The 115343-nt window shown below is 34.2% G+C and carries 101 protein-coding genes and 1 pseudogene (2 of these 102 only partly in view); 62 read left to right on the top strand and 40 right to left on the bottom strand.

Features of this window, described 5'->3' with window-relative positions; genetic code table 11:
* From ACFSQS_RS02585 to ACFSQS_RS02535, 11 genes are all read left to right on the top strand, one after another.
* Positions 1–866, top strand: partial view of a GNAT family N-acetyltransferase gene (locus ACFSQS_RS02585; RefSeq protein ID WP_388013626.1) — the 3' portion only. 328 nt of this gene lie to the left of the window's left edge; only the last 866 of its 1194 coding nucleotides appear in the window; its start codon lies off the left edge, out of view; it ends in the stop codon at positions 864–866.
* A 9-nt stretch (positions 867–875) separates the two neighbouring features.
* Complete coding sequence (locus ACFSQS_RS02580; RefSeq protein WP_388013623.1) at positions 876–2048, top strand: GNAT family N-acetyltransferase; 1173 nt, start codon at positions 876–878, stop codon at positions 2046–2048.
* A gap of 2 nt (positions 2049–2050) precedes the next feature.
* Positions 2051–3235, top strand: a complete 1185-nt coding sequence (locus ACFSQS_RS02575) for a GNAT family N-acetyltransferase (protein ID WP_388013620.1) — start codon at positions 2051–2053, stop codon at positions 3233–3235.
* Positions 3222–4430 carry a GNAT family N-acetyltransferase gene (locus ACFSQS_RS02570; RefSeq protein ID WP_388013617.1) on the top strand — a complete coding sequence of 403 codons (1209 nt, stop codon included), beginning with the start codon at positions 3222–3224 and terminating at the stop codon, positions 4428–4430. The genes ACFSQS_RS02575 and ACFSQS_RS02570 overlap by 14 nt, the downstream gene beginning before the upstream one ends.
* A gap of 18 nt (positions 4431–4448) precedes the next feature.
* Complete coding sequence (locus tag ACFSQS_RS02565; protein ID WP_388013614.1) at positions 4449–5591, top strand: GNAT family N-acetyltransferase; 1143 nt, start codon at positions 4449–4451, stop codon at positions 5589–5591.
* 156 nt (positions 5592–5747) lie between these two features.
* The gene (locus ACFSQS_RS02560) at positions 5748–6842 is read left to right on the top strand and encodes a hypothetical protein (protein WP_388013611.1); all 1095 of its coding nucleotides are present in this window, start codon (positions 5748–5750) and stop codon (positions 6840–6842) included.
* A gap of 11 nt (positions 6843–6853) precedes the next feature.
* Positions 6854–8347, top strand: a complete 1494-nt coding sequence (locus tag ACFSQS_RS02555; RefSeq protein WP_388013608.1) for an AMP-binding protein — start codon at positions 6854–6856, stop codon at positions 8345–8347.
* Entirely contained in the window at positions 8344–8595 is a 252-nt protein-coding gene (locus tag ACFSQS_RS02550; RefSeq protein WP_388013605.1) for an acyl carrier protein, read from the top strand. Before ACFSQS_RS02555 ends, ACFSQS_RS02550 begins: the two co-directional genes overlap by 4 nt.
* A 5-nt stretch (positions 8596–8600) precedes the next feature.
* Positions 8601–9212, top strand: coding sequence for a sugar transferase (locus ACFSQS_RS02545; RefSeq protein ID WP_388013602.1), 612 nt, complete (start codon positions 8601–8603; stop codon positions 9210–9212).
* Positions 9213–9215: 3 nt separating this feature from the next.
* A complete protein-coding gene (locus ACFSQS_RS02540) occupies positions 9216–10277 on the top strand; it encodes a hypothetical protein (protein ID WP_388013599.1) in 1062 nt (353 codons plus the stop codon).
* Positions 10278–10284: 7 nt separating this feature from the next.
* Positions 10285–11526, top strand: coding sequence for a GNAT family N-acetyltransferase (locus ACFSQS_RS02535; protein ID WP_388013596.1), 1242 nt, complete (start codon positions 10285–10287; stop codon positions 11524–11526).
* 10 nt (positions 11527–11536) lie between these two features.
* Here ACFSQS_RS02535 and ACFSQS_RS02530 read toward each other — a convergent pair whose 3' ends face one another.
* From ACFSQS_RS02530 to ACFSQS_RS02510, 5 genes are all read right to left on the bottom strand, one after another.
* Positions 11537–12640 (bottom strand): GNAT family N-acetyltransferase, encoded by a 1104-nt coding sequence (locus tag ACFSQS_RS02530; protein ID WP_388013593.1) that lies wholly within the window; start codon positions 12638–12640, stop codon positions 11537–11539.
* 15 nt (positions 12641–12655) lie between these two features.
* Positions 12656–13330: an HAD family hydrolase gene (locus ACFSQS_RS02525; protein ID WP_388013590.1), complete on the bottom strand. Its 675-nt coding sequence runs from the start codon at positions 13328–13330 to the stop codon at positions 12656–12658.
* Complete coding sequence (locus ACFSQS_RS02520; RefSeq protein WP_388013587.1) at positions 13314–14279, bottom strand: ATP-grasp domain-containing protein; 966 nt, start codon at positions 14277–14279, stop codon at positions 13314–13316. The genes ACFSQS_RS02525 and ACFSQS_RS02520 overlap by 17 nt, the downstream gene beginning before the upstream one ends.
* Positions 14280–14415: 136 nt before the next feature.
* Positions 14416–15369 (bottom strand): hypothetical protein, encoded by a 954-nt coding sequence (locus ACFSQS_RS02515; RefSeq protein ID WP_388013583.1) that lies wholly within the window; start codon positions 15367–15369, stop codon positions 14416–14418.
* A gap of 6 nt (positions 15370–15375) precedes the next feature.
* Positions 15376–16830, bottom strand: a complete 1455-nt coding sequence (locus tag ACFSQS_RS02510; protein ID WP_388013580.1) for an MBOAT family O-acyltransferase — start codon at positions 16828–16830, stop codon at positions 15376–15378.
* A gap of 278 nt (positions 16831–17108) precedes the next feature.
* Here ACFSQS_RS02510 and ACFSQS_RS02505 point away from each other — a divergent pair, with 278 nt between their 5' ends.
* Positions 17109–17951, top strand: a complete 843-nt coding sequence (locus tag ACFSQS_RS02505) for a cupin-like domain-containing protein (protein WP_388013577.1) — start codon at positions 17109–17111, stop codon at positions 17949–17951.
* Between the two features lie 57 nt (positions 17952–18008).
* On the opposite strand, the gene ACFSQS_RS02500 is transcribed toward ACFSQS_RS02505, so the two are convergent.
* Together ACFSQS_RS02500 and ACFSQS_RS02495 are read right to left on the bottom strand one after the other, a co-directional pair.
* On the bottom strand, positions 18009–18488 hold the full coding sequence (locus ACFSQS_RS02500; protein ID WP_388013574.1) for an Lrp/AsnC family transcriptional regulator: 480 nt from the start codon (positions 18486–18488) through the stop codon (positions 18009–18011).
* A 76-nt stretch (positions 18489–18564) separates the two neighbouring features.
* Positions 18565–19713, bottom strand: a complete 1149-nt coding sequence (locus tag ACFSQS_RS02495) for a M14 family zinc carboxypeptidase (protein ID WP_388013571.1) — start codon at positions 19711–19713, stop codon at positions 18565–18567.
* Positions 19714–20004: 291 nt separating this feature from the next.
* On the opposite strand from ACFSQS_RS02495, the gene ACFSQS_RS02490 reads away from it, so the two are divergent.
* Both ACFSQS_RS02490 and ACFSQS_RS02485 read left to right on the top strand, forming a co-directional pair.
* Entirely contained in the window at positions 20005–20376 is a 372-nt protein-coding gene (locus ACFSQS_RS02490) for a helix-turn-helix domain-containing protein (RefSeq protein WP_388013568.1), read from the top strand.
* Between the two features lie 64 nt (positions 20377–20440).
* Positions 20441–20812, top strand: a complete 372-nt coding sequence (locus ACFSQS_RS02485) for a DNA topoisomerase IV (protein WP_388013565.1) — start codon at positions 20441–20443, stop codon at positions 20810–20812.
* Here ACFSQS_RS02485 and ACFSQS_RS02480 read toward each other — a convergent pair whose 3' ends face one another.
* Both ACFSQS_RS02480 and ACFSQS_RS02475 read right to left on the bottom strand, forming a co-directional pair.
* Positions 20813–21313 carry a hydrolase gene (locus ACFSQS_RS02480; protein ID WP_388013562.1) on the bottom strand — a complete coding sequence of 167 codons (501 nt, stop codon included), beginning with the start codon at positions 21311–21313 and terminating at the stop codon, positions 20813–20815. It abuts the gene before it with no gap.
* Positions 21314–21324: 11 nt separating this feature from the next.
* Positions 21325–22086, bottom strand: a complete 762-nt coding sequence (locus ACFSQS_RS02475; RefSeq protein WP_388013559.1) for an MBL fold metallo-hydrolase — start codon at positions 22084–22086, stop codon at positions 21325–21327.
* 94 nt (positions 22087–22180) lie between these two features.
* Between ACFSQS_RS02475 and ACFSQS_RS02470 the strand changes: the two genes are divergently transcribed.
* Positions 22181–23659: a TonB-dependent receptor gene (locus ACFSQS_RS02470; protein WP_388013556.1), complete on the top strand. Its 1479-nt coding sequence runs from the start codon at positions 22181–22183 to the stop codon at positions 23657–23659.
* Between the two features lie 13 nt (positions 23660–23672).
* On the opposite strand, the gene bcp is transcribed toward ACFSQS_RS02470, so the two are convergent.
* Positions 23673–24125: a thioredoxin-dependent thiol peroxidase gene (gene bcp, locus ACFSQS_RS02465; protein ID WP_388013553.1), complete on the bottom strand. Its 453-nt coding sequence runs from the start codon at positions 24123–24125 to the stop codon at positions 23673–23675.
* 74 nt (positions 24126–24199) lie between these two features.
* On the opposite strand from bcp, the gene ACFSQS_RS02460 reads away from it, so the two are divergent.
* The 5 genes from ACFSQS_RS02460 to ACFSQS_RS02440 all read left to right on the top strand — a co-directional run bounded on the left by ACFSQS_RS02460 (position 24200) and on the right by ACFSQS_RS02440 (position 29680).
* Positions 24200–24862, top strand: a complete 663-nt coding sequence (locus ACFSQS_RS02460; RefSeq protein ID WP_388013550.1) for an endonuclease III domain-containing protein — start codon at positions 24200–24202, stop codon at positions 24860–24862.
* A gap of 142 nt (positions 24863–25004) precedes the next feature.
* Entirely contained in the window at positions 25005–25865 is an 861-nt protein-coding gene (locus ACFSQS_RS02455) for a helix-turn-helix domain-containing protein (RefSeq protein ID WP_388013547.1), read from the top strand.
* Between the two features lie 76 nt (positions 25866–25941).
* Complete coding sequence (locus tag ACFSQS_RS02450; RefSeq protein ID WP_388013544.1) at positions 25942–26337, top strand: ester cyclase; 396 nt, start codon at positions 25942–25944, stop codon at positions 26335–26337.
* Between the two features lie 341 nt (positions 26338–26678).
* Complete coding sequence (locus ACFSQS_RS02445; RefSeq protein ID WP_388013541.1) at positions 26679–27968, top strand: Kelch repeat-containing protein; 1290 nt, start codon at positions 26679–26681, stop codon at positions 27966–27968.
* A gap of 59 nt (positions 27969–28027) precedes the next feature.
* Positions 28028–29680 (top strand): RICIN domain-containing protein, encoded by a 1653-nt coding sequence (locus ACFSQS_RS02440; RefSeq protein ID WP_388013538.1) that lies wholly within the window; start codon positions 28028–28030, stop codon positions 29678–29680.
* 230 nt (positions 29681–29910) lie between these two features.
* On the opposite strand, the gene ACFSQS_RS02435 is transcribed toward ACFSQS_RS02440, so the two are convergent.
* From ACFSQS_RS02435 to ACFSQS_RS02420, 4 genes are all read right to left on the bottom strand, one after another.
* Positions 29911–30147, bottom strand: a complete 237-nt coding sequence (locus ACFSQS_RS02435; protein ID WP_388013535.1) for a DUF2442 domain-containing protein — start codon at positions 30145–30147, stop codon at positions 29911–29913.
* The gene (locus ACFSQS_RS02430) at positions 30128–30397 is read right to left on the bottom strand and encodes a DUF4160 domain-containing protein (RefSeq protein ID WP_388013532.1); all 270 of its coding nucleotides are present in this window, start codon (positions 30395–30397) and stop codon (positions 30128–30130) included. Before ACFSQS_RS02430 ends, ACFSQS_RS02435 begins: the two co-directional genes overlap by 20 nt.
* Before the next feature lie 150 nt (positions 30398–30547).
* Positions 30548–30694: a hypothetical protein gene (locus ACFSQS_RS02425; protein WP_388013529.1), complete on the bottom strand. Its 147-nt coding sequence runs from the start codon at positions 30692–30694 to the stop codon at positions 30548–30550.
* Positions 30695–30751: 57 nt separating this feature from the next.
* Positions 30752–31336: an RNA polymerase sigma factor gene (locus ACFSQS_RS02420; protein ID WP_388015100.1), complete on the bottom strand. Its 585-nt coding sequence runs from the start codon at positions 31334–31336 to the stop codon at positions 30752–30754.
* Between the two features lie 231 nt (positions 31337–31567).
* Here ACFSQS_RS02420 and uvrA point away from each other — a divergent pair, with 231 nt between their 5' ends.
* Positions 31568–34351 (top strand): excinuclease ABC subunit UvrA, encoded by a 2784-nt coding sequence (gene uvrA / locus ACFSQS_RS02415; protein ID WP_388013526.1) that lies wholly within the window; start codon positions 31568–31570, stop codon positions 34349–34351.
* A gap of 278 nt (positions 34352–34629) precedes the next feature.
* On the opposite strand, the gene ACFSQS_RS02410 is transcribed toward uvrA, so the two are convergent.
* On the bottom strand, positions 34630–35730 hold the full coding sequence (locus ACFSQS_RS02410) for a DUF3667 domain-containing protein (RefSeq protein WP_388013523.1): 1101 nt from the start codon (positions 35728–35730) through the stop codon (positions 34630–34632).
* 203 nt (positions 35731–35933) lie between these two features.
* Between ACFSQS_RS02410 and ACFSQS_RS02405 the strand changes: the two genes are divergently transcribed.
* Positions 35934–36641 (top strand): hypothetical protein, encoded by a 708-nt coding sequence (locus ACFSQS_RS02405; protein WP_388013520.1) that lies wholly within the window; start codon positions 35934–35936, stop codon positions 36639–36641.
* Positions 36642–36720: 79 nt separating this feature from the next.
* On the opposite strand, the gene ACFSQS_RS02400 is transcribed toward ACFSQS_RS02405, so the two are convergent.
* Positions 36721–38121: a Gfo/Idh/MocA family protein gene (locus ACFSQS_RS02400; RefSeq protein WP_388013517.1), complete on the bottom strand. Its 1401-nt coding sequence runs from the start codon at positions 38119–38121 to the stop codon at positions 36721–36723.
* Between the two features lie 376 nt (positions 38122–38497).
* Between ACFSQS_RS02400 and ACFSQS_RS02395 the strand changes: the two genes are divergently transcribed.
* A complete protein-coding gene (locus tag ACFSQS_RS02395; protein ID WP_388013514.1) occupies positions 38498–39262 on the top strand; it encodes a TIGR02757 family protein in 765 nt (254 codons plus the stop codon).
* A gap of 127 nt (positions 39263–39389) precedes the next feature.
* On the opposite strand, the gene ACFSQS_RS02390 is transcribed toward ACFSQS_RS02395, so the two are convergent.
* Positions 39390–41282, bottom strand: coding sequence for a M61 family metallopeptidase (locus ACFSQS_RS02390; RefSeq protein WP_388013511.1), 1893 nt, complete (start codon positions 41280–41282; stop codon positions 39390–39392).
* 100 nt (positions 41283–41382) lie between these two features.
* Here ACFSQS_RS02390 and ACFSQS_RS02385 point away from each other — a divergent pair, with 100 nt between their 5' ends.
* The 6 genes from ACFSQS_RS02385 to ACFSQS_RS02360 all read left to right on the top strand — a co-directional run bounded on the left by ACFSQS_RS02385 (position 41383) and on the right by ACFSQS_RS02360 (position 47484).
* On the top strand, positions 41383–42390 hold the full coding sequence (locus ACFSQS_RS02385) for a glycosyltransferase family 2 protein (protein WP_388013508.1): 1008 nt from the start codon (positions 41383–41385) through the stop codon (positions 42388–42390).
* Positions 42391–42429: 39 nt separating this feature from the next.
* Positions 42430–43041 carry a 3-keto-disaccharide hydrolase gene (locus tag ACFSQS_RS02380; RefSeq protein ID WP_388013505.1) on the top strand — a complete coding sequence of 204 codons (612 nt, stop codon included), beginning with the start codon at positions 42430–42432 and terminating at the stop codon, positions 43039–43041.
* Positions 43042–43221: 180 nt separating this feature from the next.
* Positions 43222–45159, top strand: a complete 1938-nt coding sequence (locus ACFSQS_RS02375) for a BatA domain-containing protein (RefSeq protein WP_388013502.1) — start codon at positions 43222–43224, stop codon at positions 45157–45159.
* A complete protein-coding gene (locus ACFSQS_RS02370) occupies positions 45156–46409 on the top strand; it encodes a dihydroorotase (protein ID WP_388013499.1) in 1254 nt (417 codons plus the stop codon). The genes ACFSQS_RS02375 and ACFSQS_RS02370 overlap by 4 nt, the downstream gene beginning before the upstream one ends.
* Before the next feature lies 1 nt (position 46410).
* On the top strand, positions 46411–46743 hold the full coding sequence (locus ACFSQS_RS02365) for a hypothetical protein (protein WP_388013496.1): 333 nt from the start codon (positions 46411–46413) through the stop codon (positions 46741–46743).
* A gap of 84 nt (positions 46744–46827) precedes the next feature.
* Positions 46828–47484 (top strand): alpha/beta hydrolase, encoded by a 657-nt coding sequence (locus ACFSQS_RS02360; protein ID WP_388013493.1) that lies wholly within the window; start codon positions 46828–46830, stop codon positions 47482–47484.
* Between the two features lie 61 nt (positions 47485–47545).
* Here the strand turns inward: ACFSQS_RS02360 and ACFSQS_RS02355 are convergent, their stop codons facing one another.
* The 7 genes from ACFSQS_RS02355 to ACFSQS_RS02325 are packed head-to-tail and all read right to left on the bottom strand — an operon-like array spanning position 47546 to position 58326.
* On the bottom strand, positions 47546–47983 hold the full coding sequence (locus ACFSQS_RS02355; RefSeq protein ID WP_388013490.1) for a hypothetical protein: 438 nt from the start codon (positions 47981–47983) through the stop codon (positions 47546–47548).
* A gap of 23 nt (positions 47984–48006) precedes the next feature.
* Entirely contained in the window at positions 48007–49023 is a 1017-nt protein-coding gene (locus ACFSQS_RS02350) for a hypothetical protein (RefSeq protein WP_388013487.1), read from the bottom strand.
* 43 nt (positions 49024–49066) lie between these two features.
* Positions 49067–49723 carry a hypothetical protein gene (locus ACFSQS_RS02345; RefSeq protein WP_388013484.1) on the bottom strand — a complete coding sequence of 219 codons (657 nt, stop codon included), beginning with the start codon at positions 49721–49723 and terminating at the stop codon, positions 49067–49069.
* A 10-nt stretch (positions 49724–49733) separates the two neighbouring features.
* Complete coding sequence (locus ACFSQS_RS02340) at positions 49734–51338, bottom strand: FAD-binding protein (protein WP_388013481.1); 1605 nt, start codon at positions 51336–51338, stop codon at positions 49734–49736.
* 4 nt (positions 51339–51342) lie between these two features.
* On the bottom strand, positions 51343–51693 hold the full coding sequence (locus ACFSQS_RS02335; RefSeq protein WP_388013478.1) for a hypothetical protein: 351 nt from the start codon (positions 51691–51693) through the stop codon (positions 51343–51345).
* A 41-nt stretch (positions 51694–51734) separates the two neighbouring features.
* On the bottom strand, positions 51735–52949 hold the full coding sequence (locus tag ACFSQS_RS02330) for a peptidoglycan-binding domain-containing protein (RefSeq protein WP_388013475.1): 1215 nt from the start codon (positions 52947–52949) through the stop codon (positions 51735–51737).
* Positions 52950–52953: 4 nt separating this feature from the next.
* Entirely contained in the window at positions 52954–58326 is a 5373-nt protein-coding gene (locus ACFSQS_RS02325) for a DUF7379 domain-containing protein (RefSeq protein WP_388013472.1), read from the bottom strand.
* Between the two features lie 783 nt (positions 58327–59109).
* Between ACFSQS_RS02325 and ACFSQS_RS02320 the strand changes: the two genes are divergently transcribed.
* Positions 59110–59340 (top strand): T9SS type A sorting domain-containing protein, encoded by a 231-nt coding sequence (locus tag ACFSQS_RS02320; protein WP_388013469.1) that lies wholly within the window; start codon positions 59110–59112, stop codon positions 59338–59340.
* A 329-nt stretch (positions 59341–59669) separates the two neighbouring features.
* Here the strand turns inward: ACFSQS_RS02320 and ACFSQS_RS02315 are convergent, their stop codons facing one another.
* Positions 59670–62279: a sodium:solute symporter family transporter gene (locus ACFSQS_RS02315; protein WP_388013466.1), complete on the bottom strand. Its 2610-nt coding sequence runs from the start codon at positions 62277–62279 to the stop codon at positions 59670–59672.
* A gap of 399 nt (positions 62280–62678) precedes the next feature.
* On the opposite strand from ACFSQS_RS02315, the gene ACFSQS_RS02310 reads away from it, so the two are divergent.
* On the top strand, positions 62679–64304 hold the full coding sequence (locus tag ACFSQS_RS02310; RefSeq protein WP_388013463.1) for a beta-N-acetylhexosaminidase: 1626 nt from the start codon (positions 62679–62681) through the stop codon (positions 64302–64304).
* 2 nt (positions 64305–64306) lie between these two features.
* Complete coding sequence (locus ACFSQS_RS02305) at positions 64307–66550, top strand: beta-N-acetylglucosaminidase (RefSeq protein ID WP_388013460.1); 2244 nt, start codon at positions 64307–64309, stop codon at positions 66548–66550.
* A gap of 182 nt (positions 66551–66732) precedes the next feature.
* Here ACFSQS_RS02305 and ACFSQS_RS02300 read toward each other — a convergent pair whose 3' ends face one another.
* From ACFSQS_RS02300 to bshB1, 7 genes are all read right to left on the bottom strand, one after another.
* Positions 66733–68331: a sulfatase family protein gene (locus tag ACFSQS_RS02300; RefSeq protein WP_388013457.1), complete on the bottom strand. Its 1599-nt coding sequence runs from the start codon at positions 68329–68331 to the stop codon at positions 66733–66735.
* A gap of 14 nt (positions 68332–68345) precedes the next feature.
* A complete protein-coding gene (locus ACFSQS_RS02295) occupies positions 68346–69920 on the bottom strand; it encodes an arylsulfatase (RefSeq protein ID WP_388013454.1) in 1575 nt (524 codons plus the stop codon).
* Between the two features lie 3 nt (positions 69921–69923).
* Positions 69924–72392 (bottom strand): glycoside hydrolase family 2 TIM barrel-domain containing protein, encoded by a 2469-nt coding sequence (locus ACFSQS_RS02290; protein WP_388013451.1) that lies wholly within the window; start codon positions 72390–72392, stop codon positions 69924–69926.
* A gap of 21 nt (positions 72393–72413) precedes the next feature.
* Positions 72414–73667, bottom strand: coding sequence for a glycoside hydrolase family 27 protein (locus ACFSQS_RS02285; RefSeq protein ID WP_388013448.1), 1254 nt, complete (start codon positions 73665–73667; stop codon positions 72414–72416).
* A gap of 287 nt (positions 73668–73954) precedes the next feature.
* On the bottom strand, positions 73955–76330 hold the full coding sequence (locus tag ACFSQS_RS02280) for a hypothetical protein (protein ID WP_388013445.1): 2376 nt from the start codon (positions 76328–76330) through the stop codon (positions 73955–73957).
* A 76-nt stretch (positions 76331–76406) separates the two neighbouring features.
* Positions 76407–76757: a helix-turn-helix domain-containing protein gene (locus ACFSQS_RS16175; protein WP_449267407.1), complete on the bottom strand. Its 351-nt coding sequence runs from the start codon at positions 76755–76757 to the stop codon at positions 76407–76409.
* A gap of 76 nt (positions 76758–76833) precedes the next feature.
* Positions 76834–77550, bottom strand: a complete 717-nt coding sequence (gene bshB1 / locus ACFSQS_RS02270; RefSeq protein WP_388013439.1) for a bacillithiol biosynthesis deacetylase BshB1 — start codon at positions 77548–77550, stop codon at positions 76834–76836.
* Between the two features lie 317 nt (positions 77551–77867).
* Between bshB1 and ACFSQS_RS02265 the strand changes: the two genes are divergently transcribed.
* The 3 genes from ACFSQS_RS02265 (at position 77868) to ACFSQS_RS02255 (ending at position 82179) form a co-directional block, all read left to right on the top strand.
* Positions 77868–79709: an SLC13 family permease gene (locus ACFSQS_RS02265; protein WP_388013436.1), complete on the top strand. Its 1842-nt coding sequence runs from the start codon at positions 77868–77870 to the stop codon at positions 79707–79709.
* A gap of 41 nt (positions 79710–79750) precedes the next feature.
* Positions 79751–81382 (top strand): phosphoenolpyruvate carboxykinase (ATP), encoded by a 1632-nt coding sequence (gene pckA / locus ACFSQS_RS02260; RefSeq protein WP_388013433.1) that lies wholly within the window; start codon positions 79751–79753, stop codon positions 81380–81382.
* Positions 81383–81504: 122 nt separating this feature from the next.
* Positions 81505–82179 carry a DUF2490 domain-containing protein gene (locus ACFSQS_RS02255; protein WP_388013430.1) on the top strand — a complete coding sequence of 225 codons (675 nt, stop codon included), beginning with the start codon at positions 81505–81507 and terminating at the stop codon, positions 82177–82179.
* A gap of 47 nt (positions 82180–82226) precedes the next feature.
* Here ACFSQS_RS02255 and rlmF read toward each other — a convergent pair whose 3' ends face one another.
* A complete protein-coding gene (gene rlmF / locus ACFSQS_RS02250) occupies positions 82227–83126 on the bottom strand; it encodes a 23S rRNA (adenine(1618)-N(6))-methyltransferase RlmF (protein WP_388013427.1) in 900 nt (299 codons plus the stop codon).
* A 67-nt stretch (positions 83127–83193) separates the two neighbouring features.
* Between rlmF and ACFSQS_RS02245 the strand changes: the two genes are divergently transcribed.
* Entirely contained in the window at positions 83194–83850 is a 657-nt protein-coding gene (locus tag ACFSQS_RS02245) for an HAD family hydrolase (RefSeq protein WP_388013424.1), read from the top strand.
* Between the two features lie 132 nt (positions 83851–83982).
* Here the strand turns inward: ACFSQS_RS02245 and ACFSQS_RS02240 are convergent, their stop codons facing one another.
* The 3 genes from ACFSQS_RS02240 to mscL all read right to left on the bottom strand — a co-directional run bounded on the left by ACFSQS_RS02240 (position 83983) and on the right by mscL (position 86749).
* Complete coding sequence (locus ACFSQS_RS02240; RefSeq protein WP_388013421.1) at positions 83983–85890, bottom strand: S9 family peptidase; 1908 nt, start codon at positions 85888–85890, stop codon at positions 83983–83985.
* Between the two features lie 215 nt (positions 85891–86105).
* Positions 86106–86258 (bottom strand): hypothetical protein, encoded by a 153-nt coding sequence (locus tag ACFSQS_RS02235; protein WP_388013418.1) that lies wholly within the window; start codon positions 86256–86258, stop codon positions 86106–86108.
* Between the two features lie 41 nt (positions 86259–86299).
* Entirely contained in the window at positions 86300–86749 is a 450-nt protein-coding gene (gene mscL / locus ACFSQS_RS02230; RefSeq protein WP_388013415.1) for a large conductance mechanosensitive channel protein MscL, read from the bottom strand.
* 243 nt (positions 86750–86992) lie between these two features.
* Between mscL and ACFSQS_RS02225 the strand changes: the two genes are divergently transcribed.
* Together ACFSQS_RS02225 and ACFSQS_RS02220 are read left to right on the top strand one after the other, a co-directional pair.
* Complete coding sequence (locus tag ACFSQS_RS02225; protein WP_388013412.1) at positions 86993–87595, top strand: SatD family protein; 603 nt, start codon at positions 86993–86995, stop codon at positions 87593–87595.
* Positions 87589–88305: a DUF3307 domain-containing protein gene (locus tag ACFSQS_RS02220; protein WP_388013409.1), complete on the top strand. Its 717-nt coding sequence runs from the start codon at positions 87589–87591 to the stop codon at positions 88303–88305. The genes ACFSQS_RS02225 and ACFSQS_RS02220 overlap by 7 nt, the downstream gene beginning before the upstream one ends.
* A 311-nt stretch (positions 88306–88616) precedes the next feature.
* On the opposite strand, the gene ACFSQS_RS02215 is transcribed toward ACFSQS_RS02220, so the two are convergent.
* The 3 genes from ACFSQS_RS02215 to ACFSQS_RS02205 form a co-directional block, all read right to left on the bottom strand.
* Positions 88617–89009, bottom strand: coding sequence for a hypothetical protein (locus ACFSQS_RS02215; RefSeq protein ID WP_388013406.1), 393 nt, complete (start codon positions 89007–89009; stop codon positions 88617–88619).
* Between the two features lie 10 nt (positions 89010–89019).
* Positions 89020–92214, bottom strand: a complete 3195-nt coding sequence (ccsA, locus tag ACFSQS_RS02210) for a cytochrome c biogenesis protein CcsA (RefSeq protein ID WP_388013403.1) — start codon at positions 92212–92214, stop codon at positions 89020–89022.
* A gap of 209 nt (positions 92215–92423) precedes the next feature.
* On the bottom strand, positions 92424–92825 hold the full coding sequence (locus ACFSQS_RS02205; protein WP_388013400.1) for a group III truncated hemoglobin: 402 nt from the start codon (positions 92823–92825) through the stop codon (positions 92424–92426).
* 60 nt (positions 92826–92885) lie between these two features.
* On the opposite strand from ACFSQS_RS02205, the gene ACFSQS_RS02200 reads away from it, so the two are divergent.
* The 12 genes from ACFSQS_RS02200 (at position 92886) to ACFSQS_RS02145 (ending at position 105199) form a co-directional block, all read left to right on the top strand.
* Positions 92886–93656: a Rossmann-like and DUF2520 domain-containing protein gene (locus tag ACFSQS_RS02200; protein WP_388013397.1), complete on the top strand. Its 771-nt coding sequence runs from the start codon at positions 92886–92888 to the stop codon at positions 93654–93656.
* 21 nt (positions 93657–93677) lie between these two features.
* Complete coding sequence (locus ACFSQS_RS02195) at positions 93678–94208, top strand: KdsC family phosphatase (protein WP_388013394.1); 531 nt, start codon at positions 93678–93680, stop codon at positions 94206–94208.
* Positions 94209–94277: 69 nt separating this feature from the next.
* Positions 94278–95192: a geranylgeranylglycerol-phosphate geranylgeranyltransferase gene (locus ACFSQS_RS02190; protein ID WP_388013391.1), complete on the top strand. Its 915-nt coding sequence runs from the start codon at positions 94278–94280 to the stop codon at positions 95190–95192.
* 57 nt (positions 95193–95249) lie between these two features.
* A complete protein-coding gene (locus ACFSQS_RS02185) occupies positions 95250–95843 on the top strand; it encodes a Maf-like protein (protein ID WP_388013388.1) in 594 nt (197 codons plus the stop codon).
* Between the two features lie 31 nt (positions 95844–95874).
* Positions 95875–96816, top strand: coding sequence for a septum formation inhibitor Maf (locus ACFSQS_RS02180; protein ID WP_388013385.1), 942 nt, complete (start codon positions 95875–95877; stop codon positions 96814–96816).
* Between the two features lie 54 nt (positions 96817–96870).
* A complete protein-coding gene (locus ACFSQS_RS02175; RefSeq protein WP_388013382.1) occupies positions 96871–97401 on the top strand; it encodes a mechanosensitive ion channel domain-containing protein in 531 nt (176 codons plus the stop codon).
* 33 nt (positions 97402–97434) lie between these two features.
* On the top strand, positions 97435–98502 hold the full coding sequence (gene corA, locus ACFSQS_RS02170; RefSeq protein WP_388013379.1) for a magnesium/cobalt transporter CorA: 1068 nt from the start codon (positions 97435–97437) through the stop codon (positions 98500–98502).
* A 400-nt stretch (positions 98503–98902) separates the two neighbouring features.
* Complete coding sequence (locus tag ACFSQS_RS02165) at positions 98903–101428, top strand: PIG-L family deacetylase (RefSeq protein ID WP_388013376.1); 2526 nt, start codon at positions 98903–98905, stop codon at positions 101426–101428.
* 114 nt (positions 101429–101542) lie between these two features.
* Complete coding sequence (locus ACFSQS_RS02160) at positions 101543–103369, top strand: sodium:solute symporter (RefSeq protein WP_388013373.1); 1827 nt, start codon at positions 101543–101545, stop codon at positions 103367–103369.
* Positions 103338–104327, top strand: a complete 990-nt coding sequence (locus tag ACFSQS_RS02155; protein WP_388013370.1) for a Gfo/Idh/MocA family protein — start codon at positions 103338–103340, stop codon at positions 104325–104327. The genes ACFSQS_RS02160 and ACFSQS_RS02155 overlap by 32 nt, the downstream gene beginning before the upstream one ends.
* Positions 104328–104529: 202 nt before the next feature.
* Entirely contained in the window at positions 104530–105009 is a 480-nt protein-coding gene (locus ACFSQS_RS02150) for a hypothetical protein (protein WP_388013367.1), read from the top strand.
* Complete coding sequence (locus ACFSQS_RS02145; RefSeq protein WP_388013364.1) at positions 104999–105199, top strand: helix-turn-helix transcriptional regulator; 201 nt, start codon at positions 104999–105001, stop codon at positions 105197–105199. Before ACFSQS_RS02150 ends, ACFSQS_RS02145 begins: the two co-directional genes overlap by 11 nt.
* Before the next feature lie 246 nt (positions 105200–105445).
* Here the strand turns inward: ACFSQS_RS02145 and ACFSQS_RS02140 are convergent, their stop codons facing one another.
* Entirely contained in the window at positions 105446–106294 is an 849-nt protein-coding gene (locus tag ACFSQS_RS02140; RefSeq protein WP_388013361.1) for a DUF2911 domain-containing protein, read from the bottom strand.
* A 191-nt stretch (positions 106295–106485) separates the two neighbouring features.
* Between ACFSQS_RS02140 and ACFSQS_RS02135 the strand changes: the two genes are divergently transcribed.
* The 12 genes and pseudogenes from ACFSQS_RS02135 to ACFSQS_RS02080 form a co-directional block, all read left to right on the top strand.
* Positions 106486–107142: a TetR family transcriptional regulator C-terminal domain-containing protein gene (locus ACFSQS_RS02135; RefSeq protein WP_388013358.1), complete on the top strand. Its 657-nt coding sequence runs from the start codon at positions 106486–106488 to the stop codon at positions 107140–107142.
* A gap of 7 nt (positions 107143–107149) precedes the next feature.
* Positions 107150–108460, top strand: a complete 1311-nt coding sequence (locus ACFSQS_RS02130) for an ABC1 kinase family protein (RefSeq protein WP_388013355.1) — start codon at positions 107150–107152, stop codon at positions 108458–108460.
* Positions 108460–109086, top strand: a complete 627-nt coding sequence (locus tag ACFSQS_RS02125; protein WP_388013352.1) for a flavin reductase family protein — start codon at positions 108460–108462, stop codon at positions 109084–109086. Before ACFSQS_RS02130 ends, ACFSQS_RS02125 begins: the two co-directional genes overlap by 1 nt.
* A gap of 53 nt (positions 109087–109139) precedes the next feature.
* Positions 109140–110564: an SDR family oxidoreductase gene (locus ACFSQS_RS02120; protein WP_388013349.1), complete on the top strand. Its 1425-nt coding sequence runs from the start codon at positions 109140–109142 to the stop codon at positions 110562–110564.
* Complete coding sequence (locus ACFSQS_RS02115; RefSeq protein ID WP_388013346.1) at positions 110557–110700, top strand: DUF2256 domain-containing protein; 144 nt, start codon at positions 110557–110559, stop codon at positions 110698–110700. Before ACFSQS_RS02120 ends, ACFSQS_RS02115 begins: the two co-directional genes overlap by 8 nt.
* Positions 110676–111983, top strand: a complete 1308-nt coding sequence (locus ACFSQS_RS02110; RefSeq protein ID WP_388013343.1) for a DASH family cryptochrome — start codon at positions 110676–110678, stop codon at positions 111981–111983. Before ACFSQS_RS02115 ends, ACFSQS_RS02110 begins: the two co-directional genes overlap by 25 nt.
* Positions 111984–113515 (top strand): annotated as a pseudogene (locus tag ACFSQS_RS02105) (cryptochrome/photolyase family protein). It abuts the gene before it with no gap.
* A gap of 118 nt (positions 113516–113633) precedes the next feature.
* Positions 113634–114065 (top strand): hypothetical protein, encoded by a 432-nt coding sequence (locus ACFSQS_RS02100; RefSeq protein WP_388013340.1) that lies wholly within the window; start codon positions 113634–113636, stop codon positions 114063–114065.
* A complete protein-coding gene (locus ACFSQS_RS02095; RefSeq protein ID WP_388013338.1) occupies positions 114062–114334 on the top strand; it encodes a TIGR03643 family protein in 273 nt (90 codons plus the stop codon). Before ACFSQS_RS02100 ends, ACFSQS_RS02095 begins: the two co-directional genes overlap by 4 nt.
* Before the next feature lie 12 nt (positions 114335–114346).
* Positions 114347–114571, top strand: a complete 225-nt coding sequence (locus ACFSQS_RS02090) for a hypothetical protein (RefSeq protein ID WP_388013335.1) — start codon at positions 114347–114349, stop codon at positions 114569–114571.
* 172 nt (positions 114572–114743) lie between these two features.
* Positions 114744–114959, top strand: a complete 216-nt coding sequence (locus ACFSQS_RS02085; RefSeq protein WP_388013332.1) for a hypothetical protein — start codon at positions 114744–114746, stop codon at positions 114957–114959.
* Between the two features lie 26 nt (positions 114960–114985).
* Positions 114986–115343, top strand: the 5' portion of a protein-coding gene (locus ACFSQS_RS02080; protein WP_388013329.1) for an SDR family NAD(P)-dependent oxidoreductase. 326 nt of this gene lie beyond the right edge of the window; 358 of the gene's 684 nt are visible here — the first part of the coding sequence; its start codon is at positions 114986–114988; the stop codon falls past the right edge of the window.

Here is a 115343-nt window from a genome sequence, read left to right as displayed (position 1 = left end):
CCTATAAAAAAAGACTGGAATCTTGTTTTAATATAGAATACAAAACGTATTTTGGCGATATTGAAAGAGATGAATACGAATTGTTATTCGAGTCTTTCCATAATCTAACCAGAAAACGCTTTTTAGAAAAGAAAATACAGAATTACGATTTGTCGCGTTGGGATATTTACCACAAAATCGCATACCCACAAATTAACAACAAACAAGCGGTTCTGTTTGTTATTTACAGCAACAAAACCCCAATTAGCATTTGCTTAAACTTTGTAAGAGGCAATACCATGTATGGCTATCTTAGAGCCTACGATATAGATTACTCGAAATTTTACATTGGCTTTACAGATTATATAAAACAACTGTATTGGTGCTACACCAACAATATCGAATTTTTAGATTTATTAAAAGGAAGCTATCCTTACAAATTAAGACTAATTGATACGCAATACCATTTTCAGAAGCATATTTTATACAATTCCAATTCTACACTCTCTACCCTATCGGCAAACTTTATAATTGCCAAAACCCAAGCTTTTTATATTTTGGTTAAGGGGTTAAAAAAATTAAATTTTAATGTACTGTATTACAAATTTATAAATTACAAATACCGAAATAAAGAACTAGCAAAAGCTAAAAACAAGACACTCAATATAGTTACAAGCACAGTTAAAATGCCTGAAAAAGAAACGCTAGTTAAAATAAACATTAACGACGAATCATTGCATTTTTTAAAACGAACAGTGTATGATTTTTTATATTCAAATCAAGAACACATAAATGCTGTTAGCATCTTTAAATATAAAAACGAGTTAAACTCTTACTTAATAAAAGGAAATAAAAACATACAAAAAATAACCATTAACCACGCTTAGTTTAAACAAATGCTAAAAGGAATAAAACTTATAAAATACAATGTTTTAAACTCTTTTTTGGAGAAAAAAAAGCCTTTTCCCATTTACAGCAATGTTGTAAACAGCTTTACCAATACCAGTATTTATAAAGCTAAAGCTGCAAACATAGATAGCGACAAAAACATATACTGCATTAGCGATTTCCCCGATTATTTAAAAGCAGAACTAAACAACAAAAACTGGAAGGCTAAACGTATTAATACCTTTAAAGGCTCGTTAATTTTTTTTAAAAACCACGAAAATACCCAGCAGTATTTAAAAACCAAGTTTAATACCCCTAAAAGATTCAGGATTTACCAAAGTAAATTAGAAAACTGTTTTAATATAGAATACAAAAGTTTTTATGGCGAAATCTCAAAAAAAGAATACGATTTTCTTTTTGATGCGTTTTACAAGATGCTTAAAAAGCGATTTTCAGAAAAACAAATTAAAAACACCGATTTAGACCGTTGGGATACTTACAAAGAGATTGCTTACCCACTAATTAACAGTAAAGATGCCGTTTTGTTTGTAATTTACGACAACGAAAAACCTATAAGTTTATACCTAAATTTAATACAAAACAAAACCATTTACGGCTACATAAAAACCTACGATATCGATTATTCTAAATTTTCGGTTGGATTTACCAATTTTATACAACAACTGCGTTGGTGCTTTGAAAATGGTTTTGAAGTTTACGATTTACTAAAAGGAAATTACCCCTACAAAAACAAGCTAATCGATACCGAGTTTTATTACCAAAAACATGTTATTTATAACTCTAAATCTCTTTTTGCCGTTATTTGTGCAAACATAATAATTGCAAAAACCCAGGTTTTTTATGCGCTTGTAAATGGTCTTAAAAAATTTAATGTCGATGTTTTATATCACAGCATCACAAGTTTTATACATAAATTAAATACCCGCGAAACCAAAGAAAACCTTATAATTGTCAATAATATTGAGTTAACAACAACAGATAAATTATGCAAAATTGATATAACCGATGAGTCCTTTAGCTTTTTAAAAAGAGCAGTTTACACCTTTTTATACCATAACAAAGAATCGTTAAAAACCGTAGAGATTTTTAAGTTTAAAAACAAATTGAACACGTTTTTTATAAAGGGCAAAAAGAAAAATCAGAAAATAGAAATCAAATAATTGTGGGCAACGTAAAAAACATAACCTTCTTTAAATCCTTTCTTTTTGAAGATAGCTTACCTCCTATTTACAATACAGCCAGTGTTGATGATTTATTTTTTGAAAACAAAAAAAACAGCCCTTTTAGTATTACAAATTCTGTAATTAAAGTAAATGATGTTCCAGATTATTTTAATCTTGAAACCGTAAATTGCCCACAAAAAATAGTTGTAAAAAAAACAAAAACAATACAAGGGCATTTGGTTGAACTAAGCACGTTTAAAACTATAGACGCTTATTTAAAGTCTAAATTTGGCTCGAAAAGCAGATCGAACCTAAGGCGGTATAAAAACCGATTGGAAACCTGCTTTAATATTAAATATGTTTCTTATTATGGCAACATTTCAAAAGAAAAATACAATAGCCTTTTTAAAGTTTTAAAAAGCTTACTGGTACGGCGGTTTGCCGAAAAGCAAGAAACCAATTACGAACTGCAACATTTTGATGAGTATTATAAAACCATTTACAACTTAATTGCGAACAAAAAAGCCAGTTTATTTGTAATATACGATGGCGAAAAACCCATAAGTATAAGAATTAATATGTTTAAAAATAACAGAGGCTATTACATTTTAAGCGGTTACGATATCGATTACTCTAAATTTCATTTAGGCGCCATTGATATGCTAAAAAATATTGAATGGTGCATAAACAATGGCTTTAAAGTTTATAATTTGCTAAAAGGCTACGATTATTACAAAACAAAATGGGCTACTAAATCGCATTATTATTACAATCACATCGCTTACAACTCTAATAAAACAAGCACTTTGCTATTAGGCCAATACCTTTACATTAAGGAACAATTAAAATATAAATTCTACAATGTTTTAAAAAGGTATAATCTAATTTCGAAATTGAAAACCTTCAAGCAAACTATCTTTAGCATTTTAGGTGGCGATGGCACAAAAAAAATAACTGTAAGTATTTCTGATTTTTATGAAGCTGAAGCCTATAAAATTATTGAAATCAATATTGAAAAAAACAATGACTTTGCTTTTTTAAGAAAACCGGTTTACGATTTCCTTTTTTTAAACAACAACTCTTTAAACAACCTAACAATATTAAAATTAGCAGATTACACAAACAAATTTGTAATACATTCAAAAGGCAAAAAAAAATTAATAACTGTAAATGGCATTACCTAATAAAAATATAGAAGTCAGTTTTTTTTTAGACCTCTTTTTTAAAGAAAAGAGTTTTCCTTTTTTCATAAAAACAATAACAAATACACTTTTAAAATCTGTTGTTTATAAACGTAACGCAATATCGACTTTAGATTTAAAAACCTATGCCATAACAGATATTCCCAGTTATTTTTCTCTACAAATAGACGAAGAAAATGCGAATATCAAGTCGGTTAGCGTTCCGCTTTACGCGGGATTTTTAATAAATCTTTCAAACTTCGCAAACCTAGAAGATTATTTAAACAATAAGTTGGGCCGACCAAGAAAATCGCAACTCAAAAGGTACAGAAAACGATTGGATTTATGCATTGCTCCAAAATATAAAATTTTTTATGGCGCGATAACAAGAGAAGATTACAAACTCCTTTTTAAAGAACTTCTTTTAATCACTGAACGCCGCTTTATTCAGAAAAAAGAATTAAATTTTGAGTTGCCTTTTTTAAAACTATACGAAGATATGATGTTTGACATGGTATTAAAAAAACAAGCGGCAATTTTTGCAATATACCATGGTGATAAACCCATAAATATAACACTAAATTTTATTGATGGAGAAACCATTTTCCATTGGAACAGTTGCTATAATATCGATTACCAAATGTTTAATTTGGGGCATATAAACATGGTTAATCATTTAGAGTGGGCTTATAACAATAACTTTAAGTTATTTGATATGAGCCGAGGCGATTTTTTGCACAAAAGAAAATATATAACCGAAAGCTATATGTACAACAAAAGCATAATTTTTAACTCAAAATCTGTGTTTGCAACTATTATAGCGCGCTTTACAGCGTTTAAGTTAAAGTTGCGCTTTAAATTAATTGGCCTGCTAAAAAAAATTAATTTTCATAAGCTTTACGGTTACTACGCCAAGTTAAAATTTAAAATCAAAAAACCTAGTGCTGGTGATACTTCAGAAAATAAAATTATTGCAGATTATAATTTACCCGAAATCCACTTGGTTAAAAACCTAAAAGAAATCGATTTAGATAACAAAGAATTTAGCTTCTTAATACAAGCACGCAATTACTTTTTGCACAAAAGCCAAGAATTTGTAAATGATGTTAAGGTATATAAAGACTTAAAAAATGACCAAATATTTTATTTTAAAGGCATTAAAAAAAATCAAAAAACAACCATCCAAAAAACATCATAAAAGCTATTTATTATCAAAATGAACCCAAAAAACAAAATACCAATATTTCCTTTATTATTTAAAAGTGATGCCATAAATAAGCTCTATGAAAGCGTGGAGTATTTTGATTTAAAGGTTACTAACAAAACGCTAAAATCCAATTTCAATATTAATGAAAACAGCATATATTCGTTTAAACTAATACCCGAATATTTTAAATTACAGCTAAGAGATTCTAGTTTTAAAACTCATATAGTACCACAATATAACTGGGGTTATTCTATTTTACTGAACCCTTCAGATTCAATAGAAAGCTTTATGCAGCGCCAATTCAATTCAAAAAAAAGAAACATATTTACCAGATACGTAAAACGTTTGGAAACTTGTTTTGATGTAAACTATAAAATGTATCATGGCGAAATAACAAAACCAGATTACAACAAATTAATGCAATCGCTTTATAGCATGATTATTAGCCGGTTTAAAGAGCGTAAAGAATTGCATAAAAACCTATACGAGTGGGAGTTTTTATTAGAACATACCTACGAAGATATTATAAACAAAGAGGCATCGTTGTTTGTTATTTATAATAAAGAGCAGCCTATAGAAATATCGTTAAACTATCATTTCGATAAAGTACTGTTTAGTTATATATCGTCTTACAACATAGACTATTCTAAATTTGGTTTGGGCCACGTTGAAATTTACAAGCAAATAGAATGGTGCGCCAAAAACGGTTACAGACTTTTTGAAATGGGCGTGGGCGGTATGGATTACAAGCGCAGATGGAGCAACAATATATACAGGTACCAACATTATATTGTTAACAAAAACAGTACTGCTAAAGTTAAAATGATGCTATTTAAAATTAGGCTTAAAGAATACCTTAAATCCAAAGGTGTTAACGAACTTAATGCTAAGCTAAAAGGCATTTTTAAAACCAAAGTTACCAAAAGCCCAACAGCTTATAAAATAGAAGAAAGCGTAACTTTTAAAAAACAACAGTATAAAGAAATTGATTGTAACGATAAACCCTATCTGTTTTTAAACAAGCATATTTACAATTTTATTTACAATACCGCAGACCATTGCAACAAAGTAAAAGTTTACAAAAACAAAACAGAACATGCATTTATAATACAAGGAGAAAAACAAGGCCAAAAAATTACTTTTACCAATTAAACAGTAACGTTTGGTCCCTTAAAAAAAACAGTACGATTTTTTATCGCAAAATCTAGCAATACAAAGAGAAAGTAAACGGAATGCTAATTTGTTTAATATATTTGCAATCAACAATTAAATAACATAATAAGCTATTTAATTTAGTAACACTAATTTATGCAAGACATAAAAATTACGGCACTAACCAAAAGCATGCTGGCTGATGCTTTAGAACAAAATTTGTATTGGGATGCCAAAAAAAAAGTGGTTCCGTTTTCTAAACCAAAAGCCAAATGGTTGCTAAAAAACGAACGCATAGAAAATGACGATGTTTGTGCTATATTAGGTTACGAAAACGATGAGTTGATTTCTTTTATTTATTTGGTACCCGATTATTTAAAAACTAAAAATGGCTTAAAAAAAGTGTTTTGGAGCAACAGGTGGTGGGTACATGAAAAATACGAAAACTCGGTGTTACCAACCTACACAAAAACCTTATCTCTTAATGCTACAAATAAGCAAATTCTTGTTAGGTACGTGGGCTCTGAAACCATAGAATATTACAAAAAACAAACCTTTACCAAATTTGGCAAAAGAAATAAATATATTTTTGTTTTTAGTTTAGATTACCACCTCATAACAAACAAAATAAAAGCCTTAAAAACAGTATCGCCTTTATTAAAAATAACAGCTAGATGTTCTCACTTTTCAATTGCTGTATTCAACAAACTCAAAATATACAAAAGCAAAAAAAGCATAGCATATAAGTATCTTGAAACCATAGATGATAACGACTGGGAATTTATAAAAAAACATTGCGAAAACGATTTAATACCAAAATCAAAATCATACCTAAATTGGCAAATTGATAACCAGCAATATCTGGAAACCAGTACAACCAACAAAGCACCTTACAAATGCTTGTTAAGTAGTGTGTCGCATAAAATACACAACCGTAGTTTCTTGGTTATAAACAAAAACAAAACCATTGGGTTTATTTCTGTGCTAATTAGGGACAATGAGTTTATAGTACGTTATTTTTTATCAAACCAAACCAATTACAACCTCTGCTTAACAGCGCTTATGGATCATTTTATAACTTCTAAATGCACATATATATTAACAGACGATGAGGTTTTGGGCAAACATATAAAGCTAAAATTCATGAGCACCTATGTCAATATAAAAGAACAGTTTTCTTTAGCTCATGATACAATCGATTTTAATTTTGATGGTGCTATAATGAAACAACAAGATGGTTATTTCGAATAAAATACAAGGCTATGAATTTTATAGATAATCTTAAAAAATCATTTAAAACAAATCATAGTAAAAATGCATTATGCATTGATGAGGTATTTTATACATACCAAGACTTAACCGATGCTATTTTCAAAATACGCTTATATATTCAAAATAATATCGCACCAAATGAAAATTTGATAGGTTTGGTTGCTAACAATGATTTAGAGACATATGCATCCATTTTCGCAATATGGTTTGAAAACAAAGCCTACATACCCGTTAACCCATTTGCACCGCTAGAAAGAAATATAAAAATCTTTGATCTGGCAGAGGTTAAAACAGTATTTGATGCTTCAAATAGCTCAGCGTTCAAAAAGAACTTTAACGTTCTTAACACTTCAAAAATCGATACCAAATCGAACCCTAAAAACCTAAAAGAAATTCCTTTCACTAAAAACGATATTGCCTATATTTTATATACCAGCGGCAGTACCGGTACACCAAAAGGTATTCCTATAAGCTTTAAAAACTTAAACGCACTCTTAACTGCCTTAGACCAAGATAAGGAGTACAAACTAAACAATTCGGACAAATGTTTAATGATGTACGACCTTACTTTTGATGCATCTCTTACAGCATTCTTGCCCGCGTTTTTAGCAGGTGCTTGCTCTTACACCGTGCCAAGTAATTCCATAAAATACTTTCAGATATTCAAGCTCCTTTTAAAACATAAGCTAACGGTTATAAAAATGGTACCGGCAATTATTAATTACCTACGCCCCTACTTTCCAGAAATATACGCGCCAAGTGTAAAATATTGTATTTTTGGAGGCGGTAAATTAAACGAAGATATTGTTAAAGAATGGATTAAATGCATACCCAATAGCAAGCTATACAACCATTACGGCCCAACAGAATGTACGGTTTGCAGCACCTATTACAACTATAAATTTAACAGTAAAAATCCAACTTATAATGGTGTGCTATCCATAGGGAAGCCACTTAAAGGTATTGAGTTTATGATTGTTGATGATGCTAACAAAAAAGTTGATGCAGGAACGCATGGCGAACTCTGCCTATCTGGAGATCAGCTCACGGAAGGATACTGGAAAAATGAAGCACTCAACAAATCTACTTTTTTTAACCTAAAAAACGGTGAAAAAAGATTTTACAAAACCGGAGATATTTGTTTTTTAAATCAAGAAGGATTACTTATGTATGTAGGCCGAAAAGATTTTCAAGTAAAAATAAGAGGCTTCAGGGTAGAATTGGGCGAAATTGAATACCACGTACGCAGCGTTACCAATAACAACATCTGCGTAATAGATATAGACAATAATGATGGCAACAAGGAAATTGCACTGGTAATTGAAGGCAAAAAAACAAATACCGATAGCCTTTTTGAGCATCTACAAAATAAATTGCCAAATTACATGGTGCCCACAAAAACCTTTTTTATAACAGAATTACCGCACAATACCAATGGTAAACTAGACAGAGCGCAACTAAAAAAACTTATACAACAACCATGACAAAAGAAATTATACTAGAAAAAATCTCAGCTGCATTTACAAAAATTCTAGAACACAGCAACTTTAAGCTAGAAGACAACACCACAGCTAACGATGTTGATGGCTGGGAATCTATAACGCACATGCTTATAATAACCGAAATAGAGCAAATGTTCGGGATAAAATTTAAACTCATGGATTTAATGAACATGGACAATATTGGCGATTTAATAGCTTCCATAGAAAAAGAAACATCAAACCCCAACTAATTGCTATGTACAAACATTTTTTTAAACGCATAATAGATATAATAGGCGCCCTAATTGGTCTTGTTTTGCTATCACCCATCATTATAGCCACCATATTACTTTTATTCATTGCCAACAACGGTACACCTTTTTTTATACATCGCAGACCCGGTAAAAACGAAAAGATTTTTAATCTAATCAAGTTTAAAACCATGAACGATAAAAAAGATAGCTCTGGTGAGTTTTTGCCTTTTGATCAACGAGTTACCAAAGTTGGTGCATTTGTAAGAAAATATTCGTTAGATGAAACGCTTCAACTAATAAACGTTATTAAAGGCGATATGAGCTTAATTGGCCCAAGACCACTGCTTATAGAATATTTACCATTATACAACGAAAAGCAAAAAAGACGGCACGAGGTTAAACCAGGCATAACCGGTTGGGCCCAGGTAAATGGCAGAAACACCATACTTTGGGTTAAAAAATTTGAATACGATGTTTGGTACGTTGACAATCTTTCTTTAGCCCTTGATATTAAAATACTTTTACTAACAATAAAAAAAGTAATTATTAAAGAAGGCGTTAATAATTCTGAAAGCTTAAACATGACAACCTTTACAGGTGGCGATAACGAATAGTATATGAAAAGAAAAGAAGGCATAGGATCGTATTTTCATCTTGAAAGCAAACCAGAAAAAAATCTAAACCTATCAAAAAAATTAAATTTGGATTATACGGTTTTTTATACCGGAAGACATGCCCTGTTGCATATTTTGAATGAAATTTCAGCCTCTAAAAAAATATCCAAAATCTGGTTTCCAAACTATTACTGCCAACACACATTAGGTTGGATTAAGCATACTTATAAAAATATTGAAACCTATAACACGAATCCTTTTGAATTTTCAGAAAACATTGAAATAACCACATTTGCAACACCAAACGATGTGGTTTTAATAAACAACTATTGGGGGCTAAGCACAATGCCACAATACCAAACAAATAGACCCATTGTAATTGAAGACCACTCCCATGGTTGGTTAAGCAACCCTTGCCTAAACAGTAAAGCCAATTATTGCTTTGTTTCGTTACGTAAATCGCTGCCCATACCATTAGGTGGCATTTACTGGACACCAAACCCTATCGTTCCTAAAATAAATAACTTGTTTAAAGCTGATGAAAACTTTTATAAAACCTGGGATTTAATGCAAGAGGCCATGGCACTTAAAACAAAGTTTATTAATGATTGTAAAGCAACAGATAACCAAACATTTTTGCCTAAATTCTATGAGGTTGAAGAAGCACTAAACCACAACTATACCTTTACAAAACTATTAAAAAACCATGGCGACTTTATAGAATCTTTCTTAAATTTTGATGTTAAAAAAATAAAGCAAGAAAACCTAGGTTTACTATATTCTAAAATTAAAGCCAATCCCCATTTTAAAATAGTAAAACGCGAAGGATATACAGCTTTTGGGTTATTATTATTATTTAAAAACAAAACGAAATACAATGCTTTAAAAACGTATTTAGTTGATAACAACATTTATCCTTCTTCGCTTTGGCCAGATAACAACATACCCTACAAATGGCAGCATTTTTTAAACATACATGTAGATTTTAGATACACCACAGCAGATATGGAGCATATTGCATCGACACTAAACAAATGGTTGGCCATTAATTTCTTGGAAGATTAGCAAAACAATGAAAAACAACCCATTTACATCTAAGATATTCACGACAATTTGGTCTAAGCATTTTAACAATTCCAATCCGGAAAAGATTTTTAATTTTATTGAAAACCTCTCGTTTGTTAAAAACAAATATTTACCGTTTTATATAAATATTGGCAAAAACTTAACCAATGGCTTATCTTATACAATAAAAAAAAATGAAGCAGATTATAAAAACAAGGTGTTCTTTATATACGATGTTCCTTCGCTTGTAAACATTACAAAACCAGACACAGGCACATTAAAACTAATAACAATAAGGCAGTACAAAGGGTATTTGGCCAATCTAGAAAATTATACAAACTTACAAGATTATATTTCAGACAACTTTAGTTCGAGAAGCAGAAAGGTATTTAAAAAACACCTTGTTAAATTAGAAACCTGCTTTAACATAAAATATAAAATGTATTATGGCGACAATATCACTAAAGATGAGTACGATTTTATATTTAAAAATTTTAACAGACTATTGAAAAAAAGATTTAGTGAAAAGCGTATAAACAACCATTATTTGTCTGATAAAAAATGGAACTACCTTGAAGCATTGGTATTCCCAATGATATTGGATAAAAAAGCCTCGATATTCGTAATCTATGATAAAGACACTCCCATTAACATCTCGGTAAACTACTTATCAAGCAACATTGTTTTTGGGGCTTTAACGGTTTTTGATACCGATTATTCTAAATTCAATATTGGATTTATAGACATCATGAAGCACTTAGAGTGGTGTATTGAAAACAAGTTTCTAATATTCGATTTTTCTAAAGGGGATTTTGAATATAAGAAAAGATGGGGAAACACATTTTACCACTTTGATTATCATTTACTATACGATTCATCTTCTATACTTGCTAAGCTTATTGCTAATTCCCTTGGTCAATATTTTAAGATTAAACAACTGCTTAGAGACAAGAATATACACACAAGATTTCATGAGTTTATTTTTTTATTAAAGGGCAAAAAAACAAAAGCAAACACTTTTAATGTATTAAATTGCGATGGCGGCATTGCAGAAAACGAACTTGAACGTTTAGATTATAACCAAGAAAAATATGTGTTCTTGAAAAGAAGGATATATGAGTTTTTGTATAAACACTCAGAATCGATTAACGATATTGAAGTTTACGCTGTTACCCCTTCTCAAAAAACCTATTTTATTAAAGGCAAAAAAAACAGTATTAAGCTTAAATTTTGCGAAAAACCTAAATAATATGCTTTAATTAAGCACTTTTTGATTTTGTTGGTAAAGTCCCTGCTTTTCTGTAAGCCGGAAAAAAACCAATTTTGTTTTGCTCTGGTTTTTTTTCGCCTTCTTCCAAGGCATTGTGTGTGTGTACCAATTTAGCGTAAATATCTTTATTAACAATCTTTCTTCCTGTGTAGAAAATAATGTCTTCATCATTGGGAAAGAAAGATTTTTTATATCGGTAAAGGTTATCTAAATCTTCTCTTCCACCGCCAAGGTTGTAATATTCAAAATTATTTGCTCTGGCCCATTTCATAACTTCTACTTTTAAAAAGTCGTTTGGCCGTAAATTAAAATAGTCCATTAATGTACCGCCTAAATAAGAGTAAAGCGTATCGCCCGCTATTAGAATTAGTTCTGTAGAGATGGGTAAATCGTCTTTGTAAATAAAAACATATACAATTTTATCTTTGCTTAAGCGCGTAATGTTTTTAAAATAATCTAGAGAATAATAGTAGTCCGTATTGGCATTTACGCGTTTCATGGTACTAATGTATATGTTGTAAAACCTTTCAATATCGGCATTTTCTATGTTTTTGTAAACTATGTTTGATGTTAAATTGTTAGAAATGGCCTTTCGGCAATTCGTTCTAACTTTTTGCTTTAAGTTGCTCCATTGCGTTTCTTCATCCAGAATAACACCTCTAACGTTCGATAAAGTTGGGATTAACACGCCCGAGTAAAACTGAAAATTATTGTTAAGGCTAAATCTTATAAATTCTGAAACTACACTGTTGGCTTTGTACCAAGAGTCCACTTGCTCCCAAAATTCTATCAGATACCCTCTGGACATGTTGGTGTTAAACAAAGGGCCACTGTAGCCATACGGCGAAATTACATCGTAGTAGTTGGTACTGTCTATTCTTGTGGCAATTTTTCTTAGAACAAAGGGCATTAAAATTAAAATGTCTCCATTATCTTTTTTAAAGGTAAAATACCTTAGCTCGTTGCCGTCTCCTTCGTTTATTATAGACTTAAGGAATTTAGAAAATGGATTTATAACATCAAAAGAATCCACAATGCTTAAATAGGTTGCAAAATCTTTGTCGTCTAATATTTTATTTACTGTTAACTCCATGGTATATTTTTATATTTAAAACAATAAATCTTTAATCTGGGTTAAATTGTTTATTGTATAAGTAGGTGTTTTATCTGGGTTTAAATTAAGGTTTTGTGCATGAATGTTTTTACCGTTATCCAACAAACATAAACTGGTCCAGCCCAACGCGTTTGGTGCTACAAAATCTTTTTTTGTGTTGTCGCCAATGTAAACGTAATTAAACCCATTGCCATATTTATTGGTGTAATATTCATAATTAGCCACATTTGGTTTTTCTGACCCGAATTCTTCAGATATTATAACGTCATCAAAAAAATCGGCTAGTCCCAAGGCCTTTATTTTATTTCGTTGCTGGGTACTTCTGCCATCTGTAATTACTCCTAATTTATGTACTCTGCCTTTTAAATGTTCTAGCAGTTTTTTATTTTGATTGGTTAAACTGATGTTAGGCAGATGGTTTCTATATATTTTCAGCAAATATTCAACATCAACGTCTGTTAAATGGTTTTTGGCTAAAACTTCTTTAAAAGCGTTTTGTTTATTATTGTAATAGCTTAGCATTTCAGTTAAAATCTGGTTAGCCGACTTATTTAGTTTGGTTGACAAAAAACCGGCTATTTCAACAAATGCAGATTCTAAAAAATCTATTTCATTGTATAAGGTATCATCCAAATCGAAAACTATTATCAAATTACTTTTTGTAGTCATGCACAAGTATTTCGTTATCAAATCTCAACATTAACAAGTTAGATTCCCAAGCGTTAAAAAAATCGATATCCTGGTTAAAAAGGTATTCTTGTATAATCCATTTCGGAAAATTTGCACCGGCCAAATAGCTTAAAGGGTAGCCACCGCCAAATCTGGCATTAATCTCAATGCCATAAACTTTATTGGTTTTAGAGTTTTTAAAAAACTGGGCTGTTAAGCAGCCTTTAGCGCCTTCTATATGGCTTAGGTGCTCTATAATATAATCAACCAGCGAATTTTTTTGCGTTATGCCTTTATTTACCTCTCCGTCTCTTACTTCTATTCGCATTCTGGGGATAACAGATTTTAAATTACTGTTTTTATCATAGTAAAGGTCGCAGGTAAACTCATCGTATTCATCATGGTCTATATATTCCAGAAACATTAAATCTTTGTTTATAAAATGGTATTCTGTTAAATCTTCATGGTTTTTAATTACAAAAGTATCTATGCTTCGGCTTCCGTTAAATGGTTTTATAAACAAAGGCAACTTGTAATCGTACTTCGAGTATTCTTTGGCTACATTTATATTGTTTTCAATAAAAAAAGCGCTCATTTTTCTTTTGTCCCTACAGATGCCAATAAATGCTTTTGATGAGACTATGGGATTAATCCCGTTTTTTTCAAATAATTTAACGTTTTCTGCCAACAGGAGCAGTTCGGTATCTATTGTTGGGATTATTAGTTTTATGTTATTCGCCAAACAGGTGTCCAAAAGGCTGTTTAGGTAGCTTTTATGGCTTACCAAAGGCAGCTTGAATGCTTGGTCAGAGACATGGCAGGCTGCAGATAGCTCGATGTTAAAATCTGTGGTCATTACTTTCCCTTCGGGTATTAAATTTTTCAATTCTTTTTGAAAGGCCTTGACCAGAGATACTCTTCTTCCTGCGGAAGTTATCAAAATATTCATTGATTGTCTTTTTTTGTTAAAATAAAGTAGGCTGTAAATTTAACAAAAAAAACATGTATGCTTTAATTTTTAGATGATAAACCACAATAAAAGATGTAATGCAGACAAGCAAGAATAATGGTGTGCTTTTATGGCTTTAATCTTGATTTTTAATACGATTGAAAATTAATTCGCTTATTAAATTACGCCCATGGTTGTTCCAATGCCTATCGTATATCAAGGTGGTTGGTTTTTTTGATGCGTTTAAGGCACCGTAAAAATCTATGTAGCTGTAATTATTGCTTTCAAGATAATCTAAAAATACCTGGGGCGTTTCATTAGAGTTTAAAAGCAGTGTAAACCGTTTTTTATCGTACCCGTATTTTTTTGTGAGCGATTTAAAATTCTCTATATATTTTAGCTGTGTTTTCTGTATTTCTTCAGAAGTTTTCTTGTTACCTGTGTTCGCGGTGTTTTTTTTAAAAGCAGAAAGCATATTGCGCATTAGTTTTGATGCAGAGTCGAAAAAACCACTGTTTTGTGCATAAACTATCAATTTAATTTTACGAAGGTTTTGGTATAACGGCGACTCAAGCCGCATTCTGTCTGCCACAACGCTGTACTCGCCCCGTGTTAAATCGTTTTCAAATTTTAGGCCCAACACCACATGGTCTATTTTATCGAACATATTTTTATAGGCATGTATTAAATGCAATTGGTCTGCAAAATCGTAGCCCGCATAACCAAACTCGTAAACTTCAACATTGGGGAGCTTGTGCTCTATTTTTTTTCCGATGGAATTATAATAATGTTGGTGAAAGCCTTCGATAAACGAATCGCCAACCAAGGCTATTTCTGTCTTATCGTGCGTTGGTGCAAATTCTCGATACGAATTAAACCCAGACCCATTGATTTTGTACTCAGAGAAATTTTGCCTTCTAATACCCGTTACAGACATTCCGGTCTGGTTGGGCACCCATTTCTCTACATTAAACTCGTCAACATACCGCGACGGATAGTCTTTTGTTAAATGTAAAACACGTATTGCGGCTTCTAGTGCCAAAAGTATCAATGCGGCATAAAGGGCGGTTTTTAAAAACAGTTTTTTCATTTTTTATTAGAATTGAAAATAAATGAACGACCTATCGATAGTATCATCGTAAAAGAGCAGCATCAGCAATATTGCTAAGGTATATATTATAAATCTAACAATTTTCGATTTGAATTTAAATGGAGATCGTTCGTCTTTTCTTATGCTATATTCATATAAAACAAACAGTGCCAAAAGTATATAGTAATCAATCATTCTATAGCCCATAGGATGGTGGTACACCTCGTAGGTAAAGTTAGAGAGTATCCTTTTTATAAAACCAAAGGCATCGGTAATGGATTCCGATCTAAAGAAAATCCTGGAAAAGGTTACTATGCCAAAGGTTAAAATAACCTGCCCTATTTCTTTTAACGATGGGAAAAATGTATGCTGGCCCACTACACTGTTTTTATAAATGGTATTTCTGCCCAACAAAAACACAGGTATAAATGCCAAGGCATGAAAAGCGCCCCAAAATATAAAGGTCCAGTTGGCACCGTGCCAAAAGCCGCTAACCAGGAAAATGATAATGATGTTTCTAACCGATTTTAGCTTGCTCACACGGGAGCCGCCCAAGGGTATGTAAACATAATGCCTAAACCATGTAGAGAGCGATACGTGCCACCGCTGCCAGTATTCGGCAACATTTCTGGAAAAATTAGGGAATTTAAAGTTAGACATAAGCTCTATACCAAACAATTTGGCTGTACCTATGGCAATATCAGAATATCCGCTAAAATCTCCATAAACCTGAAAACTAAATAATGTAACCCCTAAAACAAGTGTTGAAGCTGGATATGTTGAGTAGTTTGCAAAAATATCATCTACAATTGGCCCCAGCGAATCTGCAATAACTATCTTTTTAAAAAGTCCCCACAGTATTAACTTTATACCACCAACAGATTGATTGTAATTAAACGCTCTTTTGGTGGTTATTTGAGATAATAAATTTGAAGCACGTTCAATAGGGCCTGCCACCAATTGCGGAAAAAAGCTAACAAAAGTGGCAAACGATAAAAAATCTTTTGTGGGTCGCTGTAGTTTTCCATAATACAAATCAAAAGAATACGACATGGTTTGAAACGTATAAAACGATATGCCAACTGGTAAAATAACCTGTAAGGTCCATGTGCTTTTCATGTGGTAACCAAGCATTGCGAACATATCTACCCAAGATTCAACAAAAAAATTGAAGTACTTAAAAAAACCCAATAGCCCAACATTAAAAAGCACGCTTACCCAAAGCCACGATTTTCGAATCGCTTTTTTTTCACTGGTATTTATTTTCAATCCAACAAAATAATCTACTGTGGTGCTAAGCAATATCAACGATAAAAACCTCCAATCCCACCAGCCATAAAACAGGTAACTTGCAAAAAGAAGCAGTAAGTTTTGGGCTTTAAGGCTTTTTTTAAAAACCAGCCAATATAGTAAGAAAACTATCAGTAAAAATATAAAAAACTCTATGGAATTAAATACCATGTTTTACAAATTAATTACCCTAAATTAAAATTTTAATAAATGTCTCTTAAACGTTCAATACTATCAAAATTATTCTTTGAATTGCAAAATTATCACTCAACTAGCACAAAATACCTATTAATAGCTATTCACAAATAGGAGCTTTATGCGTCTATGACGAAATTATTGGTAATTAATCTATTTTTAATTTATTAGGTGCTTAAAAATAATATTTTGGAACAATAATAGGTTAAGGTATTGATTATTAACCCTCCGAATCTTTTTAAAATTTATATAAAATGAATATTGTCTCAGAAATCGTAAAGCAAAGTTACCCTATTGATGAAATATCGTCTGTAAATGCTGCCACATTTAAAAAAAATTATCTAAGCAAAAAGAAACCTGTGCTAATAAAGGGTATGGCAAACCAATGGGGGGCTACAAAAAAATGGGATTTTGATTTTTTATCGAACCTTAACGATGTCAAAGATGTTTATTTACTCTCGGATAATTTTATACAAGACGATAATAGATATAAAAGTGCATCATTTAAAGAGTATATTTTACAGTTAAAAAATGCCGAAAAAAACAATACTACAGTAAAAGACTACCTAACTACTTTAGATATTTTTAAATTTTATCCGCATTTAAAAGAAGATATAGATTTTTCTTTATTTGAAAAGCACACCAAAGAAAATGTTGTAAATGCTTGGATTGGCCCACCTAACACAATTTCTGGTTTTCATGCCGATACCGCCAACAATGTGTATGCGCAAATAAAAGGCAGAAAAATGTTCATTATCTGCTCAACGGCGTTTAACAAAACCATGTACCCCAGTAAAAAGCACATTTACGGCGCTGTTGCAAGTAATGTAGATATAAATAATTTTGATGCTTCAAAATATCCTGAATTTAAAAACAATAAATTTATAAGCGTTGTTTTAGAGCCGGGCGATGTGCTATATGTGCCCCAAAACTGGTGGCACTACGTTCAAGCTTTAGATTATTCTATTAGCATTAGCAATTTTGGCTATACCAAAAAAGAACTTTACACTTTAATTCTTAAAGAAAGAATAATGCAATCGTTACATAAAAGAGGCTATTATAAGCCCAATAATTGCTTCTGCTGCGAAAAGCAATAAAAAAAAGCCCTTTTTTACGAGGGCTTTGATAAATTGGCAATTTTAATTTAATGTAACTTATAAATCATTAAAAATAGAATGCATTAAGCGTTTCTTGTCGTTTAAACTTTCCTCTAGCGATATCATGGTCTCTGTTCTGTAAACACCTTCAATATCATCGAGCATAAAAATAATTTCCTTGGCGTGCTCTGTACTTTTGGCTCTTATTTTGCAAAAAATATTGAATTTCCCAGTGGTTATGTGGGCTACGGTTACAAACGGAATATCGTTTATACGCTCCAGAACAAATTTAGTTTGAGAAGTGTTGTTAATAAAAAGGCCAACGTAAGCAATAAACGAATAGCCTAGTTTTTTATAATCTAAAGTTAAAGACGAACCTCTTATAATACCAGATTCTTCCATTTTTTTTACACGTACATGAACTGTCCCTGCAGAAATCAGTAATTTTTTAGCTATGTCTGTAAACGGTATTCTTGTGTTGTCAATTAACATATCAAGAATTTGATGATCGATTTCGTCTAATTTAATTTTCCCCATAATTAATTATTCTTAAATAATAAGCAAAATTAATACATTTTTAATAATAAAGAGATACTATTTCTACTTTTTGTTATTAAATTAAGACAATTTTACTATTATTTACTATTACGAAATCGTTTTCGTTATTAACTTTTACCGGATTGCCAAATTCATCCAATACTCTATGGTTATTGGCATCAATCTCTTTATGGCCATAAAATTGAGTTAGTTTTTTTATTTTTTCTATTTTGGGCACAAACTCAATTTTACCGTTTATTAGTTTTTCTTGGTACATTATGGCAATGTCTTCAACTTTAAGCTTGTTGCCCTTCACTACTTTAGCATTTCTTATAATGACATCAAAAAAACATTTTTCGTTTTCAGGAATATCAAAATAGGCTTCATATAAATTCCCATTAACAGTAGTATTAGCTATGTAATTTAAAGATTCGAGCATAGCTGTGTAAATATATTCACGTGTTTTTTCGCGGGCATAATCCTCATGAAAATGACCAGCTTCAAACAAAATAGTGGGCACATTTTGGCTCTGAAAGGTGTCGCCCACACAATTTAAATTAAAAGCATCATCGTAAACACCAACCTGATCCGGAATTTCTTTTTGTAGTGCCCTATTCATAACAGCAATAATTTCCATAGCTATTTTTCGTGTAGATGTAATTGAACATGCTTGGTCTTGGGCTGGTGCTAAAAATGATACTGTTGCAGATTTATTTGCTTTTCCAGCACCAAAAATGGTTCGCTGCCCATGAAGGTTATAACAAAAGTGCGGCTTAAAACTATTAAAAACAGCTCTTAAAACCTTGCTTTCAGGTTGGGTTAAAGCTTGTGCATCCCTATTAAGATCTTCCCCATTGGCATTAACCCTGGTGTAAGACTCTGCGCCATCTGGGTTTAATATGGGAATAATGTGCAAAGTACAAACCTCTAAAATATAATTAAGATTATTAGCATCAATTAAAGTGTTTAGTAGGTCGAACAGGGCTTTTGTTGTGGTCGATTCGTTACCGTGCATTTGCGACCACATTAATATTTTTTTAGGGCCTTTGCCCAATTTTACGGCGTAAATAGGTTTGCCCAATACAGACTTACCAATGGTTTTAATACCCAGCTTATCTTTAAGCTTATCCAATAACGGTTTAATATCTCGATTGGTTATATAACGGTGTGTCAAACTGTTTTCTTTGTGTTTTATAAACAGTAATTTAATATACTCTGTATCCATTGATTTTTTTTGTGATACAAATGTAAACATTTAGTAATTTACATTTGTAAACAAAGGATTCAAAGCATTTTGTTTACATCTATAACCATATTATAAATTTATGGGGTGTTAAAAACCGTGTTAAATCTTAAAAATATTATTTCACTAATAAGAGTATCATTATCAGTACTTTATGCTATTTAATATAAATAAATAGTTTATATTAAATAAGTTTATTTATTATCGTTAATACTATAATTTATATTAAATCGTTACATTTGTAACGTATTAAATCGCAATCACGAATTTACAATGATAAACAACGAGGCTTTCGTAAAAAGACTAAAAAAAGTTATGGATTATTATGGGGAATCGGCTTCTTCTTTCGCCGAAAAGATCAACGTACAACGGTCCAGTATTTCACATATTTTATCAGGTAGAAACAAACCTAGTTTAGACTTTGTTTTAAAAGTGCTTTATGCCTATCCGGAGGTTGAACTCTATTGGCTTTTAAATGGCAAAGGAGAATTTCCAGCAAATCGTGTTTTGGAAAACGTTAGGGCCAATACTAAAGATTTGAAAATCGAGGAAACCCCATTTGCTGTACCAAAAAATAAAGAAAAGGAAATTGAGCGCATTATCATATTGTATTCTGATGGGAGTTTTGATAATTTCAAGAACTAATATCTTTTTAATTTAAACATGGCCACAATTGCTTTCTTTAGTAATTTTGTGCAAAAATAATGTTATGCGTGTATTTAGTTTATTGTTATTGCTTAGTGTTTTTGGCTGTTATGAAACTTCTAGAAATTGTAAGAACTATAAAACAGGTAAGTTTTACAGCGAAGTTACTTTAAACGGCGTATTGTACAAATCTTCTTTTACTAGAAACGAAGATTTGCAAATTGAAACCTACAACAAAAAAACAGACTCTTCTAAATTGCGTTGGATAAACGATTGCGAGGTTATTTTTAAAACCATTAATCCAAAAAACATGGCCGAAAGAAAAGATATTCACTTAAAAATATTAACTACCACCGATTCGTCTTACACTTTTGAATACTCGTATGTAGGGGAAACAAAAAAGCAAAAAGGGGTAGCTTATAAAGTTTTAAAGTAGTTAATCGAGAGGGTATAGAAACGACTCTATTAAATTAAATTTTAGCTGTTTATCTTCAGTTATTTCGTAGGTTAAAAATATCTCGCCCCAATAATCGCCATCAGAGAAATCGGCAATTATCCATTTATGATTTAATAATTTAACAGTGTTAATTAACATTTTCCGGCCTTCGCTAGCCGCATAGGGCACAATGGGGTGTTGCCCTTTAATTTCGTTTAACTTATAAAGTTCGTCTTTTATAAAAGGGATCAGCTCTTCGGTATTGTAGCCGTCTTTTTCAAAATAACTAATCGCATCTTCATTGTTGTGCAAATTAAAATGCGATAGCGTTAAAATATCGTGTTGCAAAACCGCTATTGAATCTTTGTAGGTTTTGGATTTTTCTTTATAATTTTCCAATTTATTATTCAAATCTTCAAAAATACGTTTAGAATTAACATACTGAAACAGCACTAGCAATGCCGAAAACACAAAAAGGTATATAAAAATTTTTTGTTTCATTGTTTACTTTTTTAAATGGTTATCTGTAAGCCATCGTATGCGAGAAAAACATTTTTTGGCAGCTTTTGCTGTACCTCGTCGTGAAAACCCAACAAGTGGCTTATATGTGTAAAATAGGCTTTTTCGGGTTTTACTTTTTCAACAAATCGCAGTGCTTCGTCTAGATTGAAATGAGAAATATGTGGCTCAATACGCAAAGCATCAACCACCAAAACCTTGAGTTTTTTAAGTTTTTCAACCTCAGTATCTTCAACGGTTTTCACATCGGTTAAATAGGCAAAATCATTCATTCTAAAACCAAAAACCTGTACAAAATGGTGGTCTGCATTAATGGGCACAACATTTATTCCAGATAAATCAAACGGCTTGTTTTCAATGTTGTTTGTAATTATTGTTGGTGCTCCTGGGTATTTGTTTTTGGTTTCAAAAATATATTCGAACCGCTTTTTAATAGATTCAATTACACGTTGGTGCGCATAAATATTCATGTCGCCATTTAAATAGCATAGCGGCCTAATATCATCTAAACCAGCAACATGGTCAGAATGTTCGTGCGTAAACAAAATCCCATTAATTTTATGGCATTTGCTTTGCAGCATTTGCTGTCTAAAATCGGGGCCACAATCTATTACATACGCATACTCGTCCCACTCGATTAAAACAGAGACCCGTAACCGCTTATCTTTAGGGTTTTTGCTAAGGCAAACCGGATGCGTACTCCCTATTACCGGAATGCCCTGAGATGTGCCCGTACCAAGAAATGTGATTTTCAAAAGTCTTAATATTGAAGCACAAAAATAAGCTTATTTTTTTGTTTGCTACAGTTATTTAATACCTTTGTAGAGATTACTTCTAACTCTAAGAAATATGGAAATTACCATAAAAGGCGATAAGGAATTTGACGATGTACCATCGTTAAAATCTAAAGCATTGCGTATAAATTTAAACGAAAATATTTATGGTTCTTTTGCAGAAATTGGAGCAGGCCAAGAAACTTGCCGCCATTTTTTTAGAGCAGGTGGTGCTTCTGGCACAATAGCAAAAGCCATGTCTGCATACGACAAGGATTTTAGTGATGCTATTTACGGAATTGAAGACGATAGGCGCTACGTAACCGAAGCGCGTTTGCGCAAGATGCTTTCGCACGAAATGGATCTAATGGTAAAACGTATAACACGAGATAAACACCCAAACAAAATATTTTTTGCCTATGCCAATACGGTTGCAACTATAGATTTTGCTAAAAAATTTAAAGGCCATGGTTGGGTGGGTATTAAATACCAAGTTGAATCTGGAGCAGATTACAACGAAATTATACTGCACGTGCGCTTTAAAGAAACCGATGCCCGTTTGCAACAAGAAACCTTGGGCGTTTTAGGCACAAACTTAATATATGGTGCGTTTTACAAGTACAACGAACCCAAAAAGCTGCTTCGTTATTTGTACGACCACTTAGATAAAGACCAATTAGAAATTGACACCATAAATTTTTCCGGCCCTGTCTTTAAAAATGTCGACAACAGGCTTATGAGCTTGCAGTTGGTTAAAAACGGCATGACAGACGCCGTAATGTTTAGTCCAGAAGGAAACAATGTGCTACCAGCAAAAGTACTTTATAAAAAAAATATTTTAGCGCTCCGCGGAAGTTTTAGGCCCGTAACCAAAGTAAATATGGCAATGTATGAAAAATCATACGAAATGTTTATTAAAGAAAATAAGGTAAATGTAGATAAAACCGAAGTGGTTTTTGAAATAACCCTATCCAACCTAAGGGCAGAGGGCGAAATAGACGAGCAAGATTTTATGGATAGAGCAGATTTGCTGTGCTCGCTCGGGCAATCTGTAATGATCTCAAATTTCCAAGAATATTATAAAGTAGTAGAATATTTCTCAACTTATACCAAAGCGAGAATGGGGCTAGCCATGGGCGTTAATAATTTAATTGAAATTTTTGACGAGAAATACTACCGCCACTTAAGCGGCGGTATTCTTGAAGCTTTTGGCAAATTGTTTTTTAAGGATTTAAAAGTGTACCTATACCCCATGCAAGACCCTAAAACCGGCGAACTAATAAGCAGTAAAAACCTAAAGGTATATCCTAGAATGAAAGAACTTTACAAATTCTTTAAATACAACGGAAAAGTAATTGACATAGAAGATTACGATACTAGCATTATGGGCATTTTCTCTAGGGAAATCCTTAACAAAATAGAAAACGGAGAGCGCGGTTGGGAAAACATGGTGCCAGAGGGCATTGCCGATTTAATAAAAGATTACAGACTGTTTGGCTACACCCGTAAGCCTTTAAAACCAATGAGCATTAAAAAAAGAACGGTTAAAAAATAATCGTTTTTAAAGCCTAGCCCAATATTTGAGCGGCGTGGTCTTTGGTTTTCACCTTATCGATTACACGCTCTACAACACCGTTTTCATCAACAACAAAGGTTTTTCTGTGAATACCATCAAACTCCCTGCCCATAAACTTTTTTGGCCCCCAAACACCAAAGGCATTAATTACCGTTTTTTCTTCGTCTGCCAAGAGCGGAAACGGAAAATCGTATTTATTTTTAAAGTTAGACTGCTTTTTTGCAGAATCGGCACTAACACCTAACAACTCAAAACCTTTTTCTTTTAAAACATCGTAGTTGTCTCTTAAATTACAAGCCTCGGCCGTACAACCCGGTGTATTGGCTTTTGGATAAAAAAACACGATTAGTTTTTTGTTTTTGTAATCGGTTAAACTAATTATGTTTCCTTGTTCATCTTTAGCTTCAAAATTTGGCACCTTATCGCCTACTTTTAATGTTTTCATCTATTAAAGTTTTAATACAATTTTATTAGCAAAATGCCCATTATGGACTTAACTTTGTGTAAAAATACAATCTAATGACCAAACAAGAAAGCGTAAACTTCATTATTAATACCCTATACAAACTATACCCTGAAATCCCCGTTCCTTTAGACCATAAAGACCCATACACACTCCTTATAGCGGTATTAATGTCTGCACAAAGCACCGATGTTCGCGTAAATAAAATAACACCTTTATTATTTGAAAAAGCAGATAACCCGTACGATATGGTTAAGCTTACAGTTGAAGAAATTCGAGAGATTATAAAACCCGTGGGGCTTTCGCCGATGAAAAGCAAAGGCATCCATGGGTTATCTGAAATTTTAATAGAAAAATATAACGGAGAAGTTCCCAAAACATACGAAGCTTTAGAAGCATTACCCGCTGTGGGGCATAAAACCGCAGCAGTTGTACTTTCGCAAGCTTTTGGAATTCCCGCATTCCCTGTGGATACGCATATTCATAGATTAATGTACCGATGGAATTTAAGTAACGGCAAAAACGTAGTGCAAACCGAAAAGGATGCGAAACGCCTTTTCCCCAAAGAACTCTGGAACGATCTGCATTTACAGATTATATGGTACGGAAGAGAATATTCTCCGGCACGCGGTTGGGATCTGGAGAAAGATATTATTACTAAAACTATTGGGAGGAAAAGTATTTTAAAGGAATATTATAAAAAGAGAAAACAACAATAATAAATCAATGCTGAGTTTAACCCACATAATAAAAACGAAAATATATTAATTCTATTATAATATTTTCCTTAAATTTAAAGTGACTAATCAGCCATAACTCTCTAGTAACAAAGCAATTATTTGTAAGATAAACTACCTTTAGATGAGTTCGAAACACACTTCAGATTTAGTTCTATCATTTAAAAACTTAATAGTTAGTATAAAACCCTATGCAAAAGCGCAAAAGGTGGAATTAATTTTTCAAAGCCATGTTGAAAGCCTTCCTACAATATTTGACTTAGAAGACTTTACCTTCAAATTCACAAAATTTATTAAAAAAATCATATCATTTACTCCAGAATCATTTAAGGTGTTAATTAATTTTAATATGATGACTTCTTCAAAACATCATGTTCGTATAGAAATAGAAAATACTGGTGCAGACTTATCGAGAATCCGAGAAATAACTTCAATAATTAATTATAATTGTCATGTTTTAAAGACTTCAAAAGGAACGCGATATAATATTGATATCCCACTAAATGAAACAACAGCTAATCCTGTTATTTTTGAAAACAAAAATAATTTAGGCTATACACCATATTATATTGAAATTAACAGACGTTTAAATACTCACTTTAAAGAAATAGAAAGTTTTGAACTGGCTGCTGATAAAAAAAACAAAAAAGAGGCTTCTTTTTTACGAAATACCAATAAAGTAATTAACGCTAGAATGGGCGACAGCAACTTTAAGGTAGATGCGCTTGCAAAAGCCATGGCATTAAGTAGAAGCCAGCTTTTTAGAAAAATAAAGATGTTGACACAAATGTCTCCAAATCAATATCTATTATTTTACAGGCTACAAATAGCTAAACACATCATAGAAACTGAAGAAAACGACCTTAATATAAGTGAAGTTGGTTATCAAGTGGGCTTTATAAGTAAAAGTCATTTTTCAAGATCATTTCAAAAACAGTTTGGATTATCTCCATCCAAATATAAAAAAAGCAACATGCAACATTAAGGCAACAATCCGCAACCAAAAGTCAATAATCGAGTTTATAAATGCCCTAATTTTGGAATACTAAAAGCTATTAATAATGGAAACAACAAAACAAAACCGAGCATTTATAGTGCGCTACTTTAATGCTATATCTGGCGTTATAAAAACTGATGAACTATGTAGACAATATACGAACGACCAAAAACTCATAGACCATATCTTATTTTTCGATGGCGCATTTCCTAAGTACGAATTGTTTATAGAAGAAATGATTGCCGAAGACGATAAAGTACTTGTAAGAGGAAGAGCTTGTGGAATCCATGAAGCGGATTTTGATGGCATACCACCCACTTACAAAAAAATGGATCTACCATTTGTAATTCGCTACACAGTTACAGACAACTTAATTACAGATCATTGGCTTATAGCAGACCAAGTTATTTTAATGGAACAATTGGGTGTTATAAATAATACTAACAAGAAGGCTATATAGTACATTAAATAGCTTTTCATTCTCCCTTTCCCCTAGTACTCTTAAGTTTTAGCATGATTTACAATGTTGCTTTAATAGCGACACAGGATAACTATACCCAAAAACTAATTTCTTTTCAGGAGTGTTTAAAGCTTTTTTAATTGGAGTTATAAAATGAAATTATTGGTTAAAAACAAAACTTATGAAATACGCTAAACCCATACTAGTATATTTATATATCTACGCTACTTTAATACTTGCTGCATATACGGAAATCGAAACACTACTTGATTATTCCAATAATCAGCCACCATCAGCATTTGACTTGATAGCCTATCATTAATCTTTAAAACTTAGAAATTATGAAAACAAAAAACCTATCCGTAAAAATAGTAAGCACCATACTATTAATTAGTATATGCTTAATGTGCTGTAGTAAAAACGAAGAAAATGATATAATAACCAACTCCCCGCCCGAAGCTTTTTCACTAATTGGCGTAACCAACAATGCGCTTAATGTTGATGTATTGCCAAGTTTTACTTGGGAGACCTCAACAGATGTCGATGGAGACGCTGTAAGCTATGACCTTTATTTAGATACTGAACCCGACCCAACAACGCTTTATGCAGAAAACTTAACTAATACCAGTTATACTGTAACTGAGCGTTTGGGTTTGGATAGTAAGTATTATTGGAAGGTGATGGCTAAAGATAATAAAGGTGGTATTATAAGTAGTGATACTTTTACTTTTTATACCCGAAACTTAAATATTCCAGACAAAGCTTTTAGAGAAGTCAATATGTCACAATACAACCTATTAAGTGGTCACGAATCTATTGTATTTAAAAATAAACTATGGATTATTGGTAAAACAGAAAGATCTAAATCCTTTATTTGGTATAGTGAAGATAATGGGGAAACTTGGAAGTCATCGTCAGCAAACATTCCATTTAAAGCGAGAACAGCTTTTTCGCTGGTTGTCTTTAAAAACAAATTATGGCTGATTGGTGGAAGTGGTGCAACATCATCAATAGGTATGTTAAATGATGTTTGGTATACCGAAAATGGTAATGAGTGGCATGAGGCAACTTCTAATGCTCCTTTTTCAAAAAGATATGGTCATCAATCATTCGTTTTTAATGATAAAATATGGGTAGTTGGAGGATATGCATATGCAACAGGTGGCCATAGAAATGACATTTGGTCTAGCAATGATGGTATTGGTTGGATTGAAGAAACAAGTAATGCTGAATTTTCCAAACGCAATGGCTTTAGTATTAACATTTTTAATAATAAAATATGGTTAATAGGTGGAGGAAGTAATGAGGGAGCCCTAAATGATGTATGGCAAAGTGAAAACGGCATTAATTGGAAAAAGATAAACACAAAAACTATATTTTCTAAAAGATCTGGATTTAGTGCAATTGTTTATGACAATAAATTATGGGTTTTTGGTGGAGTTAGTCAGAATGATGGACTTCGTAATGATATTTGGTACAGTTCTGATGGGGTAAGCTGGAAAGCAAGAACAAGTAAAGCTCCATTTTCGCCGAGGGTTAATCACACATTAAATATTTTCGACAATAAAATATATATGATTGGTGGTTGGACTGATCCTTCAAACTCAAATGAAATATGGGTTTTTGACTAATCTCTCAAAGCCACCCCATTAAAATTTATTAGCAATATAAAATTTAAAACGAAAAAATTATGAAAACTACTTTTAAAATTATCGTGACGCTCATATTTATAATTGTTACACATAAAACAAAAGCCCAAAAAAATGGCGAAGTGTATTATATAAAATCTGCTTTAGGTACATATTTGGATATAAAAGAAGCCAATCCAAGCCCAAGAACTCCTGTATGGATGTGGAATAAAAATGGTAGTTCTGGACAGAAATGGAAGTTGACTTCGGCTGGTAATGGATATTTTTATATCCAATCAGATTTAGGTACATATTTAGATATCAAAGAAGGAAAACGTGGCCTTCGTGCTATGGTATGGACTTGGACATTAAATAAAGGCAATGGGCAAAAATGGAGATTTGAACCTGATGGAAATGGCTTTTATTATATATGCTCAGCTTTAGGTAACTATTTAGATATTCGAGGAGCAAATCCATATACTCGCGCACAAGTTTGGATGTGGAGCAAAAATGGAAGTTTAGGACAAAAATGGAAGTTAATATCAACTGGTAAACACAAGCCTCAAATTAAAAATGAATTTATTAAACAAGGTGATTATTTTATTAAATCTGCACTCGGACATCGCTATTTAGATGTTAAAGAAACAAATTCTAAAACTCGTGCAAAAGTATGGATGTGGTTTTTTAGTGGAGGTTCTGGGCAAAAATGGCTTATAACTCCTACAGGAGATAATGATAATAGTTATTACATAAAATCTCATTTAGGAACATATTTAGACATAAGAGGTGCTAATGCTAGTCCGAGATCAGAAGTATTGACGTGGTATAAAAATGAAAGTTCTGGGCAAAAATGGTATTTTGAAAAAGCGAATGTAAAAGGTAAGTATTACATAAAATCTAAACTAGGGACTTATTTAGATGCAAAAGAAGCAAATTCAAAAGAAGGCACTATAGTTTGGATGTGGAGTTTAAATAAAGGAAAAGGGCAACAATGGGAGTTAGTTACGCCACGTGAAACACTTGCAAGACCCAATCCTAAATTCACTTCTTTTGATGTTTATAAAGATGGTTTCAATTTTGAAAATGATTTTGAAACAATTGTGGATGCAGGGATCGCTAAGTTCAAATTAAAAGGGCTTTGTGGAGGTATGGCTTATGCTGCGAATGATTATTTTTCATATAAAATGACTGTGCCAGCTACAAGTTCATTACCCCCTAATGGTTCTCCACTACAAAAATATATTTATGAACGGCAACAAAACTCATTAGCTAATATTGATAAATTTGGAGAATTGAGTTTTAATCCCGACGGCATAAGAGATGAAGAATTCTTTTATTGGGGATTAGAAGATCGATTTTATACAACTTTAAAAAATTCCATTAATAAAAACAGACCTATTCCACTTGGCTTATTCAATATTTATAATGACCCAACAAAGCATCATCAAGTATTGGCTATTGGCTATGACTTTGGAGGTTATCGAGAAGGCAGGCATTGGGATCCTAATAAAGAAAATGTTAGAATTTTTATATATGATCCAAACTATAGTAACGAAATTTGTGCATTAGTTCCTAACACTAAAGAAAACTGTTACGATGAGTATTCTGTTACTAGAATTGGAAACTTTTATAAGTTAGGGTCTAAAAAAGCAAAAAAATGGAGAACCTATTTTATAGATGAAAAATACAATCCAAAAAGACCTCCTAGATTATAAATTTTCAAGAAATATTTTAAACAAAAAAGTCCTGATTTGCTAAAATCAGGACTTTCCCATTAAACTTAATTTAGAAGTGCTTCAAACTTCATTTTATTATAATTTATAACACTTAAAGCTTTGGAATAATTTAGAAGAAAATTAACCGTTTCTTCCCGCGGTTTTAGAATGTTGGGATTCGTAAATGAGCAAAAACCAGCACTTAAATGCGTATAAGAAGGTGATATAGGTTATTCAATCAAATTCTCAACAGAAATGTCTTCGTCCAATGCTTCCCAATGAATACCTTCTCCTTTTCCAATAAAACGCCACGAATTTAATTGCTCTTTTGTAGCGTTTCGTAATTTATGGAACCATTCTAAAGGAACCGATAATTCTCGTCCATCTTCTAAATGGATTATCATTTTAGTATCTGTAAATGATAAATCAGAAGCAATTTTTGATTTATTAATTGTTAAAATACTCATCCCATTTGTTTTTAAATATTGCTATATTTTCACTAACTAATTTACGCATTTCTTTTAATTCAGAGGCATTAAATCCTCTTGATTTTACAAGTTCAATTTCTTCTAAATTAAATTTAGCTGTTTTATTATCTTTTTCAACGTGAATATGAATAGGTAAATGCTCGTTACTGTAAAAGAAAAATCGAAATCCATTAATTCTTAATATTGTCGGCATAAAAACAAAAATAACTAATTTTTTTAACCATTCCAATTTCCATTCATACTTGCATTTGTATTATTTCTAGCACGTCTAATAACATCAAGACCTGTCAGGTTAAAACCTGACAGGTCTTAGCAAACAAGGATATAACAACAAAAAAAGTCCTGATTTTAAAAAAAGATCAGGACTTTCCCATTAAACTTAATTTAGAAGTGCTTCAAACTTCATTTTATTATAATTTATAACACTTAAAGCCTTGGAATAATTTAGAAGAAAATTAACCGTTTCTTCCCGCGGTTTTAGATCGTTTAAATTTTCAATAGAATTTTCAGGGTAAAGTTTTGCCATTTTATTAATTTATAGATTATTTAACCCTATTAACGCAACAAAACTTACTTTATTGTACTAGTTTGTTAAAACTATGTTATGCTTATCTATTATCTTCCTTAAATTAATCAATGCATAGCGCATGCGCCCTAAAGCGGTATTAATGCTAACACCGGTACGCTCAGAGATTTCCTTAAAACTCATATCGTTGTAAATGCGCATCATGAGCACTTCTTTTTGGTCTTCGGGCAACTCTTCAACCAAACGCCTTACATCGTGTTCTACCTGCTCTTTTATTATAGATTTTTCGGCATTTAGGCTCGTGTCGCTCAGTACAGAAAAAATACTAAAATCGCCACTATTATCAAATTTTGGCATACGGTTGTTCTTTCTAAAAAAATCAATAACTAAATTATGTGAAATACGCATTACCCATGGCAAAAACTTACCTTCTTCGTTGTAAGCCCCACGTTTAAGCGTACGGATAACTTTAATAAAAGTGTCCTGAAAAATGTCTTCAGCAACATCCCTATCATAAACTTTAGAATAAATAAAACTATAGATTTTTTGCTTGTGCCTAGTAATAAGAGTTTCTAAAGCACTTTCTTCACCTTTAATATAGTTGCTAACTAAATTAGCATCAGAAATAAGTTCGTATTGCATAATCATTACTTTAATGCGTAGAGGTAAAAACCTCATTGCTTGGGGTTAATTTTTTTAAAGTAATAGTATGCTATAGGCTAGAATTGTTTTAATTGATAAATCAAATATAACAACAATCGTTCCTAAAAAACAAAAAAAAATCTGTTTTTTTAACAATCCAATAAACAATAATCCATTTTTTAAGCTGATTTACTTATAGTATCTTTGCAAAATTATTCCTTTAAAAAGCCTATGATTACTAATATTTCGCAAATAAACCCAAAAAACAACATCATTATCAAAGGTGCAAAATTGCATAACTTAAAAAATATCGATGTTGTTATACCAAGAAACAAATTAGTGGTTGTTACTGGGTTATCGGGTTCCGGAAAATCCAGTTTGGCTTTCGATACGCTTTATGCCGAAGGGCAACGGCGCTACGTAGAAAGCTTATCGAGTTACGCCCGCCAGTTTTTGGGCAGGCTAAACAAGCCAAAAGTAGATTACATAAAAGGTATCGCCCCGGCCATTGCTATTGAGCAGAAAGTAAACTCAACCAATCCGCGATCAACCGTTGGAACAACAACCGAAATTTACGATTACTTAAAACTGTTGTTCGCCAGAATAGGCAAAACCTATTCGCCAGTTTCTGGAAACCAAGTAAAAAAGGATACAGTTACCGATGTTTTAAATTATTTAAAAACATTTCCCGAAGGCGAAAAACTATTGCTCCTCGCTCCTATCCACTTGGAAGAGGGTCGCACGCTGAGCGATAAACTCAAAGCATTAAACCAACAAGGTTATGCCAGAATTAAGGTTAATAATGCAGTTATTAGAATTGATGAAGCAACGGCTATTTTAGATGAAAAAGACATTTTTTTAGTTGTTGATAGGATTATAGTACGGGACGATGAAGATTTTTTTAATCGATTGGCCGATGCCACACAAACCGCTTTTTTTGAAGGCAAAGGCACCTGCATTGTTGAGACACTTTCTAAGAATAAACAACGCGAATTTAGCAACACTTTTGAATTGGATGGCATTACTTTTTTAGAACCCAATGTGCATTTATTCAGTTTTAACAACCCTTACGGCGCCTGCCCGCAATGTGAAGGTTATGGTGATATTATTGGGATTGACGACGATTTGGTAATCCCCAACACCGGATTATCTATTTTCGAAAATGCCATTTTTCCGTGGCGCGGAGAAAGCATGAGCTGGTACAGAGACCAATTGGTAAACAATTCGCATAAATTCGATTTCCCGATCCACAAACCGTATTTCGAGTTAAGTGAAGCTCAAAAAGAACTTATTTGGACGGGCAATAAACATTTTGAAGGATTAAATGCTTTTTTTGCCGAACTGGAATCCAAGGCCTATAAAATCCAAAACCGCGTGATGCTGTCGCGTTACCGCGGAAAAACAAAATGCAAAACCTGCAACGGTAAACGCTTGCGAATTGAAGCCAATTACGTAAAAATAGCAGGCGCAACCATTACAGATTTAGTTGAAATGCCTTTAGATAAATTGGCAATTTTCTTTAAACAATTAGATTTAAACAAACACGACAAAACCATAGCAAGCAGGCTCTTAGCAGAAATTAACAATAGGCTTTTATTTCTTGCGAATGTTGGTCTGGATTACTTGACTTTAAACAGAAAATCTAACACGCTTTCTGGTGGCGAAAGCCAGCGTATTAATCTCGCCACATCGTTAGGCAGCAGTTTGGTAGGCTCGATGTATATTTTAGACGAACCCAGTATTGGCCTTCATCCAAAAGACACCGAACGCCTAATACTGGTTTTAAAGCAACTGCGCAATTTAGGCAACACCGTAATTGTTGTAGAGCACGACGAAGATATTATGTTGGCCGCCGATAACATTATAGACATAGGTCCAGAAGCAGGAACTTTTGGTGGCCATGTGGTGGCTCATGGCACTTATGCCGATATTTTAAATTCGAACTCCTTAACGGCTCAATACCTGAATGATACCCTAAAAATTGAAATCCCTAAAACACGCAGAACCTCTAAATATTATGTAGATATTATTGGAGCTCGCGAAAACAACTTAAAAAATATCGACGTTCGTTTTCCATTAGGTATGCTAACCGTTATTACAGGTGTTTCCGGTAGCGGAAAAAGTACACTTGTTAAAAAGGTTTTATACCCCGCTTTACAAAAAAAACTAACCGATTTTAGCGATAAACCCGAGCAGTTTTCAGCTTTAGAAGGTAATTTTGGTAACATAAACCATATTGAGTTTGTCGATCAAAATCCAATAGGACGCTCCTCACGCTCCAACCCAGTAACCTATATTAAAGCTTACGACGATATTCGTGCCTTATTTTCAAAACAGAAACTAAGCAATATTAGAAACTATCAGCCCAAACACTTTTCGTTTAACGTAGATGGCGGACGCTGTGAGACTTGCAAGGGCGAAGGTGAAGTAACCATTGAAATGCAATTTATGGCCGATGTGCACCTGCAATGCGAAACCTGTAAAGGAAAACGCTTTAAAAAAGAAGTGCTTGAGGTTACATTTGCCAATAAAAACATAGATGATATTTTAAACCTAACCATTGATGATGCCGTTGCATTTTTTGATGCTAATGCGCAAACAAAAATAAAAAACAAGCTACAACCATTGCAAGATGTAGGCCTAGGCTACGTAACTTTAGGCCAAAGCTCTTCCACCCTTTCCGGTGGCGAAGCGCAGCGTATTAAACTCGCTTCGTTTTTAGGCAAGGGAAACACAAAGGAAAAAGCACTTTTTATTTTCGACGAGCCAACAACAGGTTTGCATTTTCACGATATCCAAAAACTTTTAAAATCGTTTAATGCCTTAATTGAAAAAGACCACTCCATCATTGTTGTTGAGCACAATTTAGAACTTATTAAATGTGCCGATTACATTATCGATTTGGGCCCAAAAGGTGGCGAAACTGGTGGAAACTTGGTTGCTACCGGAACACCCGAAGCCATTGTAAAAATTAAAGCTTCAGAAACGGGCAAGTATTTAAAAGAGAAGCTTTAATAACAACACAATTTTTTGGGCGTTACCCCAAAAAGGGGTCGGGCTTTACACTATATCTTTTTAAAAAAGTCATTGCGAGGACAAAGGACGTGGCAATCTGCAAAATTTAAGTTTCCCCAATCTTTATTACACGCAAGTTTTAAAAAGGATGCCGTTTCAATCCCTAACGCGCTTACTTGCTAGCTTATGTTTTTAAGCTGAAAGTTATTCTATTTTTAACAAGCTATTACTTAAACGTTAAAAAACTTTGTGCCTTAGCGTCTTTGCGCGAAAAAAAATCAATAAAACATAAAAGCAAAGATGCCTAAAATAACAACAGTTAATGGCGCCACGAATAATAAAAACAAAAACGACGACAAACTAGCTTTAAAAAATGTTTTAAACTTAGCTTGATTATAAAAGCGCTTTAGTGCCAAGTATAAATATATAAATGTAGAAAACGCAACCAACCAATCTATCCAGTCTGGAATATTTACAATAAAGTTAGCCCCAATAATTATACTAAAAACAGTAAATAAAAACGAAAAAAAATAAAAGCTAAATACCAAGTGGTGAGCATACAAGCCATGTTTTCTATATAAAATTTTAAGAATTAGCGCGAATATTGGCAATAAAAAAAACATGGCGATAGGAATCGTATCATAAAAGGTTTGCAAAATGCTACCTCCTTTTCTTGATTTATAAAACTTTAGCACTTGCTTATATAATTTCCTTTTAAAAAAACCGGCATCACTGGGCATTCCCATGGCTTCGTAAAGCTCATTATCCGGCGCACCCAAGGCTATTAAAGAATCAATAGATTTTGTATTAAAGTCAAAATTAACCATCCCATTGTTTCTAAAATCTTCAGCATTTACAAGAGAATCCATTTGTTCTTCAGAAAAACCATGAATAAATTTATTATCCTTCAAAGTCTTACGGAGTTCAGCACGCGCTAAAGAATCTTCTACTTTCTGTTTTGCTAATTGAACAGCTTTTATAGAATCTCTAACATGTTCATCTTCTATCTTATCAATTTTATTTTCTTTTTTAAGTGTTTTAGCAAGATTTTCATCAAGTGTTTGAATTTGACTTTTTTGGATAAATGAAAACAAAAAGAAAAACACCACAGCAATAAACAAATACATTTGTGCCGGATGCAAATACAACAAGCGTTTACCTTCAATAAACTTACTTGCTAAATACCCCGGTTTAAACAAAAGCGGAAAAAAGCTTTTAAAAAAGCGCGCATCAAACGAAAAATAGTTGCTTATTGTGTTATAAAACAAAACGCCAAGAGTAAGCTCGTCTTTTGCTTTTTGCCCGCAATGCGGACAAAACCTAAAGTCTTCTTCAAAATTTTCTTCGCAATTTTTACAGGTTTCGTATTGTTTTTTCATTTAAAATGATTGGCTTCTATAAAAGTAAAAAAAAGTAACCACAAAATTAACAAACGTAAAATCTTAGCAATTAAATACTTACATTTTTGGCACATTAATTGAAAACTACAAAACAATAGCGTAAGCCGAAAAGCTAAAAGCCCCTCGATAGTAACGGGGAGTTAAAAAATTTCGGAATTATTAATTAAAATCCTATACTGATTATGAAAAGATCTTTACTAGTATTTGCAGGCTTGTTAATAGGATTAACATCCGCATCGGCAACAGAGCTAAACCACCAAGACCAAAAAACCAAATTAGATAAAACAAAACGCTACCGTTACGCACAACCTATTATGTTTATTGAGCGCGGTGTCGAGTTTTTGGTTTTCCCAGACGGAAGCTTCGATTTTAATACCAATTTCGAAAACAGGTTTAATAACGATTCGTATTATAAAAAACGGGCTTCTAAAAGACGTAACACAAACAATACTTATGGTGCACCTGGGAAACGTGTTAAATATTCATCTAAAAGATATAGAAACAGAGGTGTTTTAATCTCGCATGACAGAAATGGCAAAGTAAGGCGAATTGGTAATCTGTTTTTAAATTACGACAGGCGCGGAAAACTTAAACGTGTTGGTTCCATTTATATAAACTACAAGCGTAACGGCACTTTAACCCAAGTTGGTGGTTTAAAAGTTAAATATAACCCTTGGGGAGAAATTGTTTATACCCACGGACAAGTAAACCGTTATAGCTACAGCTGTAATATTTGTGGTATTAGCGCTTGTAATACGAACCATAACCACAGAGATAATGATTATGGCGATGACTACGATTGGTACGATGATAATGTTTATGATGACGACAATCATTACTATTACAAACAGAATGGTAAAGTAAAAAAGAATAAAAAGAACAAATATTAACCCCTTTTTTTGCCCTCAAAAAAAAAATCCCCTTTAACTAAAATGTTTAAGGGGATTTTTAATTAAGCTTTAAGATAAACTATTTCAAAATTGCTAATGGCTCAGTAGTTTTCCATTTACCTCTTGTAAAATCTGGGAAAGCTTGTGGTGCACCACCTTGTTCTACCGATCTTTCGCTTAGCGGCGTAACAGCGCTCCAATGGCAACCCTCGTAAACATTTTGATCTAAAGGTTCGCCGTTGCGCAAGCATTCAACAATCCTGAAAAGCATCATAAAATCCATACCGCCGTGGCCACCCATTTTTCTGGCTAGCGCACCTACACGCTTGTATAAAGGATGCTCGTATTTTTCATATATCTTTTCCAATTGCTCACCTTGAGCCCATCTGTGGTGGTCTTTTGTAACGCCTTCTACACCGCCTTCTAAAGCAACTCGTGTTGGGAAGCCGGCTAAAGTACCTTTTGTGCCCTGCACCAAATTATGGCGGGAATAGGGTCGCGGGCTGGTTTCGTCCCATTGTACCATTATGGTTCTGCCCAAAGTGGTTTTAATAATAGACGTATTCATGTCGCCACCTTTATAATCGAGCTTATTCCATTTATGGTCTTCGGCATAATTTTTCTTAGCATAGGCTTTTCTGCCCAACGCTGGCGTGGAAAACGAAACCAAGCTGTTAAAATTATCTTCGCCTCTGGCCAAATTCATATATTGTGCTACTGGCCCTAGACCGTGCGTTGGATATAGGTTTCCGTTTCTTTTAGCATAATGCGGTGTTCTCCAAGATCCTGTGCCTCTTTCCTGCTCTTCCATTTGGAATCTTAGTTCGTGTATATAAGATGCTTCGCCATGTAAAATATCGCCAATAACACCTTGCCTGCACATGTTTAAATACAAAAGCTCATCTCTTCCGTAGTTCACATTTTCTAACATCATGCAGTGTTTTTGGGTTTGCTCTGATGTAAATACAATATCCCACATTTCTTCTAAAGTTAACGCCATAGGCACTTCAACAAAAGCATGAGCACCTTTTTTCATGGACTCAATGGCCATTGGTGCATGGTTTTTCCAATTAGTGGAAATAAATACCGCGTCTGGTTTTACTTGGTCCAGCATGGTTCTCCATTTATCTTCTCCACCATGGTAAACCGCTATGTTTTTATGCCGCGAACCTTTGCCTATAGCTTTACATTTATCGGCAGATCTATTGGCCCAATCTTCGTACAAATCGCTAATAGCAACAATTTCTGTGCCTTCGATAGTCGCCAGCTGAGTGGCATGTCCGCTGCCACGTGCACCAACACCAATTAGCGCAATACGTACTTTATTTAATTTAGGCGCGGCAAATCCGCCCATGTATTTGCTAACGTCTTCAAAAAAAGGGTTATTGGTGGCATAAGATGGCAACATGCTTCCTAAGCCTAGTGCTACACCAGAAAGTGATGTTTTTTTTATAAAACTTCTTCGATCAAATTTATTCATTTATATAATATTTAAATGTTTAATTTTTTTTTATAATGAATTTTGAAAAATAGTTAATTTTTTCAATTTCCTGCAAATACTTTTTTGACATTTACCAATAGGGATTTGTAATAGTTGCCCTAAAGGATTTGCAATAGCAACACCTCGTTAAACTAAAAAACCTTGGGACTTATTTTTCTATGAACCGTAAATTGGCAATGTTACTGATTGAAACATTGAAATACCATGATTAACCATTACACCAAATACTTAAAAAAACACTGTCGCAATATACCAAGTAAAGCTTTGGCAAAGCCCAAATATACAAAGTTTGTTTTAAAGTTATAATTTATAGACCACTTGAAAATACTTATTTTTACCATTTAAAAACTACAATTTGAAAAAAGCTGCACTTAAAGAATTTCTGGATGCTAAAGTCAACCAATACAACAACCCAAAGTTTATTGAAACCGACCCCATAAAAATACCGCATAAATTCGATAACAAAGAAGATATTGAAATAGCTGGTTTTTTAACGTCTACCATAGCTTGGGGAAACCGCAAAAGCATTATCAACAATGCAAATCGTTTGATGGAGTTATTGGATAATGCGCCGTACGATTTTGTTTTAAACCATAGCCAAACAGATTTAGACAAATTACTGCCCTTTGTACACCGCACCTTTAACGGAGACGATTGTGCACAGTTTATAAAGTGCCTTAGGCACATTTATTTAAACCACTCTGGTTTGGAATCTGTGTTTGCAAAACATGCCGAAACCAATTCACTTCAAAAATCTATTTCAAATTTTAAGTCTGTTTTTTTTGAAATTGAACATTTACAGCGTACCAAAAAACATGTAAGCGATCCGCTGAAAAATTCGGCAGCAAAACGTATTAACATGTTTTTGCGCTGGATGGTAAGAAACGATAGTGCTGGTGTAGATTTTGGTATTTGGAATAGTGTTTCCCCAACTCAACTCTCTTGCCCTTTGGATGTGCATAGTGGCAATGTAGCAAGAAAACTGGGGTTGCTGAATAGAAAACAAAATGATGCAAAAGCACTTTTAGAGTTAGATACCAATTTACGCAAACTTGACCCCAAAGACCCGGTAAAATACGATTTTGCCTTATTTGGCCTGGGTGTTTTTGAGGGGTTTTAAATTTTCGCCAGAGCTTGAAGCTCTTTTTGTGTTGATGCGCCATGCAAAAAACAATACGATTGACAAACCAACTGTTCATCAATCGTTATACTCAATAGGATTTAAATATACTTAACCTAAAAAAACTTTAACCTTTTAACCAAGCATCTCGCAAACTTTTTTGGGCAAGGGTAGCATCTTCTTTTTCAAAAATACCGGTTCCGGTGGTGTAGGTTTTTGTGGTTTTGGTTTTTATTATTACCTCTTCTCCTGCTCTGATTAATACCACTTCAACATCCATATCGGGTTTCCAAGAAAAAACACTTTGCAACACATTGTTTGCATTTTGCATAGTTAGAACGGTTCCATTTATAGATTTTATAACGTCGTTTGGCTGGGCGCCGTTGTCTGCCCAAAAGCTGTTTTCTGCTACCATTTCTGTAAAAAATATGGTGCCTTGTTGCGGGTTTCCACTAACAATTGGCGCACCATCCATTAATATGTAATTGGTCTCTACTTTTCCTTCTCCAATTTCGAGTCCTACTTTTTCAAAAAAGTTGTTGTAGTTAATGGGTATATCGCCTATAACGTGGTCGTCGAAAAACTCACGTAACGAGGGGTAAGTCATCGCTACGATTTCATCAATTAATTTGTCGTCTTCAAAAGGTTTGTTTTTTCCGTATTTGTTAGACAGTTCCTTCATTAAAGATAAAATACCCCTGTTGCCATTACTTTCTTCGCGCATTAAAATATCTATGCACATTCCAATTAAAGCGCCTTTATGGTACACGTTTAAATATTGGTCTTTGTATGGGGCTTTTAGGACGTTTTCGCTCATAATGGTAAAACTCATGGCATCGTCCATTTGCGAAGCCGCCTGTATTTTACCCATCATTTTATTGTAAAAAGAAGTCTCGTTAACCAGACCTTCGCTAATTTGAAATAATGATGCAAAATATTCGGTTACCCCTTCGTACATCCACAAATGCTTAGAAAAAGTTGGGTTGTTATAATCAAAATAATGCACATCTTCAGAGTGTACGCTTAACGGTGTTACAATATGGAAAAACTCGTGCGACACCACATCTACCATACCTTCTTCGAGGGCTTCTTTAGGCATGTTTTCTGGCATAACCACTACGGTTGACGTGTGGTGCTCTAAGGCCCCGAAACCCTTTGGCGAAGTTTCTTCCCCGTCAGACAGATACAAATAAATATCGTATCGTGCTGTGGTATCAATATCGCCTAAATAGGCTTTTTGGGCTTGCATCATTTTAAGAATGGTTTCTTTTAACGATTTAGCCGAATGTATTTTATTGGGAGAATACACACTTAGTACAATTTTAATATCGCCTACCATAAACTCTTCAACGTCCATGTTGCCATACATCATGGGGTTATCGGTAATATCAAAATACCGTGGGGCAAAATAGCTGGTAGTTGTATTTTTACCGTCTTCGCTTAATCGAGACCCCATTTTTTGTAATGCCGAAGTACGTAAAAAATCGGTTGGTGCCGTTACTTCTAATTTGTATTGATTGTTTTTTAACGAATCGAAATATCCTATAAACCCGTGTAAATTCAATACGTAATTTTCTGGTTCTATATTGGTGCCTGCTGGCGAAAACGGTGTGTCTTTACCAATGCCTCCTTCTTTTTCAATATCAAAAGTGTCATTAACCAAATACGTAATCTTATCAAGTTGTGTTGCATTTGTAATCGTCCAAGAATTGGTATCGGTTTTTGTTACAGCCATTTCGTTTCCTTGGTAATCATAGGCTTTAAAACTGTCTATATATTTACCAAAATCGCTTACAGAATAAGTGCCCTGTACCACTTTTGGCAATCGGTACGTTACCGTTTCAATAGTAAAACGGCCGGGGTTAATGGTAACCGGGGCTTTATCGTTTTCTACTTTGTCTAAATGTATTGCCGTTTCAATGGGCAAACTTATTGCTAAATCGTTAACAGTTTGTTTTGTTGCGCTACAACTTGCCAATAAAACACCTGTAAATAAGGCGATTAACATTCTTGTTTTCATATCTATTTTATATTGTTATAAATCGATGCCGAAAATACCATTATGTTACCATGTCTGCTCTTAAGATTCTGTTAAAAGATGAATTGTGTATTTTAGCAGCATGCAAAAACCGCTAATTAGCATATTAACGCCTTTTAAAAATACCGAGGCTTTTTTAGAAGATTGCCTAAACTCTATTATAAAACAAAACTATACGAATTGGGAGTTATTGATTGTTGATGATAATTCGACAGATTCGAGCTATAAATTAGTTGAAGAATTTGCTAAAAAAGATAGTAGGATTATCCTTTTAAAGAATCCCGGAAAAGGTATTATTGATGCATTAAAACTGGCTTTTATAAACAGCAAAGGCGAATTGATTACCAGAATGGACAGCGACGATGTAATGCAACCAAACAAATTAGAGGTATTGGCAAATAAGCTTTTAACCTACGGAAAACAGCATGTTGCCATTGGGCAGGTTAATTATTTTTCAGAAGATGGGATAAAAGATGGTTATAAAAGTTATGAAATTTGGTTGAACAACTTAACAAAAACGGGCAATAATTACTCTGAAATTTATAAAGAATGTGCTATCCCCTCGCCTTGTTGGATGGTTTACAGAAAAGATTTAATAGCTTGTGATGCTTTTAACCCGAGTATTTATCCAGAGGATTACGATTTAGCATTTAGATTTTACAAGAACCATTACAAGTGTATCCCCTGTGATGAAGTGATTCACAATTGGCGCGATTACAGTTCGAGAACCTCAAGAACACACGCACATTATGCCGAAAATCATTTTTTGGATTTAAAGCTCAAATATTTTTTGGAATTGGATTACAGCCCCAATAAAACACTTGTGGTTTGGGGCGCGGGCAAAAAAGGAAAGCTTATTGCAAAAAAACTGATTGAAAAAGATATGTCTTTTGAGTGGATTTGCGATAATCCTAAAAAAATTGGTCGCGACATTTACGGAAAAACATTACAACCATTTTCTTTTTTAAAAACGATTAACACCGCACAAAGCATTATAACTGTGGCTAATAGAAGTGCTCAAAAAGAAATATATTCTTATTTAAAATCAATTAATATGGTTAACACAAAAGATTTCTTCTTCTTTTGCTAACAAATTCTTATATTCACTTGCTTAAAAAAATCAACAATTATGTATTTAAAACCAATTGCAGCAATATTACTTTTTGCGTTATTTTTTACTAGTCATAGTATTACAGCTCAGAAAAAAATCTCACTCTTTAACGGAAAAGACCTAAGTGGCTGGACTATATACGGCACCGAAAAATGGTATGTAAAAGACGGTCTTTTAATATCTGAAAGTGGCCCGGACAAAGAATATGGTTATTTGGCAACCGATAAACATTATAAAAACTTTGAGCTATCCCTACAATTTAAACAAGAAACCAATAACGGGAACAGCGGTGTTTTTATTCGCTCGACTATTGAAGGTGTAAAAGTTAGCGGATGGCAAGTAGAAGTTGCTCCACCAAATTTACACACCGGCGGCATTTACGAATCTTATGGTCGTGGTTGGCTTATAAAACCTGATCCGGAAAAAGAATCTGTTTTAAAACCCGGAAAATGGAATACATTAAAAATTAGAGCTATTAACGGCAAAATAACATCGTGGTTAAATGGCGTGCAAATGGTAACTATAGATGATGAAAAAATTGGCGCTGGCAAAGGAAGCATTGCATTGCAAATTCACAGTGGCGGTGGTATTTTAATTAAATGGCGAAAACTTAAATTAAAACCTTTATAAAGCACCAAGCTTTTATATAAATTTGTTAAACAAGACCTGTTAGTCCCAACGCTTCGGGACAAAAGCCTAACAGGTCTGCACAATTTTGCTGTTATACCAAAGCTCGGTATCTTTGTTTGCTAATAGTAAACGCTTAAAAATTAATTTGCATTTTCTATATTTGTTCAATCTAAAAAAGCAATGCAGTTTAAACACCCCGAAATTCTTTACGCATTATTATTACTGCTTATTCCTATAATTGTTCATTTATTTCAACTCAGGAAATTTAAAAAAACAGCCTTTACTAATGTAGCATTCTTAAAAGAAGCTACACTTAAAACGCGTAAGAGTTCGAAAATAAAAAAATGGCTTGTTCTGTGCACAAGACTGTTGTTATTGGCTGCCATTGTATTTGCATTTGCGCAACCATTTACCACAAAAACCAATGTATTAAACGCAAAAAAAGAAACCGTTATTTATTTAGATAATTCGTTTAGTATGCAAGCTAAAGGTAGTAATGGTGGGTTATTAAAACGAGCCGTTCAAGACCTAATAAATAGCATCCCGGAAAACGAAAACATCACATTATTTACAAACAATTCTGTTTTTAATAACACTACCATTAAAAGCATAAAAAACGAGTTACTGCAATTAAATTACTCGCCCAATACTTTAAGCGTACAAGCTGTATTGCTAAAAAGCAATACCTTCTACAACCATTCAACAAACATTTCAACAAATACTTTAAAAAATACAGTTTTAATATCTGATTTTCAAATTAATAATAACAGTACAAGCATAACCACAGACACCTTATCGAACTTACATCTTGTAAAACTAAAGCCCGTAAACATCAACAACATTGCTCTAGATAGCGCCTATATTTCTAACACGTCTCCAACAGATATTGAACTTACCGTGCAATTAAAACAAAGTGGTAACGGTATCGATAACGTACCGGTATCTTTATTTAACAACAACAGGTTAATTGCCAAAACCTCGGTAGAAATTAGCAATAAAGCAAGCACTGTTTTTTCGCTTCCTGCCAATAAGATTATTAATGGAAAAATAACCATTAACGATGCCCATTTGCAATTTGACAACAGTTTGTTTTTCAACATCAGCAATAGCTCGAGAATTAATGTTTTATCGATTAACGAAAGTGACGATTCGTTTTTAAAACGTATTTACAATGCTGCTGAATTTAATTATACATCAACTTCAACAAATCAATTAAATTATAATGGTTTAGATAATCAGCATCTTATTATATTGAATGAATTAAGCACAATACCAAACGCCTTAATTTCAGCTTTAAAGGCATTTGAAAACAACGGAGGCTTCTTGGTTGTAATACCTTCAAAAGACATTGCAAAATCATCTTACAATACACTTCTTGTTAATTATGCAACGTCCTTTAACGATCTAATTACAACCAAAAAACGCATTACAACGATAAACTATTCGCATCCTCTGTACAGCAACGGCGTGTTTGAAAAACAGGTGCGCAACTTCCAATACCCAAAAGTAAATAGCTTTTACAATGTGGTTTCAAATGGTGCATCAAAAGTTTTGAGTTTTGAAGATGACAAAGCGTTTTTATATCAAAATCAAAATACATTTATATTTACTTCGGCTTTAAGTAGCGCTAATTCAAATTTTAAAAATTCGCCATTAATAGTGCCCACGCTTTATAATATCGCAAAATTAAGTTTTAAAATCCCGCAATTGTATTACACCATTGGCGAAGAAAACAGTTTTGATGTCGATACCCAATTGCAGCAAGATGATATTTTATCTATGGAAAACAATGATGTAAACATGATTCCTAAACAACAAAATTTCAACAATAAAGTTGTAATATACACCTCCAACAACCCATCTATAGCAGGCACCTATGCCATTAAAAAAAAAGCTGAAACCATAACCAACATAAGCTATAACTACAACAGAAATGAGAGCGATTTGGTTTACACGAATTTTTCCAACATAACAGGCGCAAGCCTAAGCGATTCTATTTCAGAAATCTTCTACACCATAAAAAGTGATACAAAAATCAATGCGCTGTGGAAATGGTTTGTTATTTTTGCACTGGCATTATTGCTTATTGAAATGCTCATCTTAAAATATTTTAAATGAACATCCTTATAAAATCGGCTACTATTATTGATTCCAAAAGCGAGTTTCACAACACCACTCAAGACCTATTAATTGAAAACGGTGTAATTTCAAAAATTGGAAACTCCCTAAAAAACCCAAAAAACTATCGCGAGATTATATTAGACAATCTGCATATTTCTCAAGGTTGGTTTGATAGCAGCGTGTGTTTTGGCGAACCAGGTTTTGAAGAACGCGAAACCATTGCAAACGGACTTAAAACTGCTGCGGCATCTGGCTTTACTGCCGTTGCTTTGCAGGCCAACACCAATCCTGTAACAGACACAAATTCCGATATTACCTTTGTAAACTCCAAATCGGCAAACAACGCCGTAACCGTATTGCCCGTTGGTGCGCTTACCGTAAATAGCAAAGGTGAAGATTTAGCCGAATTATTCGATATGAAAACTGCCGGATCGGTAGCATTTTACGATTACAAAAAATCGATCTCCAACCCTAACCTCATGAAAATCGCGCTGCAATACGCCAGTAATTTTAATGGTTTGGTGTGCTCGTTTCCGCAGGAAAACAAAATTTCAGGACACGGTGTAATGAACGAGAACATTACAAGCACTAGTTTAGGTTTAAGAGGAAACCCAAATTTGGCCGAAGAATTACAGATAGTACGCGATTTGTTTTTGTTGGAATACACGGGTGGTAAATTACACATACCAACCATTTCTACTGCAAAGTCGGTAGAGTTAATTAGGGCTGCAAAACAGAAAAAACTGGATGTAAGTTGTAGTGTCGCCATCCATAATTTATATTTTACAGATAACGCTTTAACCGATTTTAACACCCATTTTAAAGTATTGCCACCATTGCGCACACAGCACGATGTTGAAACATTAATTGAAGGCTTAAAAGATGGCACGATTGATATGGTTACCAGCGACCACAACCCTATTGATATTGAACAGAAAAAGATAGAATTCGATTATGCCAACTATGGCACCGTTGGACTCGAATCTGCTTTTGGGGCTTTGCAAAACATCTTTACAACCAAAAAAACCATTGATATTTTAACAAAAGGAAAATCGAGATTTGGCCTGGAACAAACTCCAATTATTATTGGCAACACGTTAAATATCACATTATTTAATCCTAATTTAAAATACAGCTTTACAAAAAAAGACATACTCTCGAAATCTAAAAACGCTATTTTTGAAAACGAAACTTTAAAAGGAAAGGCTTACGGCATTATTTCGAACAATAAAATTTCAATTTATTAAAATGACACAGCAAGAGGTTAGCGAAGGCAAGGGTTTAGCCGTAGTAAGCTATTTGGCCATAGTGGGAATTATAATTGCCTATTTTTTAAATAACGATAAAAAAAACCCATTTACCAGTTTTCATTTAAGACAATCTATTGGGCTTTGGATTATGTTCCACCTCCTGGGTTTTGTAGCCAGTTCTTTTGATAATTGGGGCATCAGCACGGGGTTTTACTTGTTTTTTTGCGCACTATTTATTTATGGTCTAATTGGTGCCATTGGCGGTAAAATACAGCCAGTACCAATTTTAGGCGAATTGTTTCAAAAATGGTTTAAAGGCATTGGGCAATAAAATAGCTGTTTTAAAATTCTAAAAATTTATTCTTAATAAACTGAATATAAGAGTCAAATCTTAAGATTTGCAAATGAAAATACAATGAAAAACACAAAACTTTCTTTACAACATATTATCAGAGAATCTAATTTAACAGAAAATGCACCATTAATAATTATGTTGCACGGTTACGGTAGCGACGAGAACGATTTATTTTCATTTGCAAACGAGTTGCCCGAAGAGTTTTTTATTATTTCTGTTAAAGCGCCATACCCTTTACAACCGCATGGAAATGCGTGGTATGCCATTAATTTTGATGCCGATAAAGGAAAATGGAACGATAACGAACAAGCCAAAAAATCACTGGAACTAATAGCTAAATTTATTACCGAAGCTGTAAATAATTACCCCATAAATAAAAACAATGTTTCACTTTTGGGATTTAGCCAAGGCTCTATTTTAAGTTATGCCGTAGCACTAACATACCCCGAAAAAGTAAAGAACATTGTGGCTTTGAGCGGTTATATCAATAAAGATATTTTACCTAAAGATATTGATAAAAAGGACTATTCCAATTTGGATTTCTATTGTTCTCATGGCAGTGTGGACCAAGTGATCCCGGTAGATTGGGCACGACAAACACAGCCATTTTTAAATACCTTAAACATTAAAAATGTATATTCTGAATTTCCTGTTGGCCATGGTGTTGCCCCTCAGAATTTTTATGAGTTTAAAGAATGGTTGGGTAATAGAATATAGGATTATTCCAAATTAAAACCATAAAAAAAACAATAAGTGTGTGTTTTAAATAAACCTCTTTTTAATCAAATCCTAAAACCAATTGTCCATCAGATGAAGAATTTAATTCGATTTTTGTAATGTTATGATCGGTATCGCTTACAGGAGTCATTTTACCAGTAAATTTCACAAAAGTCGTATCTAAGTCGTTATTTATATTTACTCTTTTAATAGTAAATTCTATATTAAGGCCATTAAAACTGCCCGAAAGCATATTGTTTGCTTGGTATAAACCAGACGGGTTGTTAATTTCTGCACCATTAAAAACACCAAATTCCACGCCTTTGTTATTGGCGTCTGGTTGCAAATCGATACTATAATCGTTAACACCCACAACTGGCCAAGTAGCTGCAAAAGCGGGTATAAAAACAATAGCAGCCAAGGTTTCGGCACCACAGGCCAAAATTATGCTGGCAAAGGATATTACAATAGATTTTTTAATTAGATTAAGCGTTTGCATATCAGTAAATTTTAGTTTAGGTATTATTCTCTCAAGTCTTCTTTAATTTTCGAAAAAAGCTTGTCTTTATCGTCTTCAACTTTATCAATGGCAGTATTTAATCCAATAGTTGAATTTTCTGAATTTCTTATGATTTCTTTCTTTATCCTTTCGCGTTCTTTTTTGTTTTTCTGATTTTTTCTGTAATCCCATATTTTTTTTCTAACCATGTTAAGTTTAAGGATGTGTTTTTTGTGAATATCCTCCAAAATACCATGATAAACCGACTCCAAATCCCTACCATGGGCTTTACCAAAAACCGATTCAAAATCTAACAGATACTGTTCCTTGTTATCATTTAAATCGATAAAAATTTCGTTGTAATTATCAATAGTGTTTTCCAGTTCTTTAAAAAATTCTTCCTGCTCTAAAGCAATACTAATAATATCATCAAATGCCGTTTTTACATCCTTTACCCTAACAAAATACGTGTCCATTTTTTTTGAAATAAAACCAAACTGTTTATTTTTTGCCTCTAGCATTTCTTTAGCATGAAGTTTATGTATTAAATTTTTCATGTATTGCTTTCGATGCGAATTGCTTTTAATTAAAGCTTTTTCTATAATGATACTTTCCTTTTTTGGAATTTCACCATTGTTTAAATTTTGAAAAAACACGGTAACCTCATAAACACCGCTATCTGAATCTTCAATTAATTCACCAAAAACAACCATTTTTGCTTTAATAGTGGTTAATTTGTTAAGGGTTTCTGCGGGCAGATTTTTAATATTGGAAATTTCGTTTTCCATATTTCGGTGCACTAAAACTAAATTATAGTTTCTACGCTGCAAAACGCTGTATTGATCTAACTTTATGAGTTCGGTTTCAAAATCGTCTGTAAATTTTTCGGCAAACTTTTTAATGGTTTCTTGATTGGTTTTAAAATCCCATACATACACATTGGTTTTACTGTTTTGAGCTTGTACAGTAACCACTAATTGTGTTAAAACAAATAGCATAATACCAAGTCTTTTAATAAAAAACACACTGCTATTTTTCATATCTATGGCTATTATTAATATTTAAAAAATCGTTGCAACATATTTAAGAATCGCACACTATTGGCAATTCCATGGCATTTTTTGTAATCAATTTATTGGTAACGCAACGTTTGGTTCCATCTTTTAATTCAAAGCGGTGACTACTATTTTTCTTCACCACTCTAACGGTTATAAAAATTCCTGATCTGTTTATAATATTAGCTTGTTTTCCATCTACATAAACTTTGGCGTTTGCCATATTTGATGGCACAATCAGTTTTACCGTATAACTTATGTTTTTTATAACGCCAGAATTTAAAATACTGGTGTTTACTAATTTATCTGATTTAACTTGAAGGGCTTTATTAGTATTAAAAATTCTAGAAACTTGTGCGTTAAATTTCATTGAAGCCGCTTTGGCTTCCGGACACTTTTCCAAATCTTTTTCCAATTGCGATTTAAGCTTATCTAAATCGTTTATTTTGTTTTGTTGATTGGTTAATTGATTTGATAAATCGGCTATTGTAGTTTCAAAATTCCGGATAGAATCTTGCAGTTTATTTGCTTTTTCTTCGCTCGCTTTTATTTCTACACCAAAAAGGCTAAGTTCCTCGGTATTGGTTATTAACAGTTTAAGTTCGGGTCTGAAAATAATTAGTCCCAAAGCTGCAAATACGGCCCAGATTAATGTTTTGTAAGGAAAATTTGGTTTGCTTTCCATGATTTTGATTTTATATTGACGCTATTAAATCGTTGTTAACATTGGTTTCTTTACTTGCTAAGCCAACCGTTTCCAGAAAATCGTTTGAGAACAGCTTTAACATATCATCGCTCAACAACGCGGTTCGGCACGATTTCCATTCCTTAATTGCTTCGGCATCAAACATGTGGTTTACCAAGTTTGGGAATGCCCAATCGCTATTTTTTCCCCAATGGATGGTAAACGGTATATTGTTTTGCTTTAAAACCTCAATAATGCGTCTAGAAAGTTCTGTGAGGCTCATAATTTTTCTGGTTTTTTTCCAAAGTACACCATCAATTTCCAACATACAGGTTACAGGAAATTTGGTAAAGCCCAAAGTGGCTTTGGTTTGTTTTACAAAACGCATAGCAAATATGCCAGGAATTGGCCCTTCGTTATTTGTTAAATCACTTAAGAGCTTTAAGGCTTTTGATGAGTTTTTATGATCCACACCAACCGAACAAGCAAAAGCCGCACCTTGATATGGTGCATCCCAAAAAATTTCGGGTAGTGTACCAGTTAATTCTTCATCTACTTTTGGTAAAATAGTTTTTCTTAATCGCTTAACTAACCAAGGAATACTTCTGGGGAAATGTTCTGCCATTTTAACAAATAAGTAAATTAAATCGCGATACAGTGATTGCTTGATTACTGGAAACGGATCTTTATAATCTGCTTTATAGGGCTTTTTATACATGAGCTCTACCACATAATCTGAGTCGTTTGCATATTGATTAATAAACACTTTGTAATGATACGGCGTAATGCCAAAACCCTGTGCATCGGTTTCTTCAGGGATTTTGAACGTTGAGTTTTTAAAATCTAAAGTATCGGCCAATTGAAGTGCTGTATTTTTATCTATTCTTTTAACGTAGCGCTTTAATAAAAATCGAGGTTCGGCTTCAATAACAACGCCATGGATAAATCCAAACGACCCCAAACCAACTAAAGCAGCATTAAATAGTTTGTCGTTTCTTATAATTCTTTTGCTTATTTTTTTTGCAAAATTATCGTTTAAAGCAGGTTCTGTATGGCGTTCTAAATAAACCACATCATCTTCGTTTGGTCCAATAATTAAGTTGAGACCAACTACATAATCTTGTACGGCACCAACTTGTAATGCCGAACCGTGGACACCCGTAGAAATACAACCTGCAATAGTTTGCCCATTACTGGCACCTGTGGTTTTTAAGGACTTTCCATGGGCAGAAAGCACTTCGGAGACGCGTTTTATAATCGTTCCGCATTCAAATAAAAATAAATTTGATGCATCAAAACTGGTGTTATTGTGAAGATTTTCAGCAACCATTGGTAAATGAATATTCATAAAACCATTGTAGTGCATTCTATCTTTTTGGTGTGCAATATGGTTCATGGACCACGCCGACCCATAAGCTCTAAACCCTTGATTGGCGTCGTTAGTTTCTTTTATAAGCCTTTGTATTTCTTTGGCTGCATCGTTATAACGGTCTATTTTATTGGGTATATTTCCGTCGCCTTCCAACTCAGTTACATAAAGAGTTTTTAAAGGGAAAGGGCCATTATTGTGCAGCGTATCCCATTCTTTTAATGCATGTGTTTTTGTGGTTGCCATAACTTTAATTTGTTGGTTTCATACATACGTATTTCACTTTCATTTTTCTTTTTCTTCCAAAGGTTACAGCGCTTAAAAGCGAGCCTCCAAATGTGTTTTTAAATTCTATGGTGTGCAGTTTACCCGACTTGCATTTATCGGTTTCCTTTATCAAAAACGTAAAATCTTTTGAGGTAATGTCTATTTTAATAACAGTATCGAGCGTAACCACTTCCATACCGCGGTAATAATCGTCGCCCAACATTAATGGGTCTGGTTGTGGCGCACCGTTAATACTTCTAAGCCTTACCGAATAACAAGACGCAAAAAGTAAACACAGACTTGTTAAAACGATTATTTTGATTGTGTTTTTCATGTTATTTTTCAGTTTAATTTAGTATTAGTTTTAAAAAATTATTAAACAGATTTTAATCTATTTAATACCGCTTCGGCATAATGTGCTCCAAAATTATCGGATAACGCCAATGATTCTTCTCGCCCAAGTGTATAATACAAATGTGTAACCTGTTTTGGTGCATAGCATAATATTAAATCGGTAAACACATTGTAAGCACCTTTTGTTTTTTTGTTTGAAGTGGTTAGACCGCCATAACTTGTTGAAGCAAATTTTGAACAATCTTGCAATTCGTTTTTATGATTCAAATAACTTTTACCAGCGATTACTTGGCAACCTGCCGAGAAATTAGAACGACCAATTCCGGTCCAATGGATGTTGATAGACGGATTTACTCGTAGTCCATTTACTTTAATGTCTTCATCGGTGTAAGCATTATCGTTATCCCAATCTCTTATAATCATAACACCTCTGGGATTTAGAGGTTTTAAAGCTCTGTAAATTTTCTTTTCAACAGATATTTTATGCCATCCAAAACGATAGAGATGCTGCCCTTCAATTAAAAAAGCTTCGTCTTTTCTTCCTGCCATATTAACGCTGGCATCGGTAGAGCCCCAAAAGGTAAATGCCATACCGTTTATTAGCAACACAAATACATCGTCGTTTTCTCTTCTTACTGCGCTTTGGGTTTGTTTTCTTCTGATGCCAATAAGATGAATATCGTTAGTATTAAAGGTCCATTCTGAAGGTTTTTTGGTTGAATAGGTTTTCTGCAAACTATTTAAATGCTTTAAAATGGGCCCAGGATTATTTGTGTAATGCTGTTTTGCCTTATGCAACAATTGCATCCAATTGGTATAAGCTTCAGAAGGATTTTGGCTTGACATTTTACCCCATTCTGAAACCTTATTTTCATTTTCCCAGCGTGTTATATGGCTCATGGTTCCGCTACCTACAATACCATCTGGCACCATATTGGTAACGCCTTCTTTAGTGCGCACATACTCTTGAAACAACCTTACGGCGGCTTGGGTTACGTAACCAAAAACACCATCGAAAGCGCATCGGGGCATAAAACCAGCTTTAAATAAAAACTGCTGAAGTTTTAAAACGGCATCGCCTGAGCCTTCTCTAAAAGAGCGCCACGTGGTTCTGTCGTCATCCCTAAAGGAAACTTTATTGATAAGCAAACCGTCGATATGGTAAGGTTTAAGAAAATCTTTTCTGCTACTTGGTGTTTTACCAGCATCGCAACTGCCTAAATATAATACAGCCATAAGTTTATTGTTTTAAAAGGTTATTTAATTCGGTTTTTATCGTATTTAAACAGGTTACAACTTCATTATCTGTTATGTATTCCAACAAGAAATTAATTTGTGATATTTCAATATTTATATAACGCGGACTAAATATCTGGTGGAATATGTCTTTATACCATTTAAGTATTTTTTGGTCTTGATGCCCATCGTTATTATTAGACACCAATAAAATAGCATAGCTTATTTCAGTCATTCCTATAAGCACGGAAATATCGAGGTCTGCTATATCAAAATCATCTAACTCTTGGCGAAAATTCTCTAAGTACTTGGGCAAATCGGTTACTTTTTCAAAAGCCTTATTTGTTTTTATTCGTTTTAATAATTTTTCATCACCTAAAGTTTCTAGTATATAACCAATAAACAGCATGTTAGATAAGGCATCTAAATACTGCCCGCTATGTTTATCTGATGCCATTTCCATAGCTTCATTATAATACGCATAAGCTGTTTTTAATTGCTGAATTTTTTCTGTGCCTTCCAAATATTTTGCAGTGAGTTTATAGGCATTTCCAACTATATTTAATCTGCTAGCATTTCTTCCGGCAAGGGTAAGCAGTCGTATTTCGTCCAAATATTCTGAAACGGTATTGGAAACAGCATCTTTTTTATTCGATTTTTTAGCAGATGAAACAATATCTTCCAATCTGTAAGACTGTACCAAACAATATTGCTCTAAGGCTTTTATGGAATAATTACCGTTATCGAACTCAAACAAGCCTTTATACTTTTTAAAGGCCACTTCGGTTTTGCCCAACTCGTCGTAAATAAGCGCTTCTTTTTCCAAAACCATGGCATCTAACAGGTTTGATGCTTCGGCTTTATCAATAAATCCATCTAATTTTATAAGTGCTGTTTTTTCGTCTTCTTTTTTATCGCGGATGGAAATTAATAAATTATCCAAATCGGTATGAACTTGAGAAGATACTACATATTCTTGAAGCTGTGTGTTGGATTTTTGCCTTGTATCGAACTTATAAAACTGATTGCCGTAGCATTGGTAAGCCCCCCAAGTATTGGTGTGTTTGTGTTCTTGATGGCACTTAAACCTTGCCGATTGTACAGCACTTCCAAAATCGTATCCCTGTAACATACGCTTATAAAACGTTTCCGCAAACACTTTTGCCGCAGCATCATCTACAGCCCAACCCGCTATTACAATGGCTTTTACGCCCATTTCAATTAGCTGAGTGCCAATGTTGGCAGCAAGCCTGTATCTGTTTTGGCTGTATTTATCATCTTTTGCATTTAAAACACCTGAAAAACAACAGTTTATAAACACAAACTCGGGTACGTACCCTATTTGATTTATCATAGCTGGATCGATGCAAATACCGTTTCCTATGGCAATACCAACATTGTTATTTTCCGGATCGTAAACCCCGTGGCCAGCAAAATGCATGATTTTGTAATGTTTGCTGAACAATTCCATCATAATATTTTTTGCGTTGGAACGCATTAAAGCATTAACATTGTAGCCTGCTTTGGTTAATTTATTTGATACACTTTCAGCCTCAGCTTTAGCTGCGGGTAGTGCTTGTAAATCGCTTTGATTGTAAACCGGATCGCCAACAACAAAAGCCTCTATGTTATTTAATGTTACTTGATTAAAACGTGTAGTATCTTCGGTTACCAATTGTCTTATAAAACTAGAGGTTACCGAAGCAGGAACGTCGGTGGTTTTACAGTCGTGCAATAATTCCCAAGGGATTTGAGCCGCAAATTTATCTAGCTTTATTACTAGATTGTTTTGATTTCTGAAGGTGTTTTTAAAATCGTTGGGAATCAACATTTCGAATAAAGATTTAGACAATCTGGAATCCCAGTTTGAACTCACAGACATCTCGTCTAATAAATGATTTATTTTATGCAGCCCAATGCCCACCATTTCTTGTTCTACCCTAGCCAATCCATTAGATGCATAGTATTTAAAGCCAGTAACTTTCTCGGGTTCGTTGATTTTTTCTTGGTTTTCTTTAATACTGTTTATATGAAGGTTAAACCACCAATCGTATCCGTTGTTTTGGAATATTTTTTTCTTTTTGGCCCCAGAGCGTCTTCGAATGCCTTTTGAATAATTAAAAACCACGCGATTGTCGATATTGTGCAATCGTGTTAAGCTAAAGTAGGTTTCGCTCGCAATAGACTCGTAATAATTAACAATTTCTATCTCTGTTATAAGTTTTAAGCCTTCACCTGTTTTTTTAATTTGTTTATTGGCTTCGGCAACGCCCAGTAAAATTCCTTTTAACGAATCTTCAATAGGTAACTTACCGTACCCAATTCCCATTAAAACAAACGAAATCCCGGTAGCATATTTTTTAGCTTGGGGCAGTGTGTAATTGTCTCGCATAAACATAGCGTATTTAAGTACGGCCTGCTTTACGGTTTTGGAAAGCACATAAGATGTTAAGCCGCCCGTACTGCCCAAACCACAAACAATAGCACCTTTTGGTTGTGTTTTAAGGTTAAAAAACACCTCGCTCTCACCTATTTCGCCTGGGTAATAGCCAATGCCTAAACGTTGCGACAAACGGTTATCTAAATAGCCATCCAAAGCTTTTTCTGAACTTAGGATTAAATCCATAAAGAAATGCCCAACCATAACTGGATAAGCGGCCATTTTTAAGTCGCCATGAATTACTTTTACATTAAAAAACTCTGCCTCTGGTTCACTTTTTTTATGGGTACCAAAAAGCGCTTCTACTACCGCTTTAGAATCGTAAAGTGGTTCTGGAGATTCAAACACTTCAGAGATTATTTCACCGCTTCGCATTGCGGGTTGCTGGTTGCTTAACCTATTGGTGCTACCTGTTTCCAGAATATCTGAAATGCCTTGAAATATATAGGCTTCGTTAGCTAAATCGCCATGCGATGTATGCGAGTAATATAAATTAGGTGTATTGAGCAATTGTTTAGGAATACCTGTTTTCCAGGTTACGCTGCCATCTCCATTTGATGTAGCTTTATAGACTAATTTTTTATATTTTGAAAGAAAACGATTTTTAAATGAATAGTCGAAAACCGTTTGATCGGATTGTCCGCAGATGTAATAAATGTTTCTAAAATGATCGTTAGTTAAATCGTCTTTTAAAAACTTTTTAATGGTATCGCGGTAGGTTTTAAAATCTTTTAAAGATTGTGCATTGTTCTTTGGATCGGGCATGTGCTTTAAGTTGGTTTGGGCATCAATCGATTTCCAAAAGTTTTGCTGCCAAAATGGTCTATTTACATCATCGTCTTCAATAGGCAATAATTCGAACACCCCAGGGAATTTCCAAAACACGTTTAACAGCTCTTTACGGTTGTGTTTAAAATCTATAAACGCCAGCTGTTTTACACGTTTGCTGTGGCCGGTAAGTACTTCCATAATTAAATAAGACCCGAGCCACGGTGTACCCAACATAACAAATTTGTTTTGTACGTTTTCTTTAAATTTAGACCACGTATCAACATGATCAATCATGCATTGGCGCACAACCAAACCGCCCATAGAATGCGCTACAATATGAATTTTAGTACTATTATTTTGTAAATAACCTTCTAATTGGGTTTTTAAATTTTTTGCGGCATCTTGTACTGATTTCCTCCAATCGAACTCAAAGGTTATAACATCGTATTTTTCAGATAAATGTTCAGCTAATTGGTAATAATATTTTTTAATAACCCCGCTAGCATCTACTTTTTTGGCATCAATTTTTAATTTATTAACGATAGCGCCTCGGTTTAATTCGCGCATATCTACCCATTGGTCTTCATTGTTATTGGTAAGCGTAGAGCCCATAATTCCGGGAACGATAATAACAACATCCTTGGTAATACTATCGGGTTTTAAGCTTACGCCCTCTAAAGACAGGGCATCTAGCAATATACCACGCTCGCCCTCGGTATAAACGTGTTTAACAAATAATGTTGTTGGGTTGTTTTCGTTGGCTTTTAAAGCCTCTATAATGGCTTTACTAGAATTATCGGCCGAAAAATAATTAAAATGGTTGGTGCTGCCGCCTTTTGCTAAAAACTTATAAATCCCTTCTTTTCGTTTTACACCGTGTTCCATACGTTTGGTATCGACTACCAAATCGTTATCATCCTTATAAAACAGATTTGCTAAAATAACTTTTAACGAATTAAAATTAATACCGCTAACATCTGCATCGCCAGCAATATTGTATAAATCGCTTACCACCGAAGTATCTGAAACATTCATCATTTTTTGAAACAACGATTCGGGCATCATCGCATTTAAACCAGGTAATACCTCTGGGTTTTCCTTTTGACTAATCAATTCTAATAAAAAGGCCTTTGCAGTATGATAAATAGGATTTCCAATACCAAATGCCAATGAAACCGCATTTAAAAACAGATTAAAGAAATGATCGACACGACGCGATAAAATGGTGGTTCCGCTTGCAGGTGCAGCTACCCGAACCACCTTATTTACTGTTATTTTCTTTGTTTTGGCAACTTTATTAATGGATTGCATTAATTCTTGATTGCATGCTTCATCATCATCAGAAAATAAAATCCCTATTTCGTTTTTACTAAAGCCCACTATAGGATTTCTATGGTCGCATTTGGCTAAAATATCGGCTACTAAACCGCCGCGCGAATGACTTAAAATATCTAAACTACAGCCTTTTGGGCACGCCTTTAAAAAATCTAGTGCGTTTTGAAGCGGACTAACAGACAGCGTATGGTGTTCTAAAGCTAAAATTTGATTGTCATAAAGTTCAACCATATCGTTCCATGCTTCATTTTTGTCATTTAATTTAAAAAACGCATCGTTCGTTGTAGATAATGTACCATGCAGCAACAGCAAAATAGATTTTGAGGTATCTAGATTATTGGCATATTCAATTCTGTTGAATTTAGAGTCCAATTGATACAATCCAGGGTGCGATTGCACCCGATTATCATAGGCTTCTGCCAATTTATGAATGCCCATTTCCAAAGCTTTTTTTGGTTTAGATATGGGTTTAAAAACACTAAAAACCTTTACCATAGCGCGTTTTATAAATCCACGGCTGACATCTTCTGAAATGATTTGAATATCAAAAACATAATCTTCGTTAGATAGCGAACGTTTGGCTAATGTTTTTTTATCATAAATATCTTGCACGTCTTCAGGATGACCTATCCATTCTGTATTATCGGTAAATTGCAATGCCACCAAATCGTTCTCCTCAAAACTAATGGTGTTCATTATGTTTTCAGAACGTGTTGAAGACACTTCGATATAAGATTTTAATTCGAATTTTGTATCGAGCGTATTTGGCACAATATAGTCTATGGTTGCAACCTCTCGCTTTACACCTGTTATTTTGGCTTTTTTAGTCATGGCTTAATTTTATGATATTTATGGGCAACACTGAAAGATTAAATGGCCGTTGCAATAATTTGTTGATTTTGGAATAAGCGTTTAAAAGGGCGGAAATATTACAAATGGCAATACAAATGATCTTGATTCTTTTTTTAACAAAACATGTGTAACCGGCTCCTATTGTTACAGTATGGCTTAACTGAATAATGGTAGTGCGTTTAAGAATCATAGTATTTAAGTTTAATTATATTTAAATAAAACACTTAATAAATACCTTATGATGATTCATCAATAAATTACAAAGTACTTGTAGAATCAACAAATCAAAAAAAACCTTTCCTTTTTTATTGGATGGTTTTTGGGTATTAAATACTAATAAAAAAATTCTTTAGGGAACAAAATACAATGCGAGAGAGACTTATCTAGCATATAAAGTTAACAAAAATTAACTTATAATCAAATAGTTACTTATAAATTAAAAGAAAAATCACAAAATTTGTGGCACCGTTTATTACCGGAATATGCCAAAATGGATGACTGCATTTTTTGTTGGATGAAAAACAATAGGTTACAAAAACGGGAATAAATATTTTTAGATTAGTTTTTCTAACAGAACCAACTTGTATTCTGTATCATTCCATTTAAATTGAAAATTTATCAGACTCTTAAAAGCCTAATCGAAACAGTTTACTTTTTATCTGCAAAACCAAAGTACTTACCGTATTAATGCCGTTATTGTAAACTGTCAAGATCTACAGAAACCAAGCATCAACGCTGTCCACTAAAAACTTTGAGAATCATTTGAAAATAAAGACTTATCCTAATCCTACCTCTGAATCCTTTCAAATAAATAAATATGTGGAATCGGTTTCCATTTTTGATTTAACAGGAAAAGAGGTTAAAAGCTTTAAGGGCAATTTTGATAAAGGGCACACCTTCAATATTTCCGATTTAACACCTAGTATATGTTTAGTTAAGATTAATAACAACTTAGATGAACCGTACACTTTAAAAATCGTGAAATTAGATTAGTTATTTTTTTTATTGTTGTATTGTTACTACCGAAGCAGTTGCCTTAAAAAAATATCGTAATTGTTAGTTTTAGTGCAGACGTAAAGATTACCATATTGGTTTTCAATTTGTTTTGCTGCAAACAAGATAAACTCTTGATTAAATTACTCTTTTCTGTAAAACGCTTTTTTTGTTTTAAATGATTATCACAACAAACATAAAGTATTACTTAACAACAAACAACGTATGTTATTAATTACAAGTATTTTATTAGTGATTAGATTAAAGTTTATCTTCGTTTTATACCACTTACAACTCTTATTTTATTTAAAAAAAAATGGGCTGTTCTTCTAATGTTTTTGCTTTGTTGGCCATAGTAAACTAAACACATAGCCAAAAACAAAACAAGAGGCAACACCAAAAAAGGAGTACATTAAAAAGCTAATATCTGTAAACACACTAATATACCAAATTAAAATGGCGCTAACCAATAAACCTAATAGGGTACCTTTGGCGTTGGCTTTTTTTGTAAGCATTCCTAAAAGGAACATACCGCCCAAACCTCCTGTAAAAAGGCCTAAAAAACGATAGAATTGATCCCAAAGCGATTTAATGTTTGAGCTTGCCATCCAAAGGGCCAACAATACACCAAGAACACCTGTTAGCATGGTAACAAACCTAGCGATTCGCAATAGTTTTACATCGGAAACCTGAGGTTTAAAATGCGAATGGAAATCGTTGCAATAAGCCGTTGAAACCGAGTTTAAGCTACTACTAATACTAGACATAGCCGCAGAAAAAATACCGGCAACCAACAGGCCAGAAACCCCTATGGGCAACTCGCGCACTATATACCACGGAAAAATGGAATCGTTATTGGAAATTGCCGGAGATAGTGCGTTGGGCATTTCAGAATAAAATATAAACAAAAGCGTTCCTAAACCGAAAAATATAATGGTTGCAGGCAACGTTAATACGGCATTGGTATAAAGGGTTTTTTGAGAATCTTTTACACTAGAGCTTGTTAAAAAACGCTGTACAATAGTTTGGTCTGTACCTTGGGTAACCATTGCAGAGGCAAGACCTCCAATAAAAACGACCCAAAACGTAGATTCGGTAAAGTTAAGTTCCATATTTGTAATATTAAACTTATCTCTTTCTGAAGCATAAGTAATCATATCGACAAATGAAGTTTCGGTGTGTGTCATAATCCAGACTACGGCCAAAATACTTCCACCAAGAAGCACTATAACTTGCATAACGTCTGTCCAGATTACAGCTTCAATCCCTCCAAAAGTGGTATAAAATATACACAGCACGCCCATAATCAGAATACTGGTTTCAACAGGAATTCCCGTTACTATTGAAATGGCCAACGAGGGCAACAACAAAACAATACCAATTCTTCCTAATTGAAATAGTATAAAAGACAAACTTCCGAATGCGCGAGCGGTATAATTAAAACGGTCTTCTAGATATTCGTAAGCCGTTTTTATTTTTAGTTTATTAAAAAACGGAATAAAAATAAATGCGATAACTGGCGTTATTAAAATGGCTGTAATGTTTAGAAAAAAGAAAGACCAGTCGGTTATAAAAGCCTTTGCTGGAATTGCCATAAAGGTTATGGCACTTAACAGCGTACCAAAAACACTTAAACCAGAAGCCCACCAAGGTATGCGTCCGCCACCGGTAAAATAATCGGCTGTAGATTTCTGCTTGCGGGCAAAATAAAGCCCTATTAAAACCGATACTAAAAGATACAAAGCCAGCACGCTATAATTTAAAACCCCAAAAGGATGGGCAGCATCGGCAATTTTAAAGCTTTGAACTTTGGGCGTTCGGATGCCCGGTGATACCTCGCCCGAAACAATGTAGAAATTATCATTGTTTTTAAATGATAAAGCCGTTACAGGGATTTTTGTAGAAAGCGTATCATAAACAAACCACTTTTTTGTGATGGAATTATAGGCCAAAATATCTTTTGAAAAACCGGGGTGGTTATTTAAAATCTCATTTCTTCTTTCAACTAATAAAGACTTTACAGAATCATTTTGCACCGTTCGCATTTTTAGTCCAATGTGTTCCAACTCATCAAAAAGCACCTCATCGCTTCCGCCATAAACCATAATATGCATGGAGCCCATGGTTTCTGCCGAAGCGCCCATTAACACTCTTGGTTTACCATCTATTTCAAGTTTACCTTCATCTTGCCAAGTTTCATTCTTAAAATCGTAAGATAAATACGTGGTAAGCGTTTCAGACTTTTGTCCAGACACTTCATTCCTTCCGCCAATAACAAATAACTTTTTATTGGTTTGGGTTTCTTGGGTTGCTATAGCATGTAACGCTCTTGGTGGCCCAGGAAAATCGGTTAATTTCTCCCAACGCTCTGGTTTTTTTAAGTTTAATCTGTAAAATGAATTGGTACTCTGCTTCGTATTTTTACCGCCTACTACATATACATAATCGTTGCTTACAACGGCAGCCGAAAACGCCAGTGGTTCTGGCAGTACTGGGTATTCAGAAATACTTACTTCTTTTGTTGAGGCATTATAGGCCAAAAGCAAAACCTTATCGGTTACGGTATCTTCGTTATTCCCGCCAATGCACAAAATGCCTTCATCAATGGTTATTGAGGCCGAATAACCAAGCGGAATTGGCAACTGTGTTTTTGATAATCGCCATTGGTCGTTTTCAAAAATATAGACGTTTTTGGTCCATACTTTTGCCCCCCCTTCCCAGGGTAATGATTCCGGAAAATTGGCGCCGCCTGCTGCAATAAGAACACCGTTGTGCTCACCACCAAGCATACCCGCATAACCCAGCGATTCTACATTTGCTTTTTCTGCTGGTAAACTAGCTAAGTCTAAAGTGCTTAATTTGGAAATTTCTTGACCAAAAGATAAATTAAACGTTAAAATTACAAGTAGTAAGATGACTGCATTCTGAAGTTTCTTCATTTTAAAATACTTTAAATAAGAGATTTTTTTGTTCCAAATTAAACATTCTAATACTTTGTACTTTCTGACACCTTAAGGCTTTAAAATCAAAACATTAGATTTAAACAATAAAATTTTGCCACTAAGTTAGTAAAAATAAATTATATGTATTATGTATAACATAATAATTTATAAATTCCATTTCTAATTAGTTTATCAAATAAAAACCAGAGATAGCTGCAAATAAACTACTAAAATTTATAATTATGCAGATTAATTGTATAAATATTCATTATTTACAAAGCTTTACCAATTAAAATTTAAAAATAGAATGAATTGAAAAATAAGGGCATTATACTGTTTTTATCAATTTATAATTAATTATTTTTAGCAGCAATAAAAACACTTAATATATAAATAATGAAACCTCTTGTTTTTGCATTAATTGGGTTAATTACCTTAACAAACTGTACAGAAAAAAACAAATCTTTTTCTCAATCTGAAATAGCCATATTGCCAAAACCGGCATCAATGGATTTGTCCGAAGCATCTTTTGCCCTTAAAGACGGCCAACAGATTTTTGCCAACAATAAAGCACAACATCCCGCCGCAAAAAACCTTCAAGATTTTGTTGATGAAACTACGGGTTTTAAACTAAAAACAAGCAGCGATAAAAACGCATCAATCATCTTTCAACAAAAGGAAGGTTTGGATAAAGAAGCCTACAAATTGGTTGTTACGCCTAAAAACATAACGGTTTACGCCAATGATGCCTCTGGCTATTTTTACGCTGTACAAACCTTAAAACAATTACTATCCAAAGAGGTTTCAGAAGATACCAAAACCACTAAATACTTAATGCCATCGGTTACCATAAAAGACCAACCGCGTTTTAAGTGGCGTGCTTATATGTTGGACGAATCGCGTTATTTTCATGGCGAAGCCTTTGTAAAACAAATGCTGGACCAAATGGCACTGCTTAAAATGAACACCTTCCATTGGCACCTAATAGACGATGCTGGATGGCGCATTGAAATTAAAAAGTACCCTTTGCTAACCAAAGTTGGGGCTTTTAGAAAAGACAGCGAAATAGAAACCTGGAATAGCGGCAAAACATCGGGTAAGCCTCACGGCGGATTTTACACCCAAGAACAGATAAAAAACATTGTGGCCTATGCCGCCGAAAGACATATTAATATTGTACCAGAATTTGAAATGCCCGGGCACTCCAGCGCAGCCATTGCAGCCTACACGTGGTTGGGTACTGCTGGCGTTGATATTGACGTGCCTGTTAAATTTGGCCGTTTATACGATAATTACGATGTAACAAAACCCGAAGTTATTACTTTTATTAAAGATGTTTTAACTGAAATGTTTGAGTTATTCCCATCTGAAGTGATACATATTGGAGGCGATGAAGTGGGCTATGAAGTTTGGGAAAAATCTAAATCGGTGCAAAAATACATGAAAGCAAACAACATAAAAACACCTGCAGATTTACAAGTTAATTTTACCAACAGCATCTCTAAATTTATGGAACAAAACGGTCGTAGAATGATGGGTTGGAACGAAATATTGGGTAAAAACATTCATAAAGATTTTGGCGAAAAGAAAAACGACAAAGAAGCCGAAACCGAACTCGCTAAAAATGCGATTGTACATTTCTGGAAAGGCGATTTAAAGCTATTAACCGATGCCGCAAAAAAAGGCTACGGCATTGTTAATTCTTTGCACAGCAGCACCTATTTAGACTACAATTACAAAAGCATCCCTTTAGAAAAGGCTTATAACTTTAACCCCATTCCCGATGGTTTAGAGGCCCAATATCATAAAAATATTTACGGCCTTGGATGCCAAATGTGGAGCGAATGGACGCCAACAAACCCCGATGTTGAACGGCAAACCTTTCCTAGAATCGCAGCTAACGCTGAAGTAGGTTGGACACCGCTTGAAAATAAAGATTATGATAGTTTTAAAGTAGCTCTTAAAAAAATGCAAACCCATTGGGATGCTTTGGGTATTAACTATTATAAAGATTATAAATAAAAATGCAAATAACATCAACCCTAAAGTATTCTTACAAACAAAGGCTTATTACAATGCGACACTCTTTTTTTATACTTCTAATTTTAACCGTTAGCTTCAGTTTTGCACAAAATTTAAACATCAACCCAAAACCTCAACATGTGGTTATTGGCGAATATTTTGATACACCCATACATTTTAATATTAAGCAAAAAAGTACAGATAATGCCACAGAAAAATTATTGTCTTCATTCTTTAACAATGATAATATTTCAGGCTCGGGACTTTCAATTCAAATAGGAAACATAAATGATAGATTTTCTAAAAAACTAAAAAACAAGGTTCCAAATAAGGCCGAAAGCTATCATATTAATTTAACCAAAAAACAGATTTCGGTTATTGGTCGAGATGCTAGAGGCATCTATTATGGCGTTAGAACATTGCTTGCGCTATTAAAAAATGCCGTTATTCCTATAGGAGAAATTTCAGATTACCCAGATGTAACCGCAAGAGGAACCGTTGAAGGGTTTTACGGCACGCCATGGAGTTTTCAGCATCGTTTGCGCCAAATCGATTTTTATGGTGAAAATAAATTGAACACCTATATTTACGGACCAAAAGACGACCCCTACCACAGCTCACCTAATTGGAGAAAACCCTACCCAGAAACTGAAGCTGCTCAAATAAAAAAGTTGATAAATCGCGCTAAACTAAATCATGTAGATTTTGTGTGGGCCATCCACCCGGGAAAAGACATTAAGTGGAATAACGAAGACCGAACTGCCCTACTCCATAAATTTGAATTGATGTATAATTTGGGCGTGCGCGCTTATGCGGTGTTTTTCGATGATATTTCTGGTGAAGGCACAAACCCAAATCAACAAGCCGATTTATTGAATTTTTTACATACCGAATTTATCAAAAAGAAAAAAGATGTAAAACCTTTAATTATGTGCCCCACAGAATACAACAAAGGCTGGTCTAAACCCGAAGGCGGTTATTTGGAAACTCTGGGGAAACAACTAGATCCATCTATAAGAATTATGTGGACCGGCAATACCGTAGTGGCTGATGTTGATAAAGAAACCATGGCTTGGATTAACGCCAAAATAAACCGTAATGCCTTTATTTGGTGGAACTTTCCCGTTTCAGATTATGTTAGAAACCACATGCTTTTAGGACCAGCTTATGGCAATGGTAAGGATATTGCCCAAGATTTATCGGGATTTGTTTCCAACCCTATGGAACATGCCGAAGCTTCTAAAATCGCTATTTATGGCGTTGCCGATTATACTTGGAATATGTCTGAATATCAACCCGAAAATAATTGGAAAAAAGCGTTGCAAGTTGTGATGCCCAAAAGTTATAAAGCCTTGGAAGTTTTTGCGACACATAACAGTGATTTAGGGCCAAACGGACACCGTTACAGAAGAAAAGAATCGGTTAGTTTTGCGCCAATAGCCGATGCGTTTTTAAAAGACCTTAAAGCCAACAGCACTATTGAAAATTTCGAGACGGTTAGAAAAGAATTTCAAGCGATAGTCGAGGCTTCGTATATTTTATTGAATAGCACGGACAACCCGTTGCTTTTAGAGGAAATACGCCCTTGGGTTGAGCAGTTTAAACTATTGGGGCAATCTGGGTTAGCCATGTTAAATATGCACACCGCTTTAGAAGCACAGCAAGCTACAGATTTTGAAAGAAGTTATAACGCGGTTAAAGCCATTAAAACAGAAATGTATAACATAGACCGCAAAGAAAACCAAAATCCGTATCAACCGGGAATTAAAACAGCCACTTTGGTTATTACGCCTTTAATCGATAAAAGTTTTGTGTACTTAACCCAAGCCTATAATAAAACATTTAGTAAAAACTTAGGAGTAGAAGCCAATTACAATCCGCATAAACTATTTACAAATATTGAGCAGTTAAAAAATCAACAAGTTACTTTAAGAGATAGAACACTGGCACTAAATCCGCCATTGGAAATTATCCGTTTATCACCTCAGGCCTATTTTGGATTTGAGTTACAGAAAGAAAATCGAGTAAATAAATTGGTTTTACAATTAGAAAAATCTCTGATTTACAATAATTTAACGATTGATATTTCAACAAATGGTAAAGATTGGTCCGTAATAAAAACAGAGCAAAAAGACGCATCATTACAAGCATCTATAAACACCATGGTAAAATACATTCGTATTAAAAACACAACAAGCGAAACTCTAAGCCTTAAAATTGAAAAATTTACGGTTAAAATTAAGTAAATCAAAAGGAAAAACAGTTCGTTATAAAGAAGAATAATAGTTTTAAAAACCTATCAACACTAGTTTTAAAGCGCGTTATAAAAAATCCCGTGTGGTTAAAAATAAACCAAACGGGATTTTTTATTTAATCTATATTCAGAAAATTTTTAATTAACAATCATGCATTACAGCTGTTAATTAAACTACTTTTTCTTGTTATAAAGCTCTATATAATGATTATCCAAGGTTTCAGAATCTTTGTATTTTTCTCGAATATCTTTTAGTTTTTTGGTCATTTCTTTAACAACATCGGCGTAATTAGGGTCGTTGTACACATTGTTTACTTCGGTTGGATCGTTTTTACTATCGTAAAGTTCCCATTCGTTTACATCGTGGTAAAAATGAATTAATTTGAACTCTTTTGTAGCAATACCATAATGTCTTTTAACGGCATGTTCTGCGGGATATTCATAATAATGATAGTAAACCGCCTCTCTATCCCAAGCCTCTTTTTTTCCTGTTAATAAGGGCACTAAGCTTTCTCCTTGCATCTCTTCAGGTGCTTTTACACCAGCAATTTCAAGGAAGGTTTGGGCAAAATCTAAATTTTGTACCATTTCGTCTTCAGTAATACCAGCTTTAATTTTATTTGGCCATTTAATTAAAAGTGGGGTTTTAAAGGATTCGTTGTACATAAAACGCTTATCGAACCAACCGTGTTCACCAAGGTAAAACCCTTGGTCTGAGGTATAGATTACCATAGTGTTATCGGCGAGTTTTTCTTCATCTAAATAATCCAAAACACGCCCCACATTATCATCAACCGATGCAATGGTCCCTAAATAATCCTGCATATAACGTTGGTATTTCCAAACGGTAAATGTAGAATCGTTCATGGTTGGGTAGCGTTTTTTAAAATCTTCATCAATAGGATTATAAACGGCATCCCAATTGGCACGCTGCACCGAATCTAATCGTCCTATACTTTGCCCTAAATGGCTCCATTCTTTTATACCGAGTTCCTTTACGGTTTCTGGCCTAAGCTTTACATCGTTAATTAACGACATGTGTTTAAAAACACCCATTTCGGCAGTTTTGGCGGCTTCACCACGGGTTTTGTAATCATCAAACAAGGTTTCTGGTAACGGGAATGTTTTTTTGGTAAATTCGGTATAATACTTTTTGTTAGGCAACCAAGCGCGGTGTGGTGCTTTGTGCAAATACATGAGCAGAAAAGGCTTGTTGGGGTCTCTGCGGTTTTTCATCCAATCTAAGGTTAAATCCGTTGTAATATCGGTTACATAACCCTTAATTATGGTGTCGCCTTTTTGGGTGATAAACCTTGGGTTATAGTAACTGCCTTGTCCTGGTAAAATTTTGAATTCATCAAAGCCTTTTGGATTGTTTCCAAAATGAAGCTTACCGAACATTGCTGTTTGATAACCCGCTTTTTGAAGAATTTGCGGAAAGGTAACGTTCGTAGTATCAAACTTGCTTAAATTATCAATTTTACCATTGATGTGACTGTGTTTTCCCGTTAAAATAACCGCTCTAGACGGTGCACAAATAGAGTTGGTAACACTGGCATTGGTAAACAACACACCCTCGTTGGCGATACGATCTATATTTGGGGTCTGCATCAATTTATCATCATAGGCGCTAATGGCTTGATAGGCATGATCGTCGGACATGATAAAAACGATATTTGGTTTTTTTTCGGACTCTTTTAAAACGTGTTTATCTTTACATCCAATAAACAAGAAGATGCTGCCAATTACAGCCAAATGGTTTATTAATTTCATAATGTGATTAGTATTTATTTTTGATTAACAAGGTTTTCTAAAGCTTCAATTACAAAGGATTTATTTTCAGGTGTCTGATGTTCTTTTTTAATAATTTCAAAGAATTTTTCAAGCATTTCCGGATGTTGGGCCATAATATTGTTTTCCTCTTTTATATCCGCATCCAAATCATACAACTCAACCTCTTTATTGCCTTTTTTAATGTTTTTCCAAATCATTTTCCATTTGCCCATTCTTACGGCGACTTGTCCATTATAACCTGCAAATTCCCAGTATAAATAGTCGTGTTCTTTTTGGTTTTGTGGATTTGTAAGGGCATTATAAAAGCTAATTCCGTTACTTTTATAATCCGTTTTTACATTTGCTATCTCGTTAAATGTCGGTAGCACATCATAAAAAGCTGAAATATGATTACTTGTAGTTCCGGCTTTAATTTTAGCAGGCCAAGTAGCAATCATGGGCACACGAATACCACCTTCGTAAGTAAAGCCTTTAACTCTTCCAGCATTATTTTTAAATAATCCTGCGCTATTGAACCATTGTGAATCTCCTCCGCCATGATTTGATGGTCCATTATCTGATGTAAAAATAATTAAAGTGTTATCATATAAACCTTCCTTTTTTAAATAGGATACCAGCTTCCCAACGTTTTCGTCTAAATAAGACACCATTGCCGCATAAGTAGCATGCGGATAACGAGTTGGAAAATAGTTGCCTTTTTCTTTGTGATAATAGGGTTTTTCATCTCCAAATTTTTCAACATAATAATCTACCCATTTTTTTGGAGCCTGTAACGGCACGTGCGGGATAGGACTTGCCCAATACATAAAGAAGGGCTCTTTTTTATTTTCTTCGATGAAACCCATCATTTTATCGAAAATTAGGGTTGAACTATAATCGGGCTGGTAAAATTTTTCATAGGTAGATTCTGCTAATGGGTCACCATCATTTCCTGTTCCTGAATGCGGCGCTATCGTATCATTTTTTAAGTGAAACCGCTTTTCGTTTTCATAAAGATGTGTTGGCGTGTAAGTGTGTGCTATACGTTGGCAATTGTACCCAAAAAAGTAATCGAAGCCCATTTTAGTTGGGATAGACTCGGTGTGCGGTGCACCCAATCCCCATTTTCCAACAATGCCTGTCTTATAATTAACAGTTATTAATAATTGGGCAATTGTTGTGGTGTTTTTTGGCATGGGGCGTTGGCCTTCTAGTGTAGAATCTTTTAGCATTTCTAAATAATCCCACACTTTTCCTCGTGCAGCCCACTCATCATTTCCTCTTATACTGGCTTGCCCACCATGTTTTCCGGTTAACAAAGATGCTCGTGCAGGCGCACATACCGGTGCTGCCGTATAATGCTGCGTAAATAGCATGCCGCCTTTTGCTAAAGCATCAATATTTGGCGTTTCTATTTTGGTTTGTCCGTAAACGCCTAAATCGCCATATCCCAAATCGTCTGCCAGAATATAAATGATGTTTGGTTTTGTATTGATTTGTGTTTCTGTTTGTTTTGAATTGGATTTATTTTGACATCCGAAGAAGGCCGTTACACAAATTAAAGTAATAAGAATGCGAAATAATTTCATCTTTTAAATTTTAGTTTGAATGATTATTTTTTCTGTTTTTAAACCGTTACCGGAAACTGTTAAATTTATTTTTCCCGCTTTAGAACTAGATTGAAGCAAAACTACCAATTTACCACTAAATAATTTCATGGTTGGTACATGAAAAGGTTCGAGCGAAGTAGCATCGCCATTACAAGCAGCCCTGAATGCACCTTCACCTTTTACTTTAAATTTTAATTGATGGGTTGCCGTTGGACAGGGTACACCGTTTCTATCGACCACAGAAACGGTTACAAAAGCCAAATCTTTACCATTGGCTTTTATTACTGTTCTGTCTGATTCTAAAATCAGTTGATAGGGTTTTCCTGCCGTATGTATTTCTTTTTCTGCCGCGGGGTTTCCTTCATCATCAAAAGCCACGACTTTAATAGTTCCGGGTTCGTATGTTACATCCATCCACATTAAACGGTAGCGGTGTTTTGCTGTGCTTTTATTTTTCTTTTGGATGCCCATGCTTTTTCCGTTTACAAACAATTCTGCGCTATTATAACTGGTATAAACAAAAACGGGAGTAACTTCACCTTCGCGCCCTTCCCAGTTCCAATGGGGTAAAATGTGCAGGGTTTCGTCTTTAGTGTTCCATCGGCTGCGGTATAAATAATAGCGGTCTTTTGGTAAACCAGCCAAATCGTTAATACCAAAATACGAACTTCGCGATGGCCATTTGGTATCATAAGGTGTGGGCTCGCCCAAATAATCGAATCCGGTCCACACAAATTCGCCAATTACCCATGGCTTATCATCTTGAAGCACAAAATCTTCATCTGGGATATTGGACCAGCTACAAGCTTCTAAATCGTAAGACGACGACTGAAAATCGTCATATTGTTTCATTTTAAATTCTTCAACGGGAAATTTATAAATCCCGCGTGAGCTAACTGTAGAAGCGGTTTCGGAGCCCAAAATCAATCCTTGTGGAAAAGCTTCGTAAGCCTCTTCGTATAAATGCACACGGTAATTTAACCCCGGAATATCCAATACCGCACCAAAGCCCGATGCCATGGTCGCTTTTACCTGATCCATGCCCACGGTTACGGGACGTGTGGGGTCTTCGCGATGAAAAATATCCTGCAACCATTTAGCACGTTTTGCGCCTTGGCTTCCCCATTGGTCGGGGACTTCGTTTCCTGAGCTCCACATTACAATACTTGGGTGGTTTCTAGTGGCATGCACCAAGTTTACAATATCTTTTTCGGCATCGGTTTCAAAGAAGCGATGGTAGCCGTTTTCTATTTTTGGTTTTGCCCACTCATCGAAACTTTCGGCTAAAAACAAAAAGCCCATTTCGTCGCATAATTCCAATTGTTCCAAAGATGGCATGTTATGCGAACTACGGATGGCATTCGCGCCCATATCCTTTAAAATACGCAGTTGTCTGCGCAAAGCGGATTTGTTAATTGCAGTACCGATTGGCCCTAAATCGTGGTGCAAACACACGCCTTTAAATTTGGTAATTTTGCCGTTTAAACTGAATCCTTTTTCTGCTTCATATTTAATGTCCCTGATACCAAAACGTGTTTCGGTTTCATCCTTTAGAATATTTTCGGCATATAATTGAAAGCTTGCCGTATATAAATAAGGCGTTTCCGGACTCCATAAATTGGGATTTTTAACGGCTATGTTTTGTTCGAATTCGTTATCAAAAATCGTTTCCACAGTATCTGTTGCAACAGTTTTTCCCTTAGCATCTTTAATTGTTGTAACCAATTTAAGTTGTTTTCCAGATACTTTGGTTTTTACATTTACCTTAGCCAAATGTTCTGTAATTAAAGGGGTGGTTATAAACGTGCCCCATTGGTTGATGCTGGCTTTGTTTTTTACAATAACCCGAACATTGCGATATAAACCTGCTCCGGGATACCAGCGTGAAGATAGCCCGACATTGGTTAATTTTACCGCCAAGGTGTTTTGTTGATTGGATGAAATATGCTCGGTAATATCGAAATAAAAATAGCTGTAACCGTAATTCCAACTGCCTATTTTTTTACCGTTGATAAAAATTTCCGGTTCGCTCATGGCGCCTTCAAAAAGCAAAATAACTTTTTTTTCTTCGGAAAAATTTGGAAGTGAAAACGTATTGCGATACCAGCCCACTCCAATGTATGGCAATGCACCTGTGCGCCCTGTTTTTTCGGTAGCCACTTTTTCACCATTTTGAACAATGGCAACGGTTTGTTTGTCTATTTCTTTATCAAACGGCCCTTTTATTGCCCAATCGTGAGGTACGGTAACGGTTTCCCATTTGGAATCGTTGAAAGCAATTTGCTGTGCGTTTGCTACATCGCCTTTAATAAATTTCCAGTTTTTTTCTAAAGTGAGTATGTCCCTAACTGGATGTTGCCCAAACAATGAAAGTGTCAATAAAAAACCCAACATAAAAAATAGCATATTCCCTTTATTTATGTTTTTATTAAAAGTTTCGATTGTCTTCATTTACGGAACAATTATCCTAAATTATTTATTTTGAAATACATTGAACGGTTTTGAGGTGCCTTCAATCTTTAAAACCACTACGCCATGTTTTGGGACTTGAAAAGACAAGCTTTTTTCAGTTGTATTATCAAAATCTTTTTTTGTCCATAAATTGCGATACGTGTAACCTTTATCAACGTCAATCCCAATAGTATCTAAATCAAAACTTATGGTTTCGGCCTTATTAGACCTATTTAATAAAGCAACGGCCACCTCTCCGCTCATTGTATGAATTAATGGTTTCGCCCACACTTCCAAATCGCCGTTATCAATTAATCGTCGCGCTTGGTACACTAATGGATCTTGGTTTAATGCTATAATTTCTTTATTTGTTAATATTGAAATCGTTTCGTCACTCATGTTTCGTAAATCGTTACCGGCCAAAAGTGGGGAATTCATCATGCACCACATGGTAAAATGGGTTTTGTCTTCGTCGTAGCTCATGCCTCTGCCCACTTGAAGCATATCCATATCGTTTACATGTCCGGGCGAAGCATATTTCCATAAATCGGCATTTAAATCGATGATGTGTAAAATGGATTCAAACTTGTTGGAAATATCTCCCGAGATACGCCAAGAATCGGCTATTTGAAGGGCCCATTCACCAGGAAATTCCCATCGACAAATATTGTAAACGGTGCTCGGTTTTATCTCTTTTATAATGTTGGCTATTTGTGTGTAACGGGTTTCTTCATCCAAATCTAACCAATCACCACCGCACCAATCAATTTTAATAAAATCGTAGTTCCAATCTTTCAGCATTAATTTTAAATCTTTTCTATCGTGCCCATAAAGCCCCGACCCCGCTCCAATAGTATCTTTATCCCAATAAGACGCACAGGTGTTAATGCCCGCATCGGAGTAAATCCCCGCTTTTAATCCTTTGGAGTGGATATAATCCGAAATGACTTTCATGCCATTGGGAAATCTTTCCGGATGCACCAATAAGTTACCTTCGCTATCGCGACCGCCAAAAAAACCATCGTCTATATTCACATAGGCATACCCAACATCCGCCATTCCCGAAGACACCATAAAATCGGCTTGCGCTTTAATGATTTCTTCGTTGATGTTCACATGAAAATTATTCCAACTAGACCAACCCATAATTGGGGTTTGGGGTTTAAGAATTTCTTTGACGCTTATTTCTTTTGAAATTTGAACATCCTTTTTATTGCCTTGATTTTGGCAAGACATTAAAATTATAAGCGATAAAATTAAGCTGTATCTAATCATTTATTTTTCTTAAAACAGTATTGACTTTGGTAAAAACGAAATGTAGAAATTTATAAAACCGATATGTATACACTATTTCTTGATAGGCATCATCCAGTATAATAAATCTTATTAAAGTCCTACATAATACAAATTTAATCTATTCATGAGCTTAAATAATGAATTACTTGTAAAATTTATCAATCAAAATTTGGTTCGAAATCAATTTTAACTTTAGTAAAGTTATCGTAGTTAGTATTAATATTAAAATGTTACACAAAAAAATTGACACTCAAGATTTATACTTTTTATTCTCTTTTTCTAACGTGAAATTCAAAGGTTTGTCGTCCTAATTCGCCATTATCATTTACACCTTCTATAACGCCTATAAATTTGGAGTTGATACTGGAAACACTAAATTCTAATTGGGCTTCTCCTTTGTTGTTAGTTATTATATCAGGTTTCCAATACAGCGTGTTTCTATAATCTGGAAAACCATCAATCTGTTCTGTTTTGTCATATATGGGATTATAAAATTCTTTTTTAGTATAATACCCTTTAGCCTTTATTATATTAAACTTTTCTAAAAGATACTCATCTGTTAGTTTTGGATAGCGGTATGCTGGAAGTTTAGGGTTTCTAAACACTTGCCCCTCGACAGGAGCTACCCCTGTAACCCATTGCCCTCCATCCTTAATTTGAAGCTCTAAATACACTTCTCCTTCTACTGGGTTCTTGCTATATTTATGAGGCAGATGAATTGGACAATTTAAATAATTATCTTTTGTACAGACATAATCACCGCCAGCCATATCTAGCTTAGCCAAGCTATCTAATTTTGCTAAATATTTATCTCTTTTAACAATACCTTTTTTCTTAGCTACTAGTTGAATTTCATCTAATTTAACGGCATCCTTTATCGATTGCCATTTAAGTGTTTTAGTTTCGTTGACTTCACTTTTCTCTGTAACAGGTGCTATTGGGTAACCAAAATCCTTTAGTTTTTTTATACTATTTATAGCCAGAAAAGGGTCTTTAACAGATATTAATATCTTATCCTTTTTTGTGCCAAAATGTTTAATAAATAACCTTCTACCCATTTTTAAATGTAAAGGCGTTAAAACAAACTTGTTATTAGTATCTAAAGGAATCATTGATTTTTTTTCTTCTTTAAGCGGATCATAAACAACTATAAAACTTTGCTCAGGACTGTTTTTACCTTTCTTTATATAAGTAAACTCACCTTCTACCCCATTAGTTAACTGTGTTGTTTTTAATGGGTTTTGTGATTTCAGGTTTTGCTCATTCCATCTATAACATCTCCACCCTTGGGTTAAAAGCAGTAAGTCCAACGCTTGGTGTCTATTGGCATTCTCTAGATTAAAATAATAACTTGGGTTGTATAATCTGCCTTTTAATTGTGTTGATAAATGGTAATGGGTCTCTATGGTTTTAGTATCTTTTGGATTGTTGTAAAAATCATCAAAAACGCTTAACCCTAAATGAGCAATTACAGGGTTGTTGTGTTGGTTGGTTACTTTTAGTTTTAATTTTGCGTTGCCTTTGGTTAAATATTCTCCTTTATCTAATACTGCTTTTATGTTCAATTTTTGGTCTTGATTTATATAGACTAGGCGTTCTGCTAAAGGTTCAAGATTTTGATTAAATAAAGTTATTTCTGCTATACCTTGCGGAATATCATTTAGAGGAATCTTTATTAACCGCTCTTTGGTTATGGTTGCTTGTGCAACACTATACGCCACACCTCTTACTTGAACCCTTAAATACAAAGTTTCTTTTTGACTTGTGCTTTTTGAAACTTTAAGGGTTAAGTGGTCTTTGGTATTACTAACCAGTTGTAGCACGTAACCATCGGCTTTTATAGTTGGCAACGTGTACTGTTTTTTAGTTGTAAGCGAATCTAATACTATATGATAACGCTTGTTGACATCTGGAGTAAAGTTAAAACGACCCATACCAGCATGTACTGTTTTTATCTTATTTATGGGAACATTGTTTTCATATAAAGTGCCAGATACAGATTTGGGTATACCCAATGTATTTACAGCTTTAAAAGCAATGGTACTTGTTATTCCTGACACCAAATATCCGCCTTCAGGGAAAAGCTGAAAATCGATGGCGGTTTCTTTAGGTTTAGCTTTAATTAAAGTGTCCTGCTTTTTTGATTGATGATACTTTGTAATGTTTTCTACAATTTGTAATTGCCTGATGGATTTTATAGGTTGTTTATCATCATAAAATGAATACCGTGTATAAGCTGCTAAAGTGTAACGACCTTCTCGTAAGGTGTCCTGTACATAAATATGTCCGTTTACAAATCCGTTTTCTATCTCGTATTTTTCTTCCCAAACGGCTTTTTCGGTTTTGCTTTCTATAAGCTGAACATACAAGGTTTTACTTTGCGTTGAAGGTGATAGATGCTGACTATTCAACACATAACCCTTAAACCATAAATCCTCGCCTGTTTCATAAATACCTTTACTACTTTGTATATATACTGACTCAGAAGCATGGTTTTTTGATGCTTCGTGTAACCTATTTGCCAATTGGTCTGAGATATTTGCGTTGTTTTGAGCGTGCAACAACGTGATTGGTAGAAATAAAAAAACCAAATAGAGATAATATTTATGTTGCAACAAATTGATAAATAATGTGTTGGGCATAATTTATTTATTATTAATAATTATTTAAAACCCACAGAGTTTTTATATGGCGTTTTACAAAATTTTAATATTTCTTTTAATCAAACGTATTTTTAGATATATCAATACCATATTTTTCAAACCTTCTATATAAAGCACCTCTACTTAATCCCAGAGCTTTTGCAACCTGACTAATGTTTTGGTTATAATAGGTTAATGTTTTAATAATCATGGCTTTTTCAATTTCGTCCATAGACATTGCACCGGGCTCTGGAAGCGTACCTTTATTGGGGTTTGAAACATTGTTTTGCAATTGTTCATTAAAGTGTTTTATTTCCAGTGTTCCTTCTTTATTTATTAAAACGCTGCGTTCTATAAGGTTTTTGAGTTCCCTGATGTTGCCGTAAAATTTAAGTTTAGATAGCCATGAATATGCACGTTTACTAATTTGAATATCTTTAAATCCGTAAAGGGTGTATTAAAAACCATAAATACACTAAAAATTAGAGTTAATTGGTTCTATGTTATTTAACATCAAACAAGCTATTTACCGTAATGTAACGGCTAACATTAAAACCTTCGGCATATTCAACACCAACTAAGCGCCCTAAATCCCTTGCTCTGTAAGTTATACTGTCGGTAAAGTTCTTGCTGGAAATTGGTGTTTCCGGTGCTTTACTTGCGGCATCATAAAACTGGGTTTTATAGGCAAAAACAGCTTTAAGCTTAACATCTATAAAATCAGATACATCAACCACCAAATCGGGTTTTAAATTTCTCCATTGTATGTAGTGGTACACTTGTTTTGGCCGCCATGGGTTTTGCTTAGTACCGTTTACATGGGTTTCAATTTTAATCAATCCACTTAAAAAACAGGCATCACTTACCAGTTTGCTTCCTTTTGCATGGTCAATATGCCTATCATCAATAGCGTTGCAGATTACAAGTTCAGGTTGGTATTTACGAATGGTTTTAATAATTTCTAGTTGATGTTGTTTATCGTTTACAAAAAAACCATCGGCAAACCCTAGGTTTTCCCTAACCGAAACACCTAATATTTTTGCGGCATTACTAGATTCTTCTGCTCTGGTTAATGCAGTACCACGGGTTCCCAGTTCGCCTTGTGTTAAGTCTATAATGCCAACTTTTTTACCGTTTGCTATTTCTTTTGCTAGGGTTGCACCACAGCCTAATTCTACATCGTCTGGATGCGCACCAAAGGCAAGAATATCTAATTTCATATGTTATATATTATTCATAAAAACCAAAAATAGCTTTTTAGAGTTATTATTTTCTTAGTTTTTATTCATTTTTTTAAATAATCACATCTAATAATGCAATAAAAAATAGGAAATTCACAAAACCCACTATTACGAAAACGTATTCGTTAATGCTTTTTATTCTTTTTTATTGATAAATATAACAATAATTGAAAAACGCCCCCTAAAACAAAAGCATGACATTAATCATAATTATAAAAGAACATCTACTGTAAATTTACATTATACAATTAGGCAGCTAACAAAAGATGCCAAAAACAATAAAATAATTTTACAGTATGATCTATTTAATGCTCCTGATATTAACAATTACAATCGCACTTTTTGTTTGGGGCAAATTCACACCAGATATTGTAGCCCTAATATCTATGATTAGTTTGTTTTTAACAGGAATTTTAGATGCCACCGAAACCCTAAGTGGTTTTAGCAATCCAACGGTAATAATGATTGCTGCACTATTTATAATTGGCGAGGGCATTGCACAAACAGGTTGGACCGCCATGGCTGGTAAAAAGTTTGTGGAGTGGGCCGGAAAAAGTGTTCCTAAACTATTGGTTATTGTATCGCTTGGTGCTGGTGTATTATCTGGTTTTGTTAGTAACACAGGTACTGTGGCCACTTTAATGCCTTTAACTATCTCTTCGGCTTGGAGCATTGGCACGCTGCCTTCAAAAATGCTAATGCCAGTGGCTTTTGGATCGAACACCGGCGGATTGCTAACCCTAACGGGGACTCCACCAAACATTATTGCAAGCAATGCCCTTATAGATGCTGGTTTTGACGGGTTTTCGTTCTTTGAATTTGCTTTAATTGGTTTGCCTTTGCTTTTAATAGCATTAGTGTATTTTAGATATGCTGGTTATAAATTGCTACCAAAAAACAAAACAAACAATAAGCCCGTAAATATCGAATCTACTTTGCACAATTGGATTGAAGCCTATAAAATAGATAGCGGATATTATAGATTGCGCATCCGGTCCATTTCGCCATTAATTAACACAAAATTAGAAGACTGGCATCTGGAAAGAGATTATAATGTATCTATAATTAGATTAAAAAGAAGACACCCTAATGTACTAAAAGGTATTGCTCAATTTGAAGAGTTTCCAGATCCCTCTACAGAATTGCGCTACCACGATATTATTACTGTAAAAGGTGAAACTGAAGCTATTAATAAACTAATGATTACTTTTAGATTAGGGTTTTTACCATTAGAACCTATTACAGACGAATTAAAAAACAACCTAATTAACCAAGAGGTTGGAATGACCGAAGTGATTGTTAACCCCAACTCATTATTAGTTGGAAGACGCTATAAATTAGGCGATTATTTTAAACGCTACGGTATTCAGCTATTAGCAGCTTCAAGAAACAACAAACCCTTAAAAGAAAAAGAAATTACCGTAAAAGCTGGAGATGCCTTTTTAATACGTGGCACCTGGGAGCACATAGACGACCTAAAAAAACAACACGAAAACCTAGTTATTATTGGAAGTCCAGAAGGTATGGCGAAAAACGTAGAGCGTTTAAGCACAAAATCTTACATCGCGTTGGCTTCATTAATACTGATGATAATATTTATGGTATTTAAAATTGTACCGGGCTCTATCGCGGCATTAATCTCGGCTGGTATAATTTTACTTACAGGATGCGTACCCATATCAAAAGCCTACAAGGGCATTAGTTGGACCAGTGTGGTTATGATTGCCGCTATGATACCCATGGGCATTGCACTGCAAAAAACAGGAACCGCGCAAGTAATTGCAAACGGATTAGTAGAATATTTGGGTGCTATACATCCCGTAGCCCTATTAGGCGGTGTGTTTTTACTAACCACTACCTTTAGCCAAGTAATAAACAACTCTGCAACAGCAGTATTAATGGCACCAATAGCCATACTTGCTGCAAGCTCTTTAAACCTATCGCCAGAACCCTTTATGATAGTGGTGGCCATAAGTGCATCAACAGCGTTTTTAACACCAATTGGTACCACAACAAATGCAATGGTAATGACTGCTGGTGGTTATAAATTTATGAATTACCTAAAAGTTGGCGCACCATTGCTTTTAATATTCTTTTTAATATCAATGATACTCGTGCCAATAATCTGGCCATTTTAAAATAAATATATTATTAATAAGAACCTTTAAATTTTATAAAAATGAAAACAACAGGAACAGTTCAGAACGACAAAAACCTTGAAAGGTACGGATTAAAAGATGTAACAGTAAACTGGAATTTATCGCCGGAAGAACTTCAAAAGATTACTGTTGAAAAAGGCATGGGGAAAGAAACCGCCAACGGCACACTAGCTATAAATACTGGTAAATTTACCGGACGCTCCCCACAAGACCGTTTTTTAGTAAAAGACGATTATACAGCAGATAAAGTGTGGTGGGGAAAAACCAATAAAGCAGTATCTCCAGAGAACTTCGATAAACTTAAAAACGAAATAACCAAATACCTTTCTGGAAAAGAAATCTATGCACGTGATGGTTACGTGTGTGCAGATCCGGAATTTAGAACAAATATTAGAACAGTAACCGAGCTACCATGGTCTAACCTATTTGTTTACAATATGTTTTTAAGACCAAGCGAAAAAGAGCTGGAAAACTTTAAAGAAGACTGGTTAATTCTTTGTGCTCCTGGGTATGAGTGCCCAGACCCAAAAGCATTTGGTATTCGCCAAGGCAATTTCTCTATACTAAACTTTACACAAAAAATAGCTTTAGTTGGAGGGTCTGCTTATACAGGCGAAATGAAAAAAGGTATTTTCTCTGCATTAAATTTAATTTTACCAACCGAACACAACGTACTGCCAATGCACTGTTCTGCAAACGTTGGTAAAAAAGGAGACACCGCTATTTTCTTCGGATTATCGGGTACAGGAAAAACAACATTATCTGCAGATCCAGACAGAAAACTAATTGGTGACGATGAGCATGGTTGGACAAAAGACAACACCATCTTTAATTTTGAAGGCGGATGTTATGCCAAGGTTATAGACCTTACCGAAGAAAAAGAACCAGACATTTTTAGAGCCGTAAAACCGGGGGCTCTACTTGAAAATATTGTACTAAAAGATAATGGCGAACCCGATTATAAAGATAGCAGCATTACACAAAATACCCGTGTAAGCTACCCTATTTATCATATCGATAATATTCAAGAAACGCTTTATGCCGATAATCCTAAAAACATCTTTTTCTTAACCTGTGATGCTTTTGGGGTATTGCCTCCTGTATCAAAATTAACACCTGGTCAAGCGGCATACCACTTTATTTCTGGATATACTGCTAAAGTTGCCGGAACCGAAGCCGGTATTACAGAACCTGTACCATCGTTCTCAGCTTGTTTTGGCGAGCCTTTTATGCCATTGCACCCAACCGTTTACGGCGAAATGCTAAGTAAAAAAATGACCGAAGCTGGTGTTAAGGTATGGCTAATAAACACCGGATGGAGCGCTGGACCTTACGGTGTTGGGTCTCGTATAAAATTAAAATATACAAGAGCTATGATTACCGCAATCCTTAACGGAGAGCTGGATAACGTAGATTACGATCAAAACTTTATTTTCGGCTTACACATGCCAAAATACTGTCCAGGCGTACCATCAGAAATTTTAGACCCGATGAACACATGGCTACAAAAAGGCGCTTATGTGGGCAAAGCAATACAATTGGCGCACTCGTTCCATTTAAACTTCGAGAAATTTGCCTCTCAAGCCTCCGAACAAATTATTGAAGGTGGTCCATTAATTGATCAGCACCATCACTTAAACGAACACTTTTAATAGGTTCTTATTTAATCCAGAAAGGAGCTCTTTTTTAGGAGCTCCTTTCCTTTTTTTCTTTACTAAGCAATATTAACCGCTACACCTTTTCAAGACATTGTATATTTTAGCAATTTAAAATCATGAAGTATTTACTAACCACATTACTTACAATACTAACCCTTTCACTAAGTTATGCACAAACCAACGCAGAAGACGAATTAGGTGCTTGGTACACACTTTCGGGCTCGCACAAAATTTCTAACAATTTTAGCATAGGCACCCTTGCACAACTATGGCTTTTTGAAGAAACCCAAAACTTTAATTTTATATTACTAACAGGCGGATTAAACTACCACGTATCGCCAAAATTAACCACAACAATTGCTTTTAGCTATGCCGATATTGATGGTGGTTTTAACACCAACAGCCCACATACTTTCGAAAACCGTTTGGCAGAACAAATAGTGTTTAAACACAAAACCTCTAAACTCCCCATAGATCATAGGTTTAGGGCAGAACATAGGTTTTTTAGCAAATTGAATACCAATACAACTAAACACCGTTTCCGTTACAGATTAGGAACTAAAATTGTTTTAAACAAACACTTGTTTTTAAGGCTAAACGATGAGTTTCTCGTTACACTAAATAGCAACAAACTTACAGAAAACAGATTTTACAGTGCGTTGGGTATTAACATTAATAAATCCAGCAATTTGCAGTTCGGGTATTTAAACAGAAAAATAAAAGGACAAAATTTTCATCGCTTACAGGTTAGTTTATTTTTTAAAACAGATTTAAGAAAGAAAAAAAGCTAAATTCTAAAACAATTTAAAAGCTAAAAAACACCCCGCAATTACGTTTATCATGCAAAAGTCCATGCAACTATTTGCGATATTTTATGGCCTTGTCCCATATTAATCGTTTTAACCTGAGTTGCTCCCAATTTTTTCAATGATGCAAAAACACCTTTAACCAACTCTTTTTTTGATACCAAGGTTGTAAACCAAATACATTGATTTTTAAACAAAGCACTTTCAAATAAATAATTATGAATAAATGCTTTTTCGCCGCCTTTGTACCACAGTTCGTTGTGTGTGCCAGCAAAATTTCTTACTACTTTATCTGTTGCCTTATTTAAACCTTTTAATTTTCGAGTTGTAGCTTCTAAGGCATCGACTTCCGATTTATAGAATGGCGGATTGCATATCGATACTGAAAATTTATCAACTTCATTTAAAATACCATTTAAAATTTTAGAACTATCCTTTTGATGCCTTAAAGCAATTGCACTGTTTAGTTTGTTTTTATCAATGATTTTTTGAGCGTTTTGCAATGAAACTTTATCAATATCCGAAGCCACAAAATTCCAATTATATTCGGCAACACCTAAAATGGGATATATGCAAGTTGCGCCTGTGCCAATATCTAAAACGCTAATCTTTTCATTTATGTTTGAAGCTTTAAGCAAATCGGCTAAATAATTAATATAGTCAGCACGACCGGGAATTGGCGGACATAAATTTACATCTGGAAATTCCCAAAAATTAATATTATAATGGTGTTTCAACAATGCCGTATTTAATGCTTTTACAGCTTTTGGGTTTGCGAAATCTATGGTTTTGGTTTCGTATGTATTTACAAACACAAATGCTTTTAATGTTGAATATGATTCGCATAAAGCATCAAAATCGTAACCCGATTTATGTTTGTTTTTTGGGTGTAAGTTAAAATTAGTTTTGATAATTGTATTAATTTGAATCAAAATTACAAAATAGATTTTTAGGTCGTTTATTTGCAATCTAATATCTTCGCCAAAAAATTTTATCTAAATGTTAAAAGCTGTTATTTTTGATATGGACGGTGTTATTGTTGACAGCGAGCCCTTGCACCACAAAGCCTATCAAAACATGTTTAACGATGTAAATATCAAGGTGCCCGATGCACTTTACCAATCGTTTACCGGAAAAGCCACCTTACCTATTTGCCAAACGCTGCGAGATACTTTCAATCTTAATGAATCTGCTGAAGAATTAGTTGCCATAAAACGAAAGCATTTTAAGTATTTGTTTGATAACGATGATGGTTTTCAATTAATTGATGGTGTTTTAGAGCTCATTAAAGATTACCACGAAAATGGCTTAAAATTAGTATTGGCCTCTTCGGCATCAATGCCCAATATCAATAGAATTTTTACACGTTTTAACCTCAACCCTTATTTTATAGATAAACTAAGTGGAGCCGATTTAAAAGCCTCGAAACCACACCCAGAAATTTTTATAAATGCCGCCAAAGCCTCAGGTTTTAAACGTGAAGAGTGTATGGTTATCGAAGATTCTACCAATGGTATAAAAGCCGCAAATGCTGCCCATATTTTTTGCGTAGGGTTTGATAGCAAACATTCTAAAAATCAAGATTATTCAATCGCCGATAAAGTGATTACTGATTTTAGGGAGATTCGGTTTTCTGAAATCCATAATATATTTTAAATTCAGAAAAGCAAAAAATTCAAGTTAAAATAAAACTACAGTAAAAAAACAAGTAGCTGCCTGAAAAGTAATTTGTAGTGTTATAATGACAAACTACTTTTGTTTTGCCTTTTCAGACAGCCTCTTGAAAAATTATAAGGTTTCCTTCAACCATTTAAAAAATTCTGTTTGCCAAACTATAGCGTTCTGCGGATTAAGAATCCAGTGGTTTTCATCAGGAAAATACAGTAATTTACTTTTTATATCCAATAGCTGCGCCGCTTGAAAGGCACTTAAACCTTGCTCTATAGGTACTCGGTAATCTTTACCACCTTGAATAATTAATATAGGGGTATCCCATTTCGAGACCATGTTTATAGGATTAAATTCGTTATAAGCCTTTTGTGCTACTGTGTTGTTTTTATCCCAATAATTACCGCCCCAATCGTGGTTTACAAAAAACAGTTCTTCGGTTGTGCCGTACATGGTTCGGTTATCAAAAACCCCATCGTGCGAAATAAAGGTTTTAAAACGTTTGTTATGTATTCCGGCTAAATAAAACACAGAATACCCGCCAAAACTAGCGCCAATGGCTCCTAGCCTATCGTTATCTACATAAGGTTCTTTGGCAAGAGCGTCAATGGCACTTAAATAATCGTCCATTACTTGTCCGCCCCAATCCTTACTTATGGCTTCATTCCATTCCACACCATGCCCTGGCATTCCACGACGGTTTGGAGCGACTATAATATAACCTTGCGATGCCATAAGCTGAAAATTCCAACGGAAAGAATAAAACTGTGATAATGGCGACTGCGGGCCACCTTGTGCGTATAGTAAAGTTGGATATTTTTTTGAAGCATCAAAATTTGGAGGCAAAATAACCCAAACCAACATTTGCTTATTATCGGTTGTGGTTACATAGCGTTTTTCGATTTTTGGCATATCGATTTTGCTGTAAAAATCGGTATTAAGGTTTGTAATCTGATTGAAGGTTTTCTTCTTTAAATCGAAACTATACACTTCTTTGGCATGATTCATATCGGTACGCGTTACCAAAAGTTTGTTTTTGGTTTCGGCAATAATACCGGTTACATCAAAATACCCTTCGGATAATTGGGTTACCACTGGGGCGATACGCTTTTTACCGGGATAGTTAACCTTAAACAGTTGAATGGTACCATCTACAGGTGCTGTAAAATAAATGCGTTTGCCATTATTGCTCCACTTAAAGCTTCTTACTGTACCATCCCATTGGGCTGTAAGGTTTTGTGCTACGCCGTTATTTAAAACTACAATGTCGTTTTTATCGCTTTCATAACCATCGGTTTTCATTTGCAACCACGCTAAATCGCCTAAGCTTGAAAAATTTGGGTTTGTATCGTAGCCCAAGTTTTTTTCTGTAATATTGGTGGTTGTTTTTGTAGCTAAATCGTATTTATAAATATCGGTATTCGTGCTTGTAGCGTATGCTTTTCCTTTTAATTTTTTACTTACGTAATAAATGCTTTTGCTATCGGGGCTCCAAATATAATCTTCGTCGCCTCCAAAGGGACGTTGCGGACTGTAATAGGGTTCGTTTGGCATAATATCGATAGCAGCTTCATTGGCAGCGTTTTTTTCTTTATAGAATACGTGGTTGTAATTTCCGTCGTTCCAAGTGTCCCAATGCCTGTTGTCCAAATCGGTAAAAATGTAAGCATCAGACTTTGGTAAGGATTTATAAACATCAATACTGTGTATGGCTTCGATAGCAACCGGTTTATCAAACATTTTATATTTGCCATCGGGCGATATGTTTTTATCTGTTACTGCTACTTCGTTTTTAGTTATTTTTTCGGCTGTGCCACCCTGTATTGCTATTTTGTAATAGCTATAATCAAAACCATTGGTTTCCATATTTGGCACGCTTACTCGGTAAAATAGCTTGTCGCCTTCGTTGTTTAAGCCTAAAACACTTATACGTTCTAATTGCCATAGGCGTTCTGGAGTCATTAATTCTTGCCCTTGGACTAAGAGGACGCTTAAAAAAAGCCCAAAAAATAGTGCAATTGTTCTCATGGATTTTAATTTTAATATGATGTTATTTTTATTTTTTCTTTTTAAATAATGCAATAAAACACACAAAGCGCCAAAGATAAACATATAAAGCATTTTAAGATTAATTACCCTATTGGAAAATGGTATTTCTTCTTTAAATTGATGAATACAAATAGCTTTAGACAGACTTGTTTTCTATTTATAATAATTAAGAACAAATAAGTGTTTCAATGCAATTATTTTAATTTTTGATTGGCTTTTTTATTAATGGCTTTTAACCGTTCCTTTCGCAACGCGTCTTCGGCTTTCTTTTTTTTCTTTTTCTGAGTCATTAATTTAGAATGCTTCGCTTTGTTTTTGGTGTTTTTCTCTCGTCCTGTTTTTGCCATAATACCTCCCTAGACCCTTCCAAAACAGGGACTTTATAAAATTAAATTGTTTTGTTTTGTTTTAACAGCGTATTTTGTTCTTCCATTAAATCGGTAAGTTTTGATAGCAGCTCAATATCTTTGGGTGTTGTTACGGTTTTATCTTTGGCATCGTGGGCTTTATTGCGCAGTCTATTCATAAATTTAACTACAATAAATATGGTAAACCCTATAATTATAAAATCTATAAAAGCTTCGCCCAAGGCACCGTAACCAATGGCAACTTCGTTTGTTAGTATTGTACCATCGGCATTTTCAACAGCATCTTTAAGTATAATGCGTTTATCTTTAAAATTTACACCATTAGTCAACAACGACAACGGTGGCAAAAATACCTTTTTTACCAATACATCTACCACTTTGTTAAAAGCAGCCCCAATAATAATTCCTATGGCCATATCCATCATATTACCTTTAACGGCAAACTCTTTAAACTCTTTAAATAGCTTCATTTTTTATTTGTTTTTTAAAAATTATGGTGCAAAGATATTCGTTTATCATTTGGGTTAAAAAAAGTAAACCTTATTTCTGTAGCTTACTTGATTTAAGCCACTGCTAAAATTATTGCTTAAGTAAGTAATATTTATATTTATTAGTCTAAAAGCTAATATTAACAATTATTAGTTTAAAAGCTAATAATTTTGTTTTCTTGGATTTATTTGTTTACTTTTGATCGCATTTATTTTTAATAACAAATGACAAGCATAATAACAGGCGACATTATAAATTCTAAAAAAATTTCTCCAAAACTATGGTTAGAGGTGCTTAAAACTGTTTTAAACAATTATGGCAGTTCGCCTTTAACATGGGAAATATACAGAGGCGACAGTTTTCAGTTGGAAGTTAATCCCAAAGACGCTTTAAAAGCTTGTATTTTATTAAAGGCAGCCATAAAACAATTTGAAAATCTAGACGTAAGGCTAGCCATTGGTATTGGCGACAAAACCTATAAATCGGATAAAATTACAGAATCCAACGGTAGTGCTTTTATTAACTCGGGCGAGTGTTTTGAGGCACTTAAAAAAACAACGCTCGCTGTAAAATCGCCTTTTACAGAATTTGACACCTCTATAAACATTATGCTAGAACTTGCCCAATTGGTTTTAAACAACTGGACAAGCACCTCGGCAATTCTTGTTAAAACCACCTTAGAAAACCCAGACCTAAACCAAAACCAATTGGCAGAAATCTTAAAAAAAACCCAAGGCAATATTAGCCAAGGTCTTAAACGCGCAGGGTTCGACGAAATTTCTAAACTATTGCGCTACTACAAAACCCAAATACAAAACCTATGCTAGCATTATTTATAAAACTAATATTGGCGCATTTTATAGGCGATTTTTTATTACAGCCGCAAAAATGGGTAACTCACAAAGAAAAGCACAAACACAAATCTAAATATCTATATTGGCATATTTTAGTACATTTGGGCGCGCTACTTTTAGTATTGCAAGCCAATTTAAACTATTGGTTGGGTTTATTAATCATTATTATTTCGCATTATAGTATTGATGTTATAAAACTTCATTTAAAATCTATACTTAATAATAGGCTGCTATTTGGCTTAGATCAGCTGGCACATTTAATAATAATTGCACTAGTTGTTGGCATTTACCAGCCTTATCAATTTACCATCAATTCGCTATACCATCCAGCATTTTTATTATTAATAACAAGCCTGTTGGCTGTAACGGTGGTTTCATCAATAATTATGAGAACCGTAATATCCAAATGGTATTTAAAAGAAGATAGTAACGGCAAATCCTTAAAAAACGCAGGCGAGTATATTGGTATTTTAGAGCGTTTGCTGGTATTCGTATTTATCGTAACACAGCATTGGGAAGGCATCGGGTTTCTATTGGCCGCAAAATCGGTGTTCCGTTTCGGCGACCTCTCAAAAGCCAAAGACCGCAAACTCACCGAATATATACTTATAGGAAGCTTACTAAGTTTTGGATTGGCAATCGTTTTCGGACTAAGCTACCAGTATGTTTTAAGATTAATATAATTAGGGCGCTACCCCAACCCTTCGACTCCGCTCAGGGCAATAGGGGTCGGGCTTTCGGCAGTCGCTTCCTCCTGCGTCGGCGAGCTTCAACAAATGCCTCAATCCCTAGCGCAGGCAAACCTGCAATGTGCAGTAATCAATTAGCAGTAAAGTTTTCAATCCGCTAAGGGTCGTTATAATTTAACTAATAATAAAAATATTGTCGCCACTAAACAGAGCTTAGCGGTTGCGAAGCAATCGATGTATAATGCCAAATTAGCCATGTCGAAATGAGGCACGATTGAGACATCTCTTAATACTTAAAAAAAGAATTATTCTATTTTTTTAATTTCATCTTGTATATGCTTTTTAAGAAATTCTTTCTCTTTGTTGTTAAGAGTTTTAAGAATTCCTACTCGACCATAAAAGCTAATATTTTCGTTGTCTTTATGAACCAAAACAATTAAAGGATAACCCTTTTTAGGTTCAAACATTTCTATGTTCTTTTCCTCTCCTTTTAAATGAATTGGGCGATCTAAGAAATAACTATAGCCTATATTTTTAACGATTGAAACATCAAAAGGATTATTACTTGGGTTTGCATAATTTATTATGCCTTGAACTTCATAAAAATCAGATTCATTAAAATCAGAATATTTTATCTTTGATTTACAAGAGGTAAATAAAATTATTAGTCCTAAAAATAAACTAAGGTTTTTTTTCAAATGGCTTAATTTACTTCTTATAATACTTTGCATATCCGCGATAAGCAAAAAACGCTAAAACCGCAACAATGGCAAAAGCAATGGCAATAAACTTAACACTTACAATTTGGTCGCCACTGGCGTAACTGTGCAAGCCGGCCAAATAGAAATTCACTCCAAAATAAGTCATTAAAATACTAGAAAACGCCACAATAGCCATCAGGTTAAAAAACCAGCGACCTCGCAACCCCGGAATTAATCGCATGTGTATTACAAAAGCATACACCATAATACTAATAAGCGCCCAAGTTTCTTTCGGGTCCCAGCCCCAATAACGTCCCCAGCTTTCGTTGGCCCACATGCCGCCTAAAAAGTTACCAATGGTTAACAATACCAAGCCCACGGTTAATGCCATTTCGTTAATTACGGTAAGCTCTTTTATGTTTAAATCCATTTTGGTTTTATTCGATTTGTTTGTAAAAATCATTAGCAACAGCGACACCACACCCAATATCATGCCTAAAGCAAATGGCCCGTAACTACCAACAATTACCGCCACATGAATCATAAGCCAATAACTATCTAAAACGGGCTGCAAATTGGCAATAGAAGGATCCATCCAGTTCCAATGGGCTATCATTAAAATCATAGCGGTTACAAAAGCTGTGGCGGCAATGGTTAAATCGCTCTTTCTGCCAAAGGCCAAACCAAAAAACATAGTTGCCCAAGCCACATAAATCATAGATTCGTAAGCATCGCTCCAAGGCGCATGGCCAGAGATGTACCAGCGCACAATTAAACCGGCAGTATGTAAAACAAACAGCCCGAGAATAGCAAACTTTAATACATTAACCGTAATGTTTATGGTTTTACTTTTATCTTTGAATATTTGAACAATAAGAATTACAAAAAGCAAAGTACCTGCATACAAATACCAACTGTAAAGCCTTTTAAAAATATCGTATTTGTTGTATAATACCTCGGTATTTATCTTTTTGTCGCTCAACATTACATTGGCACCGTATTGATGCTGTGTTTTTTTAAATGCGCCTAAAAGTTTTGAAGCTTCAGAGAAATCTCCGGTTTGTTTAGATTTGTTTAGCGTAAATAAATAAGCTCTAAATCCGTTTTTAATAAAATTGCCGTAAAGCGAATCAGAAATCCTATTGTTTATGGCTTTATCGTTTCTGTAATCGTAAGCCGAAATCCACTTATTGTTATCATCGTTAGGAATCGGAAATATTTTTAACGACATCCCTTCAACGGCGTTGTACAACAAACTAACACGCTGGTCGGTTTCCTTAAATTCTTTTTGATAACCATTTGGCACTTGGGCTTTGTAAGCATCTTCTAAGAAAGGCGATAATTTATACTCGCCTCTCATGGTAAAAAAATCGGCTAATGTGGCGTATTTTTCTTCTTTTTGTAAGCCTAGTAAGCTTCTAATAGAATCGCCCTTTTTAGGTTTTATATAAATAATTGGAACATTGTACCAAAGCAACGGGCTTTCTTGAATGGACAACAGTACTTGGTTGGCATCAAACCCCTCGTAAGTATCATTTTTACTTAATTTACGAAGCATTTCTGATGCGTATGTATTAACAGGTTTCATACGGCCGTTAAGATCCTGAATTACTAAATGCCCAAATTCGTTGGCATGTGCTTTTGGTGTTATATTGGCTTTTAATATAGAATCTATTTGCGCCTTTGATGGTTTGGAGTGCCTATGCCCATCGTTTTCTGAATGTTGCTGAGAAAATGCGGTTAACCCAAAACACAATAAGACAACAGAAAGTAATTTTGCTTTTTTTGCTTTTATTTTTTTGAGTTGCCTTTCTAAATCACCAAAACGCGAGCCTTTAACAAATAGAATGGCCATCATGCCAAAGTAGAGCATAAAATAACCTATGTAAGTGAGTAAAGTGCCCCAATAATCGTGGTTTACTGATAATATGGTGCCTTTTTCATCGGGATCGAAACTGGATTGAAAAAATCTGTAGCCACGGTGATTTAAAATATTATTCATGTATATTTTATAATCGAAATCGCCTTCTTGTTCGTCTAAAACAGTAACTTGACTTGAGAATGCCGAATATCCATTATCTGTTCCCGGATACCTTTCGGCTACAAAATCGTTCAACTTGATGTGAAATGGCAGCTCCAATACTTTAGATCCGTATTTAAAGGCAAAATCTAAACCACCAACTTTTATTTGTTTAAAAGCACTATTGGTACCTTTGCCGCCTAAAAGCCCAATGGTTTTGGTTTGGTTGTTTGCGGTAACTTTAAGCACTACACCATCTGCATCGTTTTTAAGAATTTCAGATTTTTGTACCACATCGAAAACCCCTTTTATAACGGGCTTAGGAAAAACCATTTGCATGTTGCCTATTTTATAAAGCGATCGTAAAATTAAAGGCTGCACACTATCTTTAACCACTATGCCTTGGGCTTGTGTTGCCATAGTTAAATAGCTGCCCTCGAAAGGTGATTGTATGGTTAATCCGCCATCAGAGTACGTTATGTTTATAGCACCATCGGTAGGATTATTAACGGCAATTAATATGTTATGTACATTGGCAATTTCTCCAACTTTTAAAAAATGGTTATGTGAACCATTGCCTCCGGCTTCGACTAGTTTTAAATATTCTTCGCCATCTTCATTAGGAATAATATCTTCTTCAGCTCCAGCTATAAATTTTTCTATTTCTATGGTTACGGGTTGGTTGTTGTAATCGGTATTTACCTTAAATTTGTTGTTTAAACGTTTGGAGAAATCGACCTCAGACTCTATAACGCGTCTTTGGTTTTGCCCGCTTATTACATAATCGCCATCAATGTATGTAGTAATGTATGTTTTTTGAGACAAAAAGGTGTTTTCTGCTGCGCCCTCCCGAATGGCCATCATGCCTTCAAAACTTACGTAACGGGTAATAAATGCACCTACCAGTATAAAAATAAACGACAAGTGCAATATTAAAGTTGCCCATTTTTCTTTTTTGTACAATCTGAACCTGAAAATATTGCCGGCAAAATTAATTACAAAAAATACCATTATAGCCTCGAACCACCAAGCATTGTAAATTAAATTTCGCGTATATGGTGTGGGCGATGTGTCTTGTCCGGCATCTAAAAACGTGCCTATGGCCATAGCCAGGGCAAAGGTTAAAAATAAAACAGCGGTAAGTTTGGTTGAGAATAGAATTTTGGCGAGTTTATTTTGCATATTAGCTACCTTTTTAGGTCGAGCAAATTTAAGGATTTTTTGTTGATTTTGATATGTTAAATTTTAAAAGAGTTGCCACAAATTCACTAATATTCTTGTTAAAAAATCCGATTATTGAAACTGTAAACCGTACAATGCCATTATGCTTTTTTTTGGTGCAAAGGCGCTAAGAATAATCACTAAAAACTGAGGCTGCGACTGTAAACAGCTTACTGAGATCTGGCTTCAAATATTTTTAAATACAAGAAGGTCCCCATTTTTCGGGCGCGTCGTTTGGCATTTTCGGCGTATTGGCCTTCAAAAAGTTCATCAACGGTTTTAAACCACAAGTTTAACCAAAGCCCGAAATGCAATTCTGAGATCGTGTTATTATTTTCTTTATCCACTTTTACATGAGCTTCCAAAGGGTTTCCTTGGTATCGTTTTTCCAACTTTCGCGTTATAAACAAACTCGATTCCCAAAAGGTGGTTAGTTTATCTAGGTGTTCGTCCCAATCCTTAATTACATCATTAAAAAAAGGGCCTAAAACATTATCTTTTCTAACTTCTTTGTAAAATGAAGAGACCAACAAAAACACATCGGCTCTGGTTTCAATATCTTTTTTATCCATAATAAACAAAGATAAAGCATAAGTCTTTTATATAATATAATACTTGCTTATTTTCGCCGTATGATTTCAGTAGTTATTCTTGGCGCGGGCAATGTAGCCACTCACCTATTTAAAGCTTTTAATAAAGCTGGAAATGTTGTTGTAAAGCAATGGTACAACAGAAGTTTAAAACCCATTGTTACGTATAAAAACGAAGTTGAAGTTATTGATGATTTGTCAACATTAAAAAATGCCGATGTCTATATTATAGCCGTTAGCGACGATGCCATTGCAGAATTATCTGAACAGCTACCGTTTGAAAACAAATTGGTTGTACACACCTCGGGCGGTGTTGGTGTTTACGATATTGATAAAAAGCTAAAACGCGGTGTGTTTTATCCGTTGCAAACCTTTAGTAAAGATGCCGAAATGGATTTTAAAAACGTGCCAATTTGCATTGAAACCATCGACAAAAAAGATTATCATATTTTAAAAGCACTGGCCATTTCCATAGGAAGCCCAACCAAAAAAGTTAACAGCGACCAACGCAGTGTGTTGCATTTAGCAGCTGTTTTTGTAAATAATTTCACGAATCAGTTATACAGAATAGGGCACGAAATTACTGAAAGCGAAGGTGCCGAGTTCGATTTATTAAAACCATTGATTTTTGAAACGGCAAAGAAAGCCCAGTACATATCGCCATACATGGCACAAACCGGTCCTGCTAAGCGAAACGACAAAAAAACCATAAAAAAGCATTTAAAAATTTTAAAAAACGAGCAGCATAAAGCCATTTACAAGCTGCTAACAAAATCTATACAGTTTACACATGGCACTTTTAAAGGCCAGTAACCAATTTTGAAAAAAACAATAATGGAAAACAAAAGTTATAAGGAATATTTAGAGCACATAACCACTTTTATTTTTGATGTAGATGGCGTTTTAACCGATGGCTCTGTTACCGTAACAACCACCGGAGAAATGCTTAGAAAAATGAATATAAAAGATGGCTACGGACTTAAAACCGCTGTTGATGCTGGATTTAACGTTTGTATAATTTCTGGTGGCAGCAACGAAGGAGTTCGAAAACGCTTAGAAGGTTTGGGTATTACAGATATTTATCTAGGTGCGCACAACAAAATTGAACAGCTTAACGATTACTTTGATAAAAAAGATATTAAATCTGAAAACGTACTGTATATGGGCGATGATATTCCCGATTTTCCCGTTATGAAGATTGTTGGCTTACCTTGCTCTCCGCAAGATGCCGTACCCGAAATTAAAAACATTTCAAAATATATTTCGCATAAAAAAGGTGGTAAAGGTGCGGTACGCGATGTTATTGAACAAGTGTTAAAAGTACAAGGGAAATGGAATGGGAACTTTAGCGCGAAGTATGATTAATTAGCTGTTAACTGTTAAAATAAATATTCGTGGCATACTTTTAACTATTCACTTTTAACTTTTAACTAAATGCGTGGCATTTTAAACTTAGTCCGTTGGAAAAACCTATTACTAATTGCCCTCGTGCAACTCTTAATAAAATACGCGTTTTTAGAATCTTTTGGGGTTGATTTTGGATTAAGCACTTTGCAAATTTCAATTTTAGTTATAGCTACCGTTTGCATTGCCGCAGCTGGTAATGTAATTAACGATATTTACGATGTTGAAACCGATTTTGTAAACAACCCCGATAAACTGATTGTTGGCAAATTCATTTCAGAAAAAACGGCTTACAATGTTTTTATTGTTTTAAATGTAATTGGTGTTGGTTTAGGCTATTATTTATCGCAATCGGTTGGCAGAATTGGGTTTTTCTCAATATTCGTTGTTATTTCTGCATTGCTTTATGTGTATGCTTCGTATTTAAAACCAGCCTTTTTAATTGGTAATATTATTATTTCCGCATTGGTGGCATTAAGTATTATTGTGGTTGGTATTTTTGAAATATTACCAATAATTACTACTGAAAACAGGCAAACTTTATTCACTTTTTTTAAAATAATTTTAGACTATGCCCTGTTTGCATTCATTATAAATCTTATCAGAGAAATCGCTAAAGATATTGAAGATATTGATGGCGATTATAAAGCTGGCATGCGCACACTTCCCATAGTTATTGGGCGAGAACGCGCGGGCAATATTCTTTTTATTTTAACTCTTATTCCGCTATTTGCGGTATCGTATTACACTATTAATTCGTTGTACAAAAACCAAGTGGCCGTTATTTATTTTTTAGTTTTAATTATTGCGCCTTTGCTTTATATTAGCATTAAATCATTCAACGCAAAAACAAAAAACGATTACCATCACATTAGTAATGTTTTAAAATTGGTGATGTTGTTCGGGATGTTGTCTTTGTTAATTTATTTACCTATTTTAAGGTGATATTTTTTATCGCAAAGTACCGACTGTAAATGAAAACTGCGACCGAAAACTAAAAAAATGCTAAACCAAAAACTAAAAAACCACAACATTATTTTAGCATCTGCTTCACCGAGGCGGCAAGCATTTTTTAAAAATTTAGGGTTGAATTTCGAGATTCGATTAAAACCCATAAAAGAAGAATACCCACCACGATTAACGCATTTTGAAATCTGCAATTATTTAGCACAACTAAAAGCGCTTCCTTTTAAAGAAGAATTAAAACCAAACGACATACTAATTACCAGCGACACCATTGTTTGGCACAACCACAAAGCTTTGGGCAAACCCAAAAACGAAGAAGAAGCGTTTTCTATTTTAAAAGCCTTAAGCAATACCACTCACGAAGTGATAACTTCGGTTTGTTTTACTACAACTTCTTTTGAAAAAACCATACATAATATTACCAAAGTTACTTTTAAGGAATTAATTGATAACGAAATAAATTTTTACATAAAAACCCACAAACCTTTTGATAAAGCTGGTGCTTACGGCATACAAGATTGGATTGGGCAAATTGGCGTTACAAAAATTGAAGGCTCGTATTTTAACGTTATGGGATTGCCCGTTCACGCTGTTTATAAAACGTTAAATGATATGGTAAACGCTTTATAAATTTGTAAATTTAGACATAAAATTTACTACTATGAAAAAGCTTATTAAAGCCGAAACTCTTTTTTGGCTCATTATTGGGTTGTTAATGTTAATAACATCTTGCAATAAAAAAAAGGCCACACAAGATTTAGCATCTAATTTTGAAACAGAAGCCGCCACTACAACACCAATATCTAAAGAGCCATCAGAAGCATTTAAAGCATATTGGTATGCTGGCAAAGCAGAAATTACGTCGTATAAATTAGAGCAAGCGCGTTACGGCGAAATACACCAAGGACAAGCCGTTTTAATTTATGTTACCGAAGATTTTCTGCCCAACCAACAGATAAAGGCCGATACCCAAAACCCCAATAACATTTCCGTTTTAAAGCTAAACGCCACTAAAAAATTCAACACGGGCTTGTATCCGTATTCCATTATGCAGAGCACCTTTTTTCCGGTTTCAAACAACCAGCACGCCATAAAAGTAACCAGTTCTATTCAAGAATGGTGCGGACAGGTTTATGCGCAATTAAACAATAAAAATCAGTTTGAAATTTCAGCATATTCATATTTTGAAAGTGAAGGCGACAAAAACTTCAAATTAGAAAAAGCTATTTTAGAAAACGAACTTTGGACCCAATTGCGCATCAATCCTAAAAGCTTACCAACAGGTAATTTACAAATTATACCATCGCTTGAATATAGCCAATTAAAACATACCGAATTAAAAGCGTACAAAGCCCAAGTTAGTTTAACCAACAATAGATATTTAATTGAATATCCTGAGCTAAACAGAACGTTAACCATTCAATTCAATCTAAATTTCCCGTACGATATTTTAGGTTGGGAAGAAACCCTTAAAAGCGGATTTGGTAAAAACGCCCAAACCTTAACCACAAGAGCCACCAAGTTAAAAACCATAAAATCTGCCTATTGGAAAAAAAACAGCAATACGCACAAAACGCTAAGAGATACGCTTCAACTCTACTAATATTGTATTAAAAACTAGCTATCTTTGCCAGACATTAATATTAATTAAAACATAATGTTTTCCAACACGCTTCAAGACCGACTCTTAATTACAGGTATTATTATTGTTTCCGTATTAATTATAAGAGCAATAACAAATTTTACCATTTCCAAAATAGCTAGAAAAAACGGTATTAACGATGCCCGAAAAAGACTTATGCGCAGGTACGTTAACGTAACGCTTTTTTTAATAGTACTATTAATTGAGGCCTTTGTTTTAGGAGCTCGTTTTGAAGATTTGGCCGTTGTTTTTTCTTCTGTGTTTGCTGTAATAGGTATTGGCTTATTTGCCATTTGGTCTATTTTAAGCAACGTAACTTCGGGCATAATTATGTTTTTTAACTTTCCGTACAAAGTTGGCGATAAAATAGAAATACATGACAAAGATTTCCCAATTACCGCTATTATTGAAGATATTAGGGCGTTTCAATTGCACTTACGTTTAGATGATGGCGATTTGGTAACTTACCCCAATAATTTAATCCTGCAAAAAGCGGTTACCCTTATAAAAAAAGACGCTATTGAAGATGACGGCGATGCTGTGTAATTATTCGTTATATTTATGGTTTACTTTATTTAAATGTCGAAATCAAGAAACAAAACCCATAATAAAAAACTAGGGCAAATACCCGGTAGTATTATTTATACCGGAAAAAAGGCATCACATAAACTTTTTATTGAAGCGTTCGATTATAACAAAGACCAATACATCGAAAAAGAATTGTTGGCCGTAGAAGAAAGTTTCGAGTTTAAACTTACAAATTCTACAACATGGATTAATTTAAACGGATTAAACCATGTTAACGACATAGAAAAACTGGGTAACCACTACAATTTGCACCCACTGGTTTTAGAAGATATTGTAAACATAGCACAACGCCCAAAAATCGATGAATACGAAGACTACCTATTTGTAGTTTTAAAAATGCTGTACTACGACGAAAACAACAACATAACCACAGAGCAAGTAAGCTTTGTTTTAGGAAAGAACTATGTGCTTTCATTCCAAGAATCAGACGGTGATGTTTTTGATACTGTTAGAGACAGAATCAGGCAAGCCAAAGGACGGGTTCGCAACATGCATGCCGATTACCTGCTTTATATTTTAATAGATGCCATTGTAGATTATTACTTTAGCATTATTGAAGTTTTAGGAGATAAAATCGAAGATTTTGAAACAGCCATTTTTAACGGGAAAATCACAGATGATGTTAGCAAAGATATTCAAGATTTAAAGCGAGAAATACTAAAAGTACGCCGCGCTATTTTTCCGCTTCGCGAAGTTATAAGTCGTATTGAAAAACACGAAAGCCCCTTAATTCAAAAGAAAACAAAAACCTTTTATCGCGATATTTTCGACCATTTAATTCAAGTTTCTGAAAACATAGATATTTACCGCGAAATGATCTGGAGTTTAATGGATATGTACATGACTACCATTAGCAATAAAATGAACGAGGTTATGAAAGTACTTACCATAATGGCTTCCATTTTTATACCGCTTACCTTTATTGCCGGCATTTACGGCATGAATTTCGAGTACATCCCAGAGCTAAAATATAAGTATTCCTATTTTATTTTATGGGGCGTTATGGTGCTGCTTTTTATTGGGATGCTGTTTTACTTTAAACGCAAAAAGTGGTTGTAATTTATTTTGTGTTTGGCTAAAGCCAAATTACATTTTCAATATTTATCTCAAGTTAAAGTATGAGGCTTTTTATAAAAGAGTACAAACAAAGGTGAGTTTTATTTGATGGCAATATATAAAATGGATTTTTAAACAGCAATGGATTCATTCCATTTTAACGATACAAACAATACAATTGGCTGTTGCCTAAAAATATCTTTACTCAAAATTTAGGACAAAAACCCAAAACGGATTCTATCGATTAAAACACCATCAAAAAAAAAATTATACCTTTTTTTAAACACAGACAACCCCAATTGGCTTTAGCCAAACCACAACCAATAAAGTTAAAGAAAAACTAAAAGCTACACTTTGGCTGTTTTACTTTGTTATATTTGATTTTTTATCTAACAAGATAATCATGCAAAAAAACCTATCCTATTTATTTATATTTTTATTTTCTTGCTTGTTTTTACAAGCCCAAAAACCCAAAACACCCGCATCTGCAGATATTTACCAAGCCATTCAAAAGCTTAATTTTCTAGGCTCTGTTTTGTACGTGGCGGCGCATCCAGACGATGAAAATACACGACTCATTTCATACATGTCCAACCATATAAAAGCGCGAACCGGTTATTTATCGTTAACCCGAGGCGATGGCGGGCAAAACCTTATTGGCCCAGAATTACGAGAACTTTTAGGGGTTATACGAACCCAGGAGTTATTGGCTGCAAGACGTATAGATGGCGGCGAACAATTATTTACAAGAGCTAACGATTTTGGTTATTCTAAACATCCAGACGAAACCTTTAGTATATGGAACAAAAACGAAGTGTTAAGCGATGTGGTTTTAGCCATACGAAAATTTAAACCAGACATTATTATTAACAGGTTCGATCACAGAAGAACAGGCGGAACACATGGGCATCACACCGCTTCTGCCATGTTAATTATTGAGGCTTTCGATTTGGCAAACCAAAAACCTGTGTATCCAGAGCAACTAAAATACACTAGCCCCTGGCAACCCAAACGCTTATTTTACAATACCAGTTGGCGGCGTTATGGCAGCATAGAAACATTCTATAAAATAGATAAAAGCAATATGCTAAGTATTGATGTCGGCACCTATTATCCGCTTAAAGGGCTATCAAACAACGAACTTGCTGCAATGGCGAGCAGCCAACATTTATGCCAAGGTTTCGGGCGCTTATCGCAACGCGGTTCGCAGCAAGAATACATCGAGCTTATTAAAGGTAGTCCATTAACAAATAACGAAAACATCTTTGAAGGCATAGACACCACTTGGGGTCGGGTAAATGGCGGGAAAGCCATCGGAGATATTTTATATGAAATTGAAAACAACTTCAATTTTAAAAATCCATCGCAGCACATTACGCAATTACTTGAAGCTTATAAGCTGCTTCAAAACATTAACGACACCCATTGGAAAACCCAAAAAACAAAAGAGCTTAAGGCTATTATTGAAATGTGCGCCGGTTTGTATTTAGAGGTCTCGGCAGATAGCAATTGGGCAGCACCAAACGAAAACATAAACCTTAATATTGAAGTTTTAAACCGAAGTAATATTTCTATAAACTTGTTAAGTTTAAACGATGCAAACGGTTTTAGCGCAACAAAAAACATCGCATTACAAAACAATGTAAAATACAACTTTAAAGAAACTATAAAAATCAGTTCAGATGAAAAACCTTCTACACCGTATTGGCTGAGCGAAAAAGGAACTTTAGGAATGTACAAAGTTAGCAACCCAAAGCTTATTGGTTTAGCTGAAACACCCAAAGTTTATAACATTAATTTCAATCTTTCAATAAATAACGTTGCCTTAACCATTACAAAACCTATAATTCATAGGTATTCAAAACCAGAAAAAGGCGAGCTGTACAAACCTTTTGAGGTTATTGCCGAAGCATCGACAAAAATTACCGAGAAAGTCATTATTTTAAACAACAACAATCAACGTGAAATAACGGTTGTTGTTAAAGCAGGAAGAGATAATCTTGAGGGTTTTGTTGAAGTTAGCCACCCAAACGACTGGAGCATATATCCCAAAAACCAAAAAGTAAACATAAAGCACAAAGGCGAAGAGCAAAAGCTTGTTTTTAGCGTTATTCCGCCCAAAAACCAAAGTGAAGGCTACATTGCACCAATAGTTCATATAAACAACAAATCTTACACCAAAGAACACATTGAGATTGATTACGAGCACATCCCCTTTCAAACCGTTTTATTACCAAGCGAAAGCAAAATTGTACGTTTAGATATTAAAAAGAAGGGCGAAAACATTGCTTATATTCAAGGGGCCGGCGATGTGGTTCCTGAAAGTTTACAGCAAATAGGCTATAATGTATCAACTATAACACCAGAAGCTATAAATGCAGAAATGCTTAATAAATTTGATGCCATTGTTATTGGTATTAGAGCCTACAATGTACTCGATAATTTACAGTTCAAACAAAAACAACTATTCAATTTTGTTAAAAACGGCGGTAACTTGATCGTGCAATATAATACCAACCACAGGCTGCAAGTAGATAATTTAGCACCTTACCAGTTAAACCTATCGCGAGACCGAGTAACAAACGAAAATGCCACGGTTAGGTTTTTAAACCCCGACCATCCTATTCTTAATTATCCCAATAAAATAACCCAAAACGATTTTGAAGGCTGGGTACAAGAACGCGGTTTATATTTCCCAAACGCATGGGCAGATGAGTTTACCCCTATTCTTTCTATGAACGATAAGTCTGAATCGCCAAAAAACGGCAGTTTACTCGTTGCCAAATACGGCAAAGGATATTATATATATACCGGATTAAGTTTTTTTAGGGAACTTCCCGAAGGTGTTTCCGGTGCTTACCGGTTATTTGCCAATATGCTTTCTATTGGAAAAGAAGATTTAAAATTGGAAGCCAAACTAAACGATTGAATTATGACCCAAGACAAACCCAAAAAACAGCCCTGGCTTAAATTATACTCTATGGTACTAATTGCCAATGCCATTTATATTGTATTGTTTTATTTAATTATGCAAGTGTTTTAAATGCAAACATTAAACGAGATAGACTGGATCGTTTTAATAACAACATTACTTAGTATTGTGGCTTATGGCACCTGGAAAACCAAAGGCAACAAAAGCGTACAAGACTATGTAAAAGGTGGTAATACTACAAAATGGTGGACTATTGGCATATCGGTAATGGCAACACAAGCCAGCGCTATAACCTTTTTATCAACTACGGGTCAAGCGTTTTCAGATGGGATGGGATTTGTACAATTTTACTTTGGCCTGCCCATTGCCATGGTAATTATCTGTTTGGTTTTTATACCGTTGTACCACCGCTTAAAAGTTTACACTGCTTATCAGTTTTTAGAAAACCGATTCGATTTAAAAACCAGAAGCCTCACCGCTATTCTGTTTTTAATTCAACGTGGTTTAGCCGCAGGTATTACCATTTTTGCACCTGCCATTATTTTATCGGTTGTTTTGGGTTGGAACATTGTATATCTCAATATTGCCATTGGTATTTTAGTAATTATTTATACGGTTTCTGGCGGTACTAAAGCCGTTATGGTTACACAAAAGCATCAAATGTTTGTCATTTTTGCAGGTATGTTTGCAGCATTATTTATCATTTTAAATTTAATTCCAGAACAAGTTTCATTTACCAAAGCGCTAGATATTGCAGCTGCAAGCGGGCGAATGGAAATATTGGATTTCTCGTTCGATTTAGAAAACCGATACACCGTTTGGTCTGGATTAATTGGCGGAGCTTTTCTTGCTTTGGCATATTTTGGAACAGACCAAAGTCAAGTACAACGCTACCTTTCCGGTAAATCGATGAAAGAAATGCAAATGGGATTAATTTTTAACGGGCTATTAAAAGTACCCATGCAATTCTTCATTTTATTGGTTGGCGTAATGGTATTTGTCTTTTATCAATTCAATCCTGCACCCCTAAATTTTATCGATGCTTCTACTGAAAAGGTTTTAACTTCGGAATATGCGCAACAATATCAAAATCTTCAGCAAAAACAAAATGAACTTTTCAAAGAAAAGAAAGCATTAAGTATTCAGCTTTCTAAAACTGATGATAAAGATTTGCACGAAAAGCTTTCGGTTTTAGATAGCGTGGAAAAAAATCATCGCCTGAAATCTAAATACTTAATTAAACGCGCTATCGATACCGCTTACGCAAATAAATATGACAAATTAAACGATGAATTATTGGCCCTGGAAAACAATAAAAACAGTGAGGCTTACAAAGAGAAAAAAGAGGAATTAAGGGCGTGGTATAAAGAATCTGCAAAAGACACACAAACCAACGACAGGGATTATATGTTTATCACATTTATCCTAAAATACTTGCCCAAAGGTTTGGTTGGCTTATTGTTGGCTGTAATACTTTCTGCGGCCATGTCATCAACAGCATCAGAGATAAACGCTTTGGCAACCATTACTTCCATAGATTTATACGGTAGAAATTTAAAAGAAAAAAAAGACGAAAACCACATGGTTAAAATTACAAAACTATTCACCCTACTTTGGGGAAGTATAGCAATAATTATAGCATGTTTCGCAAATCTTGCCGAAAACTTAATACAGCTCGTAAACATTATCGGGTCTATTTTTTATGGTAATGTTTTGGGTATTTTCCTATTGGCGTTTTTCTTTAAATTCATTAAGGCCAATGCGGTTTTTATTGCAGCAATAATCACACAGGTAATTGTAATAATTGGTTGGTGGTTTGATTGGATGCCTTATTTATGGCTCAACTTATTTGGCTGTGTTTTAGTAATTTTAATTGCTATTTTAATCCAAGTTTCACATAAGAATAATGACGAAATCAACAACGAAAAAAACCATTAATTGGGGCATTATAGGCTTAGGCAATATTGCCAATAAATTTGCCCAGGATTTGTTAACTGTTGAAAACGCTAAACTTTATGCCGTGGCTTCGCGATCAAAAGATAAAGCCAACGCATTTGCTGAAAAATATAATGCAATAAAAGCATACAGTAATTATGAGGCTTTAGCTAAAGACTCGAATATAGATGCGGTTTACATTGCAACACCTCATGTTTTCCATAAAGAAAATACACTTTTATGTTTAGAAAACGGAATTGCCGTTTTGTGCGAAAAACCTTTTGCTATGCATGCCGAACAAGTGGAAGAAATGATAACAAAAGCCAAAGAAAAAAACCTGCTGTTAATGGAAGCACTTTGGACCTATTTTTTACCACATTATCAATTTGTACTTAATGAATTAGCAAACAAAACATACGGTAACATTTTAAAACTGGAAGCCGATTTTGGGTTTAAATCCAATCACAGTAAAACCTCTCGTGTTTGGGACAAATCTTTAGGCGGCGGTAGTTTATTAGACATTGGCATATACCCTATCTTTGCGGCACTATCTACTTTAGGAAAACCAAAACATATAAAAGCTCAAGCTACGTTTGCCGACACCGAAGTTGACTCTAGTTGCGACATTGAATTTAATTACAATAAAAATGTTACGGCCATTTTAAAAAGCTCTTTTTTAGAAGACACGCCCACTAAAGCTATTTTTTATTGTGAAAACGGAACGATTAAAATCAACACACAATTTCATTGTCCGACCACAGTTACCATAACCGATTTAAACAGCGAAGAAAAAACGATTGGTTTTAATTACAAAACCATTGGCTACAACTACGAAATTGAACATTTTAACAGTCTTCTTCGTAATAGAAAAACAGAAAGCGACATCATGACTTTTGCCTTTAGCAAGCAGCTTATTAAAACTTTAGATGACGTTAGAAACCTAATAAATCTTCATTACTAACAACTAAAAAGACTGGTTATTATTACTTTAAGTTAATTTTATTTGTCTATATGTAAAGTTTGTTTTACTTTTGATTTTATCAATCATATAAATCAAATTAAAACGAACAGTTATGAAATGCCCTATAATAATTTAAAAAAAATAAAAGAAATTTTAAAAGGCATCGCATCTGACAAAATTATTAACATTAAAAAACTAACAGATGAAAACAAATTATTTATTACCAAACAAGTTTAAAATTTACGGATGGATTCTTTTAGGCATTGGCATTATTCTCGGAATATATCTAAAATCAAAGGACTTTGAAACTAATATACTTGTTACTAATGTTATTTCCGCTTTACATGAAAACAATTTTTTATACCCAGAAAAAGGATACTCATATTTTAAGGTAATAGAGAATGACATTATAGATGAAATATGTGCTTTACTTATAATTATTGGGGGAATATTGGTTGGTTTTTCTAAAGAAAAAATTGAAGATGAGTATATTTATAAGCTCAGAAAGGACTCTCTGGTTTGGGCAATAATAACCAATTACATTATTTTAATGTTAACAATTATTTTTGTCTATAATTTTACTTTTTTTGACGTGTTGGTCTTTAACATGTTTACACCATTACTATTCTTTATAATCCGCTTCAACTTTTTAAAACTAAAATCGAGGAGCCATGAAGAATAATATAAAAGTACAGCGCGCCATACACGATTTAACCCAAGCCGATTTAGCTAAAAAAATTGGCGTGAGCAGACAAACCATTAACGCTATGGAAAAGAATAAATATGTACCATCAACCGTGTTGTCTCTTAAAATAGCAAGGCTTTTTAAAAAACCAGTTGAAGACATTTTCTTTTTGGAAGACAACGACTAACAACCTATAAAACTACTTTAGCAAACACACGCGTTAACGATTGCAGCGACATCCTTTTTTGAAAGAAGGAAAACGCACTTTGTTTGAGCTATGATTTAACAGGTAGCCACGTCTGTTCCTCTTTGCTGTAACGCAAAAAAGATATAGCGGAAAGCGTGTTAAAACGCCCAAAAAATTAAGCATAAAAAAAGCGCAACTTAAACCGTTGCGCTTTTATATTTTTTTAGTAAATCTGATAGGTTTAATTTACATCGCACCCCATTCAGCAAGCGATTCTTTGTTCATTTTAACATAGTCGTCGTTTCCAGCTTTTTCGGCACCAGCCAAGGATTTTTTTGCTGCAGCAATGGCACCGGCTTTATCGCCAGCCTTTGCATGAATTAAAGATTGTTGTCTTAAATACCAAAAACGGGGTTTGTCTTTGGTCATTTCAACCGCTTTGCCAATCCACTTTTTGGCTTTTTCAATATCTTTTCCTTCCTGTAAGTAGTAAACGGCAGCCGAAAAATAATCGTTTGCACCAGGGCCAGACATCACTTTTTCAATGCTTGCAGTTACCGCTTTATCTGTTGGTACTTCAAATTTAACGCCAACATAAACATTTTCCCAAAGTATGCCCAAAACCGCCGAATCGTTTTTAAGATCATCAAAAGTCATGGTAAACGATTCTATTTTCATTGGCATTTCGTAAACTTTTGCACTTACTTTTGCGGCTACTTTGGCATCGTCCCAATTTCTTGGTGTACCCCAATTATTGGCATCGGCATAAAAAATTACTTCCCAGTCTGTTTTTCCTGGTTTCGAGTAAATAGCATACTCGCCAGCTTTAACGGTTGTTCCATTAATTAGCACATCATCAGAAAAGGTAATTTTTGTATTGGCATTGGCACCTGTTCGCCATAGTTTATTGTAAGGTACCAAATCGCCAAAAATAGTGCGATCTCGCATTGCAGGGCGCGAATATTCTAAGGTTACATCGGTTAAACCAACCTTTTGCTCGATTTTAGAAAACGGACTCGGTTGTGGTGTTTTTAGTTGTGCTTTTACCGTATAAACCATAGTAAAGGCCATTAAAAATAATAGTAATTGTTTCATTTTAAGGTTATTTTAGTTAAAATTATACATGTTTGCTAGTTTATAAAATTAAGTAATACGGCTTCTTTTTATTGTTAACAAAAACATAAAAAAGCCAAAAACCATTTACAACAAAGGGTTGATTAAATTTTGTTTAACTTTTTAGTTTATTTATTAAACATTTTGTATCTTTGTTTAAATTCTATTCGATTATGGCAAAGCAAAAAAAATTAACAAAAGACAACATTATTAATTATTACATGGATTATGTTTTAGAGCATGAGAAAAATCCAAGTTCGGTTTATGCTTTTTCGAAGGTGAATAATTTTGAGGAATCGAAGTTCTACGAACATTTCGCAACTTTCGAAGCTATTGAAAAAAGTGTTTTTGAAGCGTTCTTTACAAATACCGTTAACGTATTAAACAAGAGCGAAGATTACGGTTCCTTTGATGCAAGAAACAAGTTTTTGAGCTTTTATTACACGTTTTTCGAAAACCTTACAGCCAACAGAAGTTATGTGAGCCATATACTAAATAAATATAAAAACGACTTAAAAAGTTTAAAAATACTGGCTGGGTTAAAACAGCATTTTACCAACTATGTTTCACATTTAGGTATAGAGACCTTGGACTTAAAAAACGAAAAGCTTGAAAGAATACAAGACAAAACCCTAAAAGAATCTGCATGGTTACAGTTGCTAATTACCATTAAATTTTGGTTAGACGATACTTCGGCCTCTTTTGAGAAAACCGATATTTTTATCGAAAAATCTGTAAATACCACTTTTGATGTGCTTGATGTGGCTCCCGTTAAAAGTGTAATAGATTTAGGTAAATTCCTTTTTAAAGAAAAATTCCAAATGAATTAACAACGATATGAAAACCATAGACAGCATTCCAACCTCTAAAATACAACGTGCCACCAAACTGGTATCTACAGGTGCAAAAGTTGGTGTAAACTACCTAAAATATTATGGCGATAAATTGGTAAATACTGAGGCCGATGCCAAAGAACGCCTTAACAAAAATAATGCAGCAGACATTTACGATGGCCTAAAGCAACTTAAAGGTAGTGCACTTAAAGTAGCGCAAATGCTTAGCATGGAAAAAAGCATATTGCCACAGGCCTATGTAGAAAAATTCTCTTTGGCCCAATTCTCGGTACCGCCTTTATCGCCGCCATTGGTAATAAAAACCTTTAAAAAATATTTTGGCAAATCGCCACACGATATATTTGATACTTTTAACGCAACTTCTGTAAATGCTGCCAGCATTGGTCAAGTGCATATAGCAGAAAAAAAAGGGAAAAAACTTGCTGTGAAAATCCAATATCCAGGAGTTGCAGAAAGTATCGCATCAGATTTGGCCATGGTTAAACCCATTGCCATGAGCATGTTCAACATTAAAGGGAAAGATTCAGATAAATACTTTAAGGAAGTTGAAAACAAGTTGGTTGAAGAAACCAATTATATTTTGGAAATGAAGCAAAGCCAAGATATTACCAAAGATTGTGCTCACATTCCAAATTTAGTATTTCCAAAATATTACGAGAAATACTCTTCTGAACGCATAATAACTATGGATTACATGCACGGTGAGCACCTTTCGGAGTTCACGGCGCACAATACCAATTCTAAAAAATCTAATAAAATAGGGCAAGCGCTATGGGATTTCTACATGTTTCAAATTCATAATTTAAAAAAAGTACATGCAGATCCACACCCTGGAAACTTTTTAGTAAATAAAGATGCACAGTTAATTGCACTCGATTTTGGGTGTATGAAAACCATTCCTGTAGAGTTTTATGTACCCTATTTTGAATTAGCAAAACCTGAAAACATCAGTAACAAAAATTACTTTGTTGATAAATTATACCAACTCGAAATATTAAGAGAAGACGACACCAAAGAAGAATTAGACTTTTTTACAGAAATGTTCCATGAGATGCTTAGCTTGTTCACACAGCCTTTTCATAACGATACATTCGATTTCTCTGATGCAGATTTCTTTGCAAAGATAGCAGCATTGGGAGAACGCTATTCAAAAAATACCGACTTGAAAAAGATGAACGGCAACCGAGGTTCTAAACATTTTATTTACATTAACAGAACCTTTTTTGGTCTTTACAACCTCATGTTCGATTTAAAAGCAAAAAACATCAAAATAAATAATTATTTACAATTATAATGGCTTATTTGAACGAAAATGACATTGAAAAACTAGATCATATTTATAAAATAAACCTAATTAACAGTTGCTCTGGTTACAAATCGGCTAACCTTATTGGCACTAAGAGTAACGATGGTATAGAAAACGTAGCGGTTTTTAGCTCTGTAACGCACTTAGGCTCTAGCCCAGCGATGCTTGGTTTTTTTTTACGGCCAACAACGGTTATTAGAAACACTTACCAAAACATAAAAGCCACAAAGTATTTTACCATAAACCACATTCATAAAAGCATATTGCAAGACGCCCACCACACATCTGCTAAATACAATGCCTCTGTTTCAGAGTTTGATGCTACCAAACTAAACCCCGAATATAAATCTGGTTTTTATGCGCCTTTTGTAAAAAACGCTCCTATTCAATTAGCTATGCAATTTGTTGAAGAATACAATATTAAAGCTAACAATACCATATTTGTTTTAGGAAAAATAACAGGAATCTACCTTAACGACAGTCTTATTGAAAAAGATGGATTTATAAACCTTTCCAAAGCTAAAGTTGCCACCATAAACGGTTTAGATGGATATGCTGTACCAGAAAACAAAATACGCTTTGGCTATCAAAGACCCAAGGATTTGAAAGTTTGAAGTTGAAAACAAACAGTTTAAACTTCCAACTTAATCCATATAAAACAAAAAACATGAAAATCCTCGTTACAGGTGCCACAGGATATATTGGCAAAAGGCTTATACCTTTATTAATACACGAAGGGCATCAAGTAATATGTTGTGTTAGAGATAAACTTAGAGCCGACGAAAATTACAAAAGCGAAGCTCTTATAGATGTTATTGAAGCCGATTTTTTAAAACCAGATACACTAAAAAACATACCAAAAGGTATAGATGTGGCATATTATTTAATACACTCCATGTCTAACTCATCAAAAAAATTTAAATCTCTTGAAGAACAATGTGCCATCAATTTTAAAAATGCACTTGAAAACACAAACGTTAAGCAAGTTATTTATTTAAGCGGAATTACAAACGAAGAAAAACTCTCAAAGCATTTACAATCTAGAAAAAATGTTGAAGATATTCTAGAATCAAAAAATTATGCAATTACAGTTTTTAGAGCAGGTATTATAGTTGGCTCTGGAAGCTCTTCATTTGAAATCATAAGAGATCTAGTAGAAAAACTACCCTTTATGATTGCTCCTAAATGGCTAAACACCAAAACACAGCCTATAGCAGTTAGAGACGTTTTGGCTTTTTTATTAAGAGCAGCAGCAAACGAAACCGTTTTTAACAAAACCTATGATGTTTTCGGTCCAGAAATCATAACATATAAAGAAATGCTATTACAGTTTGCTGAAGTTAGAGAACTGAAACGCTATATTTTGACAGTTCCAGTAATGACGCCAAAGTTATCATCATATTGGTTGTATTTTGTAACCTCGACCTCGTATAAACTCGCTACTTCTTTAGTTGACAGCATGGGAGTTCAAATTATAGGTAAACCCAGTAATATCAATAAAATAATAAAGGTAAACCCGCTAACCTATAAACAAGCAGTAGCACTTGCATTTGAGAAAATCGAGCAAAACAGCATCATTTCCAGTTGGAAAGACTCAATGGTTAGCAGTGGCAGATTACGCAACCATTTGCACAAATACGTTAATGTACCAAAATACGGCTGTTTTAAAGATTACAAAGAACGTCCTGTAAAAAACACTAAAAAAACAATCGATAAAATATGGGCAATTGGAGGTAAAAACGGCTGGTACTACGGCTCTTTTTTATGGCGAATTAGAGGATATATCGACAAAGCTTTCGGAGGCATAGGATTACGCAGAGGGCGAACCAACCCAACCGAATTGCACGCTGGCGATGCCCTGGATTTTTGGCGCGTTATTTTTGCAGACAAAGCACAACAAAAACTATTGCTTTACGCAGAAATGAGGCTACCCGGTGAAGCATGGCTAGAATTTAAAATTGAAAATAACATTTTAAAACAAACGGCCACTTTTAGACCGCGTGGTCTTTGGGGAAGAATTTACTGGTACACCGTGCTTCCATTCCACGGCTTTATTTTTAAAGGTATGGTTAATAGGTTGGCCAATGCTTAAACACCGCAAACCACACTTGCCACAAAAAATTTGTCTGGTGTGCAACTTACCATTCAATTGGCGAAAAAAGTGGAAAAAAAACTGGGATCATGTAAAATATTGTAGCGAAAAATGCAGAAGAAACAAAATACAATAGGACTCGTTTGGTTTAGAAACAATTTAAGAGTAAAAGACAATAAGGTATTGAATTTAGCTATTAACGAAAACAAAAATGTAATAGCATGCTATTGTTTTGATCCTAAACACTTTAAAGTTTCTAATTTTGGATTTAAAAAAACAGGGAAGTTTAGAGCTAAGTTTTTAATTGAATCCATCGAAAATTTAAGAACTAATCTTAAAACCTTAAATATTGAATTGTTTGTTTATTACGAAAAACCCGAAACTTCCATTAAACAATTAGTAAGCACGCACAGTATAAATTCAATATACTTACAAAAAGAATGGACAAGCGAAGAAAATGAAACCTTAAACAAAGTAAAAAAACAGCTAAATAACAGTGTTGGATTTATAGAAATTTACGACCAGTTTTTATATCATCCGGAAGACATCAAAATAAATGTTTCAGAAATACCGCAAGTATTTACAAATTTTAGAAAAAAAGTTGAAAAACACAGTCTAATTAAACCCATCTCACATCATCATTCCATAGAAAAAAAAGAGATTATTAACAGCACCAAAATCCCTACGCTTGAAGAATTAGGTTATAACAATTTCAACACACATATAAACTCTGCTTTTCCATTTAAAGGGGGCGAAAATTCAGCTTTAAATCGATTAGAAGATTACTTTTTTAAAACTAAAAAACTTGGTTTCTATAAAAAAACAAGAAACGGATTATTAGGTACAGACTACAGCTCAAAATTCTCGCCATGGCTTGCGAATGGTAGTATTTCTGCGAGAACCATTTACTGGAAAGTAAAAGAATTTGAAAAACTACATTATAAAAACGACTCAACATATTGGTTAATTTTCGAGCTTATCTGGAGAGATTATTTTAAGTACATCGCGTTAAAACATCAAAATAATATTTTTAAAATTGGTGGCATTTTAAAAAAAGATTACGATTGGAAATATGATGCATCCTTATTGCAAAAGTGGATAAACGGAGACACAAAATCTGCGTTTGTTAACGCCAATATGTTAGAATTAAAAAAAACGGGATGGATGAGCAACCGAGGGCGACAAAATGTAGCGTCTTTTTTTGCAAAAGATTTATTGCTTGATTGGAGAATTGGTGCTACCTATTTTGAATCTATGCTTATTGATTATGATGTGCATAGCAATTATGGCAATTGGATGTATGTTGCTGGTGTAGGAAACGACCCGAGAGACCGAAAATTTAATGTCGATTTACAAGCAAAACGTTACGATGCCAATTATAAATACAGAAACACTTGGTTACAAAACACCTTATTTTAAATGAAAACACTGCGACTTATATTAGGCGATCAGCTAACATAAAACACAGTTGGTTTAAAAAAACCAACGATAAAGTTGTGTATTGCATTTTCGAAATGCGCCAAGAAACCGATTATGTAAAACATCATACTCAAAAAGTAATTGGCTTTTTTGCTGCTATGCGACAGTTTGCCGAAGATTTAAAAAAACAAGGTCATCACGTTGAATATTTTAAAATAAATGATAAAAACAACGCACAGCATTTAGCTAAAAATCTTTCAGAATTAATTGAAGTACATCATGTAAAAAGTTTTGAATATATCCTGCCAGACGAATATCGACTAGACAAACAACTCCGGGAATTTTGTGAGGCTTTAACTATTGAAACCAAATCAATTTCAGCAGAGCATTTTTATACAAAAAGGGATGATTTAGCAATATTCTTTAAAGGCAAAAAGCAATATCTCATGGAAAATTTCTACAGAGCTATGCGCAAAAAACACGATATTTTAATGGTTGGCAACCAGCCCGAAGGGGGCAAATGGAATTACGACAAAAGCAACAGAAATAAGTGGAAAGGTGATGATGAAATTCCGAATTACAAACTTTTTAAAAATGATGTATCCGAAATTGTTGAGGATATAAAAACGGCAAAGATTGAAACCATTGGCAACTTTGAAACCAAAACTTTTTTATACCCCATTTCAAGACCCCAAGCCCTAGAGCAACTTAAATACTTTTGCGAGCACTTATTAATACATTTTGGAGATTATCAAGATGCCATGCACACCAACGAAACTTACCTGTTTCATTCTAGATTATCGTTCGCCTTGAACATCAAGCTCATTTCTCCCAAAGATGTTGTAAACACCGTACTAAATTACTACAGAAAGCACGGTAAAAACATAGACATTTCGCAGGTAGAGGGTTTTATTAGGCAAATAATTGGTTGGCGCGAGTATATGCGTGGTATGTATTGGGCATTTATGCCCGAATACAAAACAGAAAACAAACTTAAAAACCACAACCAACTAGCCCATTTTTTCTGGACAGGAAATACTAAAATGAATTGCCTAAAACACGCCATAAACAACTCGTTACAACATGGGTATGCCCACCACATTCAACGATTAATGGTTACGGGCAATTATGCGCTGTTAACCCAAACCAATCCAAACCAAGTAGATAACTGGTACCTAGGCATATACATAGATGCCCTAGAGTGGGTACAACTACCAAACACCCGTGGCATGAGCCAATTTGCAGATGGCGGTAAAATTGCCACTAAACCATACGTCTCTTCAGGCTCTTACATTAACAAAATGAGTAATTACTGCGAATCTTGCCACTACAACAAAAACAAAAAACTTGAAGCCGACGCTTGCCCTTTTAACAGTTTATACTGGAATTTTTTAGATGAAAAAAGAAAACATCTGGCTAACAATTATAGAATGAAAATGATGTATAAACTTTTGGATAAAATACCAGATTCCGAACTTAAGGAATTAAAGAAAAAAGCCCAACACATTATAGAAAATCAAGACCAATATTAAACACATCCAGTAAAAATAAGGCTACCATAGATTTTACAAATAGCGCTATAACTTTTTTTGTTTAAGTTTTTAGTAATATCATTAAACATTTTATATCTTTGGATAACAAATAATAGCAATGATACTGGATACAACACACAACAACAAAGAGCACAAACAACTACTAATAGACCTTGTAGGAAAAACTATTGGTTTTTTTGAAGCTTATAAAATGAGAGGGATAAGCTCTAAACCTATTACAATTAATGAAGTTAGTCCAAGCCTACACTCATACATAAATCAAATATCCGATTCAAACTTTGCAAACATTGAATTACGCTCTAAAGGCATTATAATTTACATTAACAAAGGCTTAAAAAATATAACATGGGCAATTCCATACTACCAGTTAGTCATTTTGTACAAAACTAATGGAGTAAGTATTCATGCCCAAGGAAAATTTATTCATTTTAAAAACAATAAAACTTTTAAAGAAAATAAAAGCTTTTTCAATAAAATGCTAGACGAAAAAATTAAATACGACCAACAACACAAATTAAAATTACCATGACTTTATCTATTGAAGATATTCACAGAATTATAGAAATGGCATGGGAAGACCGTACAACTTTTGAGGCTATTAACCATCAATTTGGTTTAAAAGAACAAGAAGTTATTGAGCTTATGAGAACTGAAATGAAACCAAGTAGTTTCAAATTATGGAGAAAACGGGTTCAAGGACGAAAAACCAAACATGAAAAATTAAGAGGTTTTGAAAAAGGCCGATTTAAATGCAGCCAACAAAAACAAATATCGAACAACAGAATTTCCAAAAGATAAAAACCTAAAATTATGGACTTAATTAACAGAGCACTAGAGTTTGAACAGCGCAAAATGAGATCGTTATCTACAAGCGACCGCGTAAAAATATCAAGAGAAGCCAAAGCATTAATCTTAGATTTAAACCAGATTTATAAAGTAAAAAAAGACGAAAAAATAATGGACATCATGAAACGATTAACAGCCATTAAACGAAAGGTTGAAAAACGTTTAAAAGGTTCTCCGCTTACGGTTTGAATAGTATTAAAAAAAACTTAACAACAAACCGTTTTGGCTACTAAATATTAAAATTTATATAATATTTCTCCATAAAAATAAGAAATGCCGCAGATTTTATTATATTGTCGGATTGTGAAATTTTAAGCACTAATTCCACAAACATATAATCAAAGATTTAAGATAAAACATTATGGAAATTATTGATAAAGCTTTAGAATTCGAACAGCGCAAGCACACTTTTAAAACAACCAGCGAGCGTATAGAATCGTCTAGAGAAGTTAAAGATTTAATATTAAGTTTAAACACCATTTACAAAGAGAACAAAGATCCGGAAATTATGGATTTAATGAAACGCCTAACGGTTATTAAACAAAAAATTGAAAAAAGGCTAAAGGGCAGGCCGTAAAACAAAAAAATGCCCTGAAAACCATTATGAAAACAATTATAATTATAGGTGGTAGCAAGGGCATAGGACATGCTATAACAAACACACTCGTAAATTCCAACAAAGTCGTAAATGTTAGCAGAAACGCACCAAGCTTAAAACACGCCAACTTAACGCACCACAGTTGCGACATTACCCAAGATAGCTTACCCGATATTAAAACCGCAGATGCTTTAATTTACTGCCCGGGCAGCATCAACCTAAAACCCATTTCGCGTTTAAGTTTAGAAGATTTTAAAAACGATTTCGAGATTAATATTATAGGTGCAGTTAAATCCATCCAGCAATATTTACCCGTTTTAAAAAAAGGAAACAAACCCGCAATTTTGCTTTTTAGCACTGTTG

It is taken from the genome of Gelatiniphilus marinus (genome assembly GCF_042684345.1).
GTDB lineage: Bacteria > Bacteroidota > Bacteroidia > Flavobacteriales > Flavobacteriaceae > Gelatiniphilus > Gelatiniphilus marinus.
The sequence above is the reverse complement of the archived record's forward strand: the minus strand, read 5'-3'. Positions and strand labels throughout refer to the sequence as shown.

Coding starts and splice junctions, on each gene's coding strand:
- ACFSQS_RS02200 (WP_388013397.1), top strand. CDS start 92,886: ATGATTTCAGTAGTTATTCTTGGCGCGGGCAATGTAGCCACTCACCTA.
- ACFSQS_RS02325 (WP_388013472.1), bottom strand. CDS start 58,326: ATGACTAAAAAAGCCAAAATAACAGGTGTAAAGCGAGAGGTTGCAACC.
- ACFSQS_RS02565 (WP_388013614.1), top strand. CDS start 4,449: ATGAACCCAAAAAACAAAATACCAATATTTCCTTTATTATTTAAAAGT.
- mscL (WP_388013415.1), bottom strand. CDS start 86,749: ATGAAGCTATTTAAAGAGTTTAAAGAGTTTGCCGTTAAAGGTAATATG.
- ACFSQS_RS02530 (WP_388013593.1), bottom strand. CDS start 12,640: ATGGAGTTAACAGTAAATAAAATATTAGACGACAAAGATTTTGCAACC.
- ACFSQS_RS02255 (WP_388013430.1), top strand. CDS start 81,505: ATGAAGTATTTACTAACCACATTACTTACAATACTAACCCTTTCACTA.
- ACFSQS_RS02295 (WP_388013454.1), bottom strand. CDS start 69,920: ATGAAATTATTTCGCATTCTTATTACTTTAATTTGTGTAACGGCCTTC.
- ACFSQS_RS02090 (WP_388013335.1), top strand. CDS start 114,347: ATGGACTTAATTAACAGAGCACTAGAGTTTGAACAGCGCAAAATGAGA.
- ACFSQS_RS02445 (WP_388013541.1), top strand. CDS start 26,679: ATGAAAACAAAAAACCTATCCGTAAAAATAGTAAGCACCATACTATTA.
- ACFSQS_RS02225 (WP_388013412.1), top strand. CDS start 86,993: ATGACAAGCATAATAACAGGCGACATTATAAATTCTAAAAAAATTTCT.
- ACFSQS_RS02480 (WP_388013562.1), bottom strand. CDS start 21,313: ATGAAACAAAAAATTTTTATATACCTTTTTGTGTTTTCGGCATTGCTA.
- ACFSQS_RS02180 (WP_388013385.1), top strand. CDS start 95,875: ATGAAAAAGCTTATTAAAGCCGAAACTCTTTTTTGGCTCATTATTGGG.
- uvrA (WP_388013526.1), top strand. CDS start 31,568: ATGATTACTAATATTTCGCAAATAAACCCAAAAAACAACATCATTATC.
- ACFSQS_RS02490 (WP_388013568.1), top strand. CDS start 20,005: ATGATAAACAACGAGGCTTTCGTAAAAAGACTAAAAAAAGTTATGGAT.
- ACFSQS_RS02205 (WP_388013400.1), bottom strand. CDS start 92,825: ATGGATAAAAAAGATATTGAAACCAGAGCCGATGTGTTTTTGTTGGTC.
- pckA (WP_388013433.1), top strand. CDS start 79,751: ATGAAAACAACAGGAACAGTTCAGAACGACAAAAACCTTGAAAGGTAC.
- ACFSQS_RS02330 (WP_388013475.1), bottom strand. CDS start 52,949: ATGGCTGTATTATATTTAGGCAGTTGCGATGCTGGTAAAACACCAAGT.
- ACFSQS_RS02345 (WP_388013484.1), bottom strand. CDS start 49,723: ATGGAAAGCAAACCAAATTTTCCTTACAAAACATTAATCTGGGCCGTA.
- ACFSQS_RS02300 (WP_388013457.1), bottom strand. CDS start 68,331: ATGAAATTAATAAACCATTTGGCTGTAATTGGCAGCATCTTCTTGTTT.
- ACFSQS_RS02425 (WP_388013529.1), bottom strand. CDS start 30,694: ATGGCAAAACTTTACCCTGAAAATTCTATTGAAAATTTAAACGATCTA.
- ACFSQS_RS02420 (WP_388015100.1), bottom strand. CDS start 31,336: ATGCAATACGAACTTATTTCTGATGCTAATTTAGTTAGCAACTATATT.
- ACFSQS_RS02285 (WP_388013448.1), bottom strand. CDS start 73,667: ATGATTAGATACAGCTTAATTTTATCGCTTATAATTTTAATGTCTTGC.
- ACFSQS_RS02510 (WP_388013580.1), bottom strand. CDS start 16,830: ATGGTATTTAATTCCATAGAGTTTTTTATATTTTTACTGATAGTTTTC.
- ACFSQS_RS02110 (WP_388013343.1), top strand. CDS start 110,676: ATGCAGAAGAAACAAAATACAATAGGACTCGTTTGGTTTAGAAACAAT.
- ACFSQS_RS02390 (WP_388013511.1), bottom strand. CDS start 41,282: ATGAAAACAAGAATGTTAATCGCCTTATTTACAGGTGTTTTATTGGCA.
- ACFSQS_RS02375 (WP_388013502.1), top strand. CDS start 43,222: ATGCAGTTTAAACACCCCGAAATTCTTTACGCATTATTATTACTGCTT.
- ACFSQS_RS02385 (WP_388013508.1), top strand. CDS start 41,383: ATGCAAAAACCGCTAATTAGCATATTAACGCCTTTTAAAAATACCGAG.
- ACFSQS_RS02560 (WP_388013611.1), top strand. CDS start 5,748: ATGCAAGACATAAAAATTACGGCACTAACCAAAAGCATGCTGGCTGAT.
- ACFSQS_RS02290 (WP_388013451.1), bottom strand. CDS start 72,392: ATGAAGACAATCGAAACTTTTAATAAAAACATAAATAAAGGGAATATG.
- ACFSQS_RS02500 (WP_388013574.1), bottom strand. CDS start 18,488: ATGGGGAAAATTAAATTAGACGAAATCGATCATCAAATTCTTGATATG.
- ACFSQS_RS02360 (WP_388013493.1), top strand. CDS start 46,828: ATGAAAAACACAAAACTTTCTTTACAACATATTATCAGAGAATCTAAT.
- ACFSQS_RS02140 (WP_388013361.1), bottom strand. CDS start 106,294: ATGAAACAATTACTATTATTTTTAATGGCCTTTACTATGGTTTATACG.
- ACFSQS_RS02175 (WP_388013382.1), top strand. CDS start 96,871: ATGTTTTCCAACACGCTTCAAGACCGACTCTTAATTACAGGTATTATT.
- ACFSQS_RS02520 (WP_388013587.1), bottom strand. CDS start 14,279: ATGAATATTTTGATAACTTCCGCAGGAAGAAGAGTATCTCTGGTCAAG.
- ACFSQS_RS02155 (WP_388013370.1), top strand. CDS start 103,338: ATGACGAAATCAACAACGAAAAAAACCATTAATTGGGGCATTATAGGC.
- ACFSQS_RS02350 (WP_388013487.1), bottom strand. CDS start 49,023: ATGAAAAATAGCAGTGTGTTTTTTATTAAAAGACTTGGTATTATGCTA.
- ACFSQS_RS02515 (WP_388013583.1), bottom strand. CDS start 15,369: ATGAAAAAACTGTTTTTAAAAACCGCCCTTTATGCCGCATTGATACTT.
- ACFSQS_RS02265 (WP_388013436.1), top strand. CDS start 77,868: ATGATCTATTTAATGCTCCTGATATTAACAATTACAATCGCACTTTTT.
- ACFSQS_RS02120 (WP_388013349.1), top strand. CDS start 109,140: ATGAAAATCCTCGTTACAGGTGCCACAGGATATATTGGCAAAAGGCTT.
- ACFSQS_RS02380 (WP_388013505.1), top strand. CDS start 42,430: ATGTATTTAAAACCAATTGCAGCAATATTACTTTTTGCGTTATTTTTT.
- ACFSQS_RS02145 (WP_388013364.1), top strand. CDS start 104,999: ATGAAGAATAATATAAAAGTACAGCGCGCCATACACGATTTAACCCAA.
- ACFSQS_RS02545 (WP_388013602.1), top strand. CDS start 8,601: ATGTACAAACATTTTTTTAAACGCATAATAGATATAATAGGCGCCCTA.
- ACFSQS_RS02405 (WP_388013520.1), top strand. CDS start 35,934: ATGAAAAGATCTTTACTAGTATTTGCAGGCTTGTTAATAGGATTAACA.
- ACFSQS_RS02400 (WP_388013517.1), bottom strand. CDS start 38,121: ATGAATAAATTTGATCGAAGAAGTTTTATAAAAAAAACATCACTTTCT.
- ccsA (WP_388013403.1), bottom strand. CDS start 92,214: ATGCAAAATAAACTCGCCAAAATTCTATTCTCAACCAAACTTACCGCT.
- ACFSQS_RS02185 (WP_388013388.1), top strand. CDS start 95,250: ATGCTAAACCAAAAACTAAAAAACCACAACATTATTTTAGCATCTGCT.
- ACFSQS_RS02570 (WP_388013617.1), top strand. CDS start 3,222: ATGGCATTACCTAATAAAAATATAGAAGTCAGTTTTTTTTTAGACCTC.
- ACFSQS_RS02355 (WP_388013490.1), bottom strand. CDS start 47,983: ATGCAAACGCTTAATCTAATTAAAAAATCTATTGTAATATCCTTTGCC.
- ACFSQS_RS02450 (WP_388013544.1), top strand. CDS start 25,942: ATGGAAACAACAAAACAAAACCGAGCATTTATAGTGCGCTACTTTAAT.
- ACFSQS_RS02135 (WP_388013358.1), top strand. CDS start 106,486: ATGGCAAAGCAAAAAAAATTAACAAAAGACAACATTATTAATTATTAC.
- ACFSQS_RS02245 (WP_388013424.1), top strand. CDS start 83,194: ATGTTAAAAGCTGTTATTTTTGATATGGACGGTGTTATTGTTGACAGC.
- corA (WP_388013379.1), top strand. CDS start 97,435: ATGTCGAAATCAAGAAACAAAACCCATAATAAAAAACTAGGGCAAATA.
- ACFSQS_RS02115 (WP_388013346.1), top strand. CDS start 110,557: ATGCTTAAACACCGCAAACCACACTTGCCACAAAAAATTTGTCTGGTG.
- ACFSQS_RS02310 (WP_388013463.1), top strand. CDS start 62,679: ATGAAACCTCTTGTTTTTGCATTAATTGGGTTAATTACCTTAACAAAC.
- ACFSQS_RS02130 (WP_388013355.1), top strand. CDS start 107,150: ATGAAAACCATAGACAGCATTCCAACCTCTAAAATACAACGTGCCACC.
- ACFSQS_RS02315 (WP_388013466.1), bottom strand. CDS start 62,279: ATGAAGAAACTTCAGAATGCAGTCATCTTACTACTTGTAATTTTAACG.
- ACFSQS_RS02460 (WP_388013550.1), top strand. CDS start 24,200: ATGACCAAACAAGAAAGCGTAAACTTCATTATTAATACCCTATACAAA.
- ACFSQS_RS02470 (WP_388013556.1), top strand. CDS start 22,181: ATGGAAATTACCATAAAAGGCGATAAGGAATTTGACGATGTACCATCG.
- ACFSQS_RS02095 (WP_388013338.1), top strand. CDS start 114,062: ATGACTTTATCTATTGAAGATATTCACAGAATTATAGAAATGGCATGG.
- ACFSQS_RS02335 (WP_388013478.1), bottom strand. CDS start 51,693: ATGAAAAACACAATCAAAATAATCGTTTTAACAAGTCTGTGTTTACTT.
- ACFSQS_RS02410 (WP_388013523.1), bottom strand. CDS start 35,730: ATGAAAAAACAATACGAAACCTGTAAAAATTGCGAAGAAAATTTTGAA.
- ACFSQS_RS02150 (WP_388013367.1), top strand. CDS start 104,530: ATGAAAACAAATTATTTATTACCAAACAAGTTTAAAATTTACGGATGG.
- ACFSQS_RS02240 (WP_388013421.1), bottom strand. CDS start 85,890: ATGAGAACAATTGCACTATTTTTTGGGCTTTTTTTAAGCGTCCTCTTA.
- ACFSQS_RS02485 (WP_388013565.1), top strand. CDS start 20,441: ATGCGTGTATTTAGTTTATTGTTATTGCTTAGTGTTTTTGGCTGTTAT.
- ACFSQS_RS02100 (WP_388013340.1), top strand. CDS start 113,634: ATGATACTGGATACAACACACAACAACAAAGAGCACAAACAACTACTA.
- ACFSQS_RS02365 (WP_388013496.1), top strand. CDS start 46,411: ATGACACAGCAAGAGGTTAGCGAAGGCAAGGGTTTAGCCGTAGTAAGC.
- ACFSQS_RS02440 (WP_388013538.1), top strand. CDS start 28,028: ATGAAAACTACTTTTAAAATTATCGTGACGCTCATATTTATAATTGTT.
- ACFSQS_RS02540 (WP_388013599.1), top strand. CDS start 9,216: ATGAAAAGAAAAGAAGGCATAGGATCGTATTTTCATCTTGAAAGCAAA.
- ACFSQS_RS02455 (WP_388013547.1), top strand. CDS start 25,005: ATGAGTTCGAAACACACTTCAGATTTAGTTCTATCATTTAAAAACTTA.
- ACFSQS_RS02580 (WP_388013623.1), top strand. CDS start 876: ATGCTAAAAGGAATAAAACTTATAAAATACAATGTTTTAAACTCTTTT.
- ACFSQS_RS02370 (WP_388013499.1), top strand. CDS start 45,156: ATGAACATCCTTATAAAATCGGCTACTATTATTGATTCCAAAAGCGAG.
- ACFSQS_RS02555 (WP_388013608.1), top strand. CDS start 6,854: ATGAATTTTATAGATAATCTTAAAAAATCATTTAAAACAAATCATAGT.
- ACFSQS_RS02125 (WP_388013352.1), top strand. CDS start 108,460: ATGGCTTATTTGAACGAAAATGACATTGAAAAACTAGATCATATTTAT.
- ACFSQS_RS02195 (WP_388013394.1), top strand. CDS start 93,678: ATGGAAAACAAAAGTTATAAGGAATATTTAGAGCACATAACCACTTTT.
- ACFSQS_RS02535 (WP_388013596.1), top strand. CDS start 10,285: ATGAAAAACAACCCATTTACATCTAAGATATTCACGACAATTTGGTCT.
- ACFSQS_RS02280 (WP_388013445.1), bottom strand. CDS start 76,330: ATGCCCAACACATTATTTATCAATTTGTTGCAACATAAATATTATCTC.
- ACFSQS_RS02085 (WP_388013332.1), top strand. CDS start 114,744: ATGGAAATTATTGATAAAGCTTTAGAATTCGAACAGCGCAAGCACACT.
- ACFSQS_RS02505 (WP_388013577.1), top strand. CDS start 17,109: ATGAATATTGTCTCAGAAATCGTAAAGCAAAGTTACCCTATTGATGAA.
- ACFSQS_RS02165 (WP_388013376.1), top strand. CDS start 98,903: ATGCAAAAAAACCTATCCTATTTATTTATATTTTTATTTTCTTGCTTG.
- bcp (WP_388013553.1), bottom strand. CDS start 24,125: ATGAAAACATTAAAAGTAGGCGATAAGGTGCCAAATTTTGAAGCTAAA.
- ACFSQS_RS02550 (WP_388013605.1), top strand. CDS start 8,344: ATGACAAAAGAAATTATACTAGAAAAAATCTCAGCTGCATTTACAAAA.
- ACFSQS_RS02525 (WP_388013590.1), bottom strand. CDS start 13,330: ATGACTACAAAAAGTAATTTGATAATAGTTTTCGATTTGGATGATACC.
- ACFSQS_RS02190 (WP_388013391.1), top strand. CDS start 94,278: ATGCGTGGCATTTTAAACTTAGTCCGTTGGAAAAACCTATTACTAATT.
- ACFSQS_RS02435 (WP_388013535.1), bottom strand. CDS start 30,147: ATGAGTATTTTAACAATTAATAAATCAAAAATTGCTTCTGATTTATCA.
- ACFSQS_RS02220 (WP_388013409.1), top strand. CDS start 87,589: ATGCTAGCATTATTTATAAAACTAATATTGGCGCATTTTATAGGCGAT.
- ACFSQS_RS02340 (WP_388013481.1), bottom strand. CDS start 51,338: ATGGCAACCACAAAAACACATGCATTAAAAGAATGGGATACGCTGCAC.
- ACFSQS_RS02305 (WP_388013460.1), top strand. CDS start 64,307: ATGCAAATAACATCAACCCTAAAGTATTCTTACAAACAAAGGCTTATT.
- ACFSQS_RS02160 (WP_388013373.1), top strand. CDS start 101,543: ATGCAAACATTAAACGAGATAGACTGGATCGTTTTAATAACAACATTA.
- ACFSQS_RS02235 (WP_388013418.1), bottom strand. CDS start 86,258: ATGGCAAAAACAGGACGAGAGAAAAACACCAAAAACAAAGCGAAGCAT.
- ACFSQS_RS02495 (WP_388013571.1), bottom strand. CDS start 19,713: ATGGATACAGAGTATATTAAATTACTGTTTATAAAACACAAAGAAAAC.
- bshB1 (WP_388013439.1), bottom strand. CDS start 77,550: ATGAAATTAGATATTCTTGCCTTTGGTGCGCATCCAGACGATGTAGAA.